Source organism: Luteimonas sp. MJ250 (assembly GCF_039548455.1).
GTDB lineage: Bacteria > Pseudomonadota > Gammaproteobacteria > Xanthomonadales > Xanthomonadaceae > Luteimonas.
The window spans coordinates 57,672-170,849 of the sequence record NZ_JBCLVB010000012.1 but is presented as its reverse complement, the minus strand read 5'-3'; the positions used below and the strand labels follow the sequence as shown (position 1 = coordinate 170,849).

Annotated in this window: 104 protein-coding genes, 4 tRNA genes and 1 pseudogene (1 of these 109 cut by a window edge); 52 read left to right on the top strand and 57 right to left on the bottom strand. The window is 68.7% G+C overall.

Features of this window, described 5'->3' with window-relative positions:
- Positions 1-93 precede the first annotated feature (93 nt).
- On the top strand, positions 94-510 hold the full coding sequence (locus WCE37_RS10490; RefSeq protein WP_343279308.1) for a hypothetical protein: 417 nt from the start codon (positions 94-96) through the stop codon (positions 508-510).
- A 134-nt stretch (positions 511-644) separates the two neighbouring features.
- Here WCE37_RS10490 and WCE37_RS10485 read toward each other — a convergent pair whose 3' ends face one another.
- Positions 645-1,718, bottom strand: coding sequence for a hypothetical protein (locus tag WCE37_RS10485; RefSeq protein ID WP_343279307.1), 1,074 nt, complete (start codon positions 1,716-1,718; stop codon positions 645-647).
- A 154-nt stretch (positions 1,719-1,872) separates the two neighbouring features.
- Between WCE37_RS10485 and WCE37_RS10480 the strand changes: the two genes are divergently transcribed.
- The 5 genes from WCE37_RS10480 to WCE37_RS10460 all read left to right on the top strand — a co-directional run bounded on the left by WCE37_RS10480 (position 1,873) and on the right by WCE37_RS10460 (position 7,912).
- On the top strand, positions 1,873-2,154 hold the full coding sequence (locus WCE37_RS10480) for a hypothetical protein (protein ID WP_343279306.1): 282 nt from the start codon (positions 1,873-1,875) through the stop codon (positions 2,152-2,154).
- A 618-nt stretch (positions 2,155-2,772) separates the two neighbouring features.
- Positions 2,773-3,495 (top strand): hypothetical protein, encoded by a 723-nt coding sequence (locus tag WCE37_RS10475; RefSeq protein WP_343279305.1) that lies wholly within the window; start codon positions 2,773-2,775, stop codon positions 3,493-3,495.
- Positions 3,488-5,347 (top strand): hypothetical protein, encoded by a 1,860-nt coding sequence (locus WCE37_RS10470; protein WP_343279304.1) that lies wholly within the window; start codon positions 3,488-3,490, stop codon positions 5,345-5,347. Before WCE37_RS10475 ends, WCE37_RS10470 begins: the two co-directional genes overlap by 8 nt.
- A 52-nt stretch (positions 5,348-5,399) precedes the next feature.
- A complete protein-coding gene (locus WCE37_RS10465; RefSeq protein ID WP_343279303.1) occupies positions 5,400-6,401 on the top strand; it encodes an AAA family ATPase in 1,002 nt (333 codons plus the stop codon).
- Complete coding sequence (locus tag WCE37_RS10460; RefSeq protein WP_343279302.1) at positions 6,401-7,912, top strand: hypothetical protein; 1,512 nt, start codon at positions 6,401-6,403, stop codon at positions 7,910-7,912. The genes WCE37_RS10465 and WCE37_RS10460 overlap by 1 nt, the downstream gene beginning before the upstream one ends.
- Before the next feature lie 231 nt (positions 7,913-8,143).
- Here WCE37_RS10460 and WCE37_RS10455 read toward each other — a convergent pair whose 3' ends face one another.
- Positions 8,144-9,052 carry a restriction endonuclease gene (locus WCE37_RS10455; RefSeq protein WP_343279301.1) on the bottom strand — a complete coding sequence of 303 codons (909 nt, stop codon included), beginning with the start codon at positions 9,050-9,052 and terminating at the stop codon, positions 8,144-8,146.
- Positions 9,053-9,293: 241 nt separating this feature from the next.
- Here WCE37_RS10455 and WCE37_RS10450 point away from each other — a divergent pair, with 241 nt between their 5' ends.
- Positions 9,294-10,214, top strand: a complete 921-nt coding sequence (locus WCE37_RS10450) for a cation diffusion facilitator family transporter (protein WP_343279300.1) — start codon at positions 9,294-9,296, stop codon at positions 10,212-10,214.
- Positions 10,215-10,303: 89 nt separating this feature from the next.
- Here WCE37_RS10450 and WCE37_RS10445 read toward each other — a convergent pair whose 3' ends face one another.
- A complete protein-coding gene (locus tag WCE37_RS10445; protein ID WP_343279299.1) occupies positions 10,304-12,169 on the bottom strand; it encodes a LysM peptidoglycan-binding domain-containing protein in 1,866 nt (621 codons plus the stop codon).
- Positions 12,170-12,300: 131 nt separating this feature from the next.
- On the opposite strand from WCE37_RS10445, the gene WCE37_RS10440 reads away from it, so the two are divergent.
- From WCE37_RS10440 to WCE37_RS10420, 5 genes are all read left to right on the top strand, one after another.
- Positions 12,301-12,975 carry a trimeric intracellular cation channel family protein gene (locus WCE37_RS10440; protein WP_343253968.1) on the top strand — a complete coding sequence of 225 codons (675 nt, stop codon included), beginning with the start codon at positions 12,301-12,303 and terminating at the stop codon, positions 12,973-12,975.
- 12 nt (positions 12,976-12,987) lie between these two features.
- Positions 12,988-13,422 (top strand): CopL family metal-binding regulatory protein, encoded by a 435-nt coding sequence (locus WCE37_RS10435; protein WP_343279298.1) that lies wholly within the window; start codon positions 12,988-12,990, stop codon positions 13,420-13,422.
- 117 nt (positions 13,423-13,539) lie between these two features.
- Positions 13,540-15,339 carry a copper resistance system multicopper oxidase gene (locus WCE37_RS10430; protein ID WP_343279297.1) on the top strand — a complete coding sequence of 600 codons (1,800 nt, stop codon included), beginning with the start codon at positions 13,540-13,542 and terminating at the stop codon, positions 15,337-15,339.
- Positions 15,336-16,268: a copper resistance protein B gene (locus WCE37_RS10425; protein WP_343279296.1), complete on the top strand. Its 933-nt coding sequence runs from the start codon at positions 15,336-15,338 to the stop codon at positions 16,266-16,268. Before WCE37_RS10430 ends, WCE37_RS10425 begins: the two co-directional genes overlap by 4 nt.
- A 25-nt stretch (positions 16,269-16,293) precedes the next feature.
- Positions 16,294-16,827 carry a DUF411 domain-containing protein gene (locus tag WCE37_RS10420; protein WP_343279295.1) on the top strand — a complete coding sequence of 178 codons (534 nt, stop codon included), beginning with the start codon at positions 16,294-16,296 and terminating at the stop codon, positions 16,825-16,827.
- 48 nt (positions 16,828-16,875) lie between these two features.
- Here WCE37_RS10420 and WCE37_RS10415 read toward each other — a convergent pair whose 3' ends face one another.
- The gene (locus tag WCE37_RS10415; protein WP_343279294.1) at positions 16,876-18,144 is read right to left on the bottom strand and encodes a Yip1 family protein; all 1,269 of its coding nucleotides are present in this window, start codon (positions 18,142-18,144) and stop codon (positions 16,876-16,878) included.
- Positions 18,145-18,284: 140 nt separating this feature from the next.
- On the opposite strand from WCE37_RS10415, the gene WCE37_RS10410 reads away from it, so the two are divergent.
- Positions 18,285-18,360 (top strand) — tRNA-Ala (locus WCE37_RS10410).
- 41 nt (positions 18,361-18,401) lie between these two features.
- Positions 18,402-18,477 (top strand) — tRNA-Glu (locus WCE37_RS10405).
- Between the two features lie 77 nt (positions 18,478-18,554).
- Here the strand turns inward: WCE37_RS10405 and WCE37_RS10400 are convergent.
- Genes WCE37_RS10400 through WCE37_RS10390 form a run of 3 tightly spaced genes read right to left on the bottom strand, consistent with a single transcriptional unit; the run spans position 18,555 to position 20,095 of the window.
- Positions 18,555-18,719: a hypothetical protein gene (locus tag WCE37_RS10400; RefSeq protein WP_343279293.1), complete on the bottom strand. Its 165-nt coding sequence runs from the start codon at positions 18,717-18,719 to the stop codon at positions 18,555-18,557.
- 4 nt (positions 18,720-18,723) lie between these two features.
- Complete coding sequence (locus WCE37_RS10395) at positions 18,724-19,251, bottom strand: DUF1249 domain-containing protein (protein WP_343253975.1); 528 nt, start codon at positions 19,249-19,251, stop codon at positions 18,724-18,726.
- A 22-nt stretch (positions 19,252-19,273) separates the two neighbouring features.
- Positions 19,274-20,095: a pyruvate, water dikinase regulatory protein gene (locus tag WCE37_RS10390; protein ID WP_343279292.1), complete on the bottom strand. Its 822-nt coding sequence runs from the start codon at positions 20,093-20,095 to the stop codon at positions 19,274-19,276.
- A 126-nt stretch (positions 20,096-20,221) separates the two neighbouring features.
- Here WCE37_RS10390 and ppsA point away from each other — a divergent pair, with 126 nt between their 5' ends.
- Positions 20,222-22,597, top strand: a complete 2,376-nt coding sequence (ppsA, locus tag WCE37_RS10385) for a phosphoenolpyruvate synthase (RefSeq protein ID WP_343279291.1) — start codon at positions 20,222-20,224, stop codon at positions 22,595-22,597.
- Positions 22,598-22,773: 176 nt separating this feature from the next.
- Here ppsA and orn read toward each other — a convergent pair whose 3' ends face one another.
- Both orn and tadA read right to left on the bottom strand, forming a co-directional pair.
- A complete protein-coding gene (gene orn, locus WCE37_RS10380; RefSeq protein ID WP_343279290.1) occupies positions 22,774-23,331 on the bottom strand; it encodes an oligoribonuclease in 558 nt (185 codons plus the stop codon).
- An 88-nt stretch (positions 23,332-23,419) separates the two neighbouring features.
- Positions 23,420-23,917, bottom strand: a complete 498-nt coding sequence (gene tadA, locus WCE37_RS10375) for a tRNA adenosine(34) deaminase TadA (protein ID WP_343279289.1) — start codon at positions 23,915-23,917, stop codon at positions 23,420-23,422.
- Between the two features lie 73 nt (positions 23,918-23,990).
- Here tadA and pdxK point away from each other — a divergent pair, with 73 nt between their 5' ends.
- Positions 23,991-24,872 (top strand): pyridoxine/pyridoxal/pyridoxamine kinase, encoded by an 882-nt coding sequence (pdxK, locus tag WCE37_RS10370; RefSeq protein ID WP_343279288.1) that lies wholly within the window; start codon positions 23,991-23,993, stop codon positions 24,870-24,872.
- A 22-nt stretch (positions 24,873-24,894) separates the two neighbouring features.
- Here the strand turns inward: pdxK and WCE37_RS10365 are convergent, their stop codons facing one another.
- From WCE37_RS10365 to WCE37_RS10350, 4 genes are all read right to left on the bottom strand, one after another.
- Positions 24,895-25,695 carry an ABC transporter permease subunit gene (locus WCE37_RS10365; RefSeq protein WP_343275568.1) on the bottom strand — a complete coding sequence of 267 codons (801 nt, stop codon included), beginning with the start codon at positions 25,693-25,695 and terminating at the stop codon, positions 24,895-24,897.
- The gene (locus WCE37_RS10360) at positions 25,692-26,549 is read right to left on the bottom strand and encodes an ABC transporter permease subunit (protein ID WP_343279433.1); all 858 of its coding nucleotides are present in this window, start codon (positions 26,547-26,549) and stop codon (positions 25,692-25,694) included. The genes WCE37_RS10365 and WCE37_RS10360 overlap by 4 nt, the downstream gene beginning before the upstream one ends.
- 128 nt (positions 26,550-26,677) lie before the next feature.
- Positions 26,678-27,835 carry an ABC transporter ATP-binding protein gene (locus tag WCE37_RS10355; protein WP_343279287.1) on the bottom strand — a complete coding sequence of 386 codons (1,158 nt, stop codon included), beginning with the start codon at positions 27,833-27,835 and terminating at the stop codon, positions 26,678-26,680.
- Positions 27,836-27,838: 3 nt separating this feature from the next.
- The gene (locus WCE37_RS10350; RefSeq protein ID WP_343279286.1) at positions 27,839-28,984 is read right to left on the bottom strand and encodes an extracellular solute-binding protein; all 1,146 of its coding nucleotides are present in this window, start codon (positions 28,982-28,984) and stop codon (positions 27,839-27,841) included.
- Between the two features lie 143 nt (positions 28,985-29,127).
- Between WCE37_RS10350 and WCE37_RS10345 the strand changes: the two genes are divergently transcribed.
- Positions 29,128-29,871 (top strand): TorF family putative porin, encoded by a 744-nt coding sequence (locus tag WCE37_RS10345; RefSeq protein WP_343253984.1) that lies wholly within the window; start codon positions 29,128-29,130, stop codon positions 29,869-29,871.
- A gap of 21 nt (positions 29,872-29,892) precedes the next feature.
- Here the strand turns inward: WCE37_RS10345 and guaA are convergent, their stop codons facing one another.
- The 14 genes from guaA to ndk all read right to left on the bottom strand — a co-directional run bounded on the left by guaA (position 29,893) and on the right by ndk (position 44,017).
- Complete coding sequence (guaA, locus tag WCE37_RS10340) at positions 29,893-31,476, bottom strand: glutamine-hydrolyzing GMP synthase (protein WP_343279285.1); 1,584 nt, start codon at positions 31,474-31,476, stop codon at positions 29,893-29,895.
- Positions 31,473-31,703: a hypothetical protein gene (locus WCE37_RS10335; protein WP_343279284.1), complete on the bottom strand. Its 231-nt coding sequence runs from the start codon at positions 31,701-31,703 to the stop codon at positions 31,473-31,475. The genes guaA and WCE37_RS10335 overlap by 4 nt, the downstream gene beginning before the upstream one ends.
- Positions 31,703-33,160 (bottom strand): IMP dehydrogenase, encoded by a 1,458-nt coding sequence (guaB, locus tag WCE37_RS10330; protein ID WP_343279432.1) that lies wholly within the window; start codon positions 33,158-33,160, stop codon positions 31,703-31,705. Before guaB ends, WCE37_RS10335 begins: the two co-directional genes overlap by 1 nt.
- Before the next feature lie 119 nt (positions 33,161-33,279).
- Positions 33,280-34,170 (bottom strand): bifunctional methylenetetrahydrofolate dehydrogenase/methenyltetrahydrofolate cyclohydrolase FolD, encoded by an 891-nt coding sequence (folD, locus tag WCE37_RS10325; RefSeq protein WP_343279283.1) that lies wholly within the window; start codon positions 34,168-34,170, stop codon positions 33,280-33,282.
- Between the two features lie 78 nt (positions 34,171-34,248).
- Positions 34,249-35,274, bottom strand: a complete 1,026-nt coding sequence (locus WCE37_RS10320) for a DUF2272 domain-containing protein (protein ID WP_343279282.1) — start codon at positions 35,272-35,274, stop codon at positions 34,249-34,251.
- A gap of 79 nt (positions 35,275-35,353) precedes the next feature.
- Positions 35,354-36,496 (bottom strand): molybdopterin-synthase adenylyltransferase MoeB, encoded by a 1,143-nt coding sequence (moeB, locus tag WCE37_RS10315; RefSeq protein ID WP_343254038.1) that lies wholly within the window; start codon positions 36,494-36,496, stop codon positions 35,354-35,356.
- 111 nt (positions 36,497-36,607) lie between these two features.
- Positions 36,608-37,180 carry an NTP transferase domain-containing protein gene (locus WCE37_RS10310; protein WP_343279281.1) on the bottom strand — a complete coding sequence of 191 codons (573 nt, stop codon included), beginning with the start codon at positions 37,178-37,180 and terminating at the stop codon, positions 36,608-36,610.
- Positions 37,177-38,592, bottom strand: coding sequence for a ribosome biogenesis GTPase Der (gene der, locus WCE37_RS10305; RefSeq protein ID WP_343279280.1), 1,416 nt, complete (start codon positions 38,590-38,592; stop codon positions 37,177-37,179). Before der ends, WCE37_RS10310 begins: the two co-directional genes overlap by 4 nt.
- A 94-nt stretch (positions 38,593-38,686) precedes the next feature.
- Entirely contained in the window at positions 38,687-39,895 is a 1,209-nt protein-coding gene (bamB, locus tag WCE37_RS10300; RefSeq protein ID WP_343279279.1) for an outer membrane protein assembly factor BamB, read from the bottom strand.
- The gene (locus WCE37_RS10295; protein ID WP_343279278.1) at positions 39,892-40,536 is read right to left on the bottom strand and encodes a tetratricopeptide repeat protein; all 645 of its coding nucleotides are present in this window, start codon (positions 40,534-40,536) and stop codon (positions 39,892-39,894) included. Before WCE37_RS10295 ends, bamB begins: the two co-directional genes overlap by 4 nt.
- Positions 40,537-40,667: 131 nt before the next feature.
- Entirely contained in the window at positions 40,668-41,483 is an 816-nt protein-coding gene (locus tag WCE37_RS10290; RefSeq protein WP_343279277.1) for a RodZ domain-containing protein, read from the bottom strand.
- Positions 41,480-42,280: a tetratricopeptide repeat protein gene (locus WCE37_RS10285; RefSeq protein WP_343279276.1), complete on the bottom strand. Its 801-nt coding sequence runs from the start codon at positions 42,278-42,280 to the stop codon at positions 41,480-41,482. The genes WCE37_RS10290 and WCE37_RS10285 overlap by 4 nt, the downstream gene beginning before the upstream one ends.
- A gap of 13 nt (positions 42,281-42,293) precedes the next feature.
- Positions 42,294-43,445 carry a 23S rRNA (adenine(2503)-C(2))-methyltransferase RlmN gene (rlmN, locus tag WCE37_RS10280; RefSeq protein WP_343279275.1) on the bottom strand — a complete coding sequence of 384 codons (1,152 nt, stop codon included), beginning with the start codon at positions 43,443-43,445 and terminating at the stop codon, positions 42,294-42,296.
- A 146-nt stretch (positions 43,446-43,591) separates the two neighbouring features.
- On the bottom strand, positions 43,592-44,017 hold the full coding sequence (gene ndk / locus WCE37_RS10275; protein WP_343253997.1) for a nucleoside-diphosphate kinase: 426 nt from the start codon (positions 44,015-44,017) through the stop codon (positions 43,592-43,594).
- Between the two features lie 223 nt (positions 44,018-44,240).
- Here ndk and WCE37_RS10270 point away from each other — a divergent pair, with 223 nt between their 5' ends.
- The 3 genes from WCE37_RS10270 to WCE37_RS10260 all read left to right on the top strand — a co-directional run bounded on the left by WCE37_RS10270 (position 44,241) and on the right by WCE37_RS10260 (position 48,563).
- A complete protein-coding gene (locus WCE37_RS10270; protein ID WP_343253998.1) occupies positions 44,241-44,858 on the top strand; it encodes a TetR family transcriptional regulator in 618 nt (205 codons plus the stop codon).
- A gap of 29 nt (positions 44,859-44,887) precedes the next feature.
- On the top strand, positions 44,888-47,260 hold the full coding sequence (locus WCE37_RS10265) for a 3-hydroxyacyl-CoA dehydrogenase/enoyl-CoA hydratase family protein (protein ID WP_343279274.1): 2,373 nt from the start codon (positions 44,888-44,890) through the stop codon (positions 47,258-47,260).
- A gap of 97 nt (positions 47,261-47,357) precedes the next feature.
- The gene (locus WCE37_RS10260) at positions 47,358-48,563 is read left to right on the top strand and encodes an acetyl-CoA C-acyltransferase (protein WP_343279273.1); all 1,206 of its coding nucleotides are present in this window, start codon (positions 47,358-47,360) and stop codon (positions 48,561-48,563) included.
- A gap of 71 nt (positions 48,564-48,634) precedes the next feature.
- Here WCE37_RS10260 and WCE37_RS10255 read toward each other — a convergent pair whose 3' ends face one another.
- From WCE37_RS10255 to cmk, 10 genes are all read right to left on the bottom strand, one after another.
- A complete protein-coding gene (locus tag WCE37_RS10255; RefSeq protein ID WP_343279272.1) occupies positions 48,635-49,270 on the bottom strand; it encodes a hypothetical protein in 636 nt (211 codons plus the stop codon).
- Between the two features lie 86 nt (positions 49,271-49,356).
- Positions 49,357-49,884 carry a hypothetical protein gene (locus tag WCE37_RS10250; protein WP_343279271.1) on the bottom strand — a complete coding sequence of 176 codons (528 nt, stop codon included), beginning with the start codon at positions 49,882-49,884 and terminating at the stop codon, positions 49,357-49,359.
- A gap of 118 nt (positions 49,885-50,002) precedes the next feature.
- Positions 50,003-50,902: a UTP--glucose-1-phosphate uridylyltransferase GalU gene (gene galU, locus WCE37_RS10245; RefSeq protein ID WP_343279270.1), complete on the bottom strand. Its 900-nt coding sequence runs from the start codon at positions 50,900-50,902 to the stop codon at positions 50,003-50,005.
- Complete coding sequence (locus WCE37_RS10240; RefSeq protein ID WP_343279269.1) at positions 50,899-52,809, bottom strand: nucleoside-diphosphate sugar epimerase/dehydratase; 1,911 nt, start codon at positions 52,807-52,809, stop codon at positions 50,899-50,901. Before WCE37_RS10240 ends, galU begins: the two co-directional genes overlap by 4 nt.
- The gene (locus WCE37_RS10235) at positions 52,810-53,832 is read right to left on the bottom strand and encodes a glycosyl transferase (protein ID WP_343279268.1); all 1,023 of its coding nucleotides are present in this window, start codon (positions 53,830-53,832) and stop codon (positions 52,810-52,812) included.
- Complete coding sequence (lapB, locus tag WCE37_RS10230; protein WP_343279267.1) at positions 53,832-55,010, bottom strand: lipopolysaccharide assembly protein LapB; 1,179 nt, start codon at positions 55,008-55,010, stop codon at positions 53,832-53,834. The genes WCE37_RS10235 and lapB overlap by 1 nt, the downstream gene beginning before the upstream one ends.
- A gap of 1 nt (position 55,011) precedes the next feature.
- Positions 55,012-55,266 carry a LapA family protein gene (locus WCE37_RS10225; RefSeq protein ID WP_343279266.1) on the bottom strand — a complete coding sequence of 85 codons (255 nt, stop codon included), beginning with the start codon at positions 55,264-55,266 and terminating at the stop codon, positions 55,012-55,014.
- A gap of 46 nt (positions 55,267-55,312) precedes the next feature.
- Entirely contained in the window at positions 55,313-55,615 is a 303-nt protein-coding gene (locus tag WCE37_RS10220) for an integration host factor subunit beta (RefSeq protein ID WP_343254010.1), read from the bottom strand.
- Between the two features lie 71 nt (positions 55,616-55,686).
- Complete coding sequence (rpsA, locus tag WCE37_RS10215; protein WP_343254011.1) at positions 55,687-57,375, bottom strand: 30S ribosomal protein S1; 1,689 nt, start codon at positions 57,373-57,375, stop codon at positions 55,687-55,689.
- 160 nt (positions 57,376-57,535) lie between these two features.
- The gene (cmk, locus tag WCE37_RS10210; protein ID WP_343279265.1) at positions 57,536-58,219 is read right to left on the bottom strand and encodes a (d)CMP kinase; all 684 of its coding nucleotides are present in this window, start codon (positions 58,217-58,219) and stop codon (positions 57,536-57,538) included.
- 132 nt (positions 58,220-58,351) lie between these two features.
- Between cmk and ykgO the strand changes: the two genes are divergently transcribed.
- The 5 genes from ykgO to WCE37_RS10185 all read left to right on the top strand — a co-directional run bounded on the left by ykgO (position 58,352) and on the right by WCE37_RS10185 (position 62,326).
- Positions 58,352-58,477, top strand: a complete 126-nt coding sequence (gene ykgO / locus WCE37_RS10205; RefSeq protein WP_005409283.1) for a type B 50S ribosomal protein L36 — start codon at positions 58,352-58,354, stop codon at positions 58,475-58,477.
- A 219-nt stretch (positions 58,478-58,696) separates the two neighbouring features.
- The gene (locus WCE37_RS10200) at positions 58,697-59,023 is read left to right on the top strand and encodes a hypothetical protein (RefSeq protein WP_343279264.1); all 327 of its coding nucleotides are present in this window, start codon (positions 58,697-58,699) and stop codon (positions 59,021-59,023) included.
- Between the two features lie 4 nt (positions 59,024-59,027).
- Entirely contained in the window at positions 59,028-60,059 is a 1,032-nt protein-coding gene (locus tag WCE37_RS10195; protein WP_343279263.1) for an agmatine deiminase family protein, read from the top strand.
- 61 nt (positions 60,060-60,120) lie between these two features.
- Positions 60,121-61,026 carry a carbon-nitrogen hydrolase gene (locus WCE37_RS10190; RefSeq protein WP_343279262.1) on the top strand — a complete coding sequence of 302 codons (906 nt, stop codon included), beginning with the start codon at positions 60,121-60,123 and terminating at the stop codon, positions 61,024-61,026.
- Positions 61,027-61,075: 49 nt separating this feature from the next.
- Positions 61,076-62,326: a TraB/GumN family protein gene (locus tag WCE37_RS10185; RefSeq protein ID WP_343279261.1), complete on the top strand. Its 1,251-nt coding sequence runs from the start codon at positions 61,076-61,078 to the stop codon at positions 62,324-62,326.
- A 135-nt stretch (positions 62,327-62,461) separates the two neighbouring features.
- On the opposite strand, the gene WCE37_RS10180 is transcribed toward WCE37_RS10185, so the two are convergent.
- The 3 genes from WCE37_RS10180 to WCE37_RS10170 are packed head-to-tail and all read right to left on the bottom strand — an operon-like array spanning position 62,462 to position 70,151.
- Positions 62,462-65,542 (bottom strand): efflux RND transporter permease subunit, encoded by a 3,081-nt coding sequence (locus WCE37_RS10180; protein ID WP_343279260.1) that lies wholly within the window; start codon positions 65,540-65,542, stop codon positions 62,462-62,464.
- Positions 65,539-69,021 (bottom strand): efflux RND transporter permease subunit, encoded by a 3,483-nt coding sequence (locus WCE37_RS10175; protein WP_343279259.1) that lies wholly within the window; start codon positions 69,019-69,021, stop codon positions 65,539-65,541. The genes WCE37_RS10180 and WCE37_RS10175 overlap by 4 nt, the downstream gene beginning before the upstream one ends.
- Positions 69,021-70,151, bottom strand: coding sequence for an efflux RND transporter periplasmic adaptor subunit (locus WCE37_RS10170; RefSeq protein ID WP_343279258.1), 1,131 nt, complete (start codon positions 70,149-70,151; stop codon positions 69,021-69,023). Before WCE37_RS10170 ends, WCE37_RS10175 begins: the two co-directional genes overlap by 1 nt.
- A 338-nt stretch (positions 70,152-70,489) precedes the next feature.
- Between WCE37_RS10170 and WCE37_RS10165 the strand changes: the two genes are divergently transcribed.
- Both WCE37_RS10165 and WCE37_RS10160 read left to right on the top strand, forming a co-directional pair.
- Entirely contained in the window at positions 70,490-70,720 is a 231-nt protein-coding gene (locus WCE37_RS10165) for a cytochrome c (protein ID WP_343254039.1), read from the top strand.
- An 8-nt stretch (positions 70,721-70,728) separates the two neighbouring features.
- A complete protein-coding gene (locus tag WCE37_RS10160; RefSeq protein ID WP_343279257.1) occupies positions 70,729-71,157 on the top strand; it encodes a cytochrome c in 429 nt (142 codons plus the stop codon).
- 100 nt (positions 71,158-71,257) lie between these two features.
- Here WCE37_RS10160 and WCE37_RS10155 read toward each other — a convergent pair whose 3' ends face one another.
- Together WCE37_RS10155 and WCE37_RS10150 are read right to left on the bottom strand one after the other, a co-directional pair.
- Positions 71,258-73,018 (bottom strand): hypothetical protein, encoded by a 1,761-nt coding sequence (locus WCE37_RS10155; RefSeq protein ID WP_343279256.1) that lies wholly within the window; start codon positions 73,016-73,018, stop codon positions 71,258-71,260.
- 27 nt (positions 73,019-73,045) lie between these two features.
- Positions 73,046-73,639 (bottom strand): NfuA family Fe-S biogenesis protein, encoded by a 594-nt coding sequence (locus WCE37_RS10150; protein ID WP_343254023.1) that lies wholly within the window; start codon positions 73,637-73,639, stop codon positions 73,046-73,048.
- Positions 73,640-73,746: 107 nt separating this feature from the next.
- On the opposite strand from WCE37_RS10150, the gene WCE37_RS10145 reads away from it, so the two are divergent.
- On the top strand, positions 73,747-74,088 hold the full coding sequence (locus tag WCE37_RS10145; protein ID WP_343279255.1) for a 4a-hydroxytetrahydrobiopterin dehydratase: 342 nt from the start codon (positions 73,747-73,749) through the stop codon (positions 74,086-74,088).
- 21 nt (positions 74,089-74,109) lie between these two features.
- On the opposite strand, the gene WCE37_RS10140 is transcribed toward WCE37_RS10145, so the two are convergent.
- A complete protein-coding gene (locus WCE37_RS10140; protein WP_343279254.1) occupies positions 74,110-75,075 on the bottom strand; it encodes an RluA family pseudouridine synthase in 966 nt (321 codons plus the stop codon).
- A gap of 448 nt (positions 75,076-75,523) precedes the next feature.
- On the opposite strand from WCE37_RS10140, the gene WCE37_RS10135 reads away from it, so the two are divergent.
- Positions 75,524-78,694, top strand: coding sequence for an Rne/Rng family ribonuclease (locus WCE37_RS10135; protein ID WP_343279253.1), 3,171 nt, complete (start codon positions 75,524-75,526; stop codon positions 78,692-78,694).
- Positions 78,695-78,713: 19 nt separating this feature from the next.
- Here the strand turns inward: WCE37_RS10135 and WCE37_RS10130 are convergent, their stop codons facing one another.
- The 4 genes from WCE37_RS10130 to serS all read right to left on the bottom strand — a co-directional run bounded on the left by WCE37_RS10130 (position 78,714) and on the right by serS (position 82,199).
- A complete protein-coding gene (locus WCE37_RS10130; protein ID WP_343279252.1) occupies positions 78,714-79,364 on the bottom strand; it encodes a response regulator in 651 nt (216 codons plus the stop codon).
- 148 nt (positions 79,365-79,512) lie between these two features.
- Positions 79,513-79,600, bottom strand: a tRNA-Ser gene (locus tag WCE37_RS10125).
- Between the two features lie 124 nt (positions 79,601-79,724).
- The gene (locus tag WCE37_RS10120) at positions 79,725-80,696 is read right to left on the bottom strand and encodes a LysR substrate-binding domain-containing protein (protein WP_343279251.1); all 972 of its coding nucleotides are present in this window, start codon (positions 80,694-80,696) and stop codon (positions 79,725-79,727) included.
- Between the two features lie 162 nt (positions 80,697-80,858).
- Entirely contained in the window at positions 80,859-82,199 is a 1,341-nt protein-coding gene (gene serS / locus WCE37_RS10115; protein WP_343279250.1) for a serine--tRNA ligase, read from the bottom strand.
- Positions 82,200-82,305: 106 nt separating this feature from the next.
- On the opposite strand from serS, the gene WCE37_RS10110 reads away from it, so the two are divergent.
- Both WCE37_RS10110 and WCE37_RS10105 read left to right on the top strand, forming a co-directional pair.
- Entirely contained in the window at positions 82,306-82,926 is a 621-nt protein-coding gene (locus WCE37_RS10110; protein ID WP_343279249.1) for an energy transducer TonB, read from the top strand.
- Between the two features lie 91 nt (positions 82,927-83,017).
- On the top strand, positions 83,018-83,599 hold the full coding sequence (locus tag WCE37_RS10105) for a TonB family protein (protein ID WP_343279248.1): 582 nt from the start codon (positions 83,018-83,020) through the stop codon (positions 83,597-83,599).
- Between the two features lie 6 nt (positions 83,600-83,605).
- Here the strand turns inward: WCE37_RS10105 and aroA are convergent, their stop codons facing one another.
- From aroA to serC, 3 genes and pseudogenes are all read right to left on the bottom strand, one after another.
- Positions 83,606-84,940: a 3-phosphoshikimate 1-carboxyvinyltransferase gene (gene aroA, locus WCE37_RS10100; protein ID WP_343279247.1), complete on the bottom strand. Its 1,335-nt coding sequence runs from the start codon at positions 84,938-84,940 to the stop codon at positions 83,606-83,608.
- Positions 84,937-86,051, bottom strand: a pseudogene (gene pheA / locus WCE37_RS10095) (prephenate dehydratase); the annotation flags it as partial. The pseudogene pheA and the gene aroA, both read right to left, overlap by 4 nt.
- Positions 86,051-87,157: a 3-phosphoserine/phosphohydroxythreonine transaminase gene (serC, locus tag WCE37_RS10090; protein ID WP_343279246.1), complete on the bottom strand. Its 1,107-nt coding sequence runs from the start codon at positions 87,155-87,157 to the stop codon at positions 86,051-86,053. The pseudogene pheA and the gene serC, both read right to left, overlap by 1 nt.
- Before the next feature lie 107 nt (positions 87,158-87,264).
- Between serC and msrP the strand changes: the two genes are divergently transcribed.
- Complete coding sequence (gene msrP, locus WCE37_RS10085) at positions 87,265-88,236, top strand: protein-methionine-sulfoxide reductase catalytic subunit MsrP (protein WP_343279245.1); 972 nt, start codon at positions 87,265-87,267, stop codon at positions 88,234-88,236.
- A gap of 44 nt (positions 88,237-88,280) precedes the next feature.
- On the top strand, positions 88,281-88,922 hold the full coding sequence (locus tag WCE37_RS10080) for a protein-methionine-sulfoxide reductase heme-binding subunit MsrQ (RefSeq protein WP_343279431.1): 642 nt from the start codon (positions 88,281-88,283) through the stop codon (positions 88,920-88,922).
- On the opposite strand, the gene WCE37_RS10075 is transcribed toward WCE37_RS10080, so the two are convergent.
- Complete coding sequence (locus WCE37_RS10075; protein WP_343279244.1) at positions 88,896-89,675, bottom strand: FHA domain-containing protein; 780 nt, start codon at positions 89,673-89,675, stop codon at positions 88,896-88,898. The genes WCE37_RS10080 and WCE37_RS10075 overlap by 27 nt on opposite strands.
- An 83-nt stretch (positions 89,676-89,758) precedes the next feature.
- Between WCE37_RS10075 and WCE37_RS10070 the strand changes: the two genes are divergently transcribed.
- The 11 genes from WCE37_RS10070 (at position 89,759) to rnt (ending at position 98,895) form a co-directional block, all read left to right on the top strand.
- Positions 89,759-90,034 (top strand): polyhydroxyalkanoic acid system family protein, encoded by a 276-nt coding sequence (locus tag WCE37_RS10070; protein WP_343279243.1) that lies wholly within the window; start codon positions 89,759-89,761, stop codon positions 90,032-90,034.
- Positions 90,035-90,106: 72 nt separating this feature from the next.
- Positions 90,107-91,039: a restriction endonuclease gene (locus WCE37_RS10065; protein WP_343279242.1), complete on the top strand. Its 933-nt coding sequence runs from the start codon at positions 90,107-90,109 to the stop codon at positions 91,037-91,039.
- 302 nt (positions 91,040-91,341) lie between these two features.
- Complete coding sequence (pstS, locus tag WCE37_RS10060; RefSeq protein WP_343279241.1) at positions 91,342-92,397, top strand: phosphate ABC transporter substrate-binding protein PstS; 1,056 nt, start codon at positions 91,342-91,344, stop codon at positions 92,395-92,397.
- A gap of 52 nt (positions 92,398-92,449) precedes the next feature.
- Entirely contained in the window at positions 92,450-93,418 is a 969-nt protein-coding gene (gene pstC / locus WCE37_RS10055; RefSeq protein WP_343279240.1) for a phosphate ABC transporter permease subunit PstC, read from the top strand.
- On the top strand, positions 93,418-94,305 hold the full coding sequence (gene pstA, locus WCE37_RS10050; protein ID WP_343279239.1) for a phosphate ABC transporter permease PstA: 888 nt from the start codon (positions 93,418-93,420) through the stop codon (positions 94,303-94,305). Before pstC ends, pstA begins: the two co-directional genes overlap by 1 nt.
- A gap of 34 nt (positions 94,306-94,339) precedes the next feature.
- Positions 94,340-95,176: a phosphate ABC transporter ATP-binding protein PstB gene (pstB, locus tag WCE37_RS10045; RefSeq protein ID WP_343255245.1), complete on the top strand. Its 837-nt coding sequence runs from the start codon at positions 94,340-94,342 to the stop codon at positions 95,174-95,176.
- Positions 95,173-95,877, top strand: a complete 705-nt coding sequence (phoU, locus tag WCE37_RS10040; protein WP_343279238.1) for a phosphate signaling complex protein PhoU — start codon at positions 95,173-95,175, stop codon at positions 95,875-95,877. The genes pstB and phoU overlap by 4 nt, the downstream gene beginning before the upstream one ends.
- Positions 95,878-95,971: 94 nt before the next feature.
- Positions 95,972-96,421: a hypothetical protein gene (locus tag WCE37_RS10035; protein ID WP_343279237.1), complete on the top strand. Its 450-nt coding sequence runs from the start codon at positions 95,972-95,974 to the stop codon at positions 96,419-96,421.
- A 48-nt stretch (positions 96,422-96,469) separates the two neighbouring features.
- Positions 96,470-97,330, top strand: coding sequence for a DUF692 domain-containing protein (locus WCE37_RS10030; RefSeq protein WP_343279236.1), 861 nt, complete (start codon positions 96,470-96,472; stop codon positions 97,328-97,330).
- Between the two features lie 40 nt (positions 97,331-97,370).
- Positions 97,371-98,162: a putative DNA-binding domain-containing protein gene (locus WCE37_RS10025; protein WP_343279235.1), complete on the top strand. Its 792-nt coding sequence runs from the start codon at positions 97,371-97,373 to the stop codon at positions 98,160-98,162.
- Positions 98,163-98,268: 106 nt separating this feature from the next.
- Positions 98,269-98,895, top strand: a complete 627-nt coding sequence (gene rnt / locus WCE37_RS10020) for a ribonuclease T (RefSeq protein WP_343279430.1) — start codon at positions 98,269-98,271, stop codon at positions 98,893-98,895.
- A 124-nt stretch (positions 98,896-99,019) separates the two neighbouring features.
- Here rnt and rlmB read toward each other — a convergent pair whose 3' ends face one another.
- Positions 99,020-99,778 (bottom strand): 23S rRNA (guanosine(2251)-2'-O)-methyltransferase RlmB, encoded by a 759-nt coding sequence (gene rlmB, locus WCE37_RS10015; RefSeq protein WP_343279234.1) that lies wholly within the window; start codon positions 99,776-99,778, stop codon positions 99,020-99,022.
- A 13-nt stretch (positions 99,779-99,791) separates the two neighbouring features.
- Complete coding sequence (gene rnr / locus WCE37_RS10010; protein WP_343279233.1) at positions 99,792-102,158, bottom strand: ribonuclease R; 2,367 nt, start codon at positions 102,156-102,158, stop codon at positions 99,792-99,794.
- A gap of 294 nt (positions 102,159-102,452) precedes the next feature.
- Here rnr and WCE37_RS10005 point away from each other — a divergent pair.
- Positions 102,453-102,539: transfer RNA gene (locus WCE37_RS10005), tRNA-Leu, on the top strand.
- A 3-nt stretch (positions 102,540-102,542) separates the two neighbouring features.
- On the opposite strand, the gene WCE37_RS10000 is transcribed toward WCE37_RS10005, so the two are convergent.
- Together WCE37_RS10000 and WCE37_RS09995 are read right to left on the bottom strand one after the other, a co-directional pair.
- The gene (locus tag WCE37_RS10000; protein ID WP_343279232.1) at positions 102,543-103,484 is read right to left on the bottom strand and encodes an NAD(P)/FAD-dependent oxidoreductase; all 942 of its coding nucleotides are present in this window, start codon (positions 103,482-103,484) and stop codon (positions 102,543-102,545) included.
- On the bottom strand, positions 103,481-103,666 hold the full coding sequence (locus tag WCE37_RS09995; protein ID WP_343279231.1) for a hypothetical protein: 186 nt from the start codon (positions 103,664-103,666) through the stop codon (positions 103,481-103,483). Before WCE37_RS09995 ends, WCE37_RS10000 begins: the two co-directional genes overlap by 4 nt.
- A 122-nt stretch (positions 103,667-103,788) precedes the next feature.
- Here WCE37_RS09995 and WCE37_RS09990 point away from each other — a divergent pair, with 122 nt between their 5' ends.
- The 7 genes from WCE37_RS09990 to WCE37_RS09960 all read left to right on the top strand — a co-directional run bounded on the left by WCE37_RS09990 (position 103,789) and on the right by WCE37_RS09960 (position 111,853).
- Positions 103,789-104,901, top strand: a complete 1,113-nt coding sequence (locus WCE37_RS09990) for a DNA topoisomerase IB (protein WP_343279230.1) — start codon at positions 103,789-103,791, stop codon at positions 104,899-104,901.
- A 35-nt stretch (positions 104,902-104,936) separates the two neighbouring features.
- Entirely contained in the window at positions 104,937-105,113 is a 177-nt protein-coding gene (locus tag WCE37_RS09985) for a hypothetical protein (RefSeq protein ID WP_343255308.1), read from the top strand.
- A 2-nt stretch (positions 105,114-105,115) separates the two neighbouring features.
- Positions 105,116-105,685: an isochorismatase family cysteine hydrolase gene (locus tag WCE37_RS09980; RefSeq protein ID WP_343279229.1), complete on the top strand. Its 570-nt coding sequence runs from the start codon at positions 105,116-105,118 to the stop codon at positions 105,683-105,685.
- Between the two features lie 62 nt (positions 105,686-105,747).
- Positions 105,748-107,991 carry a DNA topoisomerase IV subunit A gene (parC, locus tag WCE37_RS09975; protein ID WP_343279228.1) on the top strand — a complete coding sequence of 748 codons (2,244 nt, stop codon included), beginning with the start codon at positions 105,748-105,750 and terminating at the stop codon, positions 107,989-107,991.
- Complete coding sequence (locus WCE37_RS09970; RefSeq protein ID WP_343279227.1) at positions 107,991-108,656, top strand: thiopurine S-methyltransferase; 666 nt, start codon at positions 107,991-107,993, stop codon at positions 108,654-108,656. Before parC ends, WCE37_RS09970 begins: the two co-directional genes overlap by 1 nt.
- An 80-nt stretch (positions 108,657-108,736) precedes the next feature.
- Entirely contained in the window at positions 108,737-111,112 is a 2,376-nt protein-coding gene (locus tag WCE37_RS09965; RefSeq protein WP_343279226.1) for a penicillin acylase family protein, read from the top strand.
- Positions 111,113-111,184: 72 nt separating this feature from the next.
- Positions 111,185-111,853, top strand: a complete 669-nt coding sequence (locus WCE37_RS09960) for a hypothetical protein (protein WP_343279225.1) — start codon at positions 111,185-111,187, stop codon at positions 111,851-111,853.
- 114 nt (positions 111,854-111,967) lie between these two features.
- Here WCE37_RS09960 and dapE read toward each other — a convergent pair whose 3' ends face one another.
- Positions 111,968-113,098, bottom strand: coding sequence for a succinyl-diaminopimelate desuccinylase (dapE, locus tag WCE37_RS09955; RefSeq protein WP_343279224.1), 1,131 nt, complete (start codon positions 113,096-113,098; stop codon positions 111,968-111,970).
- Positions 113,095-113,178 carry the 3' portion of a Spx/MgsR family RNA polymerase-binding regulatory protein gene (locus WCE37_RS09950; protein ID WP_343279429.1) on the bottom strand. The gene runs 276 nt beyond the window's last position, so the window shows 84 of its 360 coding nt (coding positions 277-360); its start codon lies off the right edge, out of view; it ends in the stop codon at positions 113,095-113,097. Before WCE37_RS09950 ends, dapE begins: the two co-directional genes overlap by 4 nt.

Below are 113,178 nucleotides of genomic sequence, written 5' to 3'. Positions count from 1 at the left end.
TCTATGGCACAGCTACCGATTACATGAAAATCGTGTAGACTTCGGCCAAGGTGCTCCCTCCCGGGAACCGTCCCCGACGTCCGGCTCAGAGACATGGTTCTGTACTTGGTAAATCCCGCTGTCGAGATGCCGCTCGAACTCTACGTCTCGCATCAACTCGAGGAAGCGCTGTCCATCCAGTACGAGCGCATCAAAGATGGCCGAGTTCGCGACACGTTCGTTAAACGACTCGAGAAACGGCTTGAGGCACTACTCAGCGATAGCATCGACTGGGACATCAAGGCACCAACCGAGGCACAACTCAGTTACGCGCGTCTTGTCTCCAAGCAAGTGGGAGTGCCGCTACCTGGCGAGGCGGAACGGTTTCGGTTCCATACCGCGATGTTCCTGGAAACCTACGCGAGTCAGGCGCGAGAGCCATCGACCACGGCCGAACTTACTGCGAAAGATGCGAGCCAGAACGCCACGAATCATGTCTTGCCGGGCACACCCCCAGAGGATGTTGGGTGATCGGATTCGTTCGTTGGTCCGGGGGATTGGAGATGCTACCACCGCATCGAAGACCTGCAACCTTGCTATACGAGCTCCTGCGCGACAAAACAATCGCCAAACTCACCCCACCTTTGGTCCAGAAGTGAGGGGAATTACCTACAACTTTTATGTACGGTTTCTGGCGGCGCTGCGCTGATCGCCTTGTCGTATGCAGTCTTCATATCAAGCTGAATACTTTCCGGCGGGAAATCCACGTATCCATAGCGGCGGAGCACGGACAGCCCCCAATCCTTGCCGATAGTTTGACTGGCCACGTGGCCCGCGGCACGCGGATCCTGACAGCCGGGAGCGACCTTGAGCCTCGGCATGAACCCAAACTGCATGTCCATTCCGAGATCTCCAGCCAGCATGCGCCGCCGCTCGCGCGTGGGACCGGCGTTCTCGCCACGAATCACGCCATGATCTTCCAGGATCGCCACGTAGGCGCTCAACAGGCTCGTCATTTCATAAAACTCGTTGATCGGTACATCGATGACCAAGCTGTCGCTCGAGGCCAGAGGAAAAACAAACAAAGAAAAGTACGCGATCAATGGCAACCGATAGCTCAATACCGGCGTGCTCACGCACGTCATCAGCAAAATCCGGTGCAAGGACAGGCCGACGCGAAAACGCTGCTTACTGTCACCCGCTTCGCAGGCCTCTTTCAGCAGAAGCACCGCGGCCGCGAGCGAATCCAGTCCGATCGCGTGGCCCTCGAGGCTGGATAGCATGCCTTGACCAACCTTGCGTCGCTGGTACCTATCGAACCCCAGCAATTTCCTGACGTACAGACTCTCCTGAACACCCACCTGCAGCGTGCGCAAGCCTGCATCGATCTGATCGCCGACGGGGTTCACGATGTTCAGCATCGCCCAGACCGACGCGTCATATATCGCCGTTGCTCCGGGCACCACTTTTTCGACCGCTGCGAGCGTGGCTTGACCGGGACAATGCAGGCCCGCTGCGTACTTTGGCCACATGTTGTGGTTGTAAAAGCCGGGCGAAACACCGCCATAGGTTTCTGGCTGGATGAATTTACCAATGGCGTAGGGAGTTTCGTACTTGCGGTCGACGTTCTTCTGTAGGTACTCGCGGACATGCTCGAACCATGCAGCGCTCCGGAGGATGTCGATCGCGGCGACGACCTGCCTCTCTAATGGCATGGAATCGCTCAGCTTTCGCGCCATGATCTCCAATCGGCGTCTCTCGTAACTATGTATGTATTTCGATGACATAGGCGGGCAAGCATGTCCCAAACTAGAGTAACGACTCTACCCCTACGGAAGGCAGAGGGAGGCCTCTAAGCTTGTCATGACATGACAGCCGCCACGAGAGATAGGGATGCCCGAGCCGTCCGTTGAACAACAATTGGCCGAGGCGCTGGAGCGCGACCTGTTTAACCGGCATGGGCCAATGATTGGCCAAGAACACCTGTGGCAGGCCTTGGGGTACAGCTCGACTGACGCGTTCCGTCAGGCCGAGGCGCGCCAGACCCTGCCGGTGCGCGTTTTTCCCTTGGAGCGCCGGCGCGGGAAATTCGCGCTGGTGAAGGACGTTGCCCTCTGGCTGGCACGCCAATACACCGCGCAACCCGCGGCTTCTGCGAGCGAATCATCGAATTGATCCGGGTTAAGGGCCAATGGCGCCCCCTACCCGGCAATTACCGGTCCAGGACAGGGGGACGGTCACGCGAGCCTCGGACGTCCGACGCAACCACACCGTCATCGACAGAGGAGGAACCACCCACACCGGATACCTGACGCGCTAGCCTCGAAACTTTTCCGTCCCCAAAAAAGAAAACGGGACCCTGGCAGGGGTCCCGCGATGCCCATAGAGCACTCACTCGGCAGCATCGCACTTTTCGGGGGGCTATGTCAATTGCTGCCTCCGGCAGCCCACAAGGACATTCCCGTATGAACAACCATCGCGAAAAGGCCAACAGCATGCCGTTGGACGCCGTGACCTCCGCCTTGGAGGGGGCAGTCGCCCGGCGCAACGAGCGGCTCCGTCCCGTCCATTACTTGACTCACCTGAAGGTACCGGGCGGACCGGCATACCGCTGCCATTTGTACATCAGCCCGTGGTCCCGCAGGGTTCTGAGCTACCGGCTCGAGCCCGAACCCGTGCACTGAGCGCCAAGGCACCGTTCGCGAACGCGAACGGTGCCATTTCCCTTTGGCCAACGACTGGGTAAGCCCCGGTATTTCACCGTGCGCCTAAACGGCGCGCGAAGGAGTTGCCATGACTGCTGGAACCAGCGCGACTGCGGACGTGTCGTCCGTGGCATCGCATGCCACTGATCCCAACCTGCCCTATACCCCTCGCAAGCTGACCCGTGGCGAACGAAATCGCCGCGAAGTATTCGTCTTCTTCTCACCGCGAAATCAGCGGGTCGTCACGATCGCCGACGCGGTCAACGTCGCAATGGCGCTTAAGTTCGAATTCGATCCCAGTATCCAGAAATACGTCGAACGTCCGCGCCGCATCCAACTCACCACTAAGCAACAGATCGATGTGTCGTTCTGGACGCGCGATGCCTCAGGCGAGGAACGCTTCTACCTGGTCGTTCCCGAAGCGGGCACCGTCGGGAGCACGACGGGTACCGTTTCCATCCGGGATCGAGGCGAGCTCGATGAAGCGGCTCAACGTAATGGAATCCGGCTGCACTACATCTCCGAGCCGGAGTTGCTTTCCGCGCGGACCTGGCTCGCTACCGGCTTCGAACTTTTGCCGCTGGTGTGGGAGTACGGGCGGCTGCCAACACGTTCGCTTATTCGGAACCAGATCCGTGCACGCCTCGCCCACACCGAGCGCGTCTCGCTGTCGAACCTGATCAAGACCTTGGATTTCACGCCTGCAAACGTGCGTGCAGTGGTAGCGGGCATGATCCATCATGGCGAGTTGCGGATGGTGGACTACTTGCCGGGCGCTGCCGACGCCGTCCTGGAGGTGGTCCGTGCGTAGCCTCTACACGTGCTATCCCGTTGAGGAGCTTGCTGCCTGGTACACACCGAAGGAGTCCGACCTCGCTGAATCGATTCGGTCGCGCTTCAAGGAAGCGTGCGCGGCACTGACGGCGGTCCTGACCGGCGACATGGGCATCACCCGTGCGGCCGACGCACATGGGCTGTGTCACAAACGCTTGCGCGCCATGGTCAAACGCGCCCCGCAACTGGCCCACGACGGGCAACCATACGGGTACAGGGTATGCGTACCCTGGGGAACCTATCAGCGCGGCGAACAGGACGGCGATGTCGAAATGCCGCGGCTGGCTGGCCCCCATGCCATGCGCCAACTTCTCTCCGCACGCCCCGAAATCGCGATCTGGATCGACGAGTTCGGGCAACCCTTGCCACCCGGACGACCGCCGAAAGCCTTCGACCGGCTGCACGCGAAGATCATCGCCGAGCTCAAACGTCTGGACCTACGGGATTTCTATCCCCTGAACCAAGCGGACCAGGGACGCCGTGCCCTGCTCCGCTTTATCCGCCAGCGCCGCATCGACCACGCCGACGTCGGTAATCTCGATACCGCCGGTGCACCGCCTTCCACCTTGTCGGGAATTTTCCGGGGAAGTCCGTTCGCTAGAACGGAAATAGACGGGCATCGCATCGACATCGAGGCCGTCCTTGGTGTTGCATTGCCCAACGGCGGTTCCGTCAAGCGCCAGATCACTTCGATGTGGCTGCTGGTCGAGATCGAGGTCGAGTCCCGCGTGATCGTCGGCTGGGTTCTGCGCGTCGGCAGGGCGTACAACAACCTCGATCTCGCCTCCTGCATCACAAAGTCCCTGCAGCCGTGGAAGCGCCGGGAACTGACGATCCCTGGCTTGGAGTACGCACCGGGTGCCGGCCTACCGTCGGGGTCATTAGGGGCATACTCGTCATGGCGCTCACGCTTGCTGGCGTTGGACAACGCGAAGGCGCATTCGGCCTTGGACTTCGAACAGGCGTTCTGTCGCGCCCGCGGCGGCATGCTGATTTATGGGCGCGCACACGAGCCACGTTCCCGCCCGATCGTCGAGCAGTTCTTCTCGCGCTTAGAGCGTGGCGCACTCCGCGACGTTCCGGGCGGTTTCGAGCCCGCCAAGCGGCTGGGCGAGAACAAGATCCGCATCAGTAATTTCGCGCCGAACGACTATCCGATCCAGTTACATGCGTTCGAAGAACTGTTGGACGTCATCATCGCGAACTACAACGCAACGCCGCACCCCGCGCTGGGCGACCTGAGCCCGCTGCAGTTCCTGCAGATGCAAGGACCGAAGGCCTTTGCCTTTATGCCGGACAAGACGGAGGAAGACGCCAGGGACATGGGCAGCGTACTGGTGCCGCTGACGGTTCACGGCAATCGCAGCGAAGGGGTGATGCCGCACGTCAATTACATGTACGTGCGCTATCGCAGCCCGGATCTGGACAACAAGTGGGAACTGGTCGGAAAGACGATCCTGGCTCGCGTCCATCGCCACGACCTTCGATCGTTCGTGTTGATGCGAACCGCCACCACGCCCCTGTGCGCCGTCCGGGCGGCCGCGCCATGGAACCGCACAGCGCACGATGAAACGACGCGGGCCATGATCATGCAGTGGTCAAAGTTGAAGACAGGCTTCTCGATCACCGGCGTCGATTGTGCGATTGCGGCTTACGTCGCATTCCTGCGTGCGCTGGCGCCCACCTCCCAACAGGCCGTAGATCAACTTGCCCGTATGGAGCAGGTCCACAACGGCGCGCCACCGAGCTCACGTCCGCCAACGATCAATGCCCCCATGAAGATCCCTCCGGGTGGCTGGATCAGCCTCGACGACGAAAACGACTTCTGATCGCTCCGGTTTTCCACCTTCCCGCATGGCGCGCGCGCCCCCAGGAGAACTCATGGACAACAACGAACACCCAATTTTCATTCCCAACAGCTACCAGATCTACACCAAGCCTACGGAGTACCTCGCCAACTTCATCCTCTCCAATATCAGTCAAGGTCATCACGGTTGCTCGGTGTACGGCGGTGGAGGGCTCGGAAAGACGACCGCGCAGCAGTACCTGACCGAAAATGCGTCGCGCTGGCTGGTCAACATGAAGACGAAACAGCAGATTGGCGTCGCGGCACGCATGGTGATGCCCAGCGGCATCCGTCGCTCGGACCGTGCGTTCTGGACCGCGATTAACCGGCGCCTGAAGCTCGTCAACGCCATCCGCATGGATCCTGGCCTAGGTCTCGAACGCCTGGTGAATTTCATTCGTACGCGCTGCGGCCAGGCGCGGCAGCGCCGCATGGTGCTCTTCATCGACAACGCCCAGCGCATCACTGAGGCCGAGTATCAGTACCTCGAGGATCTGGATGGTCTGGTGCTCGACGAGAAACTCAGCTTGTTCCTGGTGCTGGTTCGCCAGAGTGATGCCGAGGGCGTCGATGTCGGCGACGACTGGCTGGAACGTCCGTCCCATACCGTTCGCCGCTGGTTCATGGACACCGCCCCGTTCCGGCCTTTGATGGGGATTGCGGAAATTACCCACGCGTTGGGTCGTTACGACCGTTCGGTCGCCTGGCCGACGCCTGACATGCCGTTTTCGCGTTACTTCGCCAAGGACGCGTTCGATCGCGGCTGGTGTCTGTCGAAGGATGCGCCGGTGATCTTCGAGGGCGTCCGGTCGCTGCGCAAGGAGTACAAGCTGCCCGAAACTGACGCGTGGCCGATGGCAACGTTTACCTTGGTCGTGCACTCGCTCTTGGCCGACATCGCCCACGAGAAGCCGGACTTCAACGGCTTTACACCTGAGCAGGTCAGGCACGTTCTCCTGGCCAGCGGCTATCTCCGCCTGGAGTTCGTCCGCGCCAAGATGCGCATGCCCGACTTGGGTCATGACGAGGCCGCGTAATGGCTTGGCATGACGTCATTCAAGGGGGGCCGGCGTTGCCGGCTCTCCTTGGCGCCGAACTAGAACCCTACCCCTACATCTCCGGCTACGGGCTGCTTCGGAGGATGACGCAGTTGGGCCGGCTAATGGGCGTTGAACTGACGGCGCTGGGGATTCGCAACCGAGTGGCATCCGACGCACTGATCGCAACCCAAAGGCCTGGCGCCCCAAAAGCGGGGCTGCTTCACGCACTTGCGCTGCGAGCGACGCGCGTCGGCGACTACTGGTCACCAGAGGTGTGGAGCCCGTTACGAACCGGACGTATGCTGGAACACCACAACCTTCCGCTCCGCGATTGCTCTTTCTGCGCAGCCCATGGGTACCACTGCGCGCTTTTCCAACTGCCTTTCATCGATCGCTGTCCATGGCATGCCGCCAAGCTGCACACCGGCTGTCCTCAGTGTGGCCGGACCTGCTGGGCACGCTTTCACCCGGATCTTCGTCTTGGTCGCTGTGAGTGTGGGTACGACGCGTTCGAGGTCAGGACCGCTTCGACCAACATGTGGCATTTCCCGGCGGCGGAGGTCGACGCATGGGCCAGCCGATATCTCGATTGGGTGGCAGAGGAACGAAAGTCCCGGTTGTTCGTAGTCCCCTCGCCGCATACCGATTGGATGCCGGGATACGCTGCACTGGCACGCCAATCGCTTGAACTCGAAGGCATGCTTGTAACCGCCCAGCCCACGGCCGAACTGGAAGAATTTTCCGACGTCGGGGAGGATCCGCCTGAAGGCGAGTTCTGGGGCTGGAGCCTTCTGGGTGGCGAGCGCCCGATGACGTTCGTGCCACTCCCCGCCACGATGCATGTCAAGCTCACCCAAGCAACCTGGGATGCCGTGACGGCATTTCCAGCCGATACCCCCACCCCATTCGAGTTTGCCACCTTGAATGGCTTGGACGAAGGACAGACCCTCCAACAGAACCTCGTCAGTCGTCCTGAATACCTGATCGCTCCTCACGGGTTCTCCAGCGACCAACGCACTTGGCTCAACCTCTCGGCCGTCGATCCGACGGCTGCTTATTTCTGCGGCGAGTTGCTAGACAGGGTCATCTCCAGCTTGGAGGTACGCGACGACGGGTGTAGCCGATCCCTTCAAGCTGCCCGATCCCATGCGCTGGATGGGATCGCGGGCCGACGCCACGTGGCGAGAGCCTTGGAAGCCATCCTTGTCCGGGCGTATACCCAAGGTCTGGAGACGGTACTCCGATCGATGATGGCTGCCGGGAATGCATCGAAGTGCCAGCGCTGGTCCTTGCCCACCGCAGAGATCGTCATCGCGAACGACGTAATTCGTTCGGTCAGGGTGTGTTGGACGCCAACACGTTCGGCCCCCTCCAGGCGTACAGTCGACACACCTGCGTCCATCTCACCCGCTATGAAGACCAAGACCGGATCCGAGGCGTCGGCAACTCGGCAGCGGATCCGGAAACGACCGACGCGCCGAGCTGGCAAAATGCGGCAGAAGAAATAGCGGGCAGATCGTCGGTAATTTCAGAGAATGACGGGCGATTGCCGGTAGTTCTGGGAATTCGGGGCGAGTTGTTGACAAGGAATGCTCCGACGAAACGCCCTGCCATCTCACGATTCTCTTTTGAAATCAGTTAACTAGCTTCGGGGCGAATGCTCGGCGTCAATCAGAAGTGCCGCTGAAACGGTGGACATTCGGGGGGCATGCTGCCGCTCCGCAATCGAATGGCTGGCACTACTCATCGAAATAATCACTGTCGATCTTCGGAAGGCGAATGGTCTGCGAAGACACCCCGACCTCATGATCCATCATGAGACTGGCGAGCGTGGTGCCATCCACCAACACGATTCGCTCCACCGATCGAGCAAACTCAACCGCCTGCGCGCTGAAACTTGATGTTGTGAGGAATACGCCCTTGTTCGCTCGCTGTCCCGCCAAAGCACCATAAAAACCTTGAATTTCCGGCCGCCCAACTACGCTCTGCCAGCGCTTAGCCTGTACGTACACCTTCTCCAATCCCAAACGATCCAGAGAAATCACCCCATCAATTCCGCCATCCCCGCTTCCGCCAACACGCTGGAGATCGTTACGACTCGTGCCGTAGCCAAGTCTGTGCAGCAGGTCCAGAACGACGGTCTCGAAGTACTTGGGTGACACCTGAAGCAGAAGGTCGAGAAGTTCCGAACTGACGGACGCACGGATTTCCGCCAGCGCGGTCTGCAAGCGGTCATCAGGGCTCTGCACGCTGTCCGGCTGGCCGTCACTTACAGGCGGTCCCGTGGGGCTTGGCGCCTCTGGCTTGAGCTTCACATCAAGATAGTTTCGCGCTAGGGCTTCTACCTGAAGCGCTGAAAGCGGCGCGGGATTGTCGGAAACAAACTTGCGGCCGGCTTCGGTCAGACACCAAATTCCGTGCTTCGGGCTTGCTGAATACCCGGCACGTTTGAGGCGGTCATGAGCCCATCCAGCACGATTCTTGTAGGTCGCCTGCCCTGTCGGCAGGGAAAGCTCGCGATCGGATTCTGTCAGCAGCAATGAATCGGCGGCTGCTTCATGTGCTTCGCGCGCAGGCACACCGTCCGGCCGAGTGGCGAGGAAGCGGAGAATTGGCTCTATGAATCGATCGTAGGTGGGCACGGCCATTTGGCTCTCCTGAATCATGCGCCGGAGAACCGGCCCTTATCCCCATGCTCACGCCCGAGCGCGGCAAGCATTTCCAACAGTGCTCCAGGTCCCGGCGTCTGCTTGCGTACCCACTGCTTCTGGCACGTAGGCCCCCTGCCCTGCGCATCCTGCGGTCTGCTCAGGATACGACACCGGCTCCTCGCCGTCGGCCGCGGGCAGAAGCTGGCCGCACCAGCCCACACGGCCGACAATAGCTCCCATGAAACCCCAAGACCGACCGACCGCAGCCACGCCGGACCTGAGGAAATACGCATGGCTTGCCATCGTCACCGCGGTGCTGACGGTCCTGCTCAAGGGCAGCGCCTGGGCGATCACCGGTTCGGTGGGCCTGCTGTCGGATGCCGCCGAATCGATGGTCAACCTGGTGGCCGCCATCGTCGCCCTGGTCACGCTGACCATTGCCGCCCGGCCGGCCGATGACGACCACCACTTCGGCCACGGCAAGGCGGAGTATTTCTCCGCCGCGCTGGAAGGGATCATGATCTTCGTCGCCGCGGGCTCGATCATCTACCTCGGCATCGACCGCCTGCTCAACCCACGGCCGCTGGGAGCGCTCGGCATCGGCCTGGCGATTTCGATCGTGGCCGCGGTCCTCAACGGCGTCGTCGGGCGGATCCTGATCAAGGTCGGCACCCGGCACCGTTCCATCACCCTGCGCGCCGATGGCAAGCACCTGATGACCGACGTCTACACCTCGGTCGGGGTCGTGGTGGGCCTGGGCCTGGCGTGGCTGACGGGCTGGAACTGGCTTGATCCGGTGATCGCGATCCTGGTGGGCGTGAACATCCTGGTGACCGGTTACCGGCTGATGTCCGAATCCGCCTCCGGCCTGATGGACGCGACCCTGTCCGCCGAGGACAACGCCCGGATCCAGGCCATCCTGGACGCGCACGCCGAGCCGGGGCGGATCGAATTCCACGCCGTGCGCACGCGCGAGGCCGGGGCCCGCCAGTTCATGGAGATGCACATGCTGGTGCCCGGCGACTGGACGGTGCTGCGCGGGCACGACGCCATGGAAGACCTGGTGGAGAAGATCGTGGCGGAGTTCCCGGCCATGCGCGTGACGGGACACCTTGAGCCGGTCGCCGATCCCCGCAGCTATGAGGACATGGCGCTGTAACCCGCGCACAGGGGCCGCAGACGCGCGGCCCCTGCTTGTTGCGCCACCGGCTCAGGCGCCGCCGGCCATTCCTTCGCGCCTGGTCCTCGTTACTTCCAGATCGCAGCGAAGCCGTTCGGATGCTGGCCCGGATTGGCATAGGAGAAGGTTTCCAGCTGGCCGGCGGTCATGGTGGTGATCGCCGGGCGCGCGGGATCGCCAACGATGAAGTTGCCGTTGCCGTCGATGCCGGCGACGTAGATGAAGTGCCCGCCGCCGCCGGGCAGGCCGCCGTTGAGGATCACGGTCTGGCCGGACTCGAGCGCGCTTCGCACCGATGCCGCGGAGCCGCTGGGATTGAAGCTGGCCTGCAGGCCGGCCTTGCGTGCACCCGCTGCGATCAGCGAGGCGTCACCCGGCACGCCGTGGCCCCAGCTCTGCCCGATCAGGCCCACCGCCTCATTGCGCGTGGTCATGTTGTTCGGACGCACGCCCCAGGCGGCCAGCGCCATGGTCAGCGAGGCCGGGCCGCAGGACCAGCCATCGGGCTGCTGCAGGTAAAAGCTGCTGCGGTCGGTGCTGACACCTCCGGGACCCGGCACCGGGTTCGGCATCGGTGCCACATCGCCGCCGCCGGGCACCGTCAGCGTCTGGCCGACATGGATCAGGTTCGGATTGGCCAGGCCGTTGAGCTGTGCCAGCGTCTGCCAGCTGGTGTTGAACTGGCCGGCGATGCCCGACAGGGTCTCGCCCGCGCGCACGGTGTGCGTGCCGGTCTCCGGGACCGGAGGCGGCGTCGGCGCGGGCGCCGGGGCCTCGCCGCCCGGGGTCCTCAGCACCTGCCCCGCGAAGATCAGGTTGGGGTTGCCCAGGCCGTTGAGTCGGGCCAGGGTCTGCCAGTCGGTGTTGTTGGCCGCGGCGATCGTCGACAGGTTTTCCCCGGGCTGCACGGTGTGCGTGCCCGTCGCCGGCGGCGCGGCATCGCCACCGCCCGGGGTCCTCAGCACCTGGCCCGGATGGATCATGTCCGGATTGCCCAGGCCGTTGAGCCGGGACAGCGTCTGCCAGTCGGTACCCAGTCCGCTGGCGATCCCCGACAGCGTGTCGCCGGCACGAACGGTATAGGAACCCGGATCGGCCTGGCCGCCATGGCCCGGAAGCTGCAGCACCTGGCCGGGATGGATGGTGTTGGCGTCACGCAGCCCGTTGAGCTGGGCCAGGGTCTGCCAGTCAGTGTTGTTGGCGTTGGCGATCGCCCAGAGCGAGTCGCCCGCCCGCACCGTGTAGGTGCCTCCGGAGGGCGTGGGCGTCGGGCCCGGATCGGGCGCTGGGCCCGGATCGGGCGCAGGCCCCGGATTGGCGACGTTGCCGCCCGGCGGCGGCAGCGGCGTGGTGGCCTGCTGGCGCACGCGGTCGGTCGCCTCGCCGGAGGTGATGCGGCCGTCGCGGTTGGCGTCCAGGCCGATGTTCTGGGTATAGGCCTTGCCATCGCCGGTGTCGAACAGCGTGGCGTTCGGATCGGTGATCGGACGGCCGGCGAGCACGTTGGTATACAGGCCCTCCAGCGTGCCCAGCCGCTCGCCCTTGTAGGTGCTGAAGTATTTCTCGACGTAGTCCAGCTGTTCGATCGCGCTCATCTGCGACAGCGCGTAGGTCGAGGTCCCCAGTCCCTGCGCGGTCGGCGGGATGAACTGGATCAGCCCCGTGGCGCCGCTGAGCCGGTTCACCACGTCCGGGCTGAAGGTCTGGGCGGACTCGAAGCTCATCACCGCCATCAGGTACTCGGGCTTGGTGCCGATGCGCGCCGAGATCGCTTCGACCTTGTCGATGAAGGCCTGGGTCACGTGCGGGTTGCCGCGCACGCCGGCGATGTCGTTGTAGTCGTAGCCGCTGGGGCTGGTGAAATCGCCGGGCCGGTCGACGAACGCAGCGTTGGCGGTGGGGGATGGAGAGGCGGCGATGGAGTCGAAGGTCATGGGCGGCGCGTCCTTTCGGCGATATCGGGACAGTCCTGCAACCGGAAACGCGCGACAACCTAGGGACCCCCCTAAGCCCTTGCTCCGCTTCACATTTCGGCACCATGCCGGGCTTGTGTAAGCTGCCGGCGATGATTCCCGCCGAACTCCAGGGTTCCCTTGAATTCCACCGCACCCTGGTGCTGGTGCTGGACCTGTGCGGAACCTTTGCGTTCGCGGTCAGCGGCGCGACCGCGGGCGTACGCCAGCGCCTGGACCTGTTCGGCGTGCTGGTGCTGTCGTTCGCGGCTTCGACCTTCGGCGGCATCAGCCGGGATGTGTTGATCGGCGCGACGCCGCCGGCCGCGTTCCAGGACTGGCGCTACCTTGCGGTCGCGATGGCGGCGGGTGTGATCACGTTCTACTGGGCGCCCATGATCGAACGGCTGCGCAACCCGGTGCGGATGCTGGACGCGGTGGGCCTCGCGTTCTTCGCCGTTGCGGGCACTGAAAAGGCGCTGGCCTTCGGACTCAGCCCGGTCATGGCCGCGCTGATGGGCATGCTCACCGGCATCGGCGGCGGCATCGCGCGTGACCTGCTGCTGGCCGACGTGCCGGTGGTGCTGCGCGCCGACCTCTACGCGGTGGCAGCGCTCGCTGGCGCAGGCATCGTGGTGGCCGGGCACATGCTGGACGTGCCGATGTTGCTGCCGGCCGTCATCGGCGGCCTGGTCTGCTTCGGGCTGCGGATGGCGGCCCTGCGCTGGGGCTGGCAGCTGCCCATGGCACGCGGCTCGCAGCCGCCGGACGGCGACGGGACGCGCTAGACTGGCGGCACTGTGCGCGCGCATGCCCTGCCCCTGCAGATACTTCTTGCCATTGCCCTGGTCCTGAACGGGATCGGTGGCGCGATGGCGGGCGTGCTTGTCGGGCTGCCGATGCATGGCGTGGCTTCGGCCAAGGTCGAGGCAACCGTGGAACTGTCGGCCCAGTCCGACGATTGTGCCGATCATGCCGATGCCGATGCCGTCGCCGTCGCCGCCGAGGCCGAGGCTCACGCCCCTGCCTCCACATCCGACTGCCATTGCGCCGATGGCTCCGATTGCAGCGACAGTCCGCAGTGCCGCCAGGCCTGCATGCACGCTTCGTTGGCGGTTGCGCCCGCCGTGCCTTGCGCTGTCATCCGGCCGCGCGCGGATGCGAGCCTGCATCGATTGGCCGCTGGCCATCCGGCGCCGCCTCTGCCGAGCCCCATCCGTCCCCCGATCGCCTGAACACGGCGCCTTTTGGCGCGCGTTCCCGACTGTCGCCCGGCATTGCCCGGGCCGCAATCCACTGACTCCCGATGCCGCGGCAAGGCCCGCGGCGTTGCAGCGTGATCCGGAGATTCCATGCGACACATTCCCCCGCGCACTGGCGCGAGCATTCCCCGACGTCGTTTCGTGCAGGGCCTGGCCGCAGGCGGGGCCATGGCCGCGCTGGGCCTCGGTGCCCGGCCAGGCCATGCCGCGCCTCCCGTGCAGACCACCCTCAGCGGCAGCCGCTTAGATCTGTCGATCGGCCGATCGGCGGTGGACTTCACCGGCCGCCCGCGGCTGGCGACGACCGTCAACGGCAGCCTGCCCGGCCCCCTCCTGCGCTTGCGCGAAGGCGACACCGTCACCCTGCGGGTGGCCAACCGCCTGCGTGATGCCTGGTCCTCGATCCACTGGCACGGCCTGATCCTGCCGGCGAACATGGACGGGGTGCCGGGCCTGAGCTTCGATGGCATCGCGCCCGGTGAAACCTGGCAGTACCGCTTCCAGGTCAACCAGTCGGGCACGTACTGGTACCACAGCCATTCGATGTTCCAGGAGCAGGCCGGACTGTACGGCGCGATCGTCATCGATCCGCTGCAGCCGCCGCCCTATCACTACGACCGCGAGCACGTGTTGCTGCTGTCGGACTGGACCGACATGGATCCCGAGGCGCTGTTCCGGCGGATGAAAAAGGATTCCGCCTTCGACAACTACTACCAGCGAACCGCGGGCGACTTCGTCCGCGACGCGCGTGCCGATGGCCTTGCAGCCACGCTGCGCGACCGCGCGATGTGGGGCCGGATGCGGATGACGCCGACCGACATCTCCGACATCAACGGCCACACCTACACCTACCTGCTCAACGGCGCCGCGCCGGCGGGCAACTGGACCGGCCTGTTCCAGCCCGGCGAGAAGGTGCTGCTGCGCTTCATCAACGCCTCGGCGATGACCTATTTCGACGTGCGCATCCCCGGCCTGAAGATGACCGTGGTCGCGGCCGACGGGCAGTACATCCACCCGGTCACGGTGGACGAGTTCCGGATCGCGACCGCCGAGACCTTCGACGTGCTGGTTGAACCGCGCGGCCAGGATGCGTATGCGATCTTTGCCCAGGACAGCGGCCGCACCGGCTATGCCCGCGGCACGCTGGCCGTGCGCCACGGCCTGGCGCCGCCGGTGCCGGCGCTGGACCCGCGCCCGCTGCTGACCATGGACGACATGGGCCACGGCGGGATGGATCACGGGGCAATGGATCACGGGGCGATGAACCACGCGGCGATGAACCACGCGGCCATGGACCACTCCGCGCACGCCGGCCACGGCACGCAGCCGATGGCGGGCATGGACCATGGCCCCGGCGGCATGCAGCAGCACCCGGCCAGCGAGGACGGCAATCCCCTGATCGACATGCAGGCGATGTCGCTGGCGCCGAAGCTCGATGATCCCGGCGTCGGCCTGCGCGGCAACGGCCGCGACGTGCTGACCTATGGCGCGATGCGCAGCCTGTTCGACGATCCGGACGGCCGTGATCCGGGCCGCGAGGTGGAGCTGCACCTGACCGGACACATGGAGAAGTTCGCCTGGTCGTTCAATGGAAAGAAGTTCATGGACGCCGAGCCGCTGCGAATGACCTACGGCGAACGCCTGCGGATCGTGCTGGTCAACGACACCATGATGTCGCACCCGATCCACCTGCACGGCATGTGGAGCGACATTGAAGGCGCGGACGGGAATTTCCAGCTGCGCAAGCACACCGTGGACATGCCGCCAGGCACCAGGCGCAGCTTCCGCGTGCGCGCCGATGCGCTCGGCCGCTGGGCCTTCCACTGCCACCTGCTGTACCACATGGAGGCGGGCATGATGCGCGAAGTGCGTGTGGAGGAGCAGGCATGAGCGGCATGCATGCGACCCTGCTTTCCTTGGCCATCGTGCTGGCGACGGCTGCGACCGGCCAGGCGCAGGCGCAGGACCACGCGACGACGGGCCATTCGCAGATGGACCATTCCACGATGGACCACTCGACCATGGACCACTCGACCATGGACCACTCGACCATGGATCACTCGACCACGGACCACTCCGGTCATGCCGGCCCATCAGGCTCCCCGGCCCCCGTCACCCCGATCCCGACGCTTACCGACGCCGATCGCGCGGCCGCCTTCCCGAAGCTCGAGCGACACATGACCCACGCGTCGGCGATCAACAGCTATCTGCTGTTCAACCGCTTCGAGGCCTGGGACGCCGACCCCGGCAGCGGCCAGGCCTGGGAGGCGCAAGGCTGGTTCGGCACCGACCTGCATCGGCTGTGGCTGCGTACAGAGGGCGAACGCAGTGGCGGCACGACGGAGTCCGCCGACCTCGAGCTGCTCTACGGGCGCAGCGTCTCGGCCTGGTGGGACGTGGTTGCGGGCGTGAAGCGCGACTTCGCCCCCGACGACTCGCAGACCTGGGCGGCGTTCGGCGTGCAGGGACTCGCGCCTTATATGTTCGAGGTCTCGGTGACCGGCTACGTGGGCGAATCAGGCCGCACGGCGCTGGTTGCCGAAGCCGAGTACGAGCTGTTGCTCAGCAATCGCCTGATCCTGCAGCCTGTGGTCGAAGCCACCCTGTTCGGCAAGGATGACCCGGCGCGCGGCGTGGGTTCGGGACTGTCCTCGATGGAAGCAGGCCTGCGCCTGCGCTACGAGCTCAACCGCCACTTCGCGCCGTACATTGGCGTGGTCCATGAGCGGACGTTCGGCGGCACCAGCCGGTTGCGTCGCAGCGACGGCGGCTCAAGCCGCGACACACGCGCTGTTATCGGTTTCAGATTCTGGTTTTGAAACAGTCACATGAAGGATATTTGCAATGAATGACATCAACAGGAGTTTCGCCGTGGTGCTGGCGGGTATCTTCGGTCTGCTTGCGGCCTGCACGGCCGACAGCAGCACCTCGGCTGCGCCCGTGGCCCCGCCGTCCGTGCCTGCGCACAGTCCCGTTGCGCCGGCGAACACTGCCGAATCGTCGCTGCTGGTGGTGCACAAAAGCCCCAGCTGCGGCTGCTGCGTGGCCTGGATCGAGCACATGCGCGACGCCGGCTTCGCCGTCGAAGTCCATGACCACGACGACATGGGCCCGATCAAGCAGCGGGCCGGCGTGCCCTACGCCAAGGGCTCCTGCCACACCGCCGAGATCGACGGCTATTTCGTCGAAGGCCATGTCCCCGCGGACGACGTCAAGCGCCTGCTGGCAGAACGTCCGGATGCCCGCGGCCTGACGGTGCCCGGAATGCCGGCCGGATCACCGGGGATGGAGCTGCCCGACGGCACGGTCCATCCCTACGCGGTCGAGCTGGTCCAGCACGATGGCAGCACGACCGAATACGCCCGCCACGGCGACTGAGCGGATGCGGGCGCCCGGTCCGGGCGCCCCTTGCGGGCCACTGCCGGATCAGTCGCGGCGCGGTTTGATCTGGCCGACGACGCTGCGGAGCTCGTCGAAGCTGTCGACGTTGCCGCTCGCCTCGATCTTGAAGTGGTCGGCCCCGGTGACGCTGTACGTGCCGTATTTCCCGGCACTGTTCCACTCTTCGCTGAAGAGCTGGCCGTCGCGGCTGTAGGTGCGTTCAAAGCCATCGCTGGTCTCGGTGCTCTCTTCGACGCCAAAGGCGCTGGCCATCGCCATCATCGAGCCCATGGCGGCAAGGTCGACGATCTCGACCTGGATCTCGCCGGAACCGTCGCCAGCCGCATACGTGGCCGATGCCTGGCTGATCTCCATGCCCATGCCGCTGTTGCGGCTGGCGGAAATGGCGGTGCGGGCCCTGTTTCCAAGCCTGTCAGGCAGCAGCGCACGGAGCGCTTCGGGTGCAAGCGCCGGCACCGGCTCGCCGTCCGCGCCGGTGCTGCCGGACATGGCGCCCATCATCGCGCCAAGCGCCTTGGCCTGCGCATCGCCGTCGCCGCTGGCCTTGGCCGCTTCAACGTCGCGGGCAGCGGCTTCCATCCGCTTGCCCATCCGCTCCAGCTGGCCGAGCCGGCTGTCCTCGCCGAAGGTCACGTCGCTGCCGCTGCTCCCGCCCAGTGCCCCGGTGGCAAGCGCGCCCGCGCCGGTGATCCCGGCCAGGATCGCGCCCAGGACCAGGCTCAGCACGAAGGTGATGACCACGCTGACCGCCGTGTAGCCCAGCGATTTCTCCGGCGGGCATTTCATGGTGTGCGGCAGGCCGAGGTACAGCAGGTAGATGCTGTACGCGGCACCGGCCAGGGCGACCAGCCAGCCGAGCCAGGGGATGACCACCCCGATGCCGGCCACCCATGCCGCCGTCCATGCGTAGCCGACCGCCTTGAGCGCCTGCACCTGGTCCTTGCGGCCGCCGAACGACGGCGCCAGCGCGTTGACGATCATCGCCACCACGTACAGCACCACCAGGCCAAGCACATAGCCAAGCACCATGCCGAACAGGCCGATCAGGATCGGCGTGCTCACGTTGATGCCGAGCATGCTGTGCCCGATCAGGCTGCCCTTGATGAAGCCGAACACCGCCGGGATGGCGGCAAGGATCATGATGTAGCGCGTGTAGAGCCCCTTGATGCTCGCGTCTTCGGCGGCGATCACCGGCCACTCCGTGCGCGGCGACGTCAGGATCGCCTGGACCCTGGCAGGCAGGGATGCAGCGTCGGTGGAAGGGCGGCTGGGGAACTGCGGGTCGGTCTCCATGGGGATCCTTTGCAAGCGTAGGGCGATGACTGTCCTATGATGTACGCCGCCCGCCAGCTGCACAGGACATCGAGGCGCAACGCGACAACATGTGTTGACGGAACGATTTCCCGCCCCTACAATTTCGGGCTCAGCAACGTGGGGCCATAGCTCAGCTGGGAGAGCGCCTGCATGGCATGCAGGAGGTCGGCGGTTCGATCCCGCCTGGCTCCACCACTCATCGACCAGGGCCGGTCATGAGTGCGGACGGTTTCAAAGTCCCCATCGTCTAGAGGCCTAGGACACCACCCTTTCACGGTGGACACCGGGGTTCGAATCCCCGTGGGGACGCCAACACGGAAAAGCCCGCCTTCATGGCGGGCTTTTTCTTTGTGGAGATGGCTGCGTTGCCGGTCCGTGTCGCTGGTAGCTCAGCCCTTTCCTTCGCGCGCGGCGATCTCCGGCCAGTCGATTTCCACGCCCTTTCGATGCCCCTTTTCGACCAGCTTCAGACCCGTCGGGTCGATGGTCAGGGTGTAGGCCTTGTCGCCGATCTGCACTTCGCGCTTGAGCGGTTTGTCGAGCTTCGTCGTCATGGGTTCACCTTTTGCTGTCGGGGGAACTGCGTTTCGAAGATAGCATCGCCCCCGGCGCCGGGCATGAAGGCAGCGGCGCCAGCGTGGCCACGCCATGCCCGCTTTCGGCCAGGTACTGCAGCCACTTGCCGAGGAAGGTGTTCATCCGCATCCGGTGCCCGAGCAGCTGCGCCGGCGGCGGGAACATGCCGATCGCGTCCTGCCAGCGGCGCCCGACGTAGCAGTGGGTGGCCTCCACCTGGCGCGCGTCGCGATACAGCCGCAGGAACGCGGAAGGGTCCGGCTGGCCGGTGACCGGATCGGGCAGTGCCACGTAGGCCATGCGCAGTTCGCTGGTGTAGGCGTGGCGCTCGACCACGTCGAGGCGCAGGTCGAGGCCGTCGCCAATGCTGGAAACGTATCCGCCGACGGCGAGGTCGCCTGCTTCGAACAGGCGCACCAGCCGCGAATGGTTTTCCGCGTACAGCGCCATCAGCCAGCCGAGGCGGCTGAGACCGGGGACATGCAGGCGGCGGGCGACGACGTGCGACATGCCAGCGATGCTACACGCTCGGCTAGAACATGCCGCGGCGGATCCCCAGGGTCGACATCACCTTGCTGGAGATCTCCTCGATCGAGGTGTGGGTGGTGCTCAGCACCGGGATACGCTCGGCGCGGAACAGCGATTCCGCCGCCGCCACTTCGCGCTTGCAGGTCTCGAGCTCGGCGTATTTCGAGTTCGGGCGCCGCTCCTGGCGGATCTGCTGCAGGCGCACGGGATCGATGGTCAGCCCGAACAGTTTGGCGCGGTGCGCACGCAGGCGCGGCGGCAGGCGGTCGTGCTCCAGGTCTTCCTCGGTCAGCGGGTAGTTGGCCGCTGCGATCCCGTGGTGCAGCGCGAGGTAGACGCAGGTCGGCGTCTTGCCGGCGCGGGACACGGCCACCAGGATCACGTCGGCCGCGTCGTAGTTGATCGACATGCCGTCGTCGTGCGTCAGCGCATAGTTCATGGCATTGATGCGCTTGTGATAGGCGTCGAAATCGACCATGCCGTGCGCCTGGCCGACGCGGGCCTGGCGGCTTTCGCCCAGCTCGGCCTCGAGCAGGCTCATGAACGGTTCGAACACGTCCAGCAGCATGGCGCCACTGGCGGCGATGGCCGCGGTGAAGTCGACGTTGACGCAGGAGCTGACCACGATCGGCCGCAGCCCGCAGGCCTCGCCCGCCGCCCGGATGCGCAAGGCGATCTCCCCGGCGCGCTCGATGCTGTCGACGAAGGGAATGCGCTCGGGGGCGAACGCCGTGTCGCGGAACTGGGTGAGAAGGCTGTGGCCGATGGTTTCGGCGGTGATTCCGGTGCCATCCGAGACGTAAAAGACCGGGCGCGGCGTCGACATGCGTTTTTTCCTGCTGCGCCGCGGGCCCCGCGGCGGGATGGCTTGCTAAAATACCCGGACTCGACGCCCGGTGCCGCTGCCGGCCACCTTTCCCGCTGATCCACCGATTTCCCTCCGGAGTCCGCCTTGAGCGCCAACATCCTGTGGCTTGACGACCTTCGCCTGACCGACCTTGCACAGGTGGGCGGCAAGAATTCCTCGCTTGGCGAGATGATCGGCAACCTGGCCCGGCTCGGCGTATCCGTGCCCGGCGGCTTTGCCACCACCTCCGACGCCTTCAAGGACTTCGTCGCCCACAACAACCTGCACCAGCGGATCTTCGACAAGCTCGCGACGCTCGACGTCGAGGACGTGCCCGCGCTGGCGCGCGCCGGCGGCGAGATCCGTGGCTGGGTGATCGACGCACCGCTGCACCCTGCGCTCGAGTCCGACATCCGCACCGCCTACGCCAAGCTCTGCGCCGACAACGGTGGCCAGGACGTGGCGGTGGCCGTGCGCTCTTCTGCCACCGCCGAAGACCTGCCCGATGCCAGCTTCGCCGGCCAGCAGGAAACCTTCCTCAACGTCACCGGCGCCGACGACGTGGTGGTCAAGGTCAAGGAGGTGTTCGCCAGCCTCTACAACGACCGCGCGATCGCCTACCGCGTGCACCACGGCTTCAAGCACGAGGACGTGTTCCTGTCCGCCGGCGTGCAGCTGATGGTGCGTTCGGACTGCGGAAGCTCGGGCGTGCTGTTCACCCTCGACACCGAGTCCGGCTTCCGCGACGTGGTGTTCATCACTTCAAGCTATGGCCTGGGCGAAAACGTCGTGCAGGGCGCGGTCAATCCTGACGAGTTCTATGTCTACAAGCCGACGCTGCGCAAGGAACGCCCGGCCATCCTGCGCCGCTCGCTCGGCGCCAAGCAGATCCGCATGGTCTATTCCGACCAGCCCGGCGAGCGCGTGCGCAACGAAGACACGCCGGACGCCCTGCGCTCGAAGTTCTCGATCAGCGACGAAGACGTGCACGAACTCGCCCGCCAGGCGCTGACCATCGAGCAGCACTACGAGCGGCCGATGGACATCGAGTGGGCCAAGGACGGCGTGACCGGCAAGCTGTTCATCGTCCAGGCGCGCCCGGAAACGGTGAAGTCGCGCGCCAAGGCCACCCAGATCGAGCGCTTCATGCTCGGCAGCCGCGGCCCCGTGGTCTGCGAAGGCCGCGCGATCGGCCAGAAGATCGGCAGCGGCGTGGCGCGCGTGGTGCGCACCCTGGACGACATGCATCGCGTGCAGCCCGGCGATGTCCTGGTCGCCGACATGACCGACCCCGACTGGGAGCCGGTGATGAAGCGCGCCGCCGCCATCGTCACCAACCGCGGCGGCCGCACCTGCCATGCGGCGATCATCGCCCGCGAGCTGGGCGTGCCCGCCGTGGTCGGCACCGGCAACGCACTGGACACGATCGAGGACGGCGCCACCGTCACCATCAGCTGCGCCGAGGGCGATACCGGCTTCATCTACGCGGGTGCCCTGCCCTTCGAGCGCATCACCACCGACCTGACCTCGATGCCCGAGGCGCCGCTCAAGATCATGATGAACGTCGCCAACCCCGAGCGCGCGTTCGACTTCGGCCAGCTCCCCAACGCCGGCATCGGCCTGGCGCGCCTGGAGATGATCATCGCCGCGCATATCGGCGTGCATCCCAACGCGCTGCTTGAATACGACAAGCAGGATGCGGAAACGAAGAAAAAGATCGACGAGCGCGCGGCCGGCTACGCCGACCCGGTGAGCTTCTACGTCGACCGCCTGGCCGAGGGCATCGCCACGCTGACCGCGTCGGTGGCGCCGAACCCGGTGATCGTGCGCATGTCGGACTTCAAGTCCAACGAGTACGCCAACCTCATCGGCGGCAGCCGCTACGAGCCCGAGGAAGAGAACCCGATGATCGGCTTCCGCGGCGCCAGCCGCTACGTCGACAAGGCCTTCGCGGATGCGTTTGCCCTGGAATGCCGCGCGGTGCTCAAGGTGCGCGAGACCATGGGCCTGGACAACCTCTGGGTGATGATCCCGTTCGTGCGCACGCTCGACGAGGGCCGCCGCGTGCTCGAGGTGCTGGCCGCCAACGGCCTGCGCCGCGGCGTCAACGGGCTCAAGGTGATCATGATGTGCGAGGTGCCCTCGAATGCCCTGCTGGCCGACGAGTTCCTGGAGATGTTCGACGGCTTCTCGATCGGCTCCAACGACCTCACGCAGCTGACGCTTGGCCTCGACCGCGACTCGGCGGTGGTCGCGCACCTGTTCGACGAGCGCGACCCGGCGGTGAAGAAGCTGCTGTCGATGGCCATCCAGGCGGCAAAGGCCAAGGGCAAGTACATCGGCATCTGCGGCCAGGGCCCGAGCGACCATCCCGACCTTGCCGAATGGCTGATGCAGCAGGGCATCGAGTCGCTGTCGCTCAACCCCGACACCGTGGTCGACACCTGGCTCAAGCTGGCCAAGTCCAAGGCCACCGGCTGAGCACCCGCGCCGCGTCCCCTGTGGGCGCGGCCATGGCCGCGATCACCGCGGCAGCAAGATTGGAAGGCCGGGCTTCGCAGCCCGGGCTTTCCTTTTTTCCGCGCATGACCCGAATCCGTGGCACACGTGCTATGCCGGGTCGCAGCTATAGCTGCTCCTGCAACGGGAGCACAGCGTTATTTGTGCGGGGCGAAGGTGCCCATGGCGCCGCGGTAGTGGCGGAGCTCGGCGATCGAGTCGTGGACGTCGCTCAGCGCGGTGTGTGCGGCCTGCTTGCGGATGCCGGCCAGCACGTCGGGCGCCCAGCGGCGCGCCAGTTCCTTGATGGTGCTGACGTCGAGGTTGCGGTAGTGGAAGAAGCGCTCGAGCTGCGGCATGCGGCGGTGCAGGAAGCGGCGGTCCTGGCAGATGGAGTTGCCGCAGATCGGCGACTCGTTGGGCTTCAGCCAGCGCCCAAGGAACTCCAGCGTGCGCGCCTCGGCTTCGGCCATCGGCACGCCCTCCTCCAGCACCCGCCGCCACAGCCCGGACTTGCCGTGCTGGTTGCGGTTCCAGTCGTCCATCGCCTCGAGCCGCGCCAGCGGATGCGCGATGGCAAGCTCGGGGCCTTCGGCCAGTATGTTGAGGTCGGCGTCGGTCACCACCGTCGCGATCTCCAGGATGGAATCGTGGTCGGTGTCCAGGCCGGTCATTTCAAGGTCGATCCATGCCAGGCGGTTGCTGCTTTCGCTCACGTCGTTCCTTTGTCGGGTGTCGGTTCACGGCGGGCATGCGAAGCCCGGCGCGGCAATCCCACATCATAACGTGGCGCCTGAAGCTGTCTCAGCCCGCGGCGCGCCCGCGCTTGCGCCGGAAGTAGTCGCGCAGCCGGGTTCCGGCCTCCACGTCAAGCACGCCGCCGCTCACCTCGACGCGGTGGTTGTGGCGCGCATCGGCCAGCAGGTCGAAGACGCTGCCGGCGGCGCCGGTCTTGGGATCGGCGGCCCCGTAGACCACGCGTGCGATGCGGGCGTGGACCATCGCCATCGCGCACATCGCGCAGGGCTCCAGCGTCACGTACAGCGTGCAGCCGATGAGCCGGTGGTTGCCCAGCGCCTGGCCGGCCTTGCGCATGGCCACGATTTCGGCGTGCGCGCTGGGGTCGTGCTCGCCGATGTTCCGGTTCCAGCCTTCGGCCACGATCCCGCCTTCCGGCCCCACCAGCACCGCGCCCACCGGGATCTCGTCGAACTCGCGCTCGGCACGGTCGGCCAGCGCCAGTGCATGGCGCATCCAGGCCTGGTCGCGTTGGTCGGGGCTGGTGGCGTCATCCGGGTGCATCCCGCGCATTCTAGATGGCCCGGACCTGACCGGCATCAGCGGCGCCCGCCGCCGCGGGGCCTAGAATCAGCGGATGGACACAGGCAACGCACCCGCACCGTCCGGGCATGGCGGAGAGGCACCACTGCGGCCGATGCAGGTCGACGTCGTCTCGGTGCAGTCGCAGGTCGTCTATGGCCAGGTCGGCAACACCATCGCGGTGCCGACGCTGCAGGCGCTGGGCCTGCGCGTGGCCGCCGTGCCGACGGTGGTGCTGAGCAATACGCCGCACCATCCGACAATCCATGGCGGCGCGATCCCGCTGGAGTGGTTCGAAGGCTACCTGGCGGACCTGCACGCGCGCGACTCGCTGCGGCGCCTGAAGGCCGTGGTCGTGGGTTACCTCGGCGGTCCCGCCCAGGCCATGGCGCTTGCACGCTGGATCGAGGCCCTCGTGCACGAGCGCCCGGACATCCAGGTCTTCATCGATCCGGTGATCGGCGATGAGGACGTCGGCGTGTACGTCGACCCGGGCATGGTCGAGGCCTATCGCACCCATCTCCTGCCGCTGGCCGACGGCCTGGTGCCCAACGGCTTCGAGCTCGGGCTCCTGGCCGGTCGGCCGGTGGCAAGCGTCGACGAGGTCGTGGATGCGGCGCGCGCCCTGCTCCGCGGACGAACCCGCTGCGTCGTCGCCACCAGCGCGGCGCCGGCCAGCTGGCGGGCCGGCATGATGCGGGTGGCCGTGGTGACCCGTGAGTCCGTCGAAGTCATCGAGCACCCGCGACTGGACAGCACGCCCAAGGGAACCGGGGACCTGTTCAGCGCGACCCTCGCCGGACACCGGCTTGCCGGATGCGGCCTTGCCGATGCAGCCAGGCACGCCTGCGACCGCGTGCTTGAAGTCCTGGCCACCACCCGCGCCGCCGGCAGCGCCGAAATGCTGGTCTTCCCCGACCCGGCGCCGGATGCCTGATGCACGCGCGTGCGGTGTCGGATCAGCCCGTGCCCTGCCTGCGATGCATCAACACCCCTGCGACACTCACGCCCGCCGCGACCAGCACCACGATGATCGTGGCCAGCGCGTTGATCTCCGGTGTCACGCCGAGCTTGACCTTGGAATAGATCACCATCGGCATCGTGCTTGCGCCAGGGCCGGAGGTGAAGCTGGCGATCACCAGGTCATCCAGCGACAGCGTGAAGGCAAGCAGCCAGCCTGCCAGCAGCGCGGGTGCGATCAGCGGCAGGGTAATCACGAAGAACACCCGCCAGGGCTTCGCACCCAGGTCCATGGCCGCCTCTTCCAGGCTGTCGTCCATGCCCGCCATGCGCGAGCGCACCACCACGGTGACGTAGCAGGCGGTGAGCGTGATGTGCGCCAGCGTGATCGTGACCATGCCGCGGTCGGGCCAGCCGAAGGCCTGCTGCAGGGTCACGAACAGCAGCAGCGACGACAGCCCCATCATCACGTCGGGCATGACCATCGGCGCGGAGTTCATCAGGCTTAGCAGGCCGCGCCCCGGGAAACGGCCGAAGCGCGACAGCGCCAGGCCACAGGCGGTGCCCAGGAACACGGCGGCGGTCGCCGTGATCGCGGCGATCAGGAAGCTGCGCTGCACCGCATCCAGCAGCTGGTCGTTGGCCAGCAGCGCGCTGTACCAGCGGGTCGAGAAGCCGCCCCACACCGTCGCCACGCGCGAGGCGTTGAACGAGTACGCCACCACCGAGAGGATCGGGATGTACAGGAAGGCGTAGCCCAGCACCATCGCGGTGTAGAGCAGGAACGGATTGCGCTTCATGCCTCCGCCTCGCGTTCGCTGCGCCGGTTCTCGAAGTATTCGAACAACAGCGTCGGCAGCACGATCATCACCAGCATGGCGATGGTCACCGCGGCCGCAAGCGGCCAGTCGCGGTTGGTGAAGAATTCGATCCACAGCACCCGGCCGATGGTCAGCGCGTCGGGCCCGCCGAGGATGTCGGGGATCACGAACTCGCCGACTGCAGGGATGAACACCAGCAGCGAGCCGGCGATGATGCCCGGCATCGACAGCGGCAGCGTCACCCGCAGGAACGCGTGCCATGGCTTGGCGCCGAGGTCCTCGGCGGCTTCCAGCAGGGTGAAGTCCAGCCGTATCAGCGTGGCGGTCAGCGGCAGGATCATGAACGGCAGGTAGTTGTAGACGATGCCGATGTAGACCGCGATGTCGGTGTGCAGCAGTGCGAAGTCCGGACCGGCCAGCCCGACCGCCATCAGCGCCTGTGCCAGCAGTCCATTGGCCTTCAGGATGCCGATCAGCGCATAGGTGCGCAGCAGCGAACTGGTCCAGAACGGCAGGATCACCAGCACCAGCAGCAGCAGGCGCATCACCGGCGTGGCGCGTGCGATGCCATAGGCGATCGGATAGCCCAGCAGCAGGCAGAACACGGTGGACACCGACGCGAACAGCAGCGACTTGAGATAGGCCGACACGTACAGCGGGTCGGACAGCAGCATCGCGTAGTTGGACACGTGCAGGCGCAGCGAGGCCGCGCCGTCGGCCGCGGTCTCGACCAGGGCCGTGTACGGCGGTGCCTGCCCGAACACCGCCTGCGCGAAGCTGATCTTGAGCACGATCAGGAATGGCACCAGGAAGAACAGGCCCAGCCACAGCATCGGCAGCGCGGTGACCAGGAAGCGGCCGCGGCGGGTGCGGAATTCGTGGCCGACCGCGCGGAACCAGCCGAACAGGTTGCGCACCACGTCGAACCAGAAGTCCCACAGCCCCGCGTTGCGGACCTGGTTCATGCCGTCAGCACCACCGCGCTGGCCGCTTCCCAGCTGAGCCACAGGGTGTCGTCCCAGTCGTAGTGCGGCTCGGAGCTGCGGGCGACGTGCGTCTCCTGCACGCGCACGATGGCGCCGGCCCCGGTCTCGACCTGGTAGATCGAGACATCGCCCAGGTAGGCGATGTCGCGGACCTTGCCGACCACCACGTTCTCGGTGGCCACGCTGCCGCGCGGCGGCGGCGCCTCGTGCACGTCGATCTTCTCCGGGCGCACGGCGACGCTGACCGCGGTGCCCTCGGGCAGCGGGTCGCTGTGGCGCGCAAGCAATTCGGCGTCGAGCGCATCGCACTGGACCCGCACCTGGCCCGTGGCCTCGTCGCTGCCCAGCACGCGGCCCTCGAAGATGTTGATGCCGCCGATGAACTCGGCCACGAAGCGCGTGGCCGGGTATTCGTACAGCACCGCCGGCGTGGAGACCTGGACGATGCGCCCGGTGTCCATCACCGCGATGCGCGACGACATCGTCATCGCCTCTTCCTGGTCGTGGGTGACCATGATGAAGGTGGTGCCGACGCGCTCCTGGATGTTCACCAGTTCGAACTGGGTGTGCTCGCGCAGGCGCCGGTCGAGCGCGCCCAGGGGTTCGTCCAGGAGCAGCAGCTTGGGCTGCTTGGCCAGCGCGCGCGCAAGCGCCACGCGCTGGCGCTGGCCGCCCGACAGCTGGTGCGGCTTGCGGTTGGCCAGCTGCGGCATGCGCACCAGCTCCAGCATCGCCTGCACGCGCTCGCGGATCTCGCTGGCGGGCAGCCGGTCCTGGCGCAGGCCGAAGGCGATGTTCTGCGCCACGCTCATGTGCGGGAACAGCGCGTAGCTCTGGAACATCATGTTGACCGGCCGCTGGTAGGGCGGCAGGTCGGTCACGTCCACACCGTCGATCAGGATGCGCCCCTGGTCGGGCGCCTCCAGGCCGGCCAGGATCCGCAGCAGGGTGCTCTTGCCGGAGCCCGAGCCGCCCAGCAGCGCGAAGAACTCGCCGCGGTAGATGTCCAGGGTGACGTCGTCGCAAGCATAGACCTTGCCGAAGGTCCGCGTGACCCCCTCGATGCGCACGAAGGGCTGTGCGGCGGAGTCACGCCAGGGTTCGGAAACAAGGCTCCGCGCGGGGGCCGTCATCGCCTAGCGGCCGCTCTTGATGCCGGTCCAGGCGCGCACGCGCTGGCGCTGCACGTCTTCCGGAAGCGACGTCGGGTCGACCAGCTTGGCGCGCACGTCTTCCGGCGGATAGACGCCCGTGTCGCCGGCGATCTCCGGGTCGACCAGCGCCGTGGCCGCCTGGTTGGCGTTGGCGTAGGCGACGTGGTCGGTGATCGCGGCACTCACCTCGGGCTCCATCAGGTAGTTGACGAAGGCGTGGGCGTTGTCCGGGTGGCGCGCATCGGTGGGGATCGCGACCAGGTCGGTCCAGCGGATCGCACCCTCCTTCGGGATCACGTAGCGGATGTCGGGGACGGGCTTGCCGGTCGCTTCCGCGGCCTCGGCCGCGACGTCGCGGGCCTGGCCGATGTCACCCGAATAGCCCATCACCAGGCAGGCGTCGCCGTTGGCCAGGGCGTCCTTGTATTCGGCATTGTTGAAGGTGCGGATGTGCGGCCGGATCGCGGCATAGACCTGCCTGACCGCGTCGATCTCGTCGGCGGCGCCCGCGTTCGGGTCGCGGCCCAGCCACAGCAGCGCCGCGCCGAAGGTCTCCTGGTCGTCGTCGAGGACGTGGATGCCGCAGGACGCCAGCTTCGCCGCGTTGGCGGGGTCGAACAGCAGGCTCCATGAGTCCAGCGGCGCACCCTCGCCCAGGGCGGCCCGGACCTTGTCGACGTTCACGCCCAGGCCGGTGGTGCCCCACATATAGGGCACCGCGTGGGCGTTGCCCGGATCGATATCGGACAGGCCGTCCATGATCGCGGTGTCCAGGTGCTGCAGGTTGGGCAGCTTCGACTTGTCCAGCTCCGCGTACAGTCCGGCGCGGATCTGGCGCTGTGCGAAGGGGCGCGCGGACGGGAACACCACGTCGTAGCCGGAGCCGCCGGCGGTGAGCTTGGTCTCCAGCGTTTCATTGTCGGCGTAGACGTCGTAGTTGACCTTGATGCCGGTGGCCGCCTCGAAATTGGCGATGGTGTCGTCGGCGACATAGTCCGACCAGTTGTAGACGTTGAGCACCTTTTCCTCGGCACCCGCCGGCGCGCTGCCGCCGGCATCGTCGGTCTGGCTGCCACCGCAGGCGGCAAGGATCAGTGCACAGGCGAGCGGTGCGAGGCGCAGGGACACGGCGGTTCTCCGGAACGGTGTGTGGAAGCAGAGCATTGTTCGTAGCGCATCCGGACGGTGTCAACGGGATTGACCCGCATCAGGCTCGCAATGCGGTATCTTCCCGCGCCTTGCCCGCGAATCAGGCCCCGGAGATGGAAGAAATGCGCAAGTTCCCGCTGTGCGCCGCGCTCGCGGCCGCCCTCGCCTGCACCCTGCCCGCCCAGGCGCAGGAGGCTGAAGGCGCCACCGAGGGTGCCTGGTCGTTCGGAGGCGAGGTGGTCGCGGCCAGCGACTATGTCTGGCGGGGCGTCTCCCAGACGATGGAAGACCCGGCGCTGCAGCTCGAGGGCTATGTCGAGCACGAAAGCGGCTTCTACGCGGGCGCGTTCGCCTCCAACGTCGACTTCGGCGACAGCGACGACGGCATCGACCATGAGGTCAACGCCTACATCGGCTGGGCCGGCGAACTCGGCGGCGGCACCGATCTCGACGTGTTCCTGTCGCGCGTGGCCTATCCCGGCCACAACGGCGCCGACTACGACATCGACTACACCGAGATCGAGGCGACGCTGGGCTTCGCGGAGAACTACCGCGTCGGCGTGGCGTACTCGCCGGACATCTTCAACCTGGGCGGCAAGGGCTGGTACTACTACGCAGGCGCCGCGTTCCCGCTTGGCGGCAGCGGCTTCACCCTGGGCGCGCAGGCCGGCCATTACGACCTGGACGCCGCCGCCGGCGACAGCTACAGCGACTGGCTGGTGTCGCTCGATCGCGACTTCGGGCCGATCAACGCCAGGCTGCAGTACACCGACACCGCCGGCTACAGCGAGCTGCTGGCGGAATCCGTGGGCGACTCGCGCCTGGCCGACGGCCGCGCGGCGCTGCTGCTGACCTGGGCGTTCTGAACGAGTCCGTCCAGAGGCGCCCTACTCCCACTCGATCGTCGCCGGCGGCTTGCCGCTGATGTCGTAGACCACGCGCGACACGCCACGGACCTCGTTGATGATCCGGTTGGAGACCCGGCCAAGGAAGTCGTAAGGCAGATGCGCCCAGTGCGCGGTCATGAAGTCGATGGTCTCGACCGCGCGCAGCGCGATGACCCATTCGTAGGCGCGCGCGTCGCCGACCACGCCCACCGACTTCACCGGCAGGAAGACCGCGAATGCCTGGCTGGTCCTGTCGTACAGGCCGGCCTTGCGCAGCTCCTCGATGAAGACGGCGTCCGCGCGCGCGAGGATGTCGGCGTACTCCGGCTTCACCTCGCCCAGGATGCGCACGCCCAGGCCCGGGCCCGGGAATGGATGGCGGTAGACCATCTCGTGCGGCAGGCCCAGCGCCACGCCGATGCGCCGCACTTCGTCCTTGAACAGTTCGCGCAGCGGCTCCACCAGGCCCATCTTCATGTGTTCGGGCAGGCCGCCGACGTTGTGGTGGCTCTTGATCACGTGCGCCTTGCCGGTCTTGCTGCCGGCCGACTCGATCACGTCGGGATAGATCGTGCCCTGTGCCAGCCACTTGGCATTGGCCAGTTTGCCGGCCTCCTCGTCGAAGATCTCGATGAACAGCCCACCGATGATCTTGCGCTTGGCCTCGGGATCGGTGACCCCGGCCAGCGCGCTGAAGTAGCGATCGCGTGCATCGACCCGGATCACCCGGATGCCGAGCCCATGCGCGTCTGACGCATCGGCGAAGGTCGCCATCACCTGGTCGCCCTCCTGCCAGCGCAGCAGGCCGGTGTCGACGAAGACACAGGTCAGCTGGTCGCCGATCGCGCGGTGCAGCAGCGCGGCCACGACGGAAGAATCGACGCCACCCGAGAGACCCAGGATTACATCATCGCTGCCGACGGTTTCGCGCACGCGCGCGACCTGGTCCTCGATGATGTGCTCGGCCGTCCACAGCGTCTCGCTGCCGCAGACGTCGACCACGAAGCGGCGCAGCAGCGCCTGGCCCGAGGTGGTGTGGGTGACTTCCGGATGGAACTGCACGCCGTACCAGCGCCTGTCCTCGTTGGCGAAGGCCGCGACCGGCACCCGGGCGGTGCTTGCGGTGACGGTGAAGCCGGGCGGTGCCTTCGAGACGTGGTCGCCGTGGCTCATCCACACGTCCAGGCGCGGCGGTTCGCTGCCATGGTCGTTGAGCTCGCCGAACAGGCGGTCGCGCGCCATCAGCGTGACTTCGGCGTGGCCGTACTCGCGCGCGTCGGCGGCTTCGGTCTCGCCGCCGAGCTGCTTGGCCATGGTCTGCATGCCGTAGCAGATGCCGAGCAGCGGCAGGCCGCTGTCGAACACTTCCTGCGGCGCGCGCGGGCAGCCCTCGACCGTGGTCGACTCCGGCCCGCCCGAAAGGATGATGCCGCGGGCGCCGAAGGCCGCGATCTCGGACGGGTCGTGGTCCCAGGCCCAGATCTCGCAGTACACGCCCAGCTCGCGCACGCGGCGCGCGATCAGCTGCGTGTACTGGGCGCCGAAATCGATGATCAGGATCTTGTCGCGGTGCAGGTCGGTCATGGCGTGGGGTCTTGGTGCGGTGCCGCGGGAACGGCCATCCGGAAGGTGCATTGCTCGAGTTCCGCGTTCCATTCGCCGCCGTTGCCGGTGCAGGAATCGCGCAGCTGCCAGCCGCGGTAGAAGTCGTAGCCGTAGACCACGGCCGCCACCAGGGCCGCAACCAGGAGGCCGCGGACCAGGATGCGACGGCCGGGCGCACGCGGGTCGCGAAGGGTTGGCGCCTTCATCAACCGGCCCTGTAGTTCGGCGGTTCCTTGGTGATCTGCACGTCGTGGACATGGCTTTCGCGCTGGCCGGCACCGGTGATCTTCACCATTTGCGGCTTGCTGCGCATGTCCTCGACGGTGCCGCAGCCGACGTAGCCCATCGTGGCCCGAAGGCCGCCGATCAGCTGGTGGATCACGCCGCTGAGCGGGCCGCGATACGGCACCCGGCCCTCGATGCCTTCCGGCACCAGCTTGTCGGCCGAAGCGGCCTCCTGGAAGTAGCGGTCGCTGGAGCCCTTCTCCATTGCCGCCAGGCTGCCCATGCCGCGATAGCTCTTGTAGCTGCGGCCCTGGTAGAGCTCGGTCTCGCCGGGGGTTTCCTCGGTGCCGGCGAACAGGCCGCCGATCATCACCGTGGACGCGCCGGCGGCCAGCGCCTTTCCGATGTCGCCCGAGTAGCGGATGCCGCCGTCGGCGATCAGCGGGATGCGGTCCTGCAGGGCCGAAGCCACCATGTCGATGGCGGTGATCTGCGGCACGCCCACGCCCGCGACCACGCGCGTGGTGCAGATCGAACCCGGACCCACGCCGACCTTGACCGCGTCGGCGCCGGCGTCCAACAGCGCAAGCGCCGCGTCGCCGGTGACGATGTTGCCGCCGACCACCTGCAGCTGCGGATAGCGCTTCTTGGCCCAGGCCACCCGGTCGATGACGCCCTGCGAATGGCCGTGCGCGGTGTCGACGATGATGACGTCGGCGCCGGCGGCGGCCAGGCGTTCGATGCGCTCCTCGGTATCGCCGCCCACGCCCACCGCGGCGCCGACCAGCAGGCTCTCGGACAGATCCTTGGCGGCGTTCGGGTTGTCCTGCGCCTTCTGGATGTCCTTGACGGTGATGAGGCCGCGCAGCTGGAACTCGTCGTTGACCACCAGCACCTTCTCGATCCGGTGGCGGTGCAGCAGCTCGATCACTTCGCCGTCGCTGGCGCCTTCCTTCACCGTGACCAGCTTGTCCTTGCGGGTCATGATGTTGCGCACCGGGTCATCGAGCTTCTTCTCGAAGCGCATGTCGCGCCCGGTGACGATGCCGACCAGCTTGTCGCCATCGACCACCGGCACGCCGGAGATGTTGCGCGCGCGGGTGAGCCGCAGCACTTCGCCGATCGAGGTCTGCGGGCCGACGGTGAAGGGTTCGCGGATGACACCGGCCTCGAAGTTCTTGACCTGCAGCACGTGCGCGGCCTGGCGCTCGGCGCTCATGTTCTTGTGCACGATGCCGATGCCGCCGAGCTGGGCCATGGCGATGGCCAGGCGGGCTTCGGTCACCGTGTCCATGGCGGCCGACACGATCGGAATGTTCAGGCGCAGGTCGCGCGTGAGCCGGGTGGCGAGGGAGACGTCCTTGGGGAGGACCGTGGAATGCGCCGGGACGAGCGAGACGTCGTCGAAGGTGAGCGCTTCAGCCTGGATGCGCAGCATGGGCGTGCCGGTGATGGTGAAGCACGACATTCTACCCCGTCGCCATCGGCTGCAGCGCGGCCGGTGGCGGAATGGCGCGTCCCGCCCGGGACCTCGTGGGGCAGGCCGCGCCCCGGCGCTCAGGTGCCCGACGCAGCGGCGTCCGCAGCCTCGGCGGCTTCCAGCGTGTTCTGCATCAGGGTGGCCACGGTCATCGGCCCGACGCCGCCGGGCACCGGCGTGATCCAGCTTGCGCGCGCGGACGCCGCGGCAAAACCGACGTCGCCCACCAGGCGGCCATCGTCCAGGCGGTTGATGCCGACATCGATCACCACGGCACCGGGCTTCACCCACTCGCCCGGCACCAGGTCGGGCTTGCCCACCGCCACCACCAGGATGTCGGCCTCGCCCACGTGCCGGCGCACCACGTCGCGCGGCGTGAACTTGTGGCAGCTGGTGACCGTGCAGCCGGCGATCAGCAGCTCCAGCGCCATCGGCCGCCCGACGTGGTTGCTGACGCCGACGATCGTCGCGCTCTGCCCGCGCACCGGGCGGTCGGTCCAGGCCAGCAGCGTGGTGATGCCGCGCGGCGTGCAGGGCCGCAGGCCGAACTGGCGCAGCGCCAGGTGGCCGACGTTCTCGGGGTGGAAGCCGTCGACGTCCTTGCGCGGATCGATGCGGTGGATCAGCCGGGTGGCGTCGGGAATGCCGGGCAACGGCAGCTGCACCAGGATGCCGTGCACTCCGGGATCGGCGTTGAGGCGGTCGATCAGCGCCAGAAGCTCGGCTTCGGTGGTGCCTGCGGGCAGGTCGAAGTCGAGCGCACGGATGCCGACGATGCCCGCCGCGCGCCGCTTGTTGCGCACGTAGGAGCGCGAGGCCGGGTTGTCGCCGACCAGCACCACGGCCAGGCCGGGCGGCGCGTGGCCGGACGCGGTGCGCGCTTCCACCCGCAGCCTGAGGGCGTCGAGGAGTTCATCGGCGATGCGCTTGCCGTCGAGGATGCGGGCCTGGTGAGCGATATCGGGCATGCCTGTGGGTCGCGGGCGTGAGGCCTTCATTGTCGCCGATCGACACCGCATGACGCGAGCCGCGGGGCGGGCATGGCCTCAATCGATCGGCGCCTGCCCTGCGGCCGGGCAGCGCGGCACGCCCGACCCGACTACGCAGTGCACGCAGCACTGCGGTGCCGGCACAGGTGTCTGACCGGCCATGGGCGGCGCCGGTGCAAGCCGGGCAAGCTCGGCCGGCGGCCGCAGCTGCAGCAGCGCTGCCCAGTCCTGGCGGTTGGCGCTGCAGGCCGATGGCTGGTCCGGGCTGCATTCCACGCCATCATCGCCACGCAGCGGCAGCTCGGCGAACCGGCCACCCTCGGTGAGCGGCAGCAGGCGCATGGTGACGCCGTCGAACACATTGCCACCGACCAGCCGCGCCGTGCGATCGCGCGCTTCCGCGGCCGAGACCACGATGTCGCAGTGCATGCCCAGGCCGCCATCCTGCGCGCTGAGCAGGGTCGCCAGGCCGCCGAAGCCGTAGTTCCTGCCCGGGACGCGCACGTAGCACAACAGGTCGCCGCGGGCCGGCCGCGCCGCGTGCGGATCGACGATGCGATACGGGCTGCCGTCGGGATCGCGATAGGCCGCCCGCACGTAGTCGACGTGGCTGGCGGACGCGCCGAAGCCCGGCAGCGCGGCCCGTCGCATCACCCAGGACACGAAGGCGGCCGACCACGGCGTGTCGACCACGAAGCTGCGACAGGCCGGTGCCGGGTACGCGTCACTGGCGGCAACGCACTCCGCCGCGCCGGCGCGCTGCTGCACCTGCCACAGCAGGCCGCTGCCGCGCCAGTACCCGGCCACCCGCAGCCAGGCGGACTGGCCGTTGGCCAGGCGTGCGTTCTCCGCCTCGCGCACCGTGGACCCCGCAAGGCGACCGTCACGGTCGATGAAGCCGCGATACCAGGCCTGGTGCTCCTCGCAGGCCGTGGCTGCGATCCGGGTGGCCGCATCCGGCGCCGCCTGCTGCGCCCGCAGCAGCGGACAGGGGTCGGACGCCCACGCCGATGTCGGCGCCAGCACCAGGGACGCAAGCAGGAGGAGCGCAAAAGCGGCGTGCTGCCACGGCCGATGTGCCATGTGTAGATTTCCCCGGAATGTCGACCGGAGCGTATCGCAGCGCCCGGGCGCGGGTACTCACGCGCAGGCGACGGCTCCCTCAGCCCGCGCAGAAGGCCTCGTAATCGATGTAGCCGGGGAACGCCGCGTCCGGCGCGCACAGCGGGCACGCCGGGTCCGGCGTCAGCCGGGTTTCGCGGAAGCGCATGCCGAGCGCGTCGAAATGCAGCAGGCGCCCGCGCAGCGGCTCGCCCACGTGCAGCAGCAGCTTCAGCGCCTCGGTGGCCTGCAGCATGCCGACCACGCCGGGCAGCACGCCAAGCACCCCCGCTTCGCTGCAGTTGGGTGCCGCATCGGCGGGCGGGGGCTCCGGGAACAGGCAGCGATAGCACGGCGCCTCGCCGCGGTGGCGCCCGGCGTCGAACACGCTCACCTGGCCTTCGAAGCGGTGCACCGCGCCGTAGACCAGCGGCACGCCCAGCCTCACGCAGGCGTCGTTGAGCAGGTAGCGCACGGGGAAGTTGTCGGCGCCGTCGACCACGACGTCCACGCCTTCCAGCAGGCGCTCGACGTTCGCCGAGGTCAGCCGTTCGGCCACCGCCTCGATCTTCATCCGCGGATTGAGGGCCGACAGCCGCACTTCGGCGGAATCGACCTTGCGCATGCCGATGTCGGCATCGGCGTGCAGGATCTGCCGCTGCAGGTTGCTGCGCTCGACCACATCGTCATCGACGATGCGCAGTTCGCCCACGCCGGCTGCCGCCAGGTAGAACGCCGCCGGCGAACCCAGGCCTCCGGCGCCGAGCATCAGCACGCGCGCCATCGCCAGCCGCTTCTGTCCGCGCATGCCGATCTCGGGCAGCAGCAGGTGGCGCGAGTAGCGCTCGTGGAAGTCTTGGTCGCGCGGCTGCGCCGGCGCCTCGGGTCGCGCCATCGGCAGGCCTTCCGCGGCCCACAGCAGGGTGCCGCCGCGAACGGAGTGCACGTTGCGGTAGCCCTGCCGCAGCAGGGTCTCGGCCGCCAGCATTGAGCGCCCCCCGCTCTGGCAGATGAGCAGCAGCTCCGCGTCGCGGTCGTGGAAATGGAAGTCGGGTTCTATTTCGAGTTCGTCGCGGGAGATCCCCCGCGCGCCTTCGGCCATGCCGAGCTCGCGCTCGTGCTCCTCGCGTACGTCGACGAGAATGGCGCCCGTGGTGGCGATGCGACGCTGCGCCTCGCGTGGTGTGATGTCGATGACCGGCATGCCGCGATTATCCTGCATGGGCCCACTCCCGCCGACTGTGGCGTGCCCCGATTGCGCCCTACCCTACGCCATGGCAGGGCCGTCTGCCGGGCCGGCCGCGGGACGCACCGTTCAGACCGGCGAGAACCCCGCGGCGGCGAGGTCGGGCGGCGTATTGAGGTTGCCGAAGCGCAGGCCGGCAAAGCGCACTGCGACCATGCCCAGGCGCGACTGCAGGCCGTGCACGGAGAGTTCGCCGGAGCTGAGCACGGCGGGCAATGCCGCGCGCAGCGCGTCCACCCGCCACAGCGCGACCAGCGGCTGCCGGCCGTCATCGTCCTCGGCCCAGGCACCGTCGCCGCCCGCGGCGCGGAGGCTGCGCAACAGGCAATCGTTGACCGAGACCAGGTCGACCGGGAGCGTAAGCAGCCAAGGGGTCGTGCAGGCGTCTGCCAGGGCCTCCAGCCCGCCCAGCGGACCAAGGCCGGCGCGGCGGTCGGCGATCGCGGCCAGCCCGTGGCTGGCATAGCGCTCCAGGTCGCGATTGGCCGACACCAGCACCGCGTCCACTTCCGCCTCGACACGTTGCGCCAGGCGCAGCACCTGCGCTTGCCCGCGCCTTTCAAGCCACGCCTTGTCGGCGCCGTCCAGGCGCGTGGCGCGCCCTCCGGCCAGCAGTCCGAGCGTGGTCGCCGCGGCGCTCACTTGCCGCGCTTGGCGTGCCTGACCAGGCGCTTGCGCTTCGCGACCTGGCGCTCGCTGAGCACGTTCTTGCGGTCCTTGTAGGGGTTCTCGCCTTCGCGGAACACGAAGCGCACCGGCGTACCCACCAGCTTGAAGCGCTTGCGGAAGAAGTTCTCGAGGTAGCGCCGGTAGCTGTCGGGCAAGGTGCGCAGCCGCGTGCCGTGGACCACGATCGTCGGCGGGGTATCGCCGCCGGGGTGCGCGAAGCGCAGCTTGGCGGCATGGCCACGGACCACGGGCGGTGGATTGGACTCCGCGGCCATTTCGATCGCGCGGGTCACTTCCGCCGTGCTGAAGATGCGCGTGGCCGACGCGTGGGCGCGGTGCACGGCGCCGAACAGCTCGCGCAGCCCGGAACCATGCAGCGCACTGATGCGCACGGCCTCGGCCCAGGGCACGAAGGCGAGCTTGCGCGACAGCAGCGCCTCGACCTGCTCGCGCTGGTAGGTGTCCAGCCCGTCCCACTTGTTGACCGCGACCACCAGCGCGCGGCCGGCATCGAGCACCGCGCCCAGCACGCTGGCATCCTGGTCGGTCACGCCTTCGCGGGCGTCGATCATCACCACCGCGACCTGGCACTGTTCGATCGACTGCAGGGTCTTGATGATCGAGAACGTTTCCACCGCTTCGTCGACCCGCGACTTGCGGCGGATGCCGGCGGTATCGACCAGCTGGTACAGGCGGCCGTCACGCTCGAGGTCGACCGCGATCGAATCGCGGGTGGTCCCGGCGACGTCGGAGGCGATCATCCGCTCCTCGCCGAGGATCCGGTTCACCAGGGTCGACTTGCCGACGTTGGGCCGGCCGATGAAGGCGAGGCGGATGCGTTCCGGGTCGTCGGCCAGCGCTTCGGTCGCGCCTTCCTCTGGCACGCGTTCGCGGATCTCGTCGACCAGGTCGTCGATGCCCTGGCGGTGCGCGGAGGAGATCGCCAGCACGTCCTTGAAGCCGTAATGCGCGAACTCCGCCACGGCGGCGCGGGCGTCCATGCCGTCGGTCTTGTTGACCACGAGCAGGGTCGGGCGGGCCGACTTGCGCAGCCAGGCCAAGATCTCGTCGTCCACGGTCGACGGGCCTTCGCGGCCGTCGACCACGAACAGCACGAGGTCGGCCTCGTCGGCGCCGGCACGGGCCTGGCGCGCGGTGGCGCCGGCCAGGTTGCCGGTCGTCAGGTGCACCCCGCCATCGGCGATGCCTCCGGTATCGACCAGCGCGAACGGGCGCTCTTCATCGATGCGGCACACGCCGTAGTGGCGGTCGCGGGTCACGCCGGGCTGGTCGTGCACCAGCGCGTCGCGCGTCCGGGTGAGCGCGTTGAAGAGCGTCGACTTGCCGACGTTGGGACGGCCTACGAGGGCGATCAGGGGAAGCATGCTGTGTCGTGCCTTGGTGCGGTGCGGGGCGGAAACGCGCGGCCCCGGGCAGTGAGACTACCCGGGGCCGCGGCTGTCCGCCATTTTATCGGGTTCAGTCGATGCGCCAGGCGCTGAGGTCGCCGTTGACGTTCTGGACCACGAGGATGCCGTCGGCCACGGCCGGACGCCCGGCGATGGCCGCCCGGCCGGCGCGCGTGCGCGCGGCGAACTCGCCGTCGGACAGGCGCATCCAGTGCAGGTAGCCGTCGAAATCGCCGACCACGGCATAGCTGCCCTGCACTGCTGCCGGACCCGGGTTGCGCCGGGCCAGCGCAGGCTGCTGCCAATAAGCCGTGCCCACGTACTTGTCGATTCCCCAGACCGTGCCGGCGGCATCGCTCACCACGACCCGGTCGTCGGCCATGCCGACGCCGCCTGCGCCGCCACTTTCAGCGGCCCAGAGCGGACGGCCCGACGGGCCTTCGAATGCCATGGTGGTGCCCTTGTAGCTGCTGGCGAACACGGCGCTGCCGTCGACCACCGGTGCGCCGTCGACATCGGCCATGCGCTCCAGTTCGGTGCGTCCATCGGGCGTCCCGACCGGCTGTTCCCAGACCAGGCGCCCGTCCGCCAGCGACAGCGCGGCCAGGTTTCCTTCATCGGTGCCGATGAACGCCAGGCCGGGCGCCAGGGTGACCGGCGCATTGCCGCGCACGGTCAAGGACGGCAGTTCACGAACCCAGAACCAGCGGCGCTCCCCGCTGGCCGCATCGAAAGCGGTGACCCGGCCATCGTTGGAGCGCACGACCACCAGGCCCTGGCCGACGGCGGGGCGCGTGATCACCTCGTTGGGCACCTGGGCGGTCCAGCGCAGGGCGCCGGTTTCGGCGTCCAGCGCCACCACGTCGCCATCAAGCGAGCCGGCGGCCACCAGGCCATCGCCCGCGCCCGGCCCGCCAGACAGGCGCAGGTCCGTCTCGTGGTGCCAAACGCGGCTGCCGCTCTGGAGGTCGAATGCGCGCACCCCACCCTTCACCGACGCGGCATAGACCCGTCCGTCGGCGATGGTTGCCGCCTGCGCCACGCCGGTGTCGCCGTCACCCTTGCCGGCGCTGGCCGTCCAGATGCGGCTGGGCGTGGCGGACGACTGGAACTCCACGAGCTCGGCCGGCTCGGTATTGGCCTTGTCGTCATCCCCGCCGAACCAGCCCCGGACGGTGCTGCAGCCGGTGACCATGGCGACGCATGCGAGCAGGGGCAGCGCGCGTGCGGCAAAGCGCCGGGCGTGGCGGCGCGAGTGCGTGTGCGTGAGGGCGGTCATGGGGCTTCTTCCTCGATCCTGGCGGGCGTGCCGCCGACGTCGATCAGTTTGATTTCGAGCAGTTGGCGCTGGCTCACCGCCGCTTCGTCGAGCCTGGTGAGCGCCGCCAGGTAAGCCTCGCGGGCCTGCTCCATGCGGCCGGCGGCGTACTCGGCGTCGCCACGGACCTCGAGGCTGCCGGCATCGTCGGCATCGCCTAGCGCCGCCAGTGCTTCGTCGATCCTGCCGGCGTCGACCAGCAGCACCGCGCGTCGGCGCGCGACCACCGGGGCCAGCGCGGGTTCGGGATCGCCGATGTCCGAAAGCGTCTTGATCGCGGCTTCGCCGTCACCGGCCCCGACCTGCGCGGCTGCGAGCTCAAGGGCCACCAGCGTGCCGTAGACGCCGTCGTCAAGCCCTGCCCCTTCGGCAAGCGTGCGCGCCTTGTCGAGTTCGCCCGCGGCGATGCTGTCGCTTATCGCGGCGTAGGCATCGCCGGAGGCAACGCGCTGGGCCAGCAGGTGGTCCTGCCACTTCCCGTATCCGTAGACCAGGGCAAGCGCAACCGCGATGCCTGCGATGACCCCGAAGGCGTTCTGGCGGATCCACTCGCGTACGCGTTCGCCCTGTTCGTGCTCATCGAGCAACTCGTCTACTGCCATGTCCATCCGATCGTGCTGGGTACCGCGCCGCCATTGGAGGGGCAGGCACCGGAAAGGGAACGGCCCGTGAGCGGGCCGCCGGTTTCATGCGCCGGGCCCGACCGGGCCGCCGCATCCGCTGCGCGTCGTACTCAGTGTTCGACAGGCGCCAGCGAACCGTCAGAGGATACCGTAAAGCGGGCGACGTTCGCCCGCAGGTAGGGGGAGAGATCCTGCTCGACACCGTCGCGGCGCACGGCCACGGCGCCGGCATTGCCGAGCACGACGCGGCCGACCTCGCCCGCGGCGAAGCTGCGCACGGCACCCGCGCCAAGCAGGGACTGCTCGATGAGGCTGCCATCCGGCGCGGTGATCTCGACCCAGCTGTCGGCATCCACGCGCAGTTCGAGCGCCCCTTCCGCGTCGACAGGCAGCGACGCCACCGGGATCGGTGCGTGCCTCTGGACCGGCGCCATCGACGCCACCAGTGGCGTGGGGCCGCGCTGTACCGGCACCGCCGTCGGCGAGGGCGTGGAGACCGGCACGTCGAGCGAGCCCGACACCGTGTCCTGGGGCGAAAGGTGCAGCCAGACCGGCAGTGCAATGGCGCCGGTGATCACGACATAGACCAGGCGACGCGCGAACTGCTCGGCAACGATGCGCATGCGCGGCACATAGGTCCGCGGCGTGAGTTCGACCGGCTGCACGGCGGCGACGCCGGAGGCGGCATGCACGGAGTCGGTGGCAAGTCCCAGCAGGCGTCCGTAGCTGCGCAGCTGCCCGCGGATGAAGACCGGCGCGCCGAGGCGGCTCCAGTCCTCGGCTTCGAGCGACTCCACCACGCGCACCGGCATTTTCAGCCGGCTTGCCACGTCCTGCACGGACAGGCCCGCGCCTTCACGCGCGGTGCGGAGGCGTTGGCCGCAGCCCTGGTGGACATCGGCGGTGTTGTGGTCTGGCGGCATCATCGTGAACTGCTGTCCCCGGGCAGCGCTGCCTGCGCTTGCGGAAATTCCGTCCGCAGACGCTGAACATAACGAGCGGCGGCAGCCTTGTCGCCGAGCTTTTCTTCGATCTGTGACGCAAGTAGTAACGCGGCGGGCGTTGCCGACGCTGCGTCGAGGCGACGCTGCGAAAACGCCCGCGCCTCGAAATGTTTCCCCTGCCCGTAAAGATGCCGTGCCAGCGCTTCGAGCGCAACCGCGTTCATCGGATCCAGCCGCAGCGCGGCGCGCAGGTCGCGCTCGGCCCGCCCCGGCTGCCCGCCTTCCACCGCGCAGGCACCCGCATTGGCGAGGGCCGACTCGGGGCTCGCGTAGCTGCGATCGGCCAGCGCCCGGTCGAACCAGTCCAGCGACTCCGGCGCACGCCCGTTGAGGCACAGCCAGCTGCCGTAGTTGTTGAGCGCGGGCCCCGAGGCTGGCGCCAGCTCCGCGGCGCGGGCGTAGTAGCCGCCGGCCTCGCCGGCCTGGCCCTGGCGCTCCAGTGCCAGCGCCATCAGCGTGTGTGCGAGCGGGTCGCCGGCGTCGGCTTTCAGCGCCAGCCGCGCCTGCTCCCTGGCATCGGCGGCGCGCCCTTCCCTCAGCGCCTGCTCGCCGCGAAGCAGGTGCGCACGCGCGTTGCCGGCGCCATTCCGATTGCGCTTGTCGTCGCTGAAATCGTAGGTCTGCGCCACCTGTTCGGAGCTGCCGCGCGCAGCGCTCGGTTTGACGAAGCTCAGCCGCGAACATCCGGAAACAAGTACGACGAGCGTGAGTGCAACCACTGCCGCTGCGCCATCAGGAAGGCGCATGGCTGTCCTTCCCCGCCTCGAGGCTGCGGCGGAAATCCGCCTGGCGCCGGGTCCGGTCGGCCACCTGGCCCTTGAGCTGGCCGCAGGCGGCATCGATGTCGTCGCCGCGGGTGCGGCGCACCGGCGCGATCATGCCGGCGCTGTTGAGCAGTTTCTGGAATGTCCTGATCGCGAGTTCGTCGGGGCGCTCGTAGCGCGTGCCCGGGAAGGGGTTGAACGGGATCAGGTTGATCTTGGCGGCGTCCTTCATCTGCACGGCGCGGTCGAACCCGCGCAGCAGCTGCACGAGCTCGAGCGCGTGCTCGGGCTGGTCGTTGACGCCCTTCATCAGGGTGTACTCGAAGGTCACCGACTCGCCCTTCTTGCGCAGCGCGTAGCGCACGCAGGCGTCCATCAGCTGGGCGATCGGATATTTCTTGTTGAGCGGCACCAGGGTGGTGCGCAGCGCGTCGTTGGGCGCATGCAGGGACACGGCGAGCGAGACGTCGCTCTCCTCGGCAAGGCGGTCGATCATCGGCACCATGCCGGCGGTCGAGAGCGTCACGCGCTTGTTGGCCAGGCCGTAGCCGAGATCGTCGCGCATCACGCTCATGGCGCGCACGACGTTGTCGAAATTGGCCAGCGGCTCGCCCATGCCCATCATCACCACGTTGGTGAGACGGCGCTGCTTGTGGGGGATGTTGCCGAGGTGCTTGGCGGCCACCCACACCTGGCCGATGATCTCGGCGGTCGACAGGTTGCGGTTGAAGCCCTGGGTCGCGGTGGAGCAGAAGGTGCAGTTGAGCGCGCAGCCGACCTGCGAGGACACGCACAGCGTGCCGCGCCCCTTGTCGGGGATGTAGACGGCCTCGATCGCATTCTTGCCGTCCATGCCCAACAGCCACTTGTGGGTGCCGTCTTCGGACGCCTTGTCGAAATGGACCTGCGGCACGATGACGTCCGCGCGCTCCTGCAGCTTGGCGCGAAGCGCCTTGCCGAGGTCGGTCATTTCCTCGAAATCGGTGACGTGCCGGTGGTGGATCCACTTCATGACCTGGTGCGCACGGAAACGCTTCTCGCCGAGTTCGTCGGCAAAGAAGTTCTCAAGCCCCGCACGATCGAGGTCAAGGAGGTTCTGCTTGGGCGTGGCTTGGGTCACTGTGTTTCCGGGGTCAGGCATTTGCCACGGATCACGCGGATGAGGGCATCAATGCGGATAGAGCGGAAAGCGAGTGAAAAAGACAGTCTTTGTCACGTTTGCTTTTGCTCGACCCGCGTTCATCCGCGTGGATCCGTGGCAAAAAATCAACGGGCGTAAACGTCCGTCGACGGGAAGAAATACGCGATTTCGACGGCGGCGGTTTCGGCGGCGTCGGAGCCGTGCACTGCATTGGCGTCGATCGAGTCGGCGAAGTCGGCGCGGATGGTGCCGGCGGCGGCTTCCTTGGGGTTGGTGGCGCCCATCAGGTCGCGGTGCTTGAGGACGGCATTCTCGCCCTCGAGGACCTGGATCATCACCGGGCCGCTGATCATGAACTCGACCAGCGCGTTGAAGAACGGACGCTCGCGGTGCACCGCGTAGAAGCCTTCGGCCTCGGCGCGCGACAGCTGCTTCATCTTCGAGGCGGCGATCTTCAGGCCGGCCTTTTCGAAGCGGGAATAGATTTCGCCGATGACGTTCTTGGCAACGGCATCGGGCTTGATGATCGACAGTGTGCGCTCCAGCGCCATGGGAAGGTCTCCGGTAAAACGGGCCGGCCATCCTGGGCAGACCCGAAAGGTAACAGAAAAACCCACGCCGGGGCGCGGGTTTAGCCAACAAGGCTGTGTCTGATTCTACCGGATCGTGCACGCTGTCTGCACGCGGTTTCGCGATCCTTCCGGGTTGACCCGCCATTCACGGCAGGCCTACTATCCAAACAAGCGTTTGATTCAGGCAGGGCCCTCCCGCGTCATGGCAAGCACCCAGTTTTCGACCAAGGACCGGATCCTCGGCGCCGCCGAGGAGCTGTTCGCCCAGCACGGCTTCAGCGGCACCTCGCTGCGCCAGGTCACCGGACGCGCCGACGTCAACATCGCCGCGGTCAATTACCACTTCGGAAGCAAGGAAAACCTCATCAACGAGGTGTTCCGGCGGCGCATGGACGAGATGAGCCGGCAGCGACTGGCGTCCCTGGCCGAGGCCCGCGCCAGCAGTCCCGGCGAGTTGGCCCCGGTCCTCGCCGCGTTCGTGGAGCCGGCGCTCGCGCTGGCCCGCGACCGCCAGGGCGGCGGCGCCTTCATCCGCGTCATCGCGCGCGCCTACGCGGAGAAGAACGATGGCCTGCGCAAGTTCCTGTCCGAGCAGTACGGCCATGTCCTGCGCGAGTTCGCGCGGGCGATCGCCGAGTGCGTGCCCGAGCTGGACAAGGAGCAGCTGTACTGGCGCCTGGACTTCCTGTCCGGTGCGCTGACCTACGCGATGTCCGATTTCGGGCTGATCAAGCGCCCCACCGGGGTGGCTGAAATCGCCCACCGCAAGCGTGCCGCGGAGGAGCTGATCCGCTTCGCGGTCGCCGGAATCAAGAGCTGAATCTCCCTTGCATCAAGGAGTTGCATAACATGTCTGAGAAATTGCTTGTGCGCCGGGCCGCCGTGCTCGGTGCCGGAGTGATGGGCGCCCAGATCGCCGCCCATCTCACCAACGCCGGTGTCGACACCGTGCTGTTCGACCTTCCGGCCAAGGAAGGCGAAGCCAACGGCATCGTCAACCGCGCCATCGCCAGCCTGGGCAAGCTCAGCCCCGCCCCGCTGGCGTCGAAATCCCTGGCCGCGGCGATCGTGCCCGCCAACTACGAGCTGGGCCTGCAGCGTCTCAAGGACTGCGACCTGGTGATCGAGGCGATCGCCGAGCGCATGGACTGGAAGCAGGACCTGTACGCGAAGATCGCGCCGTTCATCGCCGATCACGCCGTGCTCGCCAGCAACACTTCGGGCCTGGGCATCAACAAACTGGCCGAAGTCCTGCCTGAAAAGCTGCGGCCGCGCTTCTGCGGCGTGCACTTCTTCAACCCGCCGCGCTACATGCACCTGGCCGAGCTGATCCCGGCCAAGGGCACCGACAAGGCCGTGCTGCAGGGACTGGAAACCTTCCTGACCACCACGCTCGGCAAGGGCGTGGTCTACGCGCGCGACACGCCTAACTTCATCGGCAACCGCATCGGCGTGTTCTCGATCCTTGCCACCATCCACCACACCGTCGAGGGCGGACTGGGCTTCGACGAGGTCGACGCCCTGACCGGTCCACTGGTCGGGCGCCCGAAATCGGCGACTTACCGCACCTCCGACGTGGTCGGGCTGGACACCATGGGCCACGTCATCAAGACCATGGCCGACACCTTGCCCGACGACCCTTGGCACAAGTACTTCAAGTCGCCGAAGTGGCTGGCCGCGCTGGTCGAGAAGGGCGCGCTGGGCCAGAAGGCCGGCGCCGGCATCTTCCGCAAGGCAGGCAAGGACATCATGGTCCTGGACCTGGAGAAGCAGGACTACCGCGCGGCCGACCGCAAGGCCGCCGACGAGGTGGTCGAGATCCTGAAGACGAAGGATCCGGTGGCGAAGTTCGCCGCCCTGCGCGCGAGCGGGCACCCGCAGGCGAAGTTCCTGTGGGGCGTGTTCCGCGACCTGTTCCACTACTCCGCCTACCACCTGGCCGACATCGCCGAGACCGCGCGCGACGTGGACCTGGCCATCCGCTGGGGCTACGGCTGGAGCCTGGGCCCGTTCGAGACCTGGCAGGCCGCCGGCTGGAAGCAGGTGGCGCAGTGGATCGCCGACGACATCGTGGCCGGCAAGGCCATGAGCGACGCGCCGCTGCCCGACTGGGTCTTCGACGGCCGCGACGGCGTCCACTCCGCCGAGGGCAGCTACAGCCCGGGCAAGAACGCCCGCCTGCCCCGTTCCGCCCTGTCCGTCTACAGGCGCCAGCGCTTCCCCGATCCGCTGCTGGGCGAGTCCTTCCCCAACGGCGAGACCGTGTTCGAGAACGACGGCATCCGCATGTGGACCGATGGCGACGACATCGCCGTGGCCTCGTTCAAGACCAAGATGCACACCGTTTCCGACCACGTGCTCGATGGCCTCCAGGAGGCCGTCGCCCGCGCCGAGCGCGACTTCGCGGGCCTGGTGATCTGGCAGCCGAAGGAGCCCTTCTCCGCCGGTGCGGACCTGGCCGGCGCGCTCGGCCTGCTGCAGGCCGGCAAGGTCGACGCCTTCGAGGCGATGGTCGCCAACTTCCAGGCCACCAGCCAGCGCATCAAATATTCGCTGGTGCCCGTCGTGGCCGCGGTGCGCGGCCTGGCGCTGGGCGGCGGCTGCGAGTTCCAGATGCACTCGGCGCGCACCGTTGCGCACCTCGAGAGCTACATCGGCCTGGTCGAGGCCGGCGTCGGCCTGCTGCCGGCCGGCGGCGGCCTGAAGGAGTTCGCCGTGCGCGCGTCGGATGCGGCCGGCCCGGACGGCGACGTGTTTGCCGAGCTCAAGGGCTGGTTCGAGTCGGTGGCAATGGCCAAAGTGTCCACCTCGGCGATGGAAGCGAAGGAACTCGGCCTGCTGCGCCCGCAGGACAGGATCGCCTTCCACGCCCACGAGCTGCTGTATATCGCGAAGCAGGAGGCGCGCGGCCTGGCCGAAACCGGCTACCGCCCGCCCCTGCCCGCCCGCCGCGTCCGCGTGGCCGGCGACGTCGGCATCGCCACCTTCCGCATGCTGCTGGAGAACATGCTCGAAGGCCGCTTCATCAGCGAATACGACTACGAGATCGCACAGCGCATCGCGACCGTGGTCAGCGGCGGCGACGTCGACCGGAATTCGGTGGTCGACGAGGACTGGCTGCTGCGGCTGGAGCGCCAGCACTTCGTGGAACTCGCGCAGCAGGAGAAGACCCAGGCCCGCATCGTGCACATGCTCAAGACCGGCAAGCCGCTGAGGAACTGATGCGACTCCGCCGGCTCCGGGAAGGAGCACGGCGGGCCGCCCCCATCCCGGCCTTCCCCCGCTCACGGGGGAAGGAGCAACGCAGGAACCACAACCCATGAGCAAGCAGATCCAGGACGCCTATATCGTCGCCGCCACCCGCACTCCGGTAGGCAAGGCGCCCAAGGGCGTGTTTCGCAATACCCGACCCGATGACATGCTGGCCCACGTGCTGAGGGCCGTGGTCGCGCAGGCGCCGGGCATCGACGTCAACCGCATCGACGATGCGATCATCGGCTGCGCCATGCCCGAGGGCGAGCAGGGCATGAACGTGGCGCGCATCGGCGTGCTGCTGGCCGGGCTGCCCGACACCGTGGCCGCGCAGACCATCAACCGCTTCTGTTCCTCGGGCCTGCAGGCCGTGGCGCTGGCGGCGGACCAGATCCGCCTCGGCAACGCCGACCTGGTGCTGGCCGGCGGCACCGAGAGCATGAGCATGGTGCCGATGATGGGCAACAAGATCGCGCTGTCCCCGGCGGTGTTCCGGGACGACCACGTCGCCATCGCCTACGGCATGGGCATCACCGCGGAAAAGGTTGCCGAAGAATGGAAGGTCTCGCGCGAGGACCAGGACGCGTTCGCGCTGGCGTCGCACCAGAAGGCGCTGGCGGCGCAGAAGGCCGGCGAGTTCCGCGACGAGATCGCTTCGCTGGAGATCATCTCGCGCCAGCCAGACCTGGGCGGCGGCGGCATGCGGCTCAGGAAGCTGCTGGTCGAGCATGACGAGGGCCCGCGCCCGGACACCTCGCTTGAAGGCCTCGCCAGGCTGCGCACGGTGTTCCGCAACGGGCAGTTCGGGGGCACCGTGACCGCCGGAAACTCATCGCAGATGAGCGATGGTGCCGGTGCCGTACTGGTTGCCTCGGAGCAGGCGATCAAGGATTACGGCCTGACCCCGCTCGCACGCTTCGTGTCCTTCTCGGTCGCAGGCGTGCGTCCAGAGGTGATGGGCATCGGCCCGATCGCGGCGATCCCGAAGGCGCTGAAGCAGGCCGGCCTGACCTCGGACCAGTTGGACTGGATCGAACTCAACGAGGCGTTCGCAGCCCAGGCACTGGCCGTCATCCGCGACTCCGGGCTTGATCCCGACAAGGTCAACCCGCTCGGCGGGGCGATCGCACTCGGCCATCCCCTCGGCGCGACCGGTGCCGTGCGCACCGCGACCATCGTCCACGGCATGCGGCGTCGCAAGCAGAAGTACGGCATGGTCACCATGTGCATCGGCACCGGCATGGGCGCCGCGGGCATCTTCGAGGCCCTGTAACGGGAAGGGGCGCCTCCCGGCGCCCCTTTGCGTCCTGGCCTGCCCGCGGGAGCGCGGCAGGCACCGGGGGTTCAGCGCGCCCGGCCGTAGATTTCCACTCGCGTAGTGCCGTCGGGGTTCGTGCTGCGCGAGACCACTGAGTTCGGCATGCCGCTGCCGACGCCCGACATGTACATCAGGATCCAATCCTCGGCCTTGCCGTTGGTCTCGAACTGGCCGTCGATCCGGCAGGTGCTGCTGCGGCAATCGACGCTCAGCTGCTGCGGTTCGGCGTTGGCCACCGCAAACTCCGGCTGGCTCGCCAGGCTGGTGAGTTCCTTGATCTTTCCGGGCGCCCATGCGGGGTCGACCTGCTCGCTGGCGAAGCGCTGCGCGGACTCCTCGCGCAGGGTTTTGATGCGCGCCTGATGTTCCTCGCGCATCTGGGCCCGACGCTCGACATGAGCGAGCACGCCCTCATGGCGCAGCGACCTGTCGGCCTGCGGGGTACGCACCCGCGTCGCCTCCGGCGGCGCCGCTCCGGGCACGCTGGCCACGGGCGTTTCAGCCACCTGCTGCGCAGGGTCTTGGGTATCGACCTGGTCCCGCCCGCGCAGGACAAAGGTTCCGGCGATCACCGCGAGTACGACGACGCCAGCGGCGATAAGGGGGATCCTGTTGCTTGGTTTCATCAATCGGTACTGCCTGCTTTTCCTGGGTGACTGCAAGTGTCGATGATTGCCCGGACCAAAAAAAGGGCGCCGGGGTTACCCGGCGCCCTTTGGATGTCGCGTGGAGCAGGCTTCAGCCGCGATCAGACCGGGACGTCGGCTTCGTCCCAGAACACGTAGGTATCGTTGATGCCGACGCCTGCGGGCAGGAGGCAGCTGATGGCGACGAGGCCGGACTCCATGCCACCGCCTGCGAAGTCGTCGTCGAACCAGAACAGGTTGGCGTCTTCACCGCTGCCGTTGGCCGGGATATCGACGCTCATCGACACGAACTCGTTCTCGCCACCGGCGTAGCCGGTCACGCCGGTGCAGGTCACGGTCGCCACTGCGTCGGTGCTGTTGGTGAAGTAGGTATCGACGAGGAACGACGCGTTGTTCACGGCAGCGGCGGAGTCGAACTCGAAGCCGCAGCTGACGTAGCTGGCCGTCGAGCCTTCGTTCTGGATGGCCAGCGGACGCTTCCGGATCGCCGTCTCAAAGGCGGGCAGCGCCCCCTGGCAGCGTGCGGCCGGCTGCGAGGAATTTCCGTGCAGCGACTGCGCGGTGGCCGGAATGCTGTACGTGGCCGCGACGGCAAGCGTCAGGCCAGCAATGGTTGTTGCAAGCTTCATGAAGCGTTCTCTCCCTTGGTGATGTGCTGTCAAGCGATCAGGGGCACGTAACCCGCACCCGTCCTGACCACCTGAATATACCCCTGCGCTCCCGACAATGTCACCTCTCGGAAGCACCTTATGAATCCACCACGCCCAGCTCGGCCAGCGCGTCGCGCATGAAGCCCTGAGCCGACTCGCTGAGCTTTTCATGGTCCAGCGCGTGCCTGATCGTGGCTTCGATCAGCCCGAGGTGGGTGCCGCAATCGAAGCGCGTGCCCTGGAAACGATAGGCCAGCACCTGCTCTTCGGCGAGCAGCGCGGATATTGCGTCAGTGAGCTGGATCTCGCCACCGGCGCCCGGCCTGGTAGTTTCGAGCAACCCGAAGATGCGCGGCGACAGCACGTAGCGTCCGACCACCGCGAGGTTGCTCGGAGCATCGGCAGGCGCCGGCTTCTCGACGATCGCGGTCACCGGCCCCTGGCGATCGCTGAACTCGCCCGTCGCCACGATGCCATAGCTGGAGACCTGCTCCGGGGCCACCGCCTGGGTCGCGATCACGCTGGCGCCGCTGGCTTCGGCCAGGTCGGCCATCTGCCGCAGTGCGCCCGGGCCGTCGCGGTTCCAGATCAGGTCGTCGGGCAGGATCACCGCGAACGGTTCGTCGCCCACCACCGGCTTGGCACACAGCACGGCGTGGCCCAGGCCGAGGGCTTCGGTCTGGGTCACGAAAATCGCCTGGACCCCGGCCGGGAGCACGTTGCGTACGACCTCCAGCAGCTCCAGCTTGCCCGACGCCTCGAGCTTCTGCTCCAGCTCGTAGGCCTTGTCGAAGTAGTCGGCCACTGCGTGCTTGTAGCGATTGGTGACGAACACCAGGGTGTCGCAGCCTGCGTCGATTGCCTCGTCGACCGCGTACTGGATGAGCGGGCGATCGACGATCGGCAGCATCTCCTTGGGAACGGTCTTGGTGGCGGGCAGGAACCGGGTGCCCAGGCCGGCCACGGGGAATACGGCCTTGCGAATGCGTTGTGTCATGTCCTTCTTGCGTTCCTTGCTGGAAATGCGACCACGGTTGCCGCCCGCGGCCCCGAATCCGCCGCCAGCGGCGCGAACTCCGGCACCGACTCGCGCAGCACCCTGCCAAGGGTGTCGATATCGTAACTTGCCACCGCTTCGTGCAATTTGGCGAGCGCGGACTCGATGCGGTCGCCGGCCACGCTGCGCGCCTCGGCCTGCAGGATCTTGGGATGGGACGTGGGCCGGTAGCGCTCCTCGGAGTGGAACAGGGTCTCGTGCAGCTTCTCGCCCGGGCGCAGGCCGGTATAGACCACCGCGATGTCGCGGCCCGGCTGCTTGCCTGCCAGGGTGATCATCTGTTCGGCGAGCAGGCGGATCGACACCGCCTCGCCCATGTCGAGGGTGTAGACGGCCTGCAGCGAACCGATCGCGACCGCCTGCAGGATCAACTGGCAGGCCTCGGGGATGGTCATGAAATAGCGCGTGACCTCCGGGTCGGTCACCGTGACCGGCCCGCCCTGGCGGATCTGCTCGCGGAACAGCGGCACCACGCTGCCTGCCGAATCAAGCACGTTGCCGAAGCGCACGGTGACAAAGCGCGTGCCCCCGACCCCCGTCATCGCCTGGCAGACCATCTCGGCCAGGCGCTTGGTCGCACCAAGCACGTTGACCGGATCGACGGCCTTGTCGGTGGAGATCAGGACAAAGGTGCCTACGCCAGCGGCGTTTGCCTCGCGCGCGACCGTGGCCGTGGCCAGGACGTTGTTGCGCACGGCCTCGCGCAGCTGTCCTTCAAGCACCGGTACCTGCTTGTAGGCGGCCGCATGGAACACCGCTTCAGGCGGCGACAGCGACAGGGCGTGGCGGATCACGGCCGGATCGCCGCAGTCGCCGAGCACCGGCAGGCAATCGATCTGCGGGAAGTCGCGGCGCAGCTCGCTCTGGGTGGTCGCAAGGGCCAGCTCGTCGATCTCGATCAGGGTGATCTGTCGCGCCCCGTGGCGCGCGCACTGGCGGCACAGCTCCGCGCCGATCGAGCCACCGGCACCGGTGACCAGCACGCTGCGCCCGCCCAGCCAGCCGCGGATCGCCTTCCAGTCGGGTGTGACCGGCTTGCGGCCCAGCAGGTCCTCGATAGCGACCTCCTTGAGCTCGCCCGGCAGCGACCGGCCCTCGAGCAGGTCATTGAGCCGCGGCACGGTGCGGAACGGCAGCCCGGTGCGTTCGCAGGCGGCGACGACGCGGCGCATGGCGGTCGCATCCAGCGACGGCATCGCGATCACCAGCAGCCTGGCTGCGGTTTCCGGCGCGATGCGGGCGACGTCATCGATGCGTCCCAGCACCGGCAGGCCTTGCAGATAGCTGCCGCGCAGCTTGGCGGCATCGTCGAGGAAGCCGACCGGCTGGTAGGCGCCGACCCGCCGCAGGTCGCGGACAAGCGCTTCGCCTGCCTGGCCCGCGCCGAGGATGAGCACCCGCAGCGCCGCCTTGTCGGTGCGCTCGTTGCCGTGGTCCTTCCACGCCCGGTACAGCAGCCTGGGCATGCCCAGCAGCGCCGACAGCACGACCGGATAGGCCAGCATCACGGTGCGCGAAACCTGGCCGGCCCGGTCGAAGACGAAAAACAGCAGCGGCAGGATCGCCAGCAGCCCGAACAGGCTCGCCTTGATGATGTTGACCAGGTCGGGAATGCTCGCGAACCGCCAGACTCCGCGGTACAGGCCGACCTGCCAGAAGATCAGTCCCTGCACGATCAGGATCAGCAGCATCTCCGGCGACAGCAACGGTGCAACCGCCGCCTGGTCGAGTGCGGAATGCCGGAAGTAGTTGAGCCCCGCCCAGGCCGCCCAGACCATGAACAGGTCATGCACCACCACCGAAGCACGCGGCAGGCCTGTCCTGACGCGGTCGCTCAAGCTGATCATCTAGCGGGCATTCCTTTTCCTGATGTGGTCGGCGCTGGTGATGGCATGCCAGGCCAGTGTCCCGGTCACGACGCAGATCACTGCCAACGCCACTCCGATCCTGACGCCCAGTGTCGCCGCCACGCTGGCCATGGTGACGGCTGCCAGGGTCCACGCACCATAGAGCAAGGTGACCGGCACATGCGACCCGCGGGCGGCCGCCAGGCGCTGGTACGCGTGCCCGACGTGCGCCGACCACCAGCGCTCGCGGCGGACGATGCGCCTTGCCAGCGTCAACGCCGCGTCAATGAGGAAGGCCGAGAGCGGAAGGAAGACCAGCGGCACCAGGCCCGCGCCCTCCGCCGTGCGCTCGGGGAGCAGGAGCAGGACGGCCAGCACCGCCAGCGCGAAGCCGAGGACTCCACTGCCGACATCGCCGAGGAAGATCGTCGCCCGCGGGAAATTGAAAGGCAGGAAGCCCAGGCATGCGGCGGCAAGCCCCAGGGCGGCGAGTGCCGCTCCGGGGTCCCTGGACAGCAGCGCGAAACCCACCGCCGCGAGCGCCCCTTGGCTGGTGGCCAGGCCGTCGATTCCGTCCATGAAGTTCCAGACGTTGACCAGGACCGGGACCGCCAGCAGCGCCGCGGCCGCAAGCCAGGCCGCGCCACCGGCAGCCACGAGCCCCGCGGCCAGGGCCAGCCCCGCGACCAGATGGGCCGCAAGCCGCCACCAGGGCGACAGTGGTCGGTGATCGTCGATATAACCGGCACCGCCCACGAGCAGCACCCCGACGACGGCGGCCGCAGCGAGCGGGCCGGGCAGTCGGCCTTCCGCCGCCAGCGCGACGCAGGCCAGCAGCCAGGCGATCGCGATACCGATGCCGCCTCCGCGCGGAGTCGGCACCTCGTGGCTGCGGCGCTCCCCCGGCATGTCGAGCAGGCCGTGGCGAAGCGCGTGGCGCCTCGCCAGCCATGCCCCGGCCGCTGCCACCGTGGCAGCCATCGCCAGCCACGGCAGCGTGTTTGTCCAGTCGAGCGTCGCCATCAGACCACGGCGTAGTTCAGCAAGGGCTTGATGCTGCCCCATTCCTTGCAGGAAGGGCATTGCCAATGGTGGCTGCGCGCCCCGAAGCCGCAGCGGTTGCAGCGATACGCGGGGTTGCGCACGAGCAGCTGGTCGGTGATGTGGCGCAGGTCCTGCAGCGTGGTAGCTTCGTGGCCGCCTTCGGCCAGCGTCAGGTCGATCAGGGCGGCCTCGCCGCGAACCGACGGGCGGTCCTTGAGCTGTTCGGCCAGGAAACGCCGGGCTGCCGGAACCCCCTCCTCCGCTTCGACCAGCCGGGTCAGCGCGAGGACGGGAGCGACGCCCCGGTAGTGCTCGCTCATTTCAGTCAGGAACGCGCGTGCGCCGGGAGAGTCGCCGACGCGCTCGTATGCCGAGCGCAGCGGCGGGAGGATTTCGGGCAGGTAGTCCGGATCGTGGCGCGCAGCGCGCTCGTACGCACGGATGGCCGCGGCGTCGTTGCCGGCATCAAGCTCAAGCCGGCCCTCGAGCATGCCGGCGCGTACGGATGTCGAGTCCGCGGCATACGCGCGCACCACCGCCTGGCGCGCGCTGTCGCGGTCGCCGCCGGCGCGCAGGCGCTCGGCAAGCTCGCATTCGAACTGTCCGATCAGCTTGCCCATCGGCTCGCCGGTCACCTGTTCGTAGCGGGTGGCATTCTCGATCGCCTTCGGCCAGTCACGTTCGGCCTGGTAGATGTCGATCAGGTGACGCAACGCCTGCGGCGCACGCTGGTCGATGGCGGCAAGTTCGGTGAACACGGTCTCGGCCCGATCGAGCAGGCCCGAACGCATATAGTCTTCGCCCAGCGCCAGCAGCGCCTGCACCTTCTGCTGATCGTTGAGGTCGGGGCGCTGGACCAGGCCCTGGTGCAGCCGGATCGCACGGTCGACCTCGCCGCGGCGGCGGAACAGGTGGCCCAGCGCGACCTGGGTCTCGAACGTTTCCTTGTCGAGTTCGGCGATGTGCAGGAACAGCTCGATCGCCTTGTCCGGCTGCTCGTTGAGCAGGTAGTTCAGACCGCGGAAATACGTGGTGGAGAGCTTGCTGACCTGGCTGTCGCTGTGGCGTTCGCCACCGCGGCGCCCGATCACCCATCCGCTGAGCGCGGCGATCGGCAGCAGCAGGAAGAACCAGAACCACTCGGTGACGAAAGCCATGTCAGTTCGCGTCCGTTGCATTGGGGCCGGCGGCTTCCCGGCGCCGGCGCTGGCGCAGCGGCAGGACCACCGAAACCATGATTGCCAGTCCACCGGCGATGACGCCAAGCAGCAGGGTTGCCAGCAGCGCCACGCCAAGCGTGGGCCGCAGCACGGCAAGGCCGAAGTCGACCTGGACCACCTGGGGATTGAGTGCGCCCACTGCCACGCCCGTGACGAGGCACAGCATGGCGATGAGGATGCGGATCGGGCGCATGGGCGGCTAGCTTAGCCGAGCCCGTGGCCTGCAGTCAGCAAATGCTTCAGTCTTCGGTCGGCAGCGGCATGACGTCGCTGACGCGCTCGCGAAGCTCCTTGCCGGGCTTGAAATGGGGAACATGCTTGCCCGGCAGCGCGACGGCTTCGCCGGTCTTGGGATTGCGGCCGGTGCGCGGCGGGCGGTAGTGCAGCGAAAAACTGCCAAAGCCCCGGACCTCGATGCGCTCGCCGTTGGCCAGGGCGCCTCCCATCACCTCCAGCAGCGACTTCACCGCAAGATCGACGTCGTCGGCCTTCAGGTGCCCCTGGCGCTGGGCGAGGATTTCGATGAGTTCGGACTTGGTCATGGTGCCCTGGCTGGCGTCGGACAGCCGATGGCGGCCTGGTTTGACCCAGGCCGCCGCCGGATACTGCGGTATTACTCGGATTTGCCGCCCAGCTGCTCGCGCAGCAGCGCGCCCAGCTTGGTGGTGCCGCTGGAGGCATCGGCCGAAGCGCGGTTGTACTCGGCCAGGGTATCGGCCACCTCGGCCTCGTCCTTCGCCTTGATCGACAGCTGCAGGGTGCGGCCCTTGCGATCCATGCCGGTGAACTTGGCTTCGATCGAATCGCCGACCTTCAGGTGCTGGCTGGCGTCTTCGACGCGCTCGTCGGAGATGTCGCGGGCCATCACGTAGCCCTCGACGCCGTCGGCAAGCTCGATCACCGCGCCCTTGGCGTCGACTTCCTTCACCGTGCCGGTGACCTTCGAGCCACGCGGGTTGGCGGCCATGAACTGGCCGAACGGATCCTGCTCCAGCTGCTTGACGCCCAGGCTGATGCGCTCGCGCTCGGGGTCCACCGCAAGCACCACGGCTTCCAGCGTGTCGCCCTTCTTCAGCTCGCGCGCCACGTCTTCACCGGTGGTGGCCCAGCTCATGTCGGAGAGGTGGATCAGGCCATCGATACCGCCGTCCAGGCCGATGAAGATGCCGAAGTCGGTGATCGACTTGATCTGCCCGTCAACCTTGTCACCCTTCTTGTGGATGGCCGCGAAGGTCTCCCACGGGTTGGACGTGACCTGCTTGATGCCCAGCGAAATGCGGCGACGCTCTTCGTCGACGTCGAGCACCATGACCTCGAGTTCGTCACCGACCTGCACGACCTTCTGCGGGTTGACGTTCTTGTTGGTCCAGTCCATCTCGGACACGTGCACCAGGCCCTCGACGCCCGGCTCGATCTCGACGAACGCGCCGTAATCGGTGACGTTGGAGACCTTGCCGAACACGCGGGTGTTGGACGGATAGCGGCGGGCGATGTTGTCCCACGGATCCTCGCCCAGCTGCTTCAGGCCCAGGCTGACGCGGTTGCGCTCGCGGTCGTACTTGAGCACGCGGACGTCGAGCTCGGCGCCGACTTCAACGACTTCGGACGGATGGCGCACGCGCTTCCAGGCCATGTCGGTGATGTGCAGCAGGCCGTCGATGCCGCCGAGGTCCACGAACGCGCCGTAGTCGGTCAGGTTCTTGACGACACCCTTCAGCACCGCGCCCTCGACCAGCTTCTCCATCAGCTGCTCGCGCTCTTCCGAATGCTCGCTCTCGACCACCGCACGGCGGGAGACGACCACGTTGTTGCGCTTGCGATCGAGCTTGATGAGCTTGAACTCGAGTTCCTTGCCTTCCAGGTACACCGGGTCGCGCACGGGGCGCACATCGACCAGCGAACCGGGCAGGAACGCGCGGACGTCCTTGATGTCGACGGTGAAGCCGCCCTTGACCTTGCCGCTGATGCGGCCGGTGACGGTTTCGTTCTTCTCGAGGGCTTCCTCGAGCTCGTCCCACACCATGGCGCGCTTGGCCTTCTCGCGCGACAGCACGGTCTCGCCGAAGCCGTTCTCGAGGGAGTCGAGCGCGACCTTGACGATGTCGCCCTCGGCGACGTCGATCTCGCCGGCGTCGTTACGGAACTGTTCGATCGGCACGATGCCTTCGGACTTGAGGCCGGCGTTGATGACGACAACGTCCGTGCGCACCTGGATCACGGTGCCGGTGACGATGGAGCCCGGCTTCAGCTTGGCCAGGTGGGCCTCGCTCTGTTCGAACAGTTCTGCGAATGATTCGGTCATTGGAAAAATACTCTGTTGATGAAACAGACCGGGGGCCGCGTGTGCGGGCCATCGGTCCACCCGTTGTCGGCGTGCGCGGGATTGCGCCTTGCCGTGAGTGCTGGTTGGAAAAGGAAAATCCGCGCAGCGGATGCTGCGCGGGGCCACCTGCTACGGAAGGTCAGGCCGCGCCACCGGGCACCAGGGCCAGGACGCGTGCGACCACGGCATCGATGCCCTGGGCGGTGGTGTCGATGCGGACGGCGCCTTCGGCCGGTCGCAGCGGTGCCACCGCGCGGCTGGCATCGCGCGCGTCGCGGGCAAGAATCTCCCGCAGCAGACCGGCCAATGTAACGGAAACCCCCTTGTCCTTCAACTGTTTATAGCGTCTTTCCGCGCGCTCCTCGGCGCTTGCGGTGAGGAAGACCTTGGTCGCGGCATCGGGGAAGATCACCGTGCCCATGTCGCGGCCGTCGGCCACCAGGCCCGGTGCCCGGCGGAAGGCCCTCTGGCGCTCGGTCAGCGCCGAGCGCACCTCGGGGATGGCGGCGATCGCCGAGGCGGCGGCGCCCGCGGTCTCGGTGCGCAGTTCGTCGGTGGCATCATTGCCGTTGACCAGCACCCGCGGCTCGCCGTCGGCGCTGTCACGGAAGCCGATCTCGGTGTCGAAGGCGCAGCGGACCAGGGCTCCGGCGTCGTCCAGGTCGAGGTCGGCCCAGCCTGCGGCCACGCCGACCGCGCGATACAGCGCGCCGGAATCCAGGTAGTTCCAGCCCAGCCGCGTGGCCACCGCGCGGCTGATCGTGCCCTTGCCCGAGCCCGACGGGCCATCGATGGTGAGTACGGGGATGGCGGCGTCGGTCATGGCAGGCTCCGGGAGGGGGTGGCCATTCTAGACCGGCCAGCGCCCGCGGGCCCGCAAGCACTTGATCCGCGACGTCAACACCCGCTAGAATTGCGGGCTTGTTTTGTCCCAACCATTTTTTCGAGGTTTGTCATGAAGGTCCTGTCCTCCCTGAAATCGGCGAAGGCCCGTCACCGCGACTGCAAGGTCGTTCGTCGTCGCGGCAAGATCTTCGTGATCTGCAAGTCGAACCCGCGTTTCAAGGCCCGCCAGCGCTGAGCTGCGCGCCAGGGCGACCGGCGTGCGCTGCATGCCACGTTCGTCCGAACGCCCTGGAAGGCCGCAGCGATGCGGCCTTTCGCGTTTCCGGCCCGGGACCGGGACACCCATGCGGCGTGACCGCCCGCCCGCTTCTTTGCCCGTGCCCACTGCAGGCACGCGCGATCTGTTAAAAACGCTGCGGCTGCAGTCCGTGCAGCGTCACCGGGGAGATCCGACATGCGCCTGTTCCTTGCACTGACTTCCGCCGTCCTGCTCGCCGCCGCCGGCGGCGCCAGCGCCGACACCCTGCTGATCGATCGCGTCCAGCATGAAGCCGGCGTCGCACTGCCCACCCGCGGCATGGCCATGTCCGCGGTCGAGGCCCGCTTCGGCGCCCCCGCCGAACGCCTCGATCCGCGCGGCGGACAGAAAAGCCAGTGGCCGACCATCAACCGCTGGGTCTACCCGGCGTTCACCGTCTACTTCGAGAACAGCCGGGTGATCGACGCTGTCGCCAACCAGGCCACCGCGGGCGAGACCGGGCCCAAGCCGCCGATCCGCTGAACCGATGACCCTGCAGACCCTGCGTTTCCCCGCGGAGTGGGAGCCCCAGTCCGCGATCCTGCTGGCATGGCCGCACGCCGGCACCGACTGGGCCGAGCGCCTGGGCGAGGTCGAGGAGACCTATATTGCCCACGTGGCCGCGATCACCCGCTTCCAGCGGGTGCTCATCTGTGTGGCCGATGACGACGTCGAGGCCTACGCCCGCGCCAGGCTGGCCTCCAACCGCATCGACATGGCGCGGGTCGGCTTCATCGCCCTGCCCTACAACGACACCTGGCTGCGCGATACCGGCCCGATCACGCTCCGGGCCGGGGAAAGCTTCAGGCTGCTCGATTTCCGCTTCACCGGCTGGGGCGGGAAGTTCGAGGCCGGCGAGGATGACCGCCTTGTGCAGCGCCTGCACGAAACTGGAATCTTCATTGAAAGTTCTGTGCAGGCTATTGATTTTGCTCTCGAAGGCGGCGGTATAGAAACCGACGGCAAGGGCACCCTCCTGACGACCTGGCGCTGCCTGCACGAACGCCATCCGCAGGCCCGGCGGGAAGAACTCGACGCCTGGCTGCGCGACTGGCTGCACCAGGACCGGGTGCTGTGGCTTGAGAACGGCTACCTCGAAGGCGACGATACCGACGCCCACGTCGATACCCTCGCCCGCTTTGCGCCGGACGACGCCATCGTCTTCCAGGCCTGCGACGACCCCGCCGACCCGCACCACGCCGAACTCTCGGCGATGGCGGCCGAGCTCGCCGCGCTACGCACCGTCAACGGACGCCCCTACCGGCTGTTCCCGCTGCCCTGGCCGCAGCCGGTGCTCGACCGCGGGCGCCGGCTCGCCGCCAGCTACGCCAACTACCTGGTGATCAACGGCGCCGTGCTGATGCCCGCCTATGACGACCCGGCCGACGACCTCGCCGCCGCAGTGCTGGCCGAAGCCCATCCGGGTCGCGAAGTGGTGCAGGTGCCCTGCGGCGCTCTGATCTGGCAGAACGGCAGCCTGCACTGCATTTCCATGCAGCTGCCGGCCGGTCTCATCTAGCGGACAGCAGCGCCGGCCTACAATGGCCGGCCCACGAAACACCGCTGCAGGCCTGCACTCGATGAAGAAGACCAACACGCTCCCCGTCGCCCTCGTCCAGGAGCGCAACCACGGCGGTGCCGCGGAAAACCTCGAAGTGATCGAAGCCCGCGTCGGCGAAGCCGCGCGCCAGGGCGCGAAGCTGGTCGTGCTGCAGGAGCTGCACAACGGGTCGTATTTCTGCCAGCACGAGTCGGTCGATGAGTTCGACCTCGCCGAGACGATTCCCGGGCCCAGCACCGGACGGCTCTCCGCGCTCGCCAAGCAGCACGGCGTGGTCCTGGTCAGCTCGCTGTTCGAGAAGCGCGCCACCGGCCTGTACCACAACACCGCTGTAGTGCTCGACGCCGACGGCAGCATCGCCGGCAAGTACCGCAAGATGCACATCCCCGACGATCCCGGCTTCCACGAGAAGTTCTACTTCACGCCCGGCGACCTCGGCTTCGAACCGATCGACACCTCGGTCGGCCGCCTCGGCGTGCTGGTGTGCTGGGACCAGTGGTATCCCGAAGCCGCGCGGTTGATGGCACTCGCGGGTGCCGAACTGCTGCTCTACCCGACCGCCATCGGCTGGGACCCCACCGACGACCAGGACGAAAAGCAGCGCCAGCGCGACGCCTGGATCCTCAGCCACCGCGGCCACGCGGTCGCCAACGGGCTGCCGGTGCTGTCCTGCAACCGCGTCGGCCACGAGCCGTCGCCGCATGCCTCCGACAATCGCACCGGCGCTTCCGGCATCGAGTTCTGGGGCAACAGCCACGTGCTTGGCCCGCAGGGCGAGTTCATCGCCGAGGCCGGTGGCGACGCCACCGTGCTGGCCTGCGAAGTCGACCTGGGCCGCAGCGAGGACGTGCGGCGCATCTGGCCCTTCCTCCGCGACCGCCGCATCGACGCCTACGGCGACCTGCTGCGCCGCTATCGCGACTGACTGACGCGCGCCGCAGCCGCGGCCGCAGCCACGCCCGACCCGGACTTCCATGACTGAAACCACCACCCCGGCCGCCGGCGGGATCGAACCCGCCGATGCCGCTGCCACCGGCTTCGACCTCGCCAGCCAGCCGCATGCCATCGTCGAGCGCGACGGCGTGCGCTACACCCTGCTTGGCACCGCGCACGTATCGCGCGCCAGCGTCGACGCCGTGCGCGCGGCGATTGCCACCGGCGACTACGACGCCATCGCCGTCGAACTGGACGCCCAGCGCCTGAAGGCCATGACCGATCCCGCGACGCTGGGCAGCCTGGACCTGGTGAAGGTGCTGCGCGAAGGCAAGACCCCGCTGTTCGCCGCCAATCTCGCGCTGGCCGCCTACCAGCGCCGCCTGGCCGAGCAGATGGGCGTGGAGCCCGGCGCCGAGCTCAAGGCCGCGGCCGCCGACGCCACGGCGCTCGGGCTGCCGCTGCAGCTCATCGACCGCGACGTCGGCCTGACCTTCAAGCGTGCGATGCAGAGCCTGGGCTGGTGGGGACGCGCCAAGGTCAGCGCCAGCCTGCTGATGGGGCTGCTGTCGAGCGATGAAGTAGGCGCGGAGGAGATCGAACGGCTGAAGCAGGGCGACGTGCTCGAATCCAGCTTCACCGAGTTTGCCGGCCAGACGCCGGAGCTCTACGAGGCGATCATCGCCGAACGCGATCGCTACATGGCGGCGAACCTGCGCGACGCGCCGGCGGATGCGCGCAATGTGCTGGCGGTGGTCGGCGCCGGCCACCTCAAGGGCCTGGCCGCGCACCTGCGCGAAGACACCGCGCCACCGGCCGAGATCCGTGGAACGCTCGAGCAGGTGAAGCCCAAGTCCCGCATCCCGTGGATGGAGCTGATCATCGGCCTGGTCGTGATCGGCGGCTTCGCCTGGGGCTTCTGGCGCGGCGGCTTCGACGTCGGCGCCGACCTGATGCTGCAGTGGGTGCTGGTGACCGGCAGCCTCGGCGCGCTGGGCTGCGCGATCGCCGGCGGCCATCCGCTGAGCATCCTGTCGGCCTTCGTGGCCTCGCCGTTCACGCCGCTGCATCCCGCACTGGCTTCGGGCACCGTGAGCGCCGTGGTGGAAGCCGCGCTGCGCAAGCCCACCTACGACGACTTCATGGCGCTGCGCGAGGACGTCAACACCGCGCGCGGCTGGTGGCGCAACCGCGTGGCGCGGGTGCTGCTGAACTTCTTCCTGACCAGCCTCGGCACGGCCATCGGCGTGTGGACCGGCGGCCTGCGCATGCTCGGCAAGCTGGTCGGCTGAACATTGCCGCCCCCGCAGCAGGAGCAGCGATAGCTGCGACCGCGCCAATCGATCGGTAGCGATCGCGCCAACCGGTAGCGCCAACCGGTAACGCCGGTCGCGGCTACAACTGCTCCTACAGGCTCGGGTCGCCGCTCACGCTGCCGCGACCAGCGCTTCGCCGCGCCTCCGCCGCGCCCGCCGCAGCAACCGCGAAGTCCCGCCGGCCAGGTCGTCCAGGATCGCGTAGATCGTCGGCAGGAACAGCAGGCTGACCACGGTGGAGAACGCGAGGCCACCGGCCACCGCGCGCGCCATCGGCGAATACGCCAGGCCACCCAGCACCACCGTCTCGCTGAGCGAGATCGGCACCATCGCCAGGATCGCCGTGCCCATCGTCATCAGGATCGGGCGCAGGCGCTCGCGGCTGCCTTCGACCAGCGCGTCGGTCCGGGTCATGCCGCGGCGGCGCAGGTTGTTGATGTGCTCGACCATGACGATGCCGTTGTTCACCACCACGCCCATCAGCACCAGGATGCCGATGAAGGCCATGATGGTGAACGAGGTGCCGGTGAGCCAGAACAGCCAGAACACGCCCAGGATCGAAAACAGCACGCAGCTCATGATCGCCGACGGGAACAGCAGCGATTCGAACACCGCCGCCATCACCACGTAGATCATCACCAGCGCCAGCACGAAATTGAACAGCATCTGGTTCATCGCCTGCTGGCCTTCCTCGAAGCCGCTGCCCGAGAACGTATGGCCATAACCGGCAGGCAGCGAGACCGCGCCAAGCACCTCCTCCATCGCCTTGCGTGCGGCTTCCATGGTCGCCTCGCCCTCGAGGTTGGCCTGCACGCCGAGCGCGGTCTGCCGGTCGTGGCGGGAAATGCGGCTGGCCGAGGGTGCGACCCCCATGTCCACCATCGCTGAAAGCGGCACCTGGCGGCCGTCCGGCGAACGCACCATGAAGGACGCGATATTGGCCGGGCCGTATTCCTGGGCCCCGCTGAAGCGGACCCAGACCGGGACTTCGCTTTCACCGCGGCGGTACTCGCGCAACTGGGTGCCGCGCAGCGCCATCGACACGAAGGATGAGACCTGCTCGGCGCTGAAACCGAACGCCGCCGCGCGCTCGCGGTCGACCCGGATGGCCAGTTCGTCGGTGCGGTTGCCATCGTCCACCCGGACGTCACGCAGCTCCGGACGCGCTTCCAGCATCGGAACAACGTCCTCGGCGATCTCGCGCAGGACCGCGGCGCTGTCGCCCACCAGCTGCACGCTGACGTTCTGGCCGAGGCCACCGCCGCCGCCGCCCCCGTTGGGGCTGGCCACGCCGATTTCCGCTCGCGCCGACTTCGGCAGGGCCTTGCTGATCGCGTCCGAGAGCGGCTTGACGTCGGCAATGCCGTCTTCGAAGGTGATCATCGTGCCCCCCTCGTTGCCCTCGCTGAAGTACGAATAGATCTGCGCGATCCGGAACTCCTTGCGGTTCTCCTGCAGGAAGGACTCCACGCGCTGCACTTCATCCGACATCTGCGGCAGCGTGTAGCCGCCATTCCACTTGTAGTAGAGCTGGATTTCGCCCTGTTCGCCGCCACCGAACATGTCGAAGGTGGTCTGCGTTGCCGGCACCATGCTCGCCAGCACGACCAGGATGATCCCTGTCACGCTCCAGCCGCGGTGCGCGAGGCTCCACCGCAACAGCCGTGCATACCGCTCCTGCAAGCGCCGGATCACGCCGCCCTTCTCGACCAGCGCCGGTGGCGTGCGCATGCGCGCCGACAGCATCGGGATCAGGCTCACCGCCACCAGCCACGAGGCCAGCAGCGAGACCGAGATCGTGATCGCGATCTGGGCCATGAAGATGCTGATGTTGTTGACCTCGCCCAGCAGGTTGGGCAGGAACACGATGCAGTGGCAGAGCGTGCCCGCCGAGAGCGCGATCGCGACGTGCTTCGTGCCGGTGAGGGAGGCGCGTGCCGGGTTGTCCGGGTCGCGCTCACGCTCCTGGTAGATGCTCTCCACCACCACCACGGCGTTGTCCACCAGCATGCCGACCGCCAGCAGCAGGCCCATCAGGCTCAGCACGTTCAGCGTGACGCCGAAGAAGTGCATGAAGCCGAGCGTCATGATGAAACAGATCGGGATCGCCAACGTCACCATCAGCGTCGAAGGCCAGTGCCGCAGGAAGAAGAACAGCACGATGATCGACAGCAGCAAGCCGATCGCGCCGGCCTCGGCCAGTTCGACCAGCGAGCTGGTCACTTCCTCGCCCATGTCATACATGACCTTGAAGTCGATCCCTTCCAGTCCGGGCTCGCTGGCGGCAGCGCGCATCTCCGCCAGCACCCTGCGCGAGACTTCGACCAGGTTCGCGTCGCGTTCCTTGAAGACCTCCACGCCGACCGCCTTGCGGCCATCGAGGCGGCGTGCGTAGTCCATGCGCTCCGGCTTGAGGTGCACATCGGCGATGTCGCCAAGGCGCAGGCCGCTGGGGTCGATGACGAGTTCGCGCAGCTGGTCGAGGCTGGTGATCTCGCCCTGCGGCTGCACGCGCAGGCGCATGCCGCCGTCCTCGATCATTCCCGCGGACACGGAGAAGTTCACCGTGCGCAAGCGCTGCGCCAGTGTGTTCAACGCCACGCCGTGCGCGTTGAGACGATCGGGATCGATCGCGATCTCGACCTCCTTGGCCGGCGCGCCGTTGATCTCCACGCGCGCCACGCCCGGCACCCGCTCGAGCCTGCGCTTGAGCAGGCGGTCGAGCAGGTCGTAGGACGAAGACAGGTCGACGTCACCGGCCAGGCGCACCCGAAGGATGGGCTGGTCGCCGCTGGACCATTTGTAGACGAAGTAACGGCGGAAATCGTCCGGCAGCTGATCACGGATCGCGTCCAGGCGCTCGCGGGCCTCGGAGGCGGTGATCGCGATGTCGCGCTCCCAGTCGCGGAACTCCATGAACACCGAAGCGCCGTTGGCGCCGGCGCTGCCGCGCATGCGCTGGATGCCGGTCATCGTGGCCAGCGCCTCTTCGGCCGGGCGCAGCAGGTTCCGCTCCACCTCCTCCGGACTCGAGCCCTCGTAGGGGAGCTGCACGAACAGGAGCGGCGGCGACACGTCGGGCAGCGCTTCCAGCGGCAGCCGGAAGCCCGCGATCAGCCCCACCACCACCAGCGAGATGAACAGCATCACCGTGGTGACCGGCCGCCTCAGGCTGAACTCGGCGACTGTCATGCCGGCAAGCCCTCGCCGTCACCGTTGTCGTCCTCGCCCGTAGCGAGGCGCGCGCGGCGGCCGCGCTCGAGGTAGTACCCGTCGCCGCGGCGGTCGAGCAGGTCGTACACCACCGGGATCACCAGCAGGGTCAGCAGGGTCGATACCAGCAGGCCGCCGATCACCGTGATCGCCATCGGCGAGCGCACTTCCGCACCTTCGCCGAACGCGAGCGCCAACGGCATGAAACCGAACAGCGTGGACAACGTGGTCATCACGATCGGCCGCAGGCGTGATCGCGCACCTTCCACCAGGGCTTCGCGCTTGGCGACGCCGGCCTCGCGCAGCTGGTTGATCTTGTCGATCAGGATGATCGCGTTCTTCACCACCAGCCCGACCATCAGGATCAGCCCGATGAACACCACGACCGAGATCGTGTTGCCGGTGAGCAGCAGCGCCAGGATCGCTCCGACCATCGCCAGCGGGATGGTGAAGAGGATCACGAACGGGTGCAGCAGCGACTCGAACTGCGAGGCCATCACCAGGTAGACCATGAAGATCGCCAGTGCGAAGGCGAACAGCAGCGACGACAGCGATTCCGCCAGCTCTTCGCCCTGGCCACCGATGTGCATGCCGATGCCGGCGCCGAGCGGATTCTCGGCGACCAGTGCGCGCACCTCTTCGACCGCGGCACCGAGATCGATGTCGCGCAGGTTCGCCGACACCACCGCCACGCGCCCGAGGTCCGCGCGATGGATCTCGCTCGGGCCGGTGGTGGCGACCACGTCGGCCACTGCGGACAGGCGCACCGGCCGCGCCGAACCCGGATTCACGATCAGGTCGCGGATCGCACCCACCGAATCACGCTCGGACTCGCGTGCGCGCACCAGCACGTCGATCTTGCGGTCGCGGAAGTCGTAGCGCGTGGCCACTTCGCCGCGCACCGAATTCACCACCGCATCGGCGACCTGGCGCGTGGTGAGCCCCATGGCCCCCGCGCGTTCCTGGTCGAACACGATCCGGATCTCGGGTGCGCCCTGTTCCACGGTCGACTTCACGTCGGCGTAGTGCGGGCTTTTGCGCAGCAGCTCAGCCAGGCGGTTGCCCGCGCTCGCGAGCTCATCAAGGTCGTGGCTGCGCAGCTCGATCTCCAACGGGCTGGAGAAGCTGAAGAGCGCCGGGCGGCTGAAGTCGACCTGCACGCCGGGTTCGCCCGCCATCGTGGCGCGCAGCCCCTCCGTGAGCCGTGCCTCCACCTCGGCGCTGCCGCCGCCTTCCATCACGATCGACAACCGGCCGACGTTCTCGCCGCTGTCGGTGGGATTGGCATCCAGGCGCGTGCCCGTACCGCTGACACCGAACAGCACCGAGGTGCCCTCGTCGCCCGCATGCGCCTGCTGTACCCGGCGCATCAGGGCGTCGGTCTCGCGCAGCGGCGTGCCGGGCGGCAGCCGCATGGTCATCTCGAAGCGGTCCTGCGAGAGCTGCGGGATCAGGTCGGTGCCCAAGGTCGGCACGACGGCCATGCTCGCGACGAAGGCCACCGCCGCAACGCCCAGCACCAGCCCGGGCCGGGCCAGCGCGCGTGGCAGCAGGCGCAGGTAGCCGCGCTCCGCCCGATCGTACGGGGCCATGGCGAGGCGGCTTGCCGCGCCCATGGGACGCCCCACGACCGCCGAGAGCAGGCGACCCGCGCGGATGGCCAGCCACGCGATGGCGAAGACCACGCTGCGAAACACCTTGCCGGTCCAGCGCGCCACGAAGGCGAAGGGCCGCTGCCAGACCGAAGTCGGATGCCACTCCGGATGCGGCGCCTCCTCCGGGAACGCCATCGGCGCCTCCGACTTCAGCGCGCTCAGCATCGGGATCAGGGTCGTCGCCACCACCAGCGAGATACCCACCGCCAACGCGATGGTCAGCGCCTGGTCGCGGAACAGCTGGCCGGCGATGCCTTCCACGAACACCAGCGGCAGGAACACCGCGATGATCGTCAGCGTCGAGGCCACCACGGCCATGCTCACTTCGCGCGTGCCCGCGATCGCCGCGTCGAGAATCCCCAGCCCGCGCTCGCGCGCCTTGGCGATGCTTTCCAGCACCACGATCGAGTCGTCGACCACCAGGCCCGTGGCCAGCGCCAGGCCGCCCAGCGACATCACGTTGAGGCTGAGCCCCATCTGGTCCATGAAGAAGAAGGTGGTGATGATCGAGACCGGCAGCGATACGCCGATCACGAAGGTGCTCCAGCCGTTGCGCAGGAACAGGAAGATGATCAGGATCGCCAGCGTGCCGCCGAGGATGGCGTCGGTGCGCACGTCGGAGATCGCGGCGCGGATGAAGCGGGCCTGGTCGTCGACGACGTCCAGGCGCACGGCTTCCGGCAGTTCCTTGCGGATGCGCTGCAGCCGCGCTTCCACCGCCGCCGCGGTGGCGACGGTGTTCGCATCGCCCTCCTTGTAGATCGCGAGCTCAACCGCCTCGCGGCCATCCAGGCGGATGATCGCCTCGCGTTCCTTGTAGCCCTGGCGCACCTCGGCGACGTCGCCCAGGCGCACGGCGCGGCCATCGGCCACGGCGCGGTTGGAGGCCGCGGCGGCGCTCTGTGCCGACATCGCGGCCGCCAGCACCGAGGCATCGCCCGACGCGGCTGCAAGGCGCGCCACTTCGTCCGCGCCGCCCCCGCCGGAACCGCCGGACTGCGTGGCCACCAGCATGCCGCGGATCTCGTCGACGCTCGCGAACTGGTTGACCGTGCGCACCAGGTAGCGCTGCGTGCCCTGCTCCAGGCGGCCGCCGGACAGGTTGATGTTCTCTTCGCGCAGGCGCTGCACCACCGCGTCCACCGACAGGCCGATCCGCGCCAGCGCCTGCAGGTCGAGTTCGACCTGGATCTCGTCCTCCAGGCCGCCGCCGACCTTGACCGCGGCCACGCCCGCGACCGGCTCGATCTTCTTCTTTAGGTCGTCATCGGCGTAGCGGCGCAGCAGGGTGAGCTGGCGGATGGCATCGCCCTCGCCGTCGTCGGCGCTGAGCGCAAGCCGCAGGATCGGCTCGGTGGAGGGGTTGAAGCGCAGCAGCAGCGGCGGCTCGACCTCCAGCGGCAGCGCCAGGGTGTCGAGCTTGTCGCGCACCTCCAGGCTGGCCTGGTCCATGTCGGTGCCCCAGGCGAACTCGAGCACGACGTCGCTCTGGCCGGTGCGCGAGACCGAGCGCAGCTTGCGCACGCCCTTGACCACGCCCAGCGCTTCCTCCACCGGCTCGCTGACCAGGGTCTCGATTTCCTGCGGCGCGGCGCCGGTGTATTCGGTGCGCACCGTCAGCGTCGGGTAGCTGATGTCGGGCAGCAGGTTGACCTTGAGGTTGCCCAGCGCGATCAGGCCGAACAGCAGCAGGCTGACCGTCACCATCGCCACCGTCACCCGGCGCCGCACCGAGAAACCGACCAGGCCATCGGCGCGCAGCGTGCCGTCCACGCCGTCGTGTCCCCTCCCCTGGTCGCTCATTACTGCGTCCCGTCGGTCGCGTCGTCGCCAGCGTCGGCGGCAGCCACCTCGACCGGCGCGTCGCCGAGCACCTGTACCGCGCTGCCGTCACGCAGCGCGATCTTGCCCGCGGTGATCACGCGATCGCCTTCGGCCAGCCCGTCGCGGACCTCGATGAAGCCACCGTCCACGTAACCGGTCGTGATCGCGGTCCGCACCGCCTTGCCGTCGCGGACCACGAACACCGCCGGCTCGCCGTCGTCTTCGAGCAGCGCACCGCGCGGGATCGCCAGCGCCGCGGCGCGGGTGTCGTAGTCGATGCCGATGCGCGCGAACATGCCCGGCTGCAGCGCGCCGTCGTGCGGATCGAAGGCGCAGACCACGCGGAACGTGCCGCTGCCGGCATCCACCACCGGCGCGATGCGGTCGACCACGCCGACGAACTGGCGGCCCGCCAGCGCATCGACCTGCATGCGCACCGGCAGGCCGGCGCGCAGCGTGGTGAGGTCGCGCTCGGGCACGTTGAGCGTGGCTTCCAGGCGCGAGTTGTCGACGATGCGGATGATCGGCGTATTGATCTGCACGAAGTTGCCGGGCTTGATCGAACGCGATGCGACCACGCCGGAAATCGGCGCGGTCACGTTGGTATACGACAGCTCGAGCTGCGCCAGGCGCCAGGTGGCGCGCGCATTCTCGAGGTCGTAGCGGAGCTGGTCGTGGTCGCCCACGCTGACCATCTGCTGCTTCACCAGTTCGCTGGCGCGGCGGAAGTTGGCCTCGAGCTTCTTCACCTGCGCGTCGACCTGGGCCAGGTTGAGCCGTGCACGATCGCCATCGATCCGCACCAGGACCTGCCCGGCACGCACCACATCGCCTTCTTCCACCAGCACCTGGAGCGCGACGCCGGAGGTCTTGGCGACCACCTGGGCCTCGGCGCGCGCCTCCAGCGACGCGCTGCCGCTGTAGCTCGCGGCCATCGCGCGCGGTGCCGCCGCCACTGCTTCCACTGTGACCGGCGGCGGCTCGTCGCCCTCCTTCGACGCCTCGTTTTCCGCACGGCTCCCACAGCCGGCGAGGAGGAGCGTTGCGGCCAGCAGGGCGACGGCGGTGGCGGCGAAGGAACGTCGGACAGGAGGGCGGATTGCGGACATGGAAGATGGGCCAGAATGGTGTGGTAGGAATGTACATCACTGCGACAGGCGGCTGAATCCGCCGAAGGTCATGCATCCCAACGGCATGTGACGGGGCCGGCGTGGCACCGCCGCGACACGCACGGCTTTAACAGCGCTCCGCTCGGTCGCTATACTGCGGCGATGGTCGACGACGGGGGAATCGTCGCCGGCCCCTCCTTCAACTTCTACAGGACGCGGAACACGACATGATGCGACCGTTGCCGATCGCCGCCTGCCTTGCCCTTGCCTTCGCCGTACACGCACCCGCCGCGCTCGCGCAGCAGGTCGTCGCCGAGGGCACGCCCGACGCAGGCCGCATGCTCACCTATACCTGCGTGGGCTGCCACGGCATCGAGGGCTACAAGAATGCCTATCCGCACTACCACGTGCCCAGGATTGGCGGCCAGTCCAGCGAATACCTGGTCAACGCGCTTACCGAGTACCGCAACGGCACGCGCAAGCATCCGACCATGGAAGTCCAGGCGCAGAGCTTTTCCGACCAGGACATCGCCGACATCGCCGCCTTCCTTTCGGGCCTGACGCAGTGAGCCGCGCCATGAAGACTTCCGCACTCGGCCTTGCCGTCGCACTGGGCACCAGCCTCCTCCTCGTTGCCTGCGGGGGCGCACCGGCGGAGCCGGGCCTGGTGCAGGCCACCTCGGTCAACTCGCTCCCCGTGGGCCGCATCGCCGAAGGCGAGGCGCGCGCCAACGTCAAGGGCGAGGCCACGGGGCAGACCTGCATCGACTGCCATGGCGCAGATGGCAACGCGCCGCTGGACGCGACCTATCCCAAGATCGGCGGCCAGTACAGTGACTACCTGGCGCATGCGCTGCAGGCTTACCGCAGCGGTGATCGCGACCATCCGCTGATGTCCAACCAGGCGCGCGACCTCGACGACCAGCAGATCGCCGACCTCGCCGCGTACTTTGCATCGCGACCGGCGCAGGTCCGCGACCTCCACGGGGTCCACAGCATCAACTGAGGTCGACGCCCGGCAAGAGCTGTCCACTAAGCCCGCCATGCGCGGGCTTCGTGCCGTCTGGACATCCGTAAGCAGTACCGCAGCCCGACGGGGCCTTCGCTCAGGACTCCGGCGGCGGGCCGAGGCTGTCCTGGTCCTCCTGCAGCTCCCGCTTGAACGGGACCTCCGGGGGCGGGCGCGCCGCCGCCGGCTGCTCCTGCAGGTTGGGATCGACGATGCCGCAGCCGCCGCCAAGGGCGAGCATGACGGTGACGCAGCGGATCGACTTGGTGGTGCCGGGGATCGGGATCAGCACTTCGGTGACGCTGCGCCGCACCCATTCCTCGAGCAGGCTCTCGCTGGGCATCCAGAAGCGATCGAAGGACGTCGGCTCGTAGTCGTAGGGCGGGCGCTTCAGCCAGGTGCCGTGGCGGTCGATGTTCTCGAAGTCCTCGGTGATCGTGCCCGGCGGCAGGCCGCCGCCGACGCGGCCATCGCCCGGCAGGCGCGGGCTGCCGTCGGCATTGAACAGGCCCGCGGCACCCGGCGTGCCGGCCTGCCGGCCGGGCACATTGCGCGCGGAGTCACCCCAGTCGTCGCTGGCACCCGCGGACGGAAGCGCACCTGGCGGCTGTCCGGGTCGTTGCCCGGCACCCGGCGCCCGGGCCCCGGTGCTGCGCGCGCCAGGGCCGGCCTCCGGACGGCCGCCGGCAGCGGCGCTCTGCCCGCTTGCCGCCTCTTCGGCCGCGGCCCGTTCCGACGGCGTCGACGCAGGCCGGGGGCCGGCCGTGCCGGCAGTCGCGCCGGCAGCGGCGGGAACCGGACGCGCGGCGGGCATCGGCGCCGCGCGCTCGCGAGCCGGCGGCGCGGCGGCCGCGGCCTCGCGGGTGCGGATCGGGGCGATTTCCCGCGACGGACGGACCGTGACATCGCGGGCTTCGGGAAGTTCGATCTCGCGCTCGACCACCGCCACGCCGTGGGGCGAGGGCTGCGGCACGGCCACGTCCAGCACGCGGGTCGCCGGCCCCAGTGGCACCGGCACCTCGGCGGGCGCCTGGACATCGATCTCGCGGTTCTGCACGGAGATTTCAGCCGCAGGAATGGAAGGTGCCTGCGGCGCGACCGCGCGCGCCGGCGGCACGACGAAGTCGCTGTCGGGGATGTCGACCTCGGTGACCTGGAGCACGTCGGGTACCTGGACCTGCGGCGGCGCAAGCTCGGGCACGTCGAGGACCAGCTCGCGCTCCCGCAGCGGGGGTGGTGGCGCGGCCGGTGCACTCCCAGGCGGCACGTCCGGCAGCGCTTCCGCGGCGGCCGCAACCTCCCGCGGCAAGGCGCTCGCCGCTGCCGGCGCCGCGGACGCGGGCTCCGCGGGCGATTCGACCGCTGCCTCGACCGCTGCCTCGACCGCGCCGCCGCCGCTGTCGTCCGGCGTGCCCCCGCCGATGTACTCCACCTGCAGCACGTGCTCCTCGCCGTCGCGTGCATCCTCCGGGGGCGCGGCGAAATGGAAGCGGGCGAGCATCAGCCAGACCAGCGCCGCCGCGAACAGCAGGTGCAGCAGCAGGCTTCCCGACGTCGCAATGACGCGCGTCCAGCGCTCGTCGCGGCTGGCCGGCTGCCATTCCTGGCGCCAGAGCGTGGTGAAGGCGCGCCAGCGGCCAAGGCGCTCGACCGTGCCGGCCGGCAGCGCCGGTTCACGCGCGGCAAGGACCGCGAGCAGGTCGTCCGCAGTGGCGCCGCTGATGCGCCCGGGTCGCGCAGCCATCGCCGTGAACCAGTCGCGCCAGGCCGGCGGAAACTCGCCGGGCGGCGGCAGAGGACGCAATGAGCGCCGCATGCGCCGGCGCAGGGCTTCGATCAGTTCGGCGGAAGTGAACATCCGTCGGCGTCGAAGCGTGTCGGGCGATCAGGCCGAAGCGCGCGGGATGTACGGCGCCGCACCGGTGTCATGGTCGGTGGCGTCGCGCACCGCGGTCACCCCGGGCACCTGTTCTAGCAGGGTCTTTTCAATCCCCTGCTTGAGGGTGACGTCGGCCATGCCGCAGCCATGGCAGCCACCGCCGAAGCTGAGGATCACCACGCCCTCCGCACTGACTTCCTGCACGCTGACATGGCCACCGTGCGAGGCCAGCTGGGGATTGACCACGTGCTCGATGGTCCAGCGCACGCGCTCGACCAGCGAGGCCTCGTCTTCCGGCTTCACGCCCTTGATGCGCGGCGCGCGGATCTGCAGCTGGCCGCCGGTCGCAAGGGTGGTGTAGTCGATTTCAGCGCCTTCGAGGAAGGGCACGCTCTCGGCGTCCAGCCAGAGGGTGAAGCCGGTGCAGTCCACCGCCCATTCGTCACCGCGCAGCTCATCGGGCGCGGCGAACTCCAGGCGCACGTCGGCCTGCGGCGTACCCGGGCGCGTCGCCCCCAGGCGAACGCCCATGCCGGGCACGGCCTCGCGCTCGATCAGCTTGCGGAAATGGGTCTGTGCGGAGTCTGAGATCTGGATCATGCGGGTATTCTAGCCGCCCCGCCCGGGTTTGCCGGCGATGCCGGCTCGCGAGGTACCGATCGATACCGCGCGTTCAGCAGCCCGGGCCGCCTGTCCAGGAGCCGACCATGTCCGACCACACCTCGCTTGCCCACGCCCACTGCACTCCGCGCCGCGGCCCGGAGCACCGCCTGTCCGACGCCCGGATCCGCGAACTCATGTCCGAAGTGCCCGAGTGGACCCTGGCCGAGGAAGGCAAGGCGCTGCTGCGGACCTTCCGCTTCCCCGACTACCGCCACACCATGTCCTTCGTGAATGCCCTGGCGCACATGGCCAACCGCGAAGACCACCACCCCGACCTTGGGGTGCACTACGACCGCTGCGAGGTGCGCTTTTCCACCCATGACGTCGGCGGCCTGAGCGAAAACGACTTCATCTGCGCCGCGCGCACCGACGACCTCGCCGCCTGAACCACGGCCCGGGCATCGTGTTCAGCCGAGGCGATCGAGCGCCTCGACCAGGTCGGGCGCCAGTGGCGCGCTGAGCACATAGGGCGCCTGCCCTGCATCGAGCGAGAACTCCAGCGAGGCGGCGTGCAGGAACAGCCGGCGCAGGCCGACCTTGTCGCGCAGGCGCCGGTTGGCCTCGGCGTCGCCGTACTTGTCGTCGCCGGCTACTGCATGGCCGATGTGGCGGGCGTGGGCGCGGATCTGGTGGGTGCGGCCGGTCTCGATCCGCACCTCGCAGTACGACTGTCCGCCGCGGCGCTCGAGCACGCGGAAGTGGCTGAGCGAGGGTTTGCCGGAGGGATCCACCTGGACATGGCGCTCGCCGCCCTGGCGCAGGCCGACGTGCAGCGGCGCATCGACGCTCATCACGCCATCCGGCATCCGCCCCAGCAGCAGGGCCAGATAGCGCTTGCGCAGCCCGGTGCCGGTGCCCTCGCGCATCAGCGCCTGCAGCTCCGACATCGCCGAACGCTTCTTGGCCACCACCATCAGCCCCGAAGTGTCGCGATCCAGCCTGTGGACCAGCTCCAGCTCCTGGTTGGGGCGCAGGGCGCGCAGGGTCTCGATGACGCCGAAGCTGATCCCGCTGCCGCCATGGCTGGCGACGCCGGAAGGCTTGTTGATCGCCAGCAGGCGCGCGTCCTCGAACACGACGCTGCCGGCCACGGCCTCGAGCAGGCCGGGCGACGGGCTGCCCTTGTCCGCCGGATCCTCGATCCGGACCGGCGGGATGCGGACCTCGTCGCCACCCTCCAGGCGCCGGTCGGCGCGCACGCGCCCCCCGTTCACCCGCACCTGGCCGCTGCGCACGATCTTGTAGACCAGTGAGCGCGGAGCACCCTTGAGATAGGCGAGCAGGAAATTGTCGAGGCGCTGGCCGTCGCGATCCTCGGAAATGCGGACCTGGCGTACGCCGCCGGTTGCTGGGGTCTTGCCTGGATCGGACATGCGTGGATTCCCTGCGGGGTGCTGGAAGCCGCCCTTCGCGGGGCGTCTTGCCTGAATTCTTTTCTGCTACACTCGCCGGGCGAGATAAGGTCCTGATTTCGCTGGAAGTTCCCCGGCCAAAAGCCGGCCTTCCGCGAGTCCTTCCAGAGCGCGACCACTGCCCCCGGGGCAGCCATGTTAGCGGCTGGAGGGCAGCTCCTGTGATCGCCCGGTGCACGCACCGGCGCTGAACATGTCCCGCGCGGCGCGCAGGCCTGCCCCCAAGGGGGTGCTCCTGCGCAGCCGCCGGCCCAAAAAAAGCATTATGGAACAAGCGCTCCCGCGGCCCGCCGTGGTGTGCAGCGCTGGAAGCAACCGGAGTCGCCAGGCGCTCGCGCGCCGGCGGCAGGTCAGATCCAGGCGAAACGCCCCGGCGTTCCGCGTGCGAGAGCGCGTAAGGAACGCAACAATGAAGCGCATGCTGATCAACGCGACGCAGGCAGAGGAACTGCGCGTCGCCATCGTCGATGGCCAGAACCTGTACGACATCGACATCGAGCAACCCTCCCAGGAACAGAAAAAGTCCAACATCTACAAGGGCCGCATCACCCGCATCGAGCCCTCGCTTGAAGCCGCCTTCATCGAGTACGGCGGCGAGCGCCACGGTTTCCTGCCGCTGAAGGAAATCTCCCGCGACTACTTCGCTTCCGGCGTCGACCACAACAAGGCCGGCATCAAGGAGCTCCTGCGCGAAGGCCAGGAAGTGGTGGTCCAGGTGGACAAGGACGAGCGCGGCAACAAGGGCGCGGCGCTGACCACGTTCATCTCGCTGGCCGGCCGCTACATGGTGCTGATGCCGAACTCGCCGACCGCCGGCGGCGTCTCGCGCCGCATCGAGGGAGACGACCGCGCCGAGCTGAAGAAGGCGATGGACGCGCTCGCGATCCCCGACGACATGGGCGTGATCATCCGCACCGCCGGCGTCGGCCGCGACGCCGAAGAGCTGCAGTGGGACCTCGACTACCTGCTGTCGATCTGGAAGGCGGTGGCCGAGGCCGCGCTGAGCAAGCCCGCGCCGTTCCTGATCTACCAGGAATCGCGCCTGATCATCCGTGCGCTGCGCGACTACATGCGCGCCGACGTCGGTGAGATCCTGGTCGACACGCCGGAGATGTACGAAGAGGCGAAGGAATTCGTCGAGCTGGTGATGCCGCACAACCTGCGCAAGCTCAAGCACTACACCGACGACGTCCCGCTGTTCAATCGCTACCAGATCGAATCGCAGATCGAGAATGCGTACGAGCGCACCATCCGCCTGCCCTCCGGCGGCGCACTGGTAATCGACCAGACCGAGGCCCTGACCGCGGTCGACGTCAACTCGGCGCGCGCCACCAAGGGCGGCGACATCGAAGAGACCGCGTTCCACACCAACCTCGAGGCCGCCGAAGAGGTGGCCCGCCAGCTGCGCCTGCGCGACCTCGGCGGCCTGGTGGTGATCGACTTCATCGACATGTCCTCCAACAAGCACCAGCGCGAGGTCGAAAACCGCCTGCAGGGTGCGTTGAAGTACGACCGTGCACGCGTGCAGCTTGGCCGCATCTCGCGCTTCGGCCTGCTTGAGATGAGCCGGCAGCGCCTGCGCCCGAGCCTGGGCGAGTCCAGCCAGATCGTGTGCCCGCGCTGCGAGGGCCATGGCCGCATGCGCAGCGTCGAATCGCTGGCGCTGGCGATCATCCGCCTGGCTGAAGAGCATGCGATGAAGGACAACACCGGACAGGTCCTGGTCCAGGCCCCGGTGGAAATCGCCAACTACCTGCTCAACGAAAAGCGCAGCGCCCTGCGCGAGATCGAGAAGCGCCACGACGCGCCGATCGTGATCGTCGCCGACGAGCAGCTGCATACGCCGCATTACGAAGTCACCCGCCTGCGTACCAACGAGCTCGACGACGAGTCCGCGAAGCCGAGCTACCGCCGCGGCACGCCGCGCAAGGTGGCGACCATCGCGCTGACCAAGGCCAACCTCAACGTGCCCGCGGCCGCAGTCACCAAGGTCCAGCATTCGCGCCCGGCACCGGTGCGCGAGCCGCGCCCGGCGCCCGAGGCGGCGCCGGCACCCGCTCCGGTGGCTGCGCCCGCCGCGGTGCCCGCCCTGCCGGCGATCGCCGCCAGCGGCGGGATCGTCGGCTGGCTGAAGGCCCTGTTCGTGGGCCAGCCCGAGGCCGATGCGCGCAAGCCGGCCGCGGACAAGTCCGGCGGACAGCGCCGGGGCGAACGGGGTCCGCGGCAGGAGCGTGACGGAGGACGTGACGCAGAGCGCGACGGTCGCGGCGGCAAGGGTGGTGGTCGCCGCGATGGTCGTCGTGGCAACGGCGGACAGGGCGCGGGCCGGCAGCAGAAGGCCACGGCCCAGAGCAGCCAGGACGGCCACGACAGCCCCGACAGCCAGGCAGCCACGGCGCAGAAGCAGCCGCGCGAGAAGCCGGCACGCGAGAAGCGCACCGAGCGGCCGGAAGGCGAGCGTGGTACCCAGGGCCGCAGGCGTCGCATCGAAGAAGTGCAGGTCCCGGCTGCGGGCGACAAGCTCGCGCAGGACGCTGACGACAAGGCAAGGGTGGTGGCTCCAGCGGCGACCGGGATTGCAGCCGCGGCCGCAAGCGGCTCGACGGCTTCGCAGACTCCGGCCGTCGACCCGGGCACGCAGGGCGACGGCGCACGCCGCAGCCGCGCGCCCGCGGCTTCGCCCAGCGATGAGCAGCCGGGCTCGGAGGGTGCCGACACCGGCAATGCCGTGAATGCCGGGACGGCAGCCGGCGACTCCGACGACGACTCCGGCCAGGCCGCGCAGAAACGTCGCCGCGGACGCCGCGGTGGCCGCCGTCGCCGTCGCGGTGCGGGCGAAGAGAGCAGTGGTGACAACGCCAACGGCGTCGACATTGCAACGGGCGAGGATGCTTCGGACGTTCCGGTTGCACGCAGCTCGCAGCCGGAATTCGACTTCGTCGACGATGCGCAGGCGTCGAAGCCCGTCCAGCACCGTTCGCCGGCGGCGGATGCGACCCCGGCCGCTTCGGCCGCTCCTGCCGCGCCGGACACTGCGGAAACTCCGAAAGCCGCCGCCACTCCGGCAGCCGTGGCCGCCACCGCGGTCGCAGCGACGGTCGTGCGGCAGCAGACGCCGGAACCAGCGGGCGCGAGCATCGGCGAGCCTGTGGATGCGAAGCCGCAGGGCGCCGCGAACGCAGGCATGGACCGGGTCGAGGACACTTCTGCGCCTGCGACCGGGACGTCCGTGATCGAGACCGCGCCGGTGGCTCCGGCAACCGAAACGCCGGCGATCGATGCGCCGGCGGCCGAGGCCCCTGCAGCGACGCCGATCGGGACCGTGCCGCCTGCAAGCTCACAGCCGCGCGGCCTCTTCGACGGGCTCGAACCCGCGTCCGACGCAGCCTCGTCGCCCGCGCCTGCAGCAGCTGAAGCCGCCGCGCTCGACCAGCCCGTGGCCGAAGACGTGGCGCCGACCGACGCCGCTGCGGAAGCAGTCGCGGATGCGGATGCGGATACGGACGCCGAAGACGCGGCCAAGGATGCGGCGAACCCCGCGCCGCGCTCAGAAGACGATCAGGCGCCCACCGGCGCCTGATCGAAGCCCCCCGCGTACGCTAGACGATGGCGTGCGCGGGATCGGCCATGCCGTACTGGCTGGCCAGGCGTGCAAGCGCGATGTTGTCGTGCACCTGCAGCTTCTCGAACAGTCGCGTCTTGTGGGTGTTGATGGTCTTTGCGCTCAGGCTCAGGCGGCGCGCGATTTCTTCCTGGCGCATGCCCTGGATCAGGAGCATCGCGACTTCGGTCTCCCGCGGCGACAGCGCATCGAACGGTGATTCCGCCGCGTCGAGGCCCGACAGGGCCAGCAACTGCGCCACCTTGCTCGCCAGGAACCTCCGTCCTGCCGCGACCTCGCGGACAGCGCGCAGCAGCTCCTGTGCATCCCCGCCCTTGCCGACGTAGCCTGCGGCCCCCGCGGCAATCATCCGTTTGGGCATCGGTCCGTCCTCGAGCACCGACACCACGATCACCCTGGGGCCGTACTCGCCCCGGACGATGCGCTCGGTGACCTCCAGCCCGCTGACGCCGGGCAGGTGCAGGTCACAAAGTACGATGTCGGGCTTCAGCGCCCGGATCTGCGGCAGGGCATCCTCGCCGCATTCGGCTTCGCCCACCACTTCGATGTCGGCTTCCGCCGACAGAATCATGCGCATCCCGGCGCGTACCAGTGCGTGGTCATCCACCACGTAGACTCTGATGGTCATCCTTGTCCCCTTCGCCACGTTTCATGAACCCCTGCCACGAGGCTAGCGCCGGTGGCGAGGTGTCGCAAGCAGGAGCGGGACGCAGTACCGGACACAATGTGATGCGGCGCGCAGCGCGCGAGAAAACGACGGGAAACGATTGGCAATTTGGTGGAAGAGGTGGGATTCGAACCCACGAATGGTTTCCCATTGCCGGTTTTCAAGACCGGTGCCTTCAACCGCTCGGCCACTCTTCCGCAACTGCCTGGCGGGATCGTCCTGGAGCGTCGAACTGCCGTGTCCGATGCCGGGCGATCACGCGCCGCGATTGTCGCACGACATGACGCAGGCGGCCCTTCCCTCCGTGCCGCCCGGCCGGCGTCAGGCCGCGGCGGCCGGCGCGCCCGCCGCGGCGTGTCGTTCGCCGCAGCTCTCGCAGTCCAGGCGCGACGCCTCGATCAGCGGCGGCAATTTTTCCGCCAGGAAATCGATGAACACGCGCACCGCCGGCAGCAGGCCGCGGCGCGATGCGAACACCAGGTGCGCGATGCCCTGCGGCAGGCGCCACTCGGGCAGCACCACTTCCAGCTCGCCGCTGCGGACCGCGTCGGCGCACAGGGTTTCCGGAAGCATGGTGATGCCCAGGCCCTGGCGGGCCAGCGACATCAGCATCGGAAAGTCGCCACCCGCGACCCGCGGCTTGAGGTCGATGCGCCGCACTTCGCCATCGACGCCCTGGAGTTCCCAGCGCTGGCGGACCTCGTCCTCGCTCATGGTCATGGTGGTGTGGTCCTTGAGCTCTTCCGGCGCGACCGGTCGGCCGGCACGCTCCAGGTAGGTCGGACTTGCGACCAGCAGCTCCTGGATCTGGCCGAAGCTGCGCATCACCAGGCTGCCGTCGTCATCGAGCTTGTTGCGCACGCGGATGGCAACGTCGAAGCCCTCGTTGATGACGTCGACGCGGCGATTGTTGACGTGCATCTGCACGCGAACCTGCGGGTAGCGCGCGAGGAACTCGGGCAAAAGCTTCGGCAGCTGCTGCTGCGCCAGGCTCACGGGCACGCTGGCGCGGACAATGCCGCGCGGCTCGGCGCTCAGGCGGTCCACGACCTCGCGCGCGGCGGTGGCTTCGGCCAGCATCGACTGGGTGTGGCGATAGACGCTCTGGCCGACGTCGGTCACCGCGAAGCGGCGCGTGGAACGCTGCAGCAGGCGGACGCCGAGTTCGGTTTCCAGCTGGCTGATGCGCCGCGAAAGCCGCGACTTCGGAATTCCCAGCGCGCGTTCCGCCGCGGCAAACCCGCCGTGGTCGACGACCATGGCGAAATAATAGAGATCGTTCAGATCCTGCATCTGCCCTTACCTCACCGAAACAATTGCTGATATTTCAGCACAATTGTCCCATATCCGCAACGAATAGCGGTGGGCTGGTTCATCAAACCGGAGGACAGAACCATTCCCGGATGCCGGCGCCCTCCCCGCGATCTGGAGACCGGGCTGCAGCCACGCCGAAGGTCAGCGGATCGCGTCCACGCCACCCATATAGGGCCGCAGCACCTCGGGCACCGTGATCGATCCGTCAGCCTGCTGGCCGTTCTCCATGACCGCCACCAGCGCGCGGCCAACGGCCACGCCGGAACCGTTGAGCGTGTGCACCGGTTCCGGCTTGCCGCTGGCATCGCCGCGCCAGCGTGCCAGCATCCGGCGGGCCTGGAAGTCGCCACAGTTGGAGCAGGAGGAGATCTCGCGCCACGTGTCCTGCGACGGCAGCCAGACCTCGAGGTCGTAGGTCTTGCGCGCGGCAAAACCCATGTCACCCGAGCACAGCAGCATGCGCCGGTACGGCAGGCCGAGGCGCTCGAGCACCACTTCCGCGCAGCGCGTCATGCGTTCGTGTTCGGCATCGCTGTCGTCGGGGCGGGTGACCGAAACCAGTTCGACCTTTTCGAACTGGTGCTGGCGGATCATGCCGCGGGTATCGCGCCCGTAGGCACCGGCCTCTGCCCGGAAGCACATCGAGTGCGCCGCCATGCGCAGCGGCAGCGCCGCGGCGTCCACGATCGTGTCGGCGACCAGGTTGGTCAGCGGCACCTCGGCGGTGGGGATCAGATAGCGTTTCGAAGCCGCCTCGCCTTCGCCAACGATGGTCGCGAACAGGTCGTCCTCGAACTTCGGCAGCTGCCCGGTACCGCGCATGGCTTCGGCGTTGACCAGCACCGGCACGCTGGTTTCGCCATAGCCGTGCTCGTCGACGTGCAGGTCGATCATGAACTGCGCCAGTGCGCGGTGCAGGCGCGCGAGCTGGCCGCGCAACACGGTGAAGCGCGCACCGGACAGCCGCGCGGCCGCGTCGGCGTCGAGCCAGCCGTGGCGGGCGCCAAGGTCGACGTGGTCGCGGATCCTGAAATCGAACACGCGCGGCGTGCCCCAGCGGTGCTGTTCGACGTTGCCGGCTTCGTCGCTGCCGGCGGGCACGCTCGCGTCGGGGAGGTTGGGGATGCCCATGGCAATGGCATCCAGCTCGACGCGGATGCGCTCCAGCTCGCCCTCCGAGGCCTTCAGTTCATCGCCGAAGCCGGACACCTCGGCCTTGATCGCCTCGGCCTTCGCGATGCTGTCCGCGGCCTGTCGGGACTCACCGGCAGCCTTGAGGCGCGCGGCCGATCCCATGAGCATGCCGATCTCCTTGCTGCGGGTGTTGCGCAGGTTCTGGAGCTCCTGCGTGCGTACCTGCAGCGCCTTGCGACCTGCTTCGAGGGTTTCGAACGCGCCGGTGTCGAGCTCGAAGCCGCGGGCCTCGCGCAGGCGCAGGGCGAGCGCGGCAGGGTCCTGGCGCAGAAGATTGGGATCAAGCATCGCGTCGCTTCATGAAGTGGCGGACCGGGGATTATCGCGCGTCGCGAGGGCATCTGCTCCGCGGCGCCGTGGCAGAATCGGGGCATCCGCAATCGCAGGGCGCCACATGCCAGCCACCCCGTCACGCCGTCCCCTGCCCCTTCCTACCGGCCGCGGCTGGTGGCTCGTGGGCGCCGGCATCGCCGCGGGCATCGCCATTTTCCTCGTGCTCTGGTTCGTGCAGCGCGACGGCAGCGACCCGTATCGCGCCGATGTGCAGCCGCCTGCGGCATCCGCGCAGGTGTTCCAGCCGCTTCCCACCCCGCCGCGCTCGGGCACTTCGATCGGCGCGGACGTCCCGGAAATGCCCTCGTCCGGTGCCCGCGTGGAAGAGCCGGCGCCCAGCGCCCCGCCCCTGGCCGCAGGCCGCGCCACGGATCCTGCCGCACCGGCTGTACAGCCCGTCGAGCTGTCGGCCAGCTCCCCGGTGCCGATCAGTTCACCCGGCCCGACCTATCCCGCCCGCGCCCTGCGCCGCGGCGAATCCGGCGAGGTGCTGCTGCGCATCCAAGTGGACGCGCGCGGCGTCCCCGTCCAGGTCGACGTCGCATCGAGCAGCGGATCCCGGGACCTCGACCGCGCGGCCCAGCGTGCGGCCCGGCGCTGGCGCTTCCGCCCGGCAATGCGCGACGGCAGCCCCAGCGCGGGCACCGTGACCGTCCCGATCCGCTTCGACAGCGGGCGCTGAGCGCGCGGCGAGCTGCACACACGGCCGCGACCTGGCCTGTGGAACGCTTCCTTGAGCTGCTGCACCTGCGCAGGCAGCCAAGGAGCCGTGCATGGCCGACCCCAACCGCAATCCGAACACACCCCCACCTCCACCCCAACCGCCACCCGCCGCCGGGCCGGAGCGCAGGACGGCCGCACCGCTGCTCTGGATCGTGCTGCTCCTGGCGCTGCTTGCATTCGGGTGGTTCATCTACAGCCAGCGCGCCGGCGTCAGCACCGCGCCCGAAGCGCTGCCGCCACCGGCCGTAGAGATCGGTGATGGCCAGGACGCCGCCGCCGAGCGCGAGCGTGCCGCGGACGACGCCCGTCGCCGGACGGCGGAGCCGTCCCGACCCGCCGCACCCGCGGTCACTGCCGATCGCGGCGCGGAACCGCTGACCCGCGTCCAGCCCGTGTACCCGCCTGCGGCCTACCGCGACCGCGCGCAAGGCACGGTGCTGGTGAGCGCCGTGGTCGGTGCCGACGGCCGGCCGGAGGACGTGACGATCGCGAGCCGCAGCGGATCCCGCGATCTCGACCGGGCCGCGATCGACGCGGTAAGGAAGTGGACCTTCCGGCCGGCGATCAGCGGTGGCGACCCCGTGTCCAGCACCGTCGAAGTCCCGGTGACCTTCCGCCTCGACGACGACTAGACGCGCTCAGCCCCGGTGCAGGCCGAAACCCGCGGCCTGCGCCATCGCTTCGAAACCGGGGAAGGAGGTCGCGACGTTGGCGACGTCCCCGATCACGACGTCGCCCGCGGCCAGCTGGGCCGCGACCGCGAAGGACATCGCGATGCGATGGTCGCCGATGCTTTCCACGCGACCACCGAACAGCGACCCGCCCTGGATCTCCATGCCGTCGGGCAGCTCGCGCACGCGGATGCCCAGCGCCTGCAGTCCGACTGCCATGGCATGGATGCGGTCCGATTCCTTGACCCTGAGCTCGGCGGCCCCGCTGATGCGCGTTGTGCCGCGAGCACAGGCCGCGGCCACCGCGAACACCGGGAATTCGTCGATCATGTCCGCGACCAGCGCTTCAGGCAGGTCGATGCCCTGCAGCGTCGCATGGCGCACCGCGATGTCCGCGACCGGACCGCAGGCACCGGCGCGCCGATCCATCTCGCGAATGTCGGCGCCCATCGCGCGCAGCGCATCGAGCAGGCCGGTGCGCCGGGGATCCACCCCCACCGAACGCAGCAGCAGCGACGAACCCGGCACCAGGGTCGCGGCCACGATGAAGAAGGCGGCCGACGAGAAGTCGCCCGGCACGTCGATCTCTCGCGCGCGCAAGCGATGCCCACCGCTCAGCCGCACCGCGCCGGCCGATGCTTCCACCGGCCAGCCGAATGCGGCCAGCATGCGCTCCGTGTAATCGCGCGTTGGCCGCGGCTCGCGGACGCTGGTCTGGCCATCGGCATACAGGCCGGCAAGCAGCACCGCGGACTTCACCTGGGCGCTGGCCACGGGCGGTTCGTATGCGATCGCATGCAGCGGCAAGCCGCCGGAGATCCGGAGCGGCGGCCGCTCGCCGTCGACGGAGTCGATCACCGCGCCCATCGCCTGCAGCGGCGTCATCACCCGCCGCATCGGGCGGAGCGACAGCGAGGCGTCACCGCAAAGCACCGTGTCGAAGCGCTGGCCTGCGAGCAACCCGGCCAGCAGGCGCATCGCGGTGCCGGAGTTGCCGCAGTCCAGCACGCCGGTGGGCGGCTGCAGGCCGTCGATGCCGACGCCATGCACCACGCGGCACGCCGGAGACGGCGTCTCGATGCGCACCCCCATCGCCCCGAAGATCGCAGCGGTGGCGCGCGTGTCCTCGCCCTCGAGGAAGCCGTTGATGCGGGTGCTGCCATCGGCCAGCGCGCCGAACATCACCGCACGATGCGAAATCGACTTGTCGCCCGGCACCGTGAATTCGCCCGACAGTGCCCTGCCGCGCGATGCCACCCAGCCCGCCGGGTTCGCGCTCGTCGCCTCTCCGCCACCGCTCACGGCACGGCGACCGGATACGAGCCCAGCACCCGCACGTCGCCGGCGAATGCGTCGATCTCGGCCAGCGCATCCTTCAGCGGCGACTCCTCGACGTGTCCACCGACGTCGATGAAGAACGCGTATTCCCACAGCGCGCCGTGGGAGGGCCGCGACTCGATGCGGTTCATGCTGATGCCGTGCCGCGCCAGCGGCTCGAGGATCTTGTACAGCGCGCCCGGCTGGTCGCGGATCGACACCATCAGCGAGGTCCGGTCGTGTCCCGACGACGGGAACGCGGCGCGCCCGATCACGAGGAAGCGCGTGGTGTTGTCGCTGCGGTCCTCGATCGGCCCCGCGACCGTCTTCAGCCCGTAGACCCGGCCCGCGCTTTCGCCGGCGATGGCCGCCGCGTCGTCGGCGTTGCGCGCGCGCCGCGCACCCTCGGCGTTGCTGGACACCGGGAACTTCTCCGCCAGGGGCAGGTGCTGCCGCAGCCAGTTCTTGCTTTGCGCCAGCGACAGTCCGTGGGAATAGATCCGCTCGACATCCCCGATCCGCCCCGTGCGCGACATCAGGTACTGGTGGATGCGCAGCTCGACTTCGCCGCAGATCATCAGCGGCGAGGTGAGGAACATGTCGAGCGTCGACTGGATCGTGCCCTGCCCCGAGTTCTCCACCGGCACCACGCCAAAATCGGCGGCCCCCGAAGCGACCTCGTCGAAGACCTCTTCGACGCTGGCCAGCGGCAGGCCCAGCGCCGAGTGCCCGAAGTGCTTCTGCACCGCCTGCTGCGAGAACGTGCCCTCGGGGCCGAGATAGCCGATCTTCAGCGGTTCCTGCTGCGCAAGGCAGGCGGACATGATTTCGCGGAACAGGCGCAGCAGCACGTCGTCGGCCAGCGGGCCGTCGTTGCGGTCGACCACGCGCCGCAGCACCTGCGCCTCGCGCTCGGGCCGGTAGTAGTCGATGGCGGCGGCAAGCCTGCCCTTGGCGCGGCCGACCTGGCGGGCGAACAAGGCGCGCTCCGCAATCAGCGCCTGGATCTCACGGTCGATGCCGTCGATCTGCGCACGCACCGCGGCAAGGTCCGGCTTCGCCGCCGAACCGCCGCCCTCGCCCTGGTCGTCCTTGCTAGCCATGTCGACGCTGGAAATCGGCCATGTGATCGACCAGCGCCTGCACCCCGGCCAGCGGCATCGGGTTGTAGATGGACGCGCGCATGCCGCCGACCACGCGATGCCCCTTGAGGCCGATCAGGCCGGCCTCGCGCGCTTCGACAAGGAAGGCCTCGTCGAGCGCGGGGTCGGGCAGGAAGAACGGCACGTTCATGCGCGAGCGCACGGCCGGCTCGACCTGGTTGCGGTACCAGCCGCCGGAACCATCGATGGCCGCATAGAGGAGCTTCGCCTTCTCTTGGCTGCGGCGCGCGAATTCTTCCACCCCGCCCTGTTCGAGCATCCAGCGGAAGGTCAGCCCGGCGACGTACCAGTTCCAGGTCGGCGGCGTGTTGAGCATGGAATCCGCGGCCAGCTGCAGCCGGTAGTCGAAGATGTCGGCGCGCGGCTGGCCGGCGCGTTCCAGCAGGTCGCGGCGCACGATCACCACCCCGATGCCGACCGGGCCGAGGTTCTTCTGCGCGCCGGCATAGATCGCGCCGAAGCGCGAGACGTCGATCGGCTCGGACGCGATGCTGGAACTGAAGTCAGCGAACAGCGGCACGTTGCCGGTATCCGGATAGGCGTGGCCTCCCGCCACCGCTGGACGGAATTCGACGCCGTGGATGGTCTCGTTGGCGGTGACGTGCACATAGGCCGCGTCTTCGGAGAGGCGCCAGCCCGCGGCCGGCGGGATGCTGCGGTAGCCATCGGCCTCGCTGCTCGCGGCCACGTTCAGGTCGACATAGGGCGCGGCCTGGCGGGTGGCGATCGCGCCCCAGTGGCCGGTGAGCACATAGTCGGCGCGCTGCCCGGGGGCGGCGAAGTTCAGCGGCAGCAGCGCCTGCTGCGCCGTGGCGCCGCCCGGGAGGAACAGCACCGCGTAGTCGGCTGGAATGCCGATCAGCTGGCGCAGGTCGGCCTCGGCGCGGGCGGCGATTTCGATGAATTCAGGCCCGCGATGGCTGATTTCAACGATCGAGGCGCCGGCCTCGCCATATTCAAGCATCGTGTCCCGGGCCTGGAGCAGCACCGGCTCCGGCAGCATGGCGGGACCGGGACTGAAGTTGTAGGCGCGCGACATGGCTGGACCTCGGGGTACGGATGGGCGATCCAGTATGCCGCAATGCAGCACCGCGGCATCACCCGGCCGGCGTTAGGATTGGCCCTCCCCCAAGGCGAGATGCGGACATGTCCCGCTACCAGTACGCGCGGCTTCCCGGCGAGCCACTCACCGACGAGGCCGTCTACCGCGACCGGCGCCGATTGCTGCAGATGCTTGCGCTGTCGCCCGCCCTGCTCGCGGCCGGCTGCCGCGGCGCCGAGCCGCCACCACCGGTGGACGTCCCGCGCACCGCCGGCACCGGCGCGCGCACCGGCTTCGACACCGACGAGCCCCTGACCCGCTACGAAGACGCCACCGGCTACAACAACTTCTACGAGTTCGGCAGCGGCAAGGCCGATCCGTCGCGCGCGGCAAGGACGCTGGTGACATCACCGTGGTCGGTGGCGGTTTCCGGCGAGTGCGCCCGCCCGGGCACGGTGCCGCTGGAGACCCTGCTCAAGGGCCTGGTGCCGGAAGAACGCACCTACCGCATGCGCTGCGTTGAAGGCTGGTCGATGGTGATCCCCTGGCTGGGCGTGCCGCTGGGCGAAGTGCTCAGGCGCTTCGAGCCGACCTCGGACGCGAAGTACGTCGCCTTCACCAGCCTCGCCGACCCGCGGCAGATGCCGGGCGTGCGCGCGCCGATCATCGACTGGCCCTACCGCGAGGGCCTGCGCATCGACGAAGCCATGCATCCGCTCACCCTGCTGGCCACGGGCATGTACGGCAAGCCCTTGCCGCAGCAGAACGGTGCACCGCTGCGCCTGGTAGTGCCATGGAAGTACGGCTTCAAGGGCATCAAGTCGATCGTCGCGATCAGGTTCACCCGCAAGGCTCCGGCCACCGCATGGAACGACATGCAGCCGCGCGAGTACGGCTTCTTCGCCAACGTGAATCCGGCCGTCGACCACCCGCGCTGGAGCCAGGCGAGCGAGCGGCGGATTGCCGGCGACGGCAACCGGCTGTTCGCCGACCGCATGGCCACGCGCCCCTTCAACGGCTACGCCGAACAGGTCGCTTCGCTGTACCAGGGCATGGACCTGGCACGCTGGTATTGAACGCGCCCGGCGGGGCGCGGAATGCTCCGCGCAGCGGTCCTGGCCTGGTCGCGGCCAAGGCCGGCGTCCACGCGCTCGCGCTGACGCCGCTGGCGCTGCTCGTCTGGCAGGCCTGGCAGGTGGGCAGCGGCGCCGATATCGACGCACTCGGTGCCGACCCGGTGGCCGCGATCGAACACGAGCTCGGGCTGTGGGCGTTGCGCCTGCTGCTCGCCACGCTGGCGGTGACGCCCCTGCGCCAGCTCCTGCAGCAGCCGGTGCTGCTGCGCTTCCGGCGCATGCTCGGGCTGTACGCATTCGCCTACGCCAGCCTGCACTTCAGCGCTTACCTGGTGCTCGACCTGCGTGGCTGGTGGGCCCAGGTGCTGATGGAAATCGTCGAGCGGCCCTACATCACGGTGGGCTTCGCGGCCTGGCTGCTGCTGGTTCCGCTGGCGCTGACCTCGACCCGCGGCTGGATGCGGCGGCTGGGCAGGAACTGGGGACGGCTGCATCGCCTGGTCTACGTCATCGCGACGCTTGCGGTGCTGCATTTCTGGTGGGTGGTGAAGTCCGATGTCCGCGAGCCGCTGCTGTACGCGGCGATCCTCGCCGTCCTGCTGGGATGGCGGCTTGCCCGGCGGCGCCGGCGAAGCGCGCCGCCGTCGCCGGCCCGGGCTTCAGCCGGTACCGAACAGCAGCAGTAGCGCCAGCAGTCCCGCCAGCACCAGGGCCGTGACCAGCAGCCATGGCAAACGCATGGCGCCGCCGCGCCCGCCGGCCGCCGGTGCCTCGGCGGGAGCGGCCTCGGCCCTGGAATCCCCTCGCGCACCGGTCGGCGCCTCGAGCACGAAGCGATGATGGGCGTCGAACACCACCTGGTCGCCGGGACGCAGCACCACGTCACGCACCGGCTCGCCGTTGACCTGGCTGCCCTCGGCCGAGCCAAGGTCGCGCAGCACCACTTCGCCACGCAGCATCTCCAGGCGGGCATGGCGCTCGGAAAACGCGGCTTCGTCGATGCGGATGTCGGCCTCGGGTGCGCGCCCGACCAGGCGCGGGCGCTCGAGCGTGAAGCTGCGCCCGTGGTAATGGCCGCCGACCCCGCGCAGCACCACGCGCACGTCGCCAGCTTCTCCGGTGCTGTCGCCGAAACCGCCCTCCGGCTGCCGCGGCGCTTGCGGTGCGACCAGGCGCATGCCGCTGCCGTCCACGAACACCGCATCGCCCACGCGCAGCATTGCCATGCGCTGCACCGGGCGGCCGTTGACGTGCACGCCGCGCGTGCCTTCGGGGACGGTGAGCCAGACGCCACGGCGGTCGACGCAGAAGTTCACGATGGCGGCGTCATGCACCGGGCCGAGCGTGGCGTCGCCAGCGCCTCGCCCGATGCCGTGCACGCCGACGGCCAGGGGGTAGTCGTCGCCGGTGGAATCGAAGCGCAGCCTGAGAGTGTCCATGCGCGGTGGAATCTATCACGCGCCACGCTTGGATCGAGCCGCCGCCGCCTCCAGAATGTCGGTCCAAACACACGGAGCAGCTCATGGCCGACATCGACATCCACCACCCGCACCAGCTGTCCATGGCGGGCGCGCGCGACGCCGTGCAGCAGGTCGCCGACAAGCTGATCGAGCGCTTCGGGGTGGACTGCCGGTGGCAGGGCGACGTGCTCGGCTTCAGCCGCGCGGGCGTGGACGGGACCATCTCGCTGCAACCCGGCGAAGTCCAGGTGCGCGCGCAGCTCGGCTTCCTGTTCGCGGCGATGCAGGGTCCGATCGAGTCGGAAATCCGGCGCGTGCTGGGCAAGCACTTCGGCTGAGCGCGGCACGCCGGCCGCCAACCGCGCGCGCGTGGGTCTATCCTTGGGGTTCCGGGGACAGGGGCGGGACACATGTTGAAATGGGCGCTGGCAATCGTCGTCGTGCTCGCAATCGGGGCGGCCGCCACTTGGCTGGCGCAAGGTCCACTGCGCCGCCGTGACGAAACCGCCGCCGGGATCACCGCGCTGTCGGCAATGTCGTGGCGCGAATTCATCCGCATCGTGCTCGAAGCCCTGTCGCGCCGCGGATACCACCGCCTGGTGGACCGCGAGGCGCCCTCCGGCGAGAGTGACCACATCCTGGTCCGCAACGGCGACCACTGGCTGCTGTCGACCAAGCACGGCAGCGCGTTCGTGCTCGGGCGCGCTGCCGTCAACGAGCTGACCGCGGCCATGGGCCTGGCCGGTGCCGTGGGCGGACTGCTGGTGACCCAGGGGCGCATCGACGACGACGCCCGCCGGACTGCGCACGGCCAGGCCGTGGAGCTGCTGGACGGCGCGACCCTGTGGCCCGAACTCCGGCCGCTGATGCCGGCGCCGACGCTTGCTCCGATGGAAAAGGCCTCCGCCAAGCGCGCGCGCGAGCGCAGCCTGGCAGGTTGGCTGCTGGCCCTGATCGCAGGCGTGGCGGTGTTCAGCCTGCTGCCCGCAACGCGGCCGTCCGCTGCCACCGTGGCTCCCGCCGCAGGCGTTCCCGCGGATGCAGCCGCCGGGACGGCTACCGCGGAACCGGCCACCCCGGCGGGCGAGCCGGATGCCGCCACGCTCCAGGCGGAGCGCCGGGAGCTGGCCGCCGCCATCGCGACGCTGCCCGGAATATCCAGGGCCTTCTGGACCAGCAGTTCGACGCTGGAAGTTCTGTCGTCCGGCGGCGAAGGGGAGCCTTTCACGGCCATCTGCCCGCTCGTGGAGCGCTATCCGGCGCTGGCCTCGTCGCGCATCCAGCTCACGCCCCCGCTCGACAGCGGCCGCGCCGTCCGCTTCCGGCAGTGCCGCAGCTACTGAGGCGCCTCCTGCCCGGTTGTCACCGGACCGTCATCGTTCGGACACCATCGGGTCACCCCTCGCCGCTGGAATAGTGCCCGGGCCTCGTCCTGCACGCGCCTCCACTGCGCGATGCGGCCGTCCGCCGCGTCCTCCTCCTCTCCAGATACCTGCGCTGCTTGCCGGGTCCGAACGGGCCCGGCTTTTTTTCGCGCCCGACCCTGGCGTTCAGGTTCGCGGGCAGCAGTCATGAAGCTGTCACAAAAACATCATCCAATGTGCGTACGCCGAATACGGCGCCTGCCCACAACGGAATCCCCACCATGACTCCTTCCAAGCTGCGTCTCGCCTCCCTTGCGCTCGCCACGGCCCTGCTGGCCGCGGCTTGCCAGCCGTCCGGCAGCGATCCGGCGGCCGTCGGCAACGGCGGCGCCAACCAGGTGTCGGGTGCCGGCGCCTCCTTCATCTACCCGCTGGTGTCGAAGTGGTCCGCCGACTACAACGCCGCCACCGGCAACCAGGTCAACTACCAGTCCATCGGTTCCGGCGGCGGCATCGCCCAGGTCAAGCAGGGCACCGTCGACTTCGGGTCCAGCGACAAGCCGCTGTCGACCGCGGAGCTGGTCGAGGCCGACCTGGTGCAGTTCCCCTCGGCGATCGGCGGCGTGGTCCCGGTGGTCAACGTCGACGGCCTCGCGCCGGGCGAGCTGAAGCTCACCGGCCCGCTGCTGGCGGACATCTTCCTGGGCAAGGTCGCGAACTGGAACGCCGCCGAAATCGCCGCGGTCAACCCGGGCCTGGCCCTGCCGGACGTCAAGATCAGCATCGTCCACCGCTCCGACGGCTCGGGCACCAGCTTCAACTTCACCAACTACCTGTCCAAGGTCAGCACCGAGTGGCAGCAGCAGGTCGGCGAAGGCACCTCGGTCGCCTGGCCGCTGGGCGTCGGCGGCAAGGGCAACGAAGGCGTGGCGTCCTACGTGCAGCAGATCAAGGGCGCGATCGGCTATGTCGAGCTTGCCTACGCGCTGCAGAACACCATGCCCTACGCCTCGATGCAGAACGCGGCCGGCAACTTCGTCGAACCCGGCGCGGAAAGCTTCGCCGCCGCGGCGCGCACCGCCGATTGGGCTTCGGCCAGCGACTTCAACCTGGTGATCACCGACGCCCCGGGCGCGGACTCGTGGCCGATCACCGCCACCAACTTCATGCTGATGCCCAGGCAGCCGGCGGATCCGGCGCGCAGCCAGGCGACGCGTGACTTCTTCAAGTGGGCCTTCGAATCCGGCCAGGCGCAGGCCAGCGAGCTCCACTACGTGCCCCTGCCGGCAGAGCTCGTTGCACAGGTCGAGGCGTACTGGGCCGCCGAGTTCAACTGAGGCCTTCGTGCCCGCCGCAGCCGCGGCGGGCGCCCACAGCTCCGGGACGCCGATGAACGCTTCCACCCTGCCAGCCAACACCCCCGGCCAACGCGACCTGCGCGACGCCCGCGCCGACCGCTGGTTCCGCTACGCCCTCGTCGGCACCGTGGCCTTCGTGCTGCTGGCGCTCGCCAGCGCGGCGCTCTCGATGCTCTGGGGCGGCCGCGAAGCCCTGCAGTCCCAGGGCCTGTCGTTCTTCCTCTCGGCGGAGTGGAACCCGGTCGAGAACCGCTACGGCGCGCTGGCGCCGATCTACGGCACCGTGGTCACCGCCATCATCGCGATGCTGCTTGCGGTGCCCATCAGCTTCGGCATCGCGGTGTTCCTGACCGAAGTCGCGCCGCGCTGGCTGCGCGGGCCGGTGAGCGCGGCGATCGAGCTGCTGGCCGGCATCCCTTCGATCATCTACGGCATGTGGGGCCTGTTCGTGCTGGTGCCGGTGATGACCACGCACGTCACGCCCTGGCTCAACGAACACCTCGGCAACGTGCCGGGCCTGGGCATGCTGTTCCGCGGCCCGCCGCTGGGCATCGGCATCCTCACGGCCGGCCTGGTGCTGGCGATCATGGTGGTGCCCTTCATCACTTCGGTGATGCGCGAAGTGTTCCTGACCGTGCCCACCCGGCTCAAGGAGTCGGCCTACGCGCTCGGCTCCACGCGCTGGGAAGTGTGCTGGGACATCGTCCTGCCCTATACGCGCTCGGCGGTGATCGGCGGCATCTTCCTCGGCCTCGGCCGCGCGCTGGGCGAGACCATGGCGGTCGCCTTCGTCGTCGGCAACAGCGTGCGCCTGACGCCGTCGCTGCTGGAGCCAGGCACCACCATCGCCGCGCTGATCGCCAATGACTTCGGCGAGGCCACCGACACCTACCGTTCGGCGCTGCTGCTGCTGGGCTTCGTGCTGTTCATCGTCACCTTCGTGGTGCTGTCGCTGGCGCGGCTGATGCTGGCCCGGCTGGCGCGCAGGGAGGGCAACTGATGGCCGCCGCAAGCCCGGTGCCGCTGTCGCGCGGCGCGCGGCAGCTCTACCTTCGCCGCCGCATCATCAACGCGGTCACGCTCTCGCTGTCGTGCGTGGCGGCAGTGATCGGCCTGGTGTTCCTGGCCTGGATCCTGTGGACCCTGGTGTCCAAGGGCATCAGCGGCATCAACGTCAGCCTGTTCACCCGGGACACGCCGCCGCCCATGGCCGAGGGCGGCCTGCGCAACGCGCTGTTCGGCTCGGCGGTGATGTGCGGTCTGGCGATCCTGATCGGTGCACCGCTGGGCGTGGCCGCGGGCACGTGGCTGGCCGAGTACGGCGCCAACAGCCGCACCGCCACGGTCGTGCGCTTCGTCAACGACATCCTGCTGTCGGCGCCGTCGATCGTGCTCGGCCTGTTCGTGTACACCCTGCTGGTGATGTACGGCGGCGGTGGCTTCTCCGCGCTCGCGGGCTCGGTGGCGCTGGCCTTCATCGTGCTGCCGGTGGTCCTGCGCACCACCGACGAGATGCTGCGCCTGGTGCCGACGCAGATGCGCGAGGCCGCGCTGTCGCTCGGGGTGCCGCAGTGGAAAGTGACCGTGCAGGTGCTCTATCGCAGCGCTTCGGCGGGCATCGTCACCGGCATCCTGCTGGCCCTGGCCCGGATCAGCGGCGAGACCGCGCCGCTGCTGTTCACCGCCTTCGGCAACCTGTACTGGAACAGCAACATCATGCAGCCGATGGCCAGCGTGCCGGTGGTGATGTACCAGTTCGCCGGCAGCCCCTACGAAAGCTGGCAGGACCTGGCCTGGGCCGGCGCCCTGGTGCTCACTGCCTTCGTGCTGCTGATCAGCCTCGGCGCGCGCGCGGTGCTGGCGCGGAACCGCATCCCCAATGACTGATTCCATGACCTCGACTCCTCCCCGGACCCCGCCGATGAATGCCAACCATGTCCCCGCCGGGCACGGACGCGCCACGCTGTCCACCTCGCCCACGCGTCGTGCCGCCGCCCCGCCGGCGCCGGTGAAGCTGTCGGTGCGCGACCTCGACTTCCACTACGGCAGCTTCCACGCCATCAAGGGCGTGGCCATGGACATCCCGGAGAAGCGCGTGACCGCGCTGATCGGCCCCTCGGGCTGCGGAAAGTCGACGCTCCTGCGCGTTTTCAACCGCATCTACGCGCTGTATCCGGGCCAGGTGGCCAGCGGCAGCATCCTGCTCGACGGCGAGGACATCCTGTCGCCGAAGTACGCGATGAACCGCCTGCGCTCGAAGGTCGGCATGGTGTTCCAGAAGCCGGTGCCGTTCCCGATGACCATCTACGAGAACATCGCCTACGCCATCCGCCACCACGAGAAGGTGTCGAAGGCGGACATGGACGACCGGGTGGAATCCGCGCTGCGCCAGGGCGCGCTCTGGGACGAGGTCAAGGACAAGCTCGGGCAGAGCGCGCTCGGCCTGTCCGGCGGCCAGCAGCAGCGCCTGTGCATCGCGCGCGCCGTCGCGCTGCGCCCCGAAGTGCTGCTGCTCGACGAGCCGACTTCGGCGCTCGACCCGATCTCGACCAGCCGCATCGAGCAGCTGATCGAGGAGCTGAAGCTCGATTACACCATCGTCATCGTCACCCACAACATGCAGCAGGCCGCGCGGGTCTCGGACTACACGGCCTTCATGTACCTTGGCGACCTGGTCGAACACGACAGCACCGAGACCATCTTCTCCAATCCCTCGAAGCGCCAGACCGAGGACTACATCACCGGACGGTTCGGATGAACAACCAGCCCCACGACCACATCGTTCGCAGCCACGACGAGGAGCGCGAGCGCCTGATCGGCGAGATCCTGCGCATGGGCGAGCTGTCAGTGGCGCAGCTCGAAGCCGCGCTCGACGTGGTCGAGCGTCGCGATGACCGCGCCGCCGGCCACATCGTCGCCAATGACGAGGCCATCGACGACATCGAGCGCGTGGTCAGCCAGGACGTGATGAAGCTCTCGCTGCGCGGCCCGCTGGCGCGCGACCTTCGCGAAGTGCTGGCTGCACTGCGCATCGTCTCCGACATCGAGCGCATCGGCGACTATGCGGCCAACATCGCCAAGCGATCGATCGCGCTCAACCAGGCGCCGGCGCTGCCGGTCGCCGGCGGCCTCGCCCACCTCGGCGCGCTGGCCGTGCGCCAGGTGCGCAGGGTGCTCGAGGCCTACCGCACGCACGATCCCGAGGCGGCGCAAATGGTCCGCGACACCGACGCCGCGCTCGACGCCGAATACACGCGCCTGTTCCGCGAACTCCTGACCTACATGATGGAAGACGCGCGCGCCATCACCGGCTGCACCCACCTGCTGTTCATGGCAAAGAACCTCGAGCGCATCGGCGACCACGCCACCAACATCGCCGAGAACATCTGGTTCATGGCCTATGGCGACGACAACCTGCCGCCGCGCGAAAAGGCCGACGACACCAACACCCAGACCTGAATCCGGCACCCGCGCCGTTGCTGCACTGCACCGTGCGCCCTGCGGCATACTTGGCGCCCCGCGGCCTCCTGCCGCGGAACAGGAGAACGCCAGCATGTCGAAGTCACCTGCAAAGCCCGTCGCCCTCGCGGTAGCCGCCACGCTGGGCGGCCTGGCACTTTCCGGCGCCGCATTCGCGATGACGCCGCTCGCCAGCGGCTACATGGTGTCCGCCAACGCCAGCCAGGACGCCGCCGCCACCGAAGCCGCCACCGAAGCCAAGGCAGGCGAAGGCCGCTGCGGCATGTCCCACGCCGACAGCGATGGCGACGGCCGCATCTCCGCCGAGGAGTTCGCCACCAGCCATCCGGAAAAGGACGCCTCCTACTTCAGCGCGATGGACGGCAACGGCGACGGCTTCGTCGACAAGGCCGAGCACGACGCCCACCACGCCGCAAAAAAAGCCGGGTCCGACGCGGACGCCGACACCGACAAGGCCGCGCAAGAGGGCAAGTGCGGCGAAGGCAAGTGCGGCGGCTCCGGCGCCTGCGGCGGCGCGGCCTGATCCATGGGTGATGCGGATGCGCGGCCACCCGCCGCGCAGCCACCGGCCATGACCGTCCCGCTGCATCCGCGCGCCGTCGGCCTCGGCCTGCGCCGCGCCCTGCTGCCCGAGCTGCGCGCCGCGCCGCCGGGCAGCTTCGATTTCCTCGAAGCAGCGCCCGAAAACTGGATCGGTGTCGGCGGCGCGCCGGGCGAGGCCTTCGCCGAGCTCGCTTCGCGCCATCCGCTCGCATGCCACGGCCTGTCGCTGTCGCTCGGCGGCCCGGCGCCGCTGGCCGAGTCCTTCCTGCACCAGCTGCGCCGGTTCCTCGATGCGCATCGCGCGCCGCTCTACAGCGAGCACCTCAGCGCCTGCGACGACAGCCTCGGCCAGCTCTACGACCTCTTGCCCCTGCCCTTCAGCGACGAAGCGGTGCGGCATGTGGCCGCGCGCATCCGCCGCGCCCAGGACATCCTCGGCCGGCGCATCGCGGTGGAGAACATCTCGTACTACGCCGCCATTCCGCCGGGTGCGGGTACGCACGCACTGACCGAGCTCGAGTTCGTCAACGCCGTGCTTGCAGAAGCCGACTGCGACCTGCTGCTGGACGTGAACAACATCGTCGTCAACGCCACCAACCATGGTTACGACGCGCTCGCCTTCCTGCGCGGGCTGCCGGGCGGGCGGATTGCCTGCATCCACGTTGCCGGCCATCGCGATGAAGCGCCCGGACTCAAGATCGATACCCATGGCGCGGCGGTGGCCGACCCGGTCTGGGCGCTGCTGTCCCAGGCCTATGCCCTGTTCGGCCCGCGGCCCACGCTGCTCGAACGCGACTTCGACTTCCCGCCGTTCGACGAACTCATGGGTGAACTCGACACCGTGCGTGGACACCTTGCCGCGACACCGGCCTACCGCCGTGTGGCCTGAAGACACCGCTCCCGGTACTGCGCCCACCGAGGCCAGAGCGGTGGCGGGGCCGGGCGGTCTCGCCGCCAGCGACGCCCTGCGCGCGCAGCAGGACGCCTTCACCGCCCACATCCGCGACCCCGACCGTCATCCAGCGCCGCCCGGCATCGACGCGCGCAGGATGCAGGTCTATCGCGACCTGTTCTTCAACAACGTGTCGCGGCTGCTGGCGGGCAACTTCCCGGTGATCCGCCGCATCCGCGGCAGCGCATGGCCCGCCCTGGTCCGCGACTTCTACCGCGACCACGGCTGTCGCACCCCGCTGTTCCCCGAGCTGCCGCGCGAATTCCTGCGCTATCTTGAAGCCAGCGGCGGGCGCGAGCCCTGGCTGCCGGAGCTGGCGCACTACGAGTGGATCGAGCTGGCCTTGCAGATCAGCCAGGCGCGCGTGGACGACATCGCCCATGACCCGCTCGATGCCCCCGGCACCGACGTCGCGGCCGCGCTCCTGGCCGGGCGTCCCCTGCTCTCGCCGCTCGCGTGGCCGCTGGCCTACGCCTGGCCGGTGCATCGCATCGGGCCTGGCATGCTGCCGGTCGAGCCGCCGGCCACGCCGACCCTGCTGCTGCTGCATCGCGGCGCCGGTGGCCGCGTGCGTTTCCACGCGCCCAGCCCGCTGGCCTGGCGGCTGCTGCAGCGCCTGGACGAAGCGCCCGCGCTCGACGGTCGCGCCCAGCTGGAAGCGCTGGCGGCGGAAGCCGGCAGCCCTGCGGATGCCGCCTTCATCGACCAGGGCTGCGCGATGCTCCTGCGCTGGCACGGCGAGGGCATCGTCGCCGGCGTACGCAGCTGAAAATCCGCCAGCGGCCGGTCGGCCGCACTCGGATAGACTAGCGCCGGTGACCACCCTGCCCACGCCTCCGCCCGAGCCCTCCGCGGCCGACCCCGCCTTCGCCCCGATGTCGTCCCGTTTCCGCGGCTACCTGCCCGTGGTGGTCGACGTCGAAACCGGGGGCTTCGACTGGAACCGCCACGCGCTGCTCGAGATCGCGGTGATGCCGATCGACCTCGACGACCAGGGCCGCTACGTCCTCGGTGAAGGCGCCAGCGCGCATGTGGTACCCGCGCCGGGTACCGACATCGACCCGAAGTCGCTGCAGATCACCGGCATCGACCTCGACCATCCGTTCCGCTTCGCCAAGTCCGAAAGCGACGCGCTAGACCACGTCTTTTCCGCGGTGCGCACCGCGGTGCGCAAGCACGCCTGCCAGCGCGCGATCCTGGTCGGGCACAACGCCCACTTCGACCTCAACTTCGTCAACGCCGCGGTCGCCCGCAGTGAACACAAGCGCAATCCCTTCCATCCCTTCAGCGTGTTCGACACCGTGACCATGGCCGGCCTGGCCTACGGGCAGACGGTGCTGGCGCGCGCGGTGCAGGCCGCGGGCATGGAATGGAACAGCGACGAGGCGCATTCCGCGGTCTACGACACCGAGCGCACGGCGCAGCTGTTCTGCACAATCGCCAATGGCTGGGGGCGGCATGCCACGCCGCCCGCCAATCCGCAGCCGCCCGATCTTCTGTAGCAGCCGCTGCAGCTGCGAATAGCCTTGCCACTGATTTGCACGTATCGGGCAAGAGCTTTTTTCAGCGACCGATTTGCGCGGATTGCGCGAATTCGGCCGAGGCACACGACTCGGACAGCGGCGGTCAGAGCCGCTGGCGCACCGCCTCGAACAGGCACACGCCCGCCGCCACCGAGACGTTCAGGCTGTCGACGCCGGCCTCGTTCGCGCCCGGCATCGGCAAGGCGACGAGTTCGTCGCAGTGTTCGCGGGTGAGGCGACGCAGGCCCTCGCCTTCGCCGCCCAGCACCAGTGCGACATTGCCGCGCAGATCGATGCCATAGAGCGACGCGCTGGCGTCGCCGGCCAGGCCGTAGATCCAGACGCCCTGCTTCTGCAGCTCGCGCAGGGTGCGGGACAGGTTGGTCACGCGCACCACCGCGATGCTGTCGGCGGCGCCGGCGGACGTCTTGCGCACGGTGGCGTTGACCTGTACCGCCTTGTCCCTGGGGATGACCACGGCGGTGACGCCGGCAGCCGCGGCGCTGCGCAGGCAGGCGCCGAGGTTGTGCGGGTCCTGCACGCCGTCGAGCACCAGCACCAGCGCGCGGCCTTCGGCGGCCTCGACCAGCCCCGGTAGGTCGTCCTCGTCGAAGGTCCTGGCCGCGGCGTAGCGCGCCACGGCCCCCTGGTGGCGCAGGCCACCGGCGACCCCGTCCAGCGCGTTCTGCGCGACGCGACGCACCTCGATACCGCGGCGACGGGCCTCTTCTTCGATCGTGCCGATACGCGGATTCTTCGCGCCGGCCTCGAGGAGGACTTCACGCACGTTGTCGGCGTCATGTTCCACGGCCGATGCGACGGCATTGATGCCGACGATCCACTGGTTCTGCTTGTTGCCCATCGGGCGTTCGTCCTCAGTACTTTTTCTTGGTCCGCTTCGCCGGCTGCCCTCGCGGGGCGGCTGGGACCGGACCGCCCTGCTGGACGCCCTCCTCCACCAGGCGGAAGTCGATCTTCAACTCTTCGACGCTCGCCTTGAGCACGACGATGCGCACGGCGTCGCCAAGCCGGTACTCGCGCTCGGAACGCTGGCCGGTCAGCGTCTTGCGGATCGGGTCGAAGTTGTAGAAGTCATTGGGCAGCTGGGTCACGTGCACCAGGCCGTTGACCTTGGATTCGGTGAGCTCCACGAACAGGCCGAAGCTGGTGACGCCGCTGACCACGCCGTCGAACTCACGGCCCACGTGCTCCTCCATCCACGCCGCGCGGTAACGCTCGTCGACCTCGCGCTGGGCCTCGTCGGCGCGGCGCGAACGCTCCGAACACTGCAGGGACAGCGTTGCCATCTCGTGCGCCGTGTACTTGTACTGCGCAACGCTGCCGCCGACGAGCGAATGCTTGATCGCACGGTGCACCAGCAGGTCGGCGTAGCGACGGATCGGCGAGGTGAAGTGCGCGTAGGCCTCCAGCGCAAGCCCGAAGTGGCCGATGTTGTCCGGCGAGTACACCGCCAGCGACTGGCTGCGCAGCAGCACGGATTCCAGCAGCGCGGCATCGGGACGCTCGCGCACGGTTTCCAGCAGCTTGCGGTAGTCCTTGGGATGCACCTTCTGCCAGGTCGGCAGACGCAGCTGGAACTCCTTCAGGAACTCAAGCAGATCAGCGTACTTTCCTTCCGGCGGGCGGTCGTGGTCGCGGAACGGCGCCGGGATGCCGGAGGCGAGCAGCGCGTGCGCGGCGGCCACGTTGGCCGCGATCATGCATTCCTCGATCAGCTTGTGGGCGTCGTTGCGCTGGATCATGCCGGCCTGGGTGACCTCACCCTGCGGCCCGAGCACGAAGCGGACTTCCGAGGTTTCGAAGTCGATCGCACCGCGCTGCTTGCGGGCCTTTTCGAACACCTTGTACAGCTGGTGCAGCTGCCGCACCTGCTGCATCTGCGGGCCGATGAACGCCTGCGCCGCATCGCGGTCGGCATCGGGGATGCCGTCGCCGACTGCGTTCCAGACCTGGTTGTAGGTCAGGCGCGCGTGCGAGTGCATCACCGCTTCGTGGAAGGAGTACGACACCATGTTGCCGCGGCGGTCGACCTGCATGTCACAGGCGAAGCAGAGGCGGTCCTCGCGGGGCTTCAGCGAGCAGATGCCGTTGGACAGGGTCTCGGGCAGCATCGGCACCACGAAGCCGGGGAAATACACCGAGGTCGCGCGCTTCTGCGCCTCGATGTCGAGCGGCTCGCCCGGGCGCACGTAATGCGACACGTCGGCGATCGCGACGATCACGCGGAATCCGTCGCGGTTGGGTTCGCAATACACCGCGTCGTCGAAGTCCTTCGCATCCTCGCCGTCGATGGTGACCAGCGCCAGCTTGCGCAGGTCCAGGCGGCGGTTGGCTTCGGCGGCGCCGACCTCCACCGGCACCCCGGCCGCGGCGTCGAGCACCTCGGGCGGGAACTCGTGCGGGATGTCATGGCCGTGGATCGCCGCTTCGACCGCGATGGACGCGGTCAGCTTGTCGCCAAGGATCGCCAGCACGCGGCCGATCGGCGGCCGGTGATTGTCCGGCGGCGCGACGATCTCGCAGACCACCAGCTGGCCGTCGCGCGCGTCCAGTCGCGCGTCGGCGGGAATCTGGACGTTGCGCTGGATGCGGCGGTCGTCCGGCACCACGAAGCTGATTCCCGACTCGAGCGCGTAGCGCCCGATGAGGCGGCTGACGCGGCGCTCCAGCACCTCCACGATCACGCCTTCGCGACGGCCGCGGCGGTCGACGCCGGTGACGCTGCCGAGCACGCGGTCGCCGTGCATCACCTTGCGCATCTCGAAGGGCGGCAGGAACAGGTCGTCGCCCACCCCGCTTTCCGGGCGCAGGAAGCCGAAGCCTTCAGGGTTGGCGATCACCGTGCCGGGGACCAGATCGGCGCGCGCCGCGGGCACGAAGCCGCGGCGGCGATTCTTCAACACCTGGCCGTCGCGCAGCATCGCCGCCAGGCGTTTGTCCAGCGCTTCCGCGCGCTCCGGCTCGGTCAGGCCCAGGGCCACCTGGAGGGCCTCGGCATCCATGGGGCCGTCGGCATCGGACAGCAGCTGGAGGATGGCTTCGCGGCTGGCAATGGGGTTTTCGTAGCGTCCCGCCTCGCGCGCGGCCTGCGGGTCGTCAACGCCGCCACGCTTGCGGCCACCGTCCTTCCCGCGCGCCGGCGCCGGCGCCGGTGCTTCAGGCGCGACGGGCGTATCCGGCCCACGCGGCTTCATCGCGCGCAGCAGCCCCGGATCGGGCATCCAGCCCGGCTGAGCCGCCGGCTTTTTCTTCGCGGCGCGGGCTGGCGCCGCCGGGTCCTGCCCGGGCCTGGTGGCAGCGGCTTTCGCGCCCCTGGAAGGCGAGTCGCCGCCAGCCTTCGCCCTGGAAGGCGTCCTGTTGCGGCCGCTGCCGCCCTTGTCTGCAGTTTTTGTCATCCGGCAATTGTACGCGGGCGCCGTGGAAGTCCCGTGCTCATCGTTTCGCATCCGTGTGCATCGATTCGGCTGTCGCCCGTTGACAGGATCGCCGCCGCGCTGCACCATACGCGCCCACCTGCCCAGGTGGCGGAATTGGTAGACGCACTAGCTTCAGGTGCTAGCGGGGGCAACTCCGTGGAGGTTCGAGTCCTCTTCTGGGCACCATCATTAGGTTGATGACAGGAAACCCCGCGAAAGCGGGGTTTTTTGTTTGCCTGCGTGGCGGCGCGCCGCGAACGGCAGCGCGTTGTGGGCGTGGGTGGCGGCGATCGCCGCGTGCCCCACCGCCACCGAGATCTGGTTGAGTCCGCTGACCACGTCACCGATCGCGTACAGGCCCGGCAGCCGCGTCTGCTGGTCGCCGTCGACGACGATCTCGCCCTCGTCGGTCAGCGCGGCGCCGGCCGCGGCGGCGATGTCCGCACTGGTGTCGGAGCCCAGGTATGCATACACGGTGTCCAGCGTGACCGGCGCACCCTCCAGCGGGACGTAACTGCATTTTTCGCCATCGAAGGCCAGGCGCCCGCCACCCGGCAGCCACTCGGCGCCGGCTTCGCGCGATCTGCGTCCGGCGTCGCCGCCATCGCCGCTGTCGCTCGGCAGGACGAGGACCGTGTCCGAATACCCCAGCAGGAACAAGGCATGCCCGCCCACTTCGTCTGCGGGGCCGTGCACGCCGATCACCAGGTCGCTGGCTTCGTAGGCATCGCAGACCGGACACAGCCGAAGGGCGCCGCGGGCGATGGCGTCGGCGACCCAGGGCCCTTCGGGCAGACGGTCGCTCACGCCGCTGGCGAGGATGACCTTGCGCGCGCGCCAGGAGCGTTCGCCGGCGGTGACTTCAAACCCACCGCCGTCCAGCGGCCTGACGCCGTCCACCACGGCACGTTCGGTCACCAGCCCGACCTCGCCGGCCTGTTCGCGCATGCGCCGCAACAACTCCTTCCCGGACACCCCGTGCGGGAATCCCGGGCAGTTGTTGCTCTCGGGAATCCAGCGGGCGCGGCTTTCTCCGGCATCCAGCACCAGGCAGGAGCGATGGAAGCGATGCAGGTAGGTGGCCGCTGTCAGCCCCGCGGGCCCGCCACCCACCACGATCACATCGATCACGCCTGCGGCGGCTCGGGTGGGGCGTCGCGCTGCGTGCCGCCGTCGTGGCGCGGCATGCGGCCCTTGTCGCCGGCGGGCGTCCAGGCGTTCCGGTCGCCGCTTCCATGATCATAGGAGCGCTGTTCGCGCTCGGGCTTCGCGCTGTCTGGACGCGTGTCTTCGGGAACGCTGTCGCGGGTCATATCCGCCTCCGTCGATGCTGGATGTCGACAGACGATGCGCGCCGCCGCGGAAAGGACGCGTGAGGCCGCAGGGCCACGGGCATGTTCATCATGCAATCACCGACCGGCCGTAATTTCCTCGCATGGCCACGCGACGCAATGCGGATCCCGTCGACCCATCGCCTTCGACGGCGGCGGAATCGCACGCGGCGGCCGAAGCCGGACTGCGCCATGTCAGCGACTGCATGCCCGGCATCCGCCGCCTTCGCTGCGGGCGCGGTTTCCGCTACGTGGATCCGGATGGTCGCGCGGTCAGGGATGCCGCGACCCTCGGCCGCATCCGCGCGCTGGCGATCCCGCCCGCCTATCGGGACGTCTGGATCTGCGCCTCGCCACGCGGCTACCTCCAGGCCACCGGGCGCGACGCGCGCGGCCGCAAGCAGTACCGATACCACGCCGACTGGCGGAGCTTCCGCGACACCGGAAAGTTCGAGCGCCTGCCGGACTTCGCCAAGGCCCTGCCGCGGCTGCGCCGATCCCTGCGCTGCGACCTGGCGCTGCCCGGGTTCCCGCGGGACAAAGTCCTGGCCATCGTGGTGCGGCTCCTGTCCGAAACGCTGCTGCGCGTGGGCAATGCCGGCTATGCGCGCGACAACGGCTCATTCGGCCTGACCACGCTGCGCAGCCGCCACGCGCGCTTCCCGCAGGGGGCGCTGCGGCTGCAGTTCAAGGGCAAGGGCGGCAAACAGCTCGAGGTCGAGCTGGACGACCGGCGGATCGTCCGCATGGTGCGCACCCTGCACCAGCTGCCGGGCCAGCACCTGTTCCAGTACAGCGAGGACGGTGGCGGATCGCAGCCGGTGGACTCCAGCATGGTCAACGCGTACCTGCGCGAAAAAATGGGCGCGCCGTTCACCGCCAAGGATTTCCGTACCTGGGGCGCGACCCTGGCTGCGTTCCGCCTGCTCGCGGCCACGCCCCCGCCCGACGACGCCAACGAAGCCGACCTCGCACGGCTGCGGCAGCGGGTGGTGGTGGAGGTCGCGCAGACGCTGGGCAACACGCCGGCCGTCTGCCGCAGCTCCTATATCGACCCCTGCGTTTTCGACGGCTGGCAGGACGGCAGCCTGGCGCGCGCCGCATCGCGGGCACGCGGGGCGCGCCAGTGGGAAACCGCCGCGCTGCGCTTCCTGGCCCGTGCCCATCGCGCCGCGGCCGGGCGGCCGGTCACGCGGAAACAACGTCGCGAAGGCTAATAAGCGGCTACCAGTCATCACTCCAGGAGCCCAGCATGAGCCGCGACCGCAAAGACCCTCCCCAGGACCACGATCGGCACGGGCCGGAAACGCCGCAGGACCGCGCGAACCGCAAGAACCGGGAAAACGAGAACCAGGACGAGGCGCTGGAAGAGACCTTCCCCGCCAGCGACCCGACATCGCCCTTCGTGCCGGCCAAAGTCCGCGACTGAGGATGGCCACGCCGGTACCGCCCGCCCTCGTGGTCGTTGACATGGTCGGGCTGTTCGACTTCCCGGAAGCGGACGTGATCGCCCCGGCCGCACTGCGCGCCGCCCGCAACATCCACACGCTGCGCGAACGCTTCAACGACCGCGGCTGGCCGGTGTTGTTCGCCAATGACAACTTCGCCCGCTGGCAGTCGGATTTCCGCGAACTGGTGGCGATGGCCTCCGCCACGCCCGGGCCTGCGGGTCGCATCGCGGCGCTGCTCCAGCCCCTGCCCGATGACCACTTCGTGCTGAAGCCCAAGCATTCCGCGTTCCTGGCCACCGCACTGCCGGTGCTGCTGGCCAAGCTCGGCGTGCGCCGGATCCTGCTGGCGGGCATGGCACTGGAGAGCTGCGTCCTGGCCACGGCGATCGACGCCAACGCCCGCGAGTACGACGTCGCGGTGCTGCGCGACGGCGTTGCCGGGCGCCCGCGGCTGCGCGCCAGCACGTTCAAGGTGCTCGAGGGCGCCGGGATCGCGCGCACCATCGAGACCCGGAACGCGGTGGCCTGGGGCGCGCGCGGGACGCAGTAGCGGGCCAGCGGCCGCTGCCGGCCTTGTAGAATCGCGGGTCCCGAAACGCCACAGCAGTCCAGATGAACGACCCGGTCCGCCCCGTCTTCCACGGTTTCGAACAGATTCCCCTGCGCGAGTACGCCGAGCGCGCCTATCTCGACTATTCGATGTACGTGGTGCTCGATCGCGCCCTGCCCTTCATCGGCGACGGATTGAAGCCGGTGCAGCGGCGGATCATCTACGCGATGAGCGAGCTCGGGCTCAGCGCGACTTCGAAGCCCAAGAAGTCGGCGCGCACCGTCGGCGACGTGATCGGCAAGTTCCACCCCCACGGCGACAGCGCCTGCTATGAAGCCCTGGTGCTGATGGCGCAGCCCTTCAGCTACCGCTATCCGCTGATCGAGGGCCAGGGCAACTTCGGCTCGACCGACGATCCGAAGTCGTTCGCGGCCATGCGCTACACCGAGTCCAAGCTGACGCCGATCGCAGAAGCGCTGCTTGGCGAACTCGCGCACGGCACCGTCGACTGGGCGCCCAACTTCGACGGCACGCTGGAAGAGCCCACCTGGCTGCCCGCGCGCCTGCCGCACCTGCTGCTCAACGGCACCACCGGCATCGCGGTCGGCATGGCCACCGACGTGCCGCCGCACAACCTCAACGAGGTGGTCAGCGCCTGCGTGCGCCTGCTCGACGACCCCGAGGCGACCGTCGCCGACCTGTGCGAGCACGTGCGCGGGCCCGACTACCCCACCGCCGCCGAGATCATCACCCCGGCCGCCGACCTGCGCACGATCTACGAGACCGGCCACGGCAGCGTGCGCGCCCGCGCCACGTTCCTGAAGGAAGCGGCCAACATCGTCATCACCGCCCTGCCCTACCAGGTCAGCCCCGGCAAGGTGATCGAGCAGATCGCGGCGCAGATGCGCGCCAAGAAGCTGCCCTGGCTGGAGGACATCCGCGACGAGTCCGACCACGCCAACCCGGTGCGCGTGGTGCTGATCCCGCGCTCCAACCGGATCGACGTGGACCAGCTGATGGGCCACCTGTTCGTGACCACCGATCTTGAGAAGAGCTACCGGGTCAACCTCAACATCATCGGCCTGGACGGCCGGCCGCAGGTCAAGGACCTGCGCACGCTGCTGCTGGAATGGCTGTCGTTCCGCAGCGACACCGTCACCCGTCGCCTGCAGCACCGCCTGGACAAGGTCGAGCGCCGCATGCACCTGCTGGAAGGCCTGCTGGTGGCCTTCCTCAACCTGGACGAGGTGATCCGGATCATCCGCAGCGAGGACGAACCACGCGCCGTGCTGCAGGCGCGTTTCGAGCTCAGCGACGACCAGGTCGACTACATCCTCGAAACCCGCCTGCGCCAGCTCGCACGGCTCGAGGAAATGAAGATCCGCGGCGAGCAGGAGGCGCTCGACGCCGAGCGCGACCGCCTGATGGCGACCCTGGGCAGCAAGTCGAAGCTGCGCAAGCTGGTCAAGGACGAGCTGCTCGCCGACGCGAAGAAGTTCGGCGATGAACGCCGTTCACCGCTGGTCGCGCGCGGCGCGGCGCAGGCCCTGGCCGAGACCGACCTGGTGGCCAGTGAGCCGGTGACGGTGGTGCTCAGCCAGAAGGGCTGGGTGCGTGCCGCCAAGGGCCATGACGTCGATGCGTCCACGATGTCCTACCGCGAAGGCGACGCGCTGCTGGCCGCGGTGCGCGGGCGCAGCACGCAGCAGGTGGCGTTCCTGGATTCCAGCGGCCGCGCCTATTCCACCCTGGCCCACGGCCTGCCGTCGGCGCGCGGGAACGGCGAGCCGCTCACCGGGCGCTTCTCGCCCGCTGCCGGTGCCACCTTCGTGGCCATGGCCAGCGGCGACGCCGGCGCCCGCCTGGCGCTGGCCTCCTCGGCCGGCTACGGCTACGTCACCCGCTTCGAGAACCTGGTGGGGCGGCAGAAGGCGGGCAAGGCCATGCTCAGCGTGCCGGAGGGCGCGCACGTGCTGCAACCATCGCCGGTCGCCGGCATGGAGACCGACCGCATCGTGGCGGTCACCAGCGCCGGGCACCTGTTGGCGTTCCCGGTCGCCGAGCTGCCCGAACTCGAGCGCGGCAAGGGCAACAAGATCATCGAGATCCCGAAGGCCAAGCGCGGCACCGAGCGCGTGGTGGCGATTGCGGCGGTGCCGCAGGGCGGCACGCTCTTGGTCATGTCGGGCGCGCGCACGATGTCGCTGTCGTACCGCGACCTGGAGGCCTATCTCGGCGCCCGCGGCAGCCGCGGCGGGCTCCTGCCCCGCGGTTGGCAGAAGGTCGACGGGCTGGCGGTCGACTGATGGACCCGGCGTTCTGGCACGAGCGCTGGCATGACGGGCGGATCGGTTTCCACCAGTCGTCGGTCACGCCGCAGCTGGAACGCCACTGGGACGCGCTGGCGCTGCCCGCCGGCAGCACCGTGTTCGTGCCGCTCTGCGGCAAGAGCCTGGACATGCCATGGCTGGCCGCACGCGGCCACCGCGTGCTCGGCGTCGAACTGTCGGAACTGGCCGTGCGCAATTTTTTTTGCGAGCGCGGCCTCGAGCCCGCGATTCACGAAACGGAATCCGGCCTGCACTGCAGCGCGGGTCCGTTCGAGATCATCGTCGGCGATGCCTTCGGGCTCGACCGCATGGCGTTGGCGGAGTGTGCGGCGGTATTCGATCGCGCCGCACTGATCGCACTGCCGCCCGAACTGCGCCGGCGCTACGTCGAAACGACATGGACCAGCCTGCCGGACCACTGCCGCGGTCTGCTGGTGACGCTGGAGTATCCGCAGGCGGAAAAAGCCGGGCCGCCGTTCGCGGTCGAGGCCAGCGAAGTGCAGGTACTGTTCGGCGCGGCCTGGTCGCCCATCCTGCTAGAGCGCAGCGACATCCTCGCCGACGAGCCGCGCCTGGGTGCCGACGGGCTCAGTGCGCTCGCCACCGCCGCCTGGCGGCTCCAGCGCCAGCCGCGCGCATAAAGCAGCGCCGCGGGCCTGCTGCGACCATGGGCCGTGGCGTCGACCGATCTACAATGCGGCGGGCTCCCGGGGGAAACGCCATGCTTCGCTGGTCATTGCGCATCGTGCTGCTGCTCGTGCTGCTGGCCGCGCTCGCGGCGCTGGCGGCCTGGTGGGCGCTGCGCGCCAGCCTGCCGACGCTCGACGGCACAGTGGCGCTGCCGGGCCTGTCGGCACCGGTGACGATCAGCCGCGATGCCATCGGCGTCGCCACCATCGATGCCGCGAACGAAGCCGACGCCGTTCGTGCGCTCGGCTACCTGCATGCGCAGGAGCGCTACTTCGAGATGGACCTGATGCGGCGCACCGCCGCCGGCGAGCTGTCCGCGCTGTTCGGCGCGGTCGCGCTGGAGGCCGACCGCCGGCATCGCGTGCACAGGATGCGCGCGCGCGTGGACGCCGACCTCGACGCGATCGCCGGCAGCCAGCGACCGCTGCTGGATGCCTACGCCGCCGGCGCCAACGCCGGCCTCGCCGACCTCGGCGCGCGGCCCTGGCCCTACCTGCTGCTGCGCCGGCAGCCCGAGCCCTGGACGCCCGCGGACACGGCGCTGGCGGGCTACGCGATGTACTTCGACCTGCAGGATGCCGCCAATCAGCGCGAACTGGCGCTCTGGACGCTGCGGCCACACCTGCCACCGGCGCTGTTCACGCTGCTCACCCACGCCGGCTCGAGCTGGGATGCGCCGCTCCTGGGCCCGGCCAGCGGCGATGCCGTGTTGCCCGCGCCCGATGCCGTCGACCTGCGTCGCTTGCCCCTGCCCGATGACACAAGCCCGCTGGATTCCGCGCCCCCGCCCGCGCGCGGCAGCAACAACTTCGCCGTGTCGGGACGCTTCACCGCCGATGGCCGGGCCATCGTCGCCGATGACATGCACCTGGGCCTGCGCGCGCCCGGCATCTGGTTCCGCGCGCGCATGCGCTGGCCGGACGCGCGCGCGCCCGACGGCCGGGTCGACGTCTCCGGCTTCACCCTGCCCGGCCTGCCGGCGGTGGTGGTGGGCAGCAACGGCCGCGTCGCCTGGGGCTTCACCAACAGCTACGCCGATACCCTGGACTGGGCGCGGGTGACGCCCTGCGGCGAGAACGACGACGGCGCCGACAGCGGCAGCAACTGCACGCCCATCGAGCACGTCGTGGAACGCATCGATGTCGCCGATGGCGACGCGGTCGACCTCGGGATCGACGAGGCGCCCTGGGGGCCGCTGCTGCATCGTCTTGATGGTGGCGACGCCTTGGCGCTGCGCTGGGTGGCGCACCAGCCGGGCGCGCTCAACCTCGGGCTGATGTCGATGGCCTGGGCGGGTGACCTCGACCGCGCGCTGCTGCTGGCACGCGATATTGCGTTGCCGGCGCAGAACCTGGTGATCGGCGACCATCGCGGCCGGATCGCCTGGAGGCTGCTCGGGCCGCTGCCACAGCGCGACGCGGCCTGCCCGGCCACCGACCTGGTGGCGGATGGCGATGCATGCGCACCGTGGAGCATCAGCGGCAGGAGCGCGCCTCACGTCGCCTCGCCCACCGTCGACCGCGTCTGGACGGCGAACAACCGGGTGGTGGGCGCACCCTGGATCACGGCCGTCGGCGACGGCGGCCATGTGAACGGCGCGCGCGCCAAGCAGATCCGAGATGCCCTGTTCGCCAGCGAACGCTTCGACGAGCGCGCCCTGCTCGCGATCCAGCTCGATGACCGTGCGCTGTTCCTGCAGCGCTGGCGCGACCTGCTGCAGTCGAGCGCCGGCAGCGCGGGCGCGCACGCGCCGGCACTGCGGGCACTCGCCGACGCCGCCACCGACTGGCAGGGTCGTGCCAGCCCGGATTCCACGGGCTACCGGCTGGTCCGCGCCTGGCGCAACGAGGTCCACGACCGGATCGCCGACGGTCTGGTGGCGCCGGCGCGCGCGGCGCTGGGCGAGGATTTCGCGATGCCCGCGCTGCCGCAGCTGGAAGGCGTCGCATGGCCGCTGGCGTCCACGCAGCCGGCGCACCTGTTGCCACGCCGCTACGACAGCTGGCAGGCACTGTTCGAGGATGCCGCGCACGATGTCCGCAGCCAACTTGAAGCCGCGGGGCCGCTTGCCGAGCGCACCTGGGGCGAGCGCAACACCGCGGCGATCTGCCACCCGCTGGCCGGCGCCATCCCGGTGCTGGGCAGGCGCATGCTCTGCATGCCTCCCGACCAGCTTGGCGGCGACACCGACATGCCGCTGGTGCAGGCCCCGGCGTTCGGTGCGTCGCAGCGCATGGTGGTATCGCCGGGGCGCGAAGCCGACGGCATCGTGCACATGCCCGGCGGCCAGAGTGGCCATCCACTGTCGCCGTTCTGGGGCGCCGGCCATGACGACTGGGTGCAGGGCCGGCCTTCGCCATTCCTTCCAGGGCCCGCCACCCACGCGCTGGTGCTGGCGCCGCGCTGACGCGGCGACATCACCGCAGGTTCATCGCAAACGTCCACAATCCGCCACGTCCCCCATCCAGGAGCAGCATCCATGGCTACGCATAATGGACTCCGCATCCTCGCGCTCGCCCTCGGCCTCGGCTTGGCCGCGAGCGCGTCCGCCCAGACCATCGGCTACAACACCCGGACCGGCGATGTATGGGTGGATTCGCGCCTGGGCGAGATCAACGACTACGGCCGCCACCACCGCGATCCCTTCCTCGACGAGATGACCGGGTACTACGGCGCGCCGCGCCCGCTGCTGGTCGACCTGCTCGACGGCCGCGGCTGGGCGCCTGGCGACGTCTACTACGCATGCGCTATCGCGCACGCCCTGGGCGTGCCCTGCAGCAACGTGGTCCGCGAATACGAGCGCAACCCCGGCCAGGGCTGGGGCGCCGTTGCCAAGCGCATGGGCATCAAGCCCGGCTCGGCGGCCTTCCACGCGCTCAAGCGCGGACAGGTCGACACCTACGGCCGATGGGGGCATTCGATCGTGGTCGACCGCCCGGTCCGCGTCGACTGGTCGCGCTCCGGGCCGGGCCATGCCCACGACGGAAAAGGCGCGCGCGGCAATGGCCAACGCAGCGAGCACGGCCGCGGCAATCCCGGCCATGGAGCCAAGCCCGCCAAGGGCAACAACGGCAACAACGGCAACAACGGCAACAACGGGAATAAAGGCAAGGGCAAGGGCAACGGCAAGGGAAAGGGCCGGGACTAGGGCCAAGGCGACGTCACCGGCCGGCGCTCGTCCATACCGGCCACCGCGTCACGGTGAGGGCCCACGCGACCCACGGCGCTCGCCGTCCGCAGCTGCGGACGGCCGGCGCTCGGGTCAGCGCGGGAGCAGCCGCTCGATCAGCGCCAGGTAAAGACCGGGAAGCGCCTCCAGGTCGGCGACGGAGACGTTCTCGTCGACCTTGTGGATGCTGGCGTTCACCGGCCCGACCTCGATGCACTGCGCGCCCAGCGGCGCGATGAAGCGCGCGTCCGAGGTGCCGCCGCCGGTGCTTTCTTCAGGCGGCGCGCCGGCCACGCCGGCAAGCACGTCGCGGGCGGCCGCGCGCAGCGTTCCCTCCGGAGTGAAGAAGGGCTCGCCGCTGCGGTGCCAGCGGATCGCGAAGTCCACGCCGTTGCGCGCGAGCATCGACTCGATCTCCGACTCCAGACGTGGCGCGTCCCAGTTCGGGTTGTAGCGGAGGTTGAAGTCCACGCGCAGGCTGCCGGGGATGACGTTGGTCGCTCCCGTGCCCGCGGCGATGTTGCTGACCTGCAGGCTGGTCGGCGGGAAGGTCTCGTAGCCATCGTCCCAGCGTCGGGCCACCAGCTCGGCCAGCGCCGGCAGGGCGTCGTGCACGGGATTTCGCGCCTTGTCCGGATAGGCGACGTGCCCTTGCACGCCGTGCACGGTGAGCGCTGCCGACAGCGATCCGCGGCGGCCGACGCGCAGCAGGTCGCCCAGGCGATTCGTCGATGAAGGCTCCCCGGTGATGCACCAGTCGATGCGCTGGCCGCGCCTCCGGAATCCGTCGGCAACGCGGCGCACGCCATCGATGGCATCGCCCTCCTCGTCCGAAGTCAGCAGCAGGGCAACCGTGCCCGCGTGGTCCGGGTTCGCGGCCACGTACTGCTCCAGCGCCACCACGAACGCGGCCACGCTGCCCTTCATGTCGGCGGCACCGCGCCCGTAGAGCACGCCGTCGCGGACTTCAGGAACGAAGGGATCGCTGGCCCAGGCCTCGCGCGGCCCTGGCGGCGCCACGTCGGTGTGGCCGAGCAGCACCAGCACCGGATCGCCGCTGCCGTGGCTGGCCCAGAGGTTGTCGACCTCGCCATGGCCAAGCGGCTCGCAGGTGAAGCCGGCACGCTCCAGGCGGCCGGCGATCAATCGCTGGCAGCCGGCGTCATCGGGCGTCACCGAAGGCCGCGCCATCAGTTCGCAGGCCAGCGCCAGCACCTCGCTCATTCGCCGGTTCCGAAACGCTTCTTGAAGCCGTTGTCGCTGAAGCCCTGGCTTGCGACGCCATCATCGGTGACCACCACCGG

Bases quoted from the DNA above. Each gene is read 5' to 3' on its own strand.
- WCE37_RS10490 (WP_343279308.1), top strand. From the start codon at position 94: ATGGTTCTGTACTTGGTAAATCCCGCTGTCGAGATGCCGCTCGAACTC.
- WCE37_RS10485 (WP_343279307.1), bottom strand. From the start codon at position 1,718: ATGGCGCGAAAGCTGAGCGATTCCATGCCATTAGAGAGGCAGGTCGTC.
- WCE37_RS10480 (WP_343279306.1), top strand. From the start codon at position 1,873: ATGCCCGAGCCGTCCGTTGAACAACAATTGGCCGAGGCGCTGGAGCGC.
- WCE37_RS10475 (WP_343279305.1), top strand. From the start codon at position 2,773: ATGACTGCTGGAACCAGCGCGACTGCGGACGTGTCGTCCGTGGCATCG.
- WCE37_RS10465 (WP_343279303.1), top strand. From the start codon at position 5,400: ATGGACAACAACGAACACCCAATTTTCATTCCCAACAGCTACCAGATC.
- WCE37_RS10460 (WP_343279302.1), top strand. From the start codon at position 6,401: ATGGCTTGGCATGACGTCATTCAAGGGGGGCCGGCGTTGCCGGCTCTC.
- WCE37_RS10455 (WP_343279301.1), bottom strand. From the start codon at position 9,052: ATGGCCGTGCCCACCTACGATCGATTCATAGAGCCAATTCTCCGCTTC.
- WCE37_RS10450 (WP_343279300.1), top strand. From the start codon at position 9,294: ATGAAACCCCAAGACCGACCGACCGCAGCCACGCCGGACCTGAGGAAA.
- WCE37_RS10445 (WP_343279299.1), bottom strand. From the start codon at position 12,169: ATGACCTTCGACTCCATCGCCGCCTCTCCATCCCCCACCGCCAACGCT.
- WCE37_RS10440 (WP_343253968.1), top strand. From the start codon at position 12,301: ATGATTCCCGCCGAACTCCAGGGTTCCCTTGAATTCCACCGCACCCTG.
- WCE37_RS10430 (WP_343279297.1), top strand. From the start codon at position 13,540: ATGCGACACATTCCCCCGCGCACTGGCGCGAGCATTCCCCGACGTCGT.
- WCE37_RS10425 (WP_343279296.1), top strand. From the start codon at position 15,336: ATGAGCGGCATGCATGCGACCCTGCTTTCCTTGGCCATCGTGCTGGCG.
- WCE37_RS10420 (WP_343279295.1), top strand. From the start codon at position 16,294: ATGAATGACATCAACAGGAGTTTCGCCGTGGTGCTGGCGGGTATCTTC.
- WCE37_RS10415 (WP_343279294.1), bottom strand. From the start codon at position 18,144: ATGGAGACCGACCCGCAGTTCCCCAGCCGCCCTTCCACCGACGCTGCA.
- WCE37_RS10400 (WP_343279293.1), bottom strand. From the start codon at position 18,719: ATGACGACGAAGCTCGACAAACCGCTCAAGCGCGAAGTGCAGATCGGC.
- WCE37_RS10395 (WP_343253975.1), bottom strand. From the start codon at position 19,251: ATGTCGCACGTCGTCGCCCGCCGCCTGCATGTCCCCGGTCTCAGCCGC.
- WCE37_RS10390 (WP_343279292.1), bottom strand. From the start codon at position 20,095: ATGTCGACGCCGCGCCCGGTCTTTTACGTCTCGGATGGCACCGGAATC.
- tadA (WP_343279289.1), bottom strand. From the start codon at position 23,917: ATGCACCCGGATGACGCCACCAGCCCCGACCAACGCGACCAGGCCTGG.
- pdxK (WP_343279288.1), top strand. From the start codon at position 23,991: ATGGACACAGGCAACGCACCCGCACCGTCCGGGCATGGCGGAGAGGCA.
- WCE37_RS10365 (WP_343275568.1), bottom strand. From the start codon at position 25,695: ATGAAGCGCAATCCGTTCCTGCTCTACACCGCGATGGTGCTGGGCTAC.
- WCE37_RS10360 (WP_343279433.1), bottom strand. From the start codon at position 26,549: ATGCTGTGGCTGGGCCTGTTCTTCCTGGTGCCATTCCTGATCGTGCTC.
- WCE37_RS10355 (WP_343279287.1), bottom strand. From the start codon at position 27,835: ATGACGGCCCCCGCGCGGAGCCTTGTTTCCGAACCCTGGCGTGACTCC.
- WCE37_RS10345 (WP_343253984.1), top strand. From the start codon at position 29,128: ATGCGCAAGTTCCCGCTGTGCGCCGCGCTCGCGGCCGCCCTCGCCTGC.
- guaA (WP_343279285.1), bottom strand. From the start codon at position 31,476: ATGACCGACCTGCACCGCGACAAGATCCTGATCATCGATTTCGGCGCC.
- WCE37_RS10335 (WP_343279284.1), bottom strand. From the start codon at position 31,703: ATGAAGGCGCCAACCCTTCGCGACCCGCGTGCGCCCGGCCGTCGCATC.
- guaB (WP_343279432.1), bottom strand. From the start codon at position 33,160: ATGCTGCGCATCCAGGCTGAAGCGCTCACCTTCGACGACGTCTCGCTC.
- folD (WP_343279283.1), bottom strand. From the start codon at position 34,170: ATGCCCGATATCGCTCACCAGGCCCGCATCCTCGACGGCAAGCGCATC.
- WCE37_RS10320 (WP_343279282.1), bottom strand. From the start codon at position 35,274: ATGGCACATCGGCCGTGGCAGCACGCCGCTTTTGCGCTCCTCCTGCTT.
- moeB (WP_343254038.1), bottom strand. From the start codon at position 36,496: ATGCCGGTCATCGACATCACACCACGCGAGGCGCAGCGTCGCATCGCC.
- der (WP_343279280.1), bottom strand. From the start codon at position 38,592: ATGCTTCCCCTGATCGCCCTCGTAGGCCGTCCCAACGTCGGCAAGTCG.
- bamB (WP_343279279.1), bottom strand. From the start codon at position 39,895: ATGACCGCCCTCACGCACACGCACTCGCGCCGCCACGCCCGGCGCTTT.
- WCE37_RS10295 (WP_343279278.1), bottom strand. From the start codon at position 40,536: ATGGCAGTAGACGAGTTGCTCGATGAGCACGAACAGGGCGAACGCGTA.
- WCE37_RS10290 (WP_343279277.1), bottom strand. From the start codon at position 41,483: ATGATGCCGCCAGACCACAACACCGCCGATGTCCACCAGGGCTGCGGC.
- ndk (WP_343253997.1), bottom strand. From the start codon at position 44,017: ATGGCGCTGGAGCGCACACTGTCGATCATCAAGCCCGATGCCGTTGCC.
- WCE37_RS10270 (WP_343253998.1), top strand. From the start codon at position 44,241: ATGGCAAGCACCCAGTTTTCGACCAAGGACCGGATCCTCGGCGCCGCC.
- WCE37_RS10265 (WP_343279274.1), top strand. From the start codon at position 44,888: ATGTCTGAGAAATTGCTTGTGCGCCGGGCCGCCGTGCTCGGTGCCGGA.
- WCE37_RS10260 (WP_343279273.1), top strand. From the start codon at position 47,358: ATGAGCAAGCAGATCCAGGACGCCTATATCGTCGCCGCCACCCGCACT.
- WCE37_RS10250 (WP_343279271.1), bottom strand. From the start codon at position 49,884: ATGAAGCTTGCAACAACCATTGCTGGCCTGACGCTTGCCGTCGCGGCC.
- galU (WP_343279270.1), bottom strand. From the start codon at position 50,902: ATGACACAACGCATTCGCAAGGCCGTATTCCCCGTGGCCGGCCTGGGC.
- WCE37_RS10240 (WP_343279269.1), bottom strand. From the start codon at position 52,809: ATGATCAGCTTGAGCGACCGCGTCAGGACAGGCCTGCCGCGTGCTTCG.
- WCE37_RS10235 (WP_343279268.1), bottom strand. From the start codon at position 53,832: ATGGCGACGCTCGACTGGACAAACACGCTGCCGTGGCTGGCGATGGCT.
- lapB (WP_343279267.1), bottom strand. From the start codon at position 55,010: ATGGCTTTCGTCACCGAGTGGTTCTGGTTCTTCCTGCTGCTGCCGATC.
- WCE37_RS10225 (WP_343279266.1), bottom strand. From the start codon at position 55,266: ATGCGCCCGATCCGCATCCTCATCGCCATGCTGTGCCTCGTCACGGGC.
- WCE37_RS10220 (WP_343254010.1), bottom strand. From the start codon at position 55,615: ATGACCAAGTCCGAACTCATCGAAATCCTCGCCCAGCGCCAGGGGCAC.
- rpsA (WP_343254011.1), bottom strand. From the start codon at position 57,375: ATGACCGAATCATTCGCAGAACTGTTCGAACAGAGCGAGGCCCACCTG.
- cmk (WP_343279265.1), bottom strand. From the start codon at position 58,219: ATGACCGACGCCGCCATCCCCGTACTCACCATCGATGGCCCGTCGGGC.
- ykgO (WP_005409283.1), top strand. From the start codon at position 58,352: ATGAAGGTCCTGTCCTCCCTGAAATCGGCGAAGGCCCGTCACCGCGAC.
- WCE37_RS10200 (WP_343279264.1), top strand. From the start codon at position 58,697: ATGCGCCTGTTCCTTGCACTGACTTCCGCCGTCCTGCTCGCCGCCGCC.
- WCE37_RS10195 (WP_343279263.1), top strand. From the start codon at position 59,028: ATGACCCTGCAGACCCTGCGTTTCCCCGCGGAGTGGGAGCCCCAGTCC.
- WCE37_RS10190 (WP_343279262.1), top strand. From the start codon at position 60,121: ATGAAGAAGACCAACACGCTCCCCGTCGCCCTCGTCCAGGAGCGCAAC.
- WCE37_RS10185 (WP_343279261.1), top strand. From the start codon at position 61,076: ATGACTGAAACCACCACCCCGGCCGCCGGCGGGATCGAACCCGCCGAT.
- WCE37_RS10180 (WP_343279260.1), bottom strand. From the start codon at position 65,542: ATGACAGTCGCCGAGTTCAGCCTGAGGCGGCCGGTCACCACGGTGATG.
- WCE37_RS10175 (WP_343279259.1), bottom strand. From the start codon at position 69,021: ATGAGCGACCAGGGGAGGGGACACGACGGCGTGGACGGCACGCTGCGC.
- WCE37_RS10170 (WP_343279258.1), bottom strand. From the start codon at position 70,151: ATGTCCGCAATCCGCCCTCCTGTCCGACGTTCCTTCGCCGCCACCGCC.
- WCE37_RS10165 (WP_343254039.1), top strand. From the start codon at position 70,490: ATGCTCACCTATACCTGCGTGGGCTGCCACGGCATCGAGGGCTACAAG.
- WCE37_RS10160 (WP_343279257.1), top strand. From the start codon at position 70,729: ATGAAGACTTCCGCACTCGGCCTTGCCGTCGCACTGGGCACCAGCCTC.
- WCE37_RS10155 (WP_343279256.1), bottom strand. From the start codon at position 73,018: ATGTTCACTTCCGCCGAACTGATCGAAGCCCTGCGCCGGCGCATGCGG.
- WCE37_RS10150 (WP_343254023.1), bottom strand. From the start codon at position 73,639: ATGATCCAGATCTCAGACTCCGCACAGACCCATTTCCGCAAGCTGATC.
- WCE37_RS10145 (WP_343279255.1), top strand. From the start codon at position 73,747: ATGTCCGACCACACCTCGCTTGCCCACGCCCACTGCACTCCGCGCCGC.
- WCE37_RS10140 (WP_343279254.1), bottom strand. From the start codon at position 75,075: ATGTCCGATCCAGGCAAGACCCCAGCAACCGGCGGCGTACGCCAGGTC.
- WCE37_RS10135 (WP_343279253.1), top strand. From the start codon at position 75,524: ATGAAGCGCATGCTGATCAACGCGACGCAGGCAGAGGAACTGCGCGTC.
- WCE37_RS10130 (WP_343279252.1), bottom strand. From the start codon at position 79,364: ATGACCATCAGAGTCTACGTGGTGGATGACCACGCACTGGTACGCGCC.
- WCE37_RS10120 (WP_343279251.1), bottom strand. From the start codon at position 80,696: ATGCAGGATCTGAACGATCTCTATTATTTCGCCATGGTCGTCGACCAC.
- serS (WP_343279250.1), bottom strand. From the start codon at position 82,199: ATGCTTGATCCCAATCTTCTGCGCCAGGACCCTGCCGCGCTCGCCCTG.
- WCE37_RS10110 (WP_343279249.1), top strand. From the start codon at position 82,306: ATGCCAGCCACCCCGTCACGCCGTCCCCTGCCCCTTCCTACCGGCCGC.
- WCE37_RS10105 (WP_343279248.1), top strand. From the start codon at position 83,018: ATGGCCGACCCCAACCGCAATCCGAACACACCCCCACCTCCACCCCAA.
- serC (WP_343279246.1), bottom strand. From the start codon at position 87,157: ATGTCGCGCGCCTACAACTTCAGTCCCGGTCCCGCCATGCTGCCGGAG.
- msrP (WP_343279245.1), top strand. From the start codon at position 87,265: ATGTCCCGCTACCAGTACGCGCGGCTTCCCGGCGAGCCACTCACCGAC.
- WCE37_RS10075 (WP_343279244.1), bottom strand. From the start codon at position 89,675: ATGGACACTCTCAGGCTGCGCTTCGATTCCACCGGCGACGACTACCCC.
- WCE37_RS10070 (WP_343279243.1), top strand. From the start codon at position 89,759: ATGGCCGACATCGACATCCACCACCCGCACCAGCTGTCCATGGCGGGC.
- WCE37_RS10065 (WP_343279242.1), top strand. From the start codon at position 90,107: ATGTTGAAATGGGCGCTGGCAATCGTCGTCGTGCTCGCAATCGGGGCG.
- pstS (WP_343279241.1), top strand. From the start codon at position 91,342: ATGACTCCTTCCAAGCTGCGTCTCGCCTCCCTTGCGCTCGCCACGGCC.
- pstC (WP_343279240.1), top strand. From the start codon at position 92,450: ATGAACGCTTCCACCCTGCCAGCCAACACCCCCGGCCAACGCGACCTG.
- pstA (WP_343279239.1), top strand. From the start codon at position 93,418: ATGGCCGCCGCAAGCCCGGTGCCGCTGTCGCGCGGCGCGCGGCAGCTC.
- pstB (WP_343255245.1), top strand. From the start codon at position 94,340: ATGAATGCCAACCATGTCCCCGCCGGGCACGGACGCGCCACGCTGTCC.
- phoU (WP_343279238.1), top strand. From the start codon at position 95,173: ATGAACAACCAGCCCCACGACCACATCGTTCGCAGCCACGACGAGGAG.
- WCE37_RS10035 (WP_343279237.1), top strand. From the start codon at position 95,972: ATGTCGAAGTCACCTGCAAAGCCCGTCGCCCTCGCGGTAGCCGCCACG.
- WCE37_RS10030 (WP_343279236.1), top strand. From the start codon at position 96,470: ATGACCGTCCCGCTGCATCCGCGCGCCGTCGGCCTCGGCCTGCGCCGC.
- rnt (WP_343279430.1), top strand. From the start codon at position 98,269: ATGTCGTCCCGTTTCCGCGGCTACCTGCCCGTGGTGGTCGACGTCGAA.
- rlmB (WP_343279234.1), bottom strand. From the start codon at position 99,778: ATGGGCAACAAGCAGAACCAGTGGATCGTCGGCATCAATGCCGTCGCA.
- rnr (WP_343279233.1), bottom strand. From the start codon at position 102,158: ATGCCCGATCCGGGGCTGCTGCGCGCGATGAAGCCGCGTGGGCCGGAT.
- WCE37_RS09995 (WP_343279231.1), bottom strand. From the start codon at position 103,666: ATGACCCGCGACAGCGTTCCCGAAGACACGCGTCCAGACAGCGCGAAG.
- WCE37_RS09990 (WP_343279230.1), top strand. From the start codon at position 103,789: ATGGCCACGCGACGCAATGCGGATCCCGTCGACCCATCGCCTTCGACG.
- WCE37_RS09985 (WP_343255308.1), top strand. From the start codon at position 104,937: ATGAGCCGCGACCGCAAAGACCCTCCCCAGGACCACGATCGGCACGGG.
- WCE37_RS09980 (WP_343279229.1), top strand. From the start codon at position 105,116: ATGGCCACGCCGGTACCGCCCGCCCTCGTGGTCGTTGACATGGTCGGG.
- parC (WP_343279228.1), top strand. From the start codon at position 105,748: ATGAACGACCCGGTCCGCCCCGTCTTCCACGGTTTCGAACAGATTCCC.
- WCE37_RS09970 (WP_343279227.1), top strand. From the start codon at position 107,991: ATGGACCCGGCGTTCTGGCACGAGCGCTGGCATGACGGGCGGATCGGT.
- WCE37_RS09965 (WP_343279226.1), top strand. From the start codon at position 108,737: ATGCTTCGCTGGTCATTGCGCATCGTGCTGCTGCTCGTGCTGCTGGCC.
- WCE37_RS09960 (WP_343279225.1), top strand. From the start codon at position 111,185: ATGGCTACGCATAATGGACTCCGCATCCTCGCGCTCGCCCTCGGCCTC.
- dapE (WP_343279224.1), bottom strand. From the start codon at position 113,098: ATGAGCGAGGTGCTGGCGCTGGCCTGCGAACTGATGGCGCGGCCTTCG.